General features: G+C 59.5%; 102 protein-coding genes and 3 pseudogenes (2 of these 105 only partly in view). 56 read left to right on the forward strand and 49 right to left on the reverse strand.

Features of this window, described 5'->3' with window-relative positions:
- The 5 genes from AC07V0_RS06745 to AC07V0_RS06765 all read right to left on the reverse strand — a co-directional run.
- On the reverse strand, positions 1-17 hold the beginning of the coding sequence (locus AC07V0_RS06745; protein WP_018927179.1) for a DUF1244 domain-containing protein. Its footprint begins 280 nt before the window's first position; only the first 17 of its 297 coding nucleotides appear in the window; its start codon is at positions 15-17; the stop codon falls past the left edge of the window.
- Positions 18-85: 68 nt separating this feature from the next.
- A complete protein-coding gene (folX, locus tag AC07V0_RS06750) occupies positions 86-457 on the reverse strand; it encodes a dihydroneopterin triphosphate 2'-epimerase (protein ID WP_086944710.1) in 372 nt (123 codons plus the stop codon).
- A 2-nt stretch (positions 458-459) separates the two neighbouring features.
- Complete coding sequence (folE, locus tag AC07V0_RS06755) at positions 460-1,035, reverse strand: GTP cyclohydrolase I FolE (RefSeq protein WP_018927177.1); 576 nt, start codon at positions 1,033-1,035, stop codon at positions 460-462.
- 23 nt (positions 1,036-1,058) lie between these two features.
- On the reverse strand, positions 1,059-1,769 hold the full coding sequence (gene folM, locus AC07V0_RS06760; protein WP_018927176.1) for a dihydromonapterin reductase: 711 nt from the start codon (positions 1,767-1,769) through the stop codon (positions 1,059-1,061).
- Between the two features lie 72 nt (positions 1,770-1,841).
- Complete coding sequence (locus AC07V0_RS06765) at positions 1,842-2,411, reverse strand: antibiotic biosynthesis monooxygenase (RefSeq protein ID WP_019647675.1); 570 nt, start codon at positions 2,409-2,411, stop codon at positions 1,842-1,844.
- A gap of 202 nt (positions 2,412-2,613) precedes the next feature.
- Here AC07V0_RS06765 and AC07V0_RS06770 point away from each other — a divergent pair, with 202 nt between their 5' ends.
- Positions 2,614-3,573 (forward strand): MerR family transcriptional regulator, encoded by a 960-nt coding sequence (locus AC07V0_RS06770; protein ID WP_173861134.1) that lies wholly within the window; start codon positions 2,614-2,616, stop codon positions 3,571-3,573.
- Positions 3,574-3,576: 3 nt separating this feature from the next.
- Here AC07V0_RS06770 and AC07V0_RS06775 read toward each other — a convergent pair whose 3' ends face one another.
- Together AC07V0_RS06775 and AC07V0_RS06780 are read right to left on the reverse strand one after the other, a co-directional pair.
- On the reverse strand, positions 3,577-4,182 hold the full coding sequence (locus AC07V0_RS06775; RefSeq protein WP_007942172.1) for a hypothetical protein: 606 nt from the start codon (positions 4,180-4,182) through the stop codon (positions 3,577-3,579).
- A 54-nt stretch (positions 4,183-4,236) separates the two neighbouring features.
- Positions 4,237-4,713, reverse strand: a complete 477-nt coding sequence (locus AC07V0_RS06780) for a PAS domain-containing protein (protein ID WP_018927172.1) — start codon at positions 4,711-4,713, stop codon at positions 4,237-4,239.
- Between the two features lie 103 nt (positions 4,714-4,816).
- On the opposite strand from AC07V0_RS06780, the gene AC07V0_RS06785 reads away from it, so the two are divergent.
- The 8 genes from AC07V0_RS06785 to AC07V0_RS06820 all read left to right on the forward strand — a co-directional run bounded on the left by AC07V0_RS06785 (position 4,817) and on the right by AC07V0_RS06820 (position 18,222).
- On the forward strand, positions 4,817-5,272 hold the full coding sequence (locus tag AC07V0_RS06785) for a flavodoxin (protein WP_064620259.1): 456 nt from the start codon (positions 4,817-4,819) through the stop codon (positions 5,270-5,272).
- Between the two features lie 172 nt (positions 5,273-5,444).
- Complete coding sequence (locus tag AC07V0_RS06790) at positions 5,445-6,227, forward strand: class II aldolase/adducin family protein (RefSeq protein WP_018927170.1); 783 nt, start codon at positions 5,445-5,447, stop codon at positions 6,225-6,227.
- Positions 6,228-7,130, forward strand: a complete 903-nt coding sequence (locus AC07V0_RS06795) for an alpha/beta fold hydrolase (protein ID WP_018927169.1) — start codon at positions 6,228-6,230, stop codon at positions 7,128-7,130.
- Positions 7,131-7,239: 109 nt separating this feature from the next.
- Positions 7,240-8,151 (forward strand): SDR family oxidoreductase, encoded by a 912-nt coding sequence (locus AC07V0_RS06800; RefSeq protein ID WP_086944712.1) that lies wholly within the window; start codon positions 7,240-7,242, stop codon positions 8,149-8,151.
- Positions 8,152-8,737: 586 nt separating this feature from the next.
- Entirely contained in the window at positions 8,738-10,531 is a 1,794-nt protein-coding gene (locus AC07V0_RS06805; RefSeq protein ID WP_086944713.1) for a DUF1302 domain-containing protein, read from the forward strand.
- Positions 10,532-10,554: 23 nt separating this feature from the next.
- The gene (locus AC07V0_RS06810) at positions 10,555-11,922 is read left to right on the forward strand and encodes a DUF1329 domain-containing protein (protein WP_018927165.1); all 1,368 of its coding nucleotides are present in this window, start codon (positions 10,555-10,557) and stop codon (positions 11,920-11,922) included.
- 140 nt (positions 11,923-12,062) lie between these two features.
- The gene (locus AC07V0_RS06815) at positions 12,063-14,615 is read left to right on the forward strand and encodes a LuxR C-terminal-related transcriptional regulator (protein ID WP_086944714.1); all 2,553 of its coding nucleotides are present in this window, start codon (positions 12,063-12,065) and stop codon (positions 14,613-14,615) included.
- Between the two features lie 163 nt (positions 14,616-14,778).
- On the forward strand, positions 14,779-18,222 hold the full coding sequence (locus AC07V0_RS06820) for a dermonecrotic toxin domain-containing protein (protein WP_495019541.1): 3,444 nt from the start codon (positions 14,779-14,781) through the stop codon (positions 18,220-18,222).
- 52 nt (positions 18,223-18,274) lie between these two features.
- Here the strand turns inward: AC07V0_RS06820 and AC07V0_RS06825 are convergent, their stop codons facing one another.
- Positions 18,275-19,057 carry an IclR family transcriptional regulator gene (locus AC07V0_RS06825; RefSeq protein ID WP_086944716.1) on the reverse strand — a complete coding sequence of 261 codons (783 nt, stop codon included), beginning with the start codon at positions 19,055-19,057 and terminating at the stop codon, positions 18,275-18,277.
- Between the two features lie 118 nt (positions 19,058-19,175).
- On the opposite strand from AC07V0_RS06825, the gene hmgA reads away from it, so the two are divergent.
- From hmgA to maiA, 3 genes are read left to right on the forward strand one after another with little or no spacing between them, the layout of a single operon-like run.
- The gene (gene hmgA, locus AC07V0_RS06830; protein ID WP_064620233.1) at positions 19,176-20,480 is read left to right on the forward strand and encodes a homogentisate 1,2-dioxygenase; all 1,305 of its coding nucleotides are present in this window, start codon (positions 19,176-19,178) and stop codon (positions 20,478-20,480) included.
- Positions 20,481-20,483: 3 nt separating this feature from the next.
- Positions 20,484-21,791 carry a fumarylacetoacetase gene (fahA, locus tag AC07V0_RS06835; protein WP_086944717.1) on the forward strand — a complete coding sequence of 436 codons (1,308 nt, stop codon included), beginning with the start codon at positions 20,484-20,486 and terminating at the stop codon, positions 21,789-21,791.
- Between the two features lie 12 nt (positions 21,792-21,803).
- Positions 21,804-22,439 carry a maleylacetoacetate isomerase gene (maiA, locus tag AC07V0_RS06840; protein ID WP_018927159.1) on the forward strand — a complete coding sequence of 212 codons (636 nt, stop codon included), beginning with the start codon at positions 21,804-21,806 and terminating at the stop codon, positions 22,437-22,439.
- A 129-nt stretch (positions 22,440-22,568) separates the two neighbouring features.
- On the opposite strand, the gene AC07V0_RS06845 is transcribed toward maiA, so the two are convergent.
- Positions 22,569-23,372 carry a SirB1 family protein gene (locus tag AC07V0_RS06845; protein WP_064620227.1) on the reverse strand — a complete coding sequence of 268 codons (804 nt, stop codon included), beginning with the start codon at positions 23,370-23,372 and terminating at the stop codon, positions 22,569-22,571.
- Positions 23,373-23,555: 183 nt separating this feature from the next.
- Between AC07V0_RS06845 and AC07V0_RS06850 the strand changes: the two genes are divergently transcribed.
- From AC07V0_RS06850 to AC07V0_RS06865, 4 genes are all read left to right on the forward strand, one after another.
- Positions 23,556-24,575 carry a Glu/Leu/Phe/Val dehydrogenase family protein gene (locus AC07V0_RS06850; RefSeq protein WP_018927157.1) on the forward strand — a complete coding sequence of 340 codons (1,020 nt, stop codon included), beginning with the start codon at positions 23,556-23,558 and terminating at the stop codon, positions 24,573-24,575.
- A gap of 116 nt (positions 24,576-24,691) precedes the next feature.
- Positions 24,692-25,786 carry a pyruvate dehydrogenase (acetyl-transferring) E1 component subunit alpha gene (gene pdhA, locus AC07V0_RS06855; protein WP_086944718.1) on the forward strand — a complete coding sequence of 365 codons (1,095 nt, stop codon included), beginning with the start codon at positions 24,692-24,694 and terminating at the stop codon, positions 25,784-25,786.
- A complete protein-coding gene (locus AC07V0_RS06860; protein ID WP_086944719.1) occupies positions 25,779-26,765 on the forward strand; it encodes an alpha-ketoacid dehydrogenase subunit beta in 987 nt (328 codons plus the stop codon). The genes pdhA and AC07V0_RS06860 overlap by 8 nt, the downstream gene beginning before the upstream one ends.
- Before the next feature lie 40 nt (positions 26,766-26,805).
- Complete coding sequence (locus AC07V0_RS06865) at positions 26,806-27,915, forward strand: dihydrolipoamide acetyltransferase family protein (RefSeq protein ID WP_018927154.1); 1,110 nt, start codon at positions 26,806-26,808, stop codon at positions 27,913-27,915.
- 173 nt (positions 27,916-28,088) lie between these two features.
- On the opposite strand, the pseudogene AC07V0_RS06870 reads toward AC07V0_RS06865, so the two are convergent.
- A pseudogene (locus AC07V0_RS06870) lies at positions 28,089-28,328 on the reverse strand (YebG family protein); the annotation flags it as partial.
- A 316-nt stretch (positions 28,329-28,644) separates the two neighbouring features.
- On the opposite strand from AC07V0_RS06870, the gene AC07V0_RS06875 reads away from it, so the two are divergent.
- Positions 28,645-29,145 (forward strand): phosphate-starvation-inducible protein PsiE, encoded by a 501-nt coding sequence (locus AC07V0_RS06875; RefSeq protein WP_018927152.1) that lies wholly within the window; start codon positions 28,645-28,647, stop codon positions 29,143-29,145.
- Here AC07V0_RS06875 and AC07V0_RS06880 read toward each other — a convergent pair.
- From AC07V0_RS06880 to AC07V0_RS06890, 3 genes are all read right to left on the reverse strand, one after another.
- Complete coding sequence (locus AC07V0_RS06880) at positions 29,142-29,459, reverse strand: DUF3509 domain-containing protein (RefSeq protein WP_018927151.1); 318 nt, start codon at positions 29,457-29,459, stop codon at positions 29,142-29,144. The genes AC07V0_RS06875 and AC07V0_RS06880 overlap by 4 nt on opposite strands.
- A gap of 210 nt (positions 29,460-29,669) precedes the next feature.
- Complete coding sequence (locus AC07V0_RS06885) at positions 29,670-30,971, reverse strand: serine/threonine transporter (RefSeq protein ID WP_086944720.1); 1,302 nt, start codon at positions 30,969-30,971, stop codon at positions 29,670-29,672.
- A 63-nt stretch (positions 30,972-31,034) separates the two neighbouring features.
- Positions 31,035-32,411, reverse strand: a complete 1,377-nt coding sequence (locus AC07V0_RS06890; protein WP_018927149.1) for an L-serine ammonia-lyase — start codon at positions 32,409-32,411, stop codon at positions 31,035-31,037.
- A gap of 135 nt (positions 32,412-32,546) precedes the next feature.
- Between AC07V0_RS06890 and AC07V0_RS06895 the strand changes: the two genes are divergently transcribed.
- The gene (locus tag AC07V0_RS06895; protein WP_086944721.1) at positions 32,547-33,509 is read left to right on the forward strand and encodes a LysR substrate-binding domain-containing protein; all 963 of its coding nucleotides are present in this window, start codon (positions 32,547-32,549) and stop codon (positions 33,507-33,509) included.
- A gap of 199 nt (positions 33,510-33,708) precedes the next feature.
- Positions 33,709-34,119 (forward strand): HPF/RaiA family ribosome-associated protein, encoded by a 411-nt coding sequence (locus AC07V0_RS06900; RefSeq protein ID WP_064620217.1) that lies wholly within the window; start codon positions 33,709-33,711, stop codon positions 34,117-34,119.
- Between the two features lie 107 nt (positions 34,120-34,226).
- Here the strand turns inward: AC07V0_RS06900 and AC07V0_RS06905 are convergent, their stop codons facing one another.
- Entirely contained in the window at positions 34,227-35,102 is an 876-nt protein-coding gene (locus AC07V0_RS06905; protein ID WP_086944722.1) for a helix-turn-helix domain-containing protein, read from the reverse strand.
- Between the two features lie 138 nt (positions 35,103-35,240).
- Between AC07V0_RS06905 and AC07V0_RS06910 the strand changes: the two genes are divergently transcribed.
- Positions 35,241-36,143 (forward strand): DMT family transporter, encoded by a 903-nt coding sequence (locus tag AC07V0_RS06910; RefSeq protein WP_018927145.1) that lies wholly within the window; start codon positions 35,241-35,243, stop codon positions 36,141-36,143.
- A gap of 124 nt (positions 36,144-36,267) precedes the next feature.
- Here AC07V0_RS06910 and AC07V0_RS06915 read toward each other — a convergent pair whose 3' ends face one another.
- The 3 genes and pseudogenes from AC07V0_RS06915 to AC07V0_RS06925 form a co-directional block, all read right to left on the reverse strand.
- Entirely contained in the window at positions 36,268-37,242 is a 975-nt protein-coding gene (locus tag AC07V0_RS06915) for a 2-hydroxyacid dehydrogenase (RefSeq protein WP_018927144.1), read from the reverse strand.
- Positions 37,243-37,471: 229 nt separating this feature from the next.
- A pseudogene (locus tag AC07V0_RS06920) lies at positions 37,472-37,765 on the reverse strand (DUF6124 family protein); the annotation flags it as partial.
- A 233-nt stretch (positions 37,766-37,998) separates the two neighbouring features.
- A complete protein-coding gene (locus AC07V0_RS06925) occupies positions 37,999-38,967 on the reverse strand; it encodes a LysR family transcriptional regulator (RefSeq protein WP_018927142.1) in 969 nt (322 codons plus the stop codon).
- 272 nt (positions 38,968-39,239) lie between these two features.
- Here AC07V0_RS06925 and AC07V0_RS06930 point away from each other — a divergent pair, with 272 nt between their 5' ends.
- The 4 genes from AC07V0_RS06930 to AC07V0_RS06945 are packed head-to-tail and all read left to right on the forward strand — an operon-like array spanning position 39,240 to position 44,070.
- On the forward strand, positions 39,240-40,739 hold the full coding sequence (locus AC07V0_RS06930; protein ID WP_086944723.1) for an efflux transporter outer membrane subunit: 1,500 nt from the start codon (positions 39,240-39,242) through the stop codon (positions 40,737-40,739).
- A gap of 59 nt (positions 40,740-40,798) precedes the next feature.
- Entirely contained in the window at positions 40,799-42,991 is a 2,193-nt protein-coding gene (locus AC07V0_RS06935; RefSeq protein ID WP_086944724.1) for an FUSC family protein, read from the forward strand.
- On the forward strand, positions 42,981-43,181 hold the full coding sequence (locus tag AC07V0_RS06940) for a DUF1656 domain-containing protein (protein ID WP_007896379.1): 201 nt from the start codon (positions 42,981-42,983) through the stop codon (positions 43,179-43,181). The genes AC07V0_RS06935 and AC07V0_RS06940 overlap by 11 nt, the downstream gene beginning before the upstream one ends.
- 25 nt (positions 43,182-43,206) lie before the next feature.
- On the forward strand, positions 43,207-44,070 hold the full coding sequence (locus AC07V0_RS06945; protein ID WP_018927139.1) for an efflux RND transporter periplasmic adaptor subunit: 864 nt from the start codon (positions 43,207-43,209) through the stop codon (positions 44,068-44,070).
- Positions 44,071-44,115: 45 nt separating this feature from the next.
- On the opposite strand, the gene AC07V0_RS06950 is transcribed toward AC07V0_RS06945, so the two are convergent.
- Genes AC07V0_RS06950 through AC07V0_RS06960 form a run of 3 tightly spaced genes read right to left on the reverse strand, consistent with a single transcriptional unit; the run spans position 44,116 to position 45,882 of the window.
- The gene (locus tag AC07V0_RS06950) at positions 44,116-44,514 is read right to left on the reverse strand and encodes a DUF4440 domain-containing protein (RefSeq protein WP_018927138.1); all 399 of its coding nucleotides are present in this window, start codon (positions 44,512-44,514) and stop codon (positions 44,116-44,118) included.
- A gap of 46 nt (positions 44,515-44,560) precedes the next feature.
- On the reverse strand, positions 44,561-45,385 hold the full coding sequence (locus AC07V0_RS06955) for an SDR family oxidoreductase (protein WP_064620202.1): 825 nt from the start codon (positions 45,383-45,385) through the stop codon (positions 44,561-44,563).
- A 32-nt stretch (positions 45,386-45,417) separates the two neighbouring features.
- On the reverse strand, positions 45,418-45,882 hold the full coding sequence (locus AC07V0_RS06960) for a hypothetical protein (RefSeq protein ID WP_018927136.1): 465 nt from the start codon (positions 45,880-45,882) through the stop codon (positions 45,418-45,420).
- Positions 45,883-46,060: 178 nt separating this feature from the next.
- Between AC07V0_RS06960 and AC07V0_RS06965 the strand changes: the two genes are divergently transcribed.
- On the forward strand, positions 46,061-48,778 hold the full coding sequence (locus AC07V0_RS06965) for an RHS repeat domain-containing protein (RefSeq protein WP_086944725.1): 2,718 nt from the start codon (positions 46,061-46,063) through the stop codon (positions 48,776-48,778).
- A gap of 82 nt (positions 48,779-48,860) precedes the next feature.
- Here AC07V0_RS06965 and AC07V0_RS06970 read toward each other — a convergent pair whose 3' ends face one another.
- The 13 genes from AC07V0_RS06970 to yaaA all read right to left on the reverse strand — a co-directional run bounded on the left by AC07V0_RS06970 (position 48,861) and on the right by yaaA (position 67,208).
- The gene (locus AC07V0_RS06970; RefSeq protein ID WP_064620199.1) at positions 48,861-50,312 is read right to left on the reverse strand and encodes a mannose-1-phosphate guanylyltransferase/mannose-6-phosphate isomerase; all 1,452 of its coding nucleotides are present in this window, start codon (positions 50,310-50,312) and stop codon (positions 48,861-48,863) included.
- Positions 50,313-50,570: 258 nt separating this feature from the next.
- Complete coding sequence (locus AC07V0_RS06975; protein ID WP_086944726.1) at positions 50,571-51,227, reverse strand: alginate O-acetyltransferase AlgF; 657 nt, start codon at positions 51,225-51,227, stop codon at positions 50,571-50,573.
- A 15-nt stretch (positions 51,228-51,242) separates the two neighbouring features.
- The gene (locus AC07V0_RS06980; RefSeq protein WP_086944727.1) at positions 51,243-52,418 is read right to left on the reverse strand and encodes an alginate O-acetyltransferase; all 1,176 of its coding nucleotides are present in this window, start codon (positions 52,416-52,418) and stop codon (positions 51,243-51,245) included.
- Between the two features lie 11 nt (positions 52,419-52,429).
- On the reverse strand, positions 52,430-53,995 hold the full coding sequence (locus AC07V0_RS06985; protein ID WP_018927131.1) for an MBOAT family O-acyltransferase: 1,566 nt from the start codon (positions 53,993-53,995) through the stop codon (positions 52,430-52,432).
- Positions 53,996-54,249: 254 nt separating this feature from the next.
- Positions 54,250-55,383 carry a mannuronate-specific alginate lyase gene (locus AC07V0_RS06990; RefSeq protein WP_370741110.1) on the reverse strand — a complete coding sequence of 378 codons (1,134 nt, stop codon included), beginning with the start codon at positions 55,381-55,383 and terminating at the stop codon, positions 54,250-54,252.
- Positions 55,384-55,394: 11 nt separating this feature from the next.
- Positions 55,395-56,846, reverse strand: coding sequence for an alginate O-acetyltransferase (locus AC07V0_RS06995; protein WP_018927129.1), 1,452 nt, complete (start codon positions 56,844-56,846; stop codon positions 55,395-55,397).
- Between the two features lie 10 nt (positions 56,847-56,856).
- A complete protein-coding gene (gene algG / locus AC07V0_RS07000; protein ID WP_064620193.1) occupies positions 56,857-58,446 on the reverse strand; it encodes a mannuronan 5-epimerase AlgG in 1,590 nt (529 codons plus the stop codon).
- Between the two features lie 26 nt (positions 58,447-58,472).
- Positions 58,473-59,960, reverse strand: a complete 1,488-nt coding sequence (locus AC07V0_RS07005; protein ID WP_086944728.1) for an alginate export family protein — start codon at positions 59,958-59,960, stop codon at positions 58,473-58,475.
- Complete coding sequence (gene algK / locus AC07V0_RS07010; protein ID WP_018927126.1) at positions 59,957-61,381, reverse strand: alginate biosynthesis TPR repeat lipoprotein AlgK; 1,425 nt, start codon at positions 61,379-61,381, stop codon at positions 59,957-59,959. The genes AC07V0_RS07005 and algK overlap by 4 nt, the downstream gene beginning before the upstream one ends.
- 9 nt (positions 61,382-61,390) lie before the next feature.
- Positions 61,391-62,560, reverse strand: a complete 1,170-nt coding sequence (locus tag AC07V0_RS07015; RefSeq protein WP_086944729.1) for an alginate biosynthesis protein Alg44 — start codon at positions 62,558-62,560, stop codon at positions 61,391-61,393.
- Between the two features lie 35 nt (positions 62,561-62,595).
- Complete coding sequence (gene alg8, locus AC07V0_RS07020; RefSeq protein ID WP_370741111.1) at positions 62,596-64,077, reverse strand: mannuronan synthase; 1,482 nt, start codon at positions 64,075-64,077, stop codon at positions 62,596-62,598.
- A 199-nt stretch (positions 64,078-64,276) separates the two neighbouring features.
- On the reverse strand, positions 64,277-65,593 hold the full coding sequence (locus AC07V0_RS07025; protein WP_064620187.1) for a nucleotide sugar dehydrogenase: 1,317 nt from the start codon (positions 65,591-65,593) through the stop codon (positions 64,277-64,279).
- An 835-nt stretch (positions 65,594-66,428) separates the two neighbouring features.
- On the reverse strand, positions 66,429-67,208 hold the full coding sequence (gene yaaA, locus AC07V0_RS07030; protein ID WP_064620184.1) for a peroxide stress protein YaaA: 780 nt from the start codon (positions 67,206-67,208) through the stop codon (positions 66,429-66,431).
- A gap of 322 nt (positions 67,209-67,530) precedes the next feature.
- On the opposite strand from yaaA, the gene AC07V0_RS07035 reads away from it, so the two are divergent.
- The 6 genes from AC07V0_RS07035 (at position 67,531) to AC07V0_RS07060 (ending at position 72,721) form a co-directional block, all read left to right on the forward strand.
- On the forward strand, positions 67,531-68,655 hold the full coding sequence (locus tag AC07V0_RS07035) for a polysaccharide deacetylase family protein (RefSeq protein ID WP_018927121.1): 1,125 nt from the start codon (positions 67,531-67,533) through the stop codon (positions 68,653-68,655).
- A gap of 335 nt (positions 68,656-68,990) precedes the next feature.
- Positions 68,991-70,382 (forward strand): PhoH family protein, encoded by a 1,392-nt coding sequence (locus AC07V0_RS07040; protein WP_018927120.1) that lies wholly within the window; start codon positions 68,991-68,993, stop codon positions 70,380-70,382.
- A 155-nt stretch (positions 70,383-70,537) separates the two neighbouring features.
- Positions 70,538-71,011, forward strand: coding sequence for a cyclic pyranopterin monophosphate synthase MoaC (moaC, locus tag AC07V0_RS07045; protein ID WP_086944730.1), 474 nt, complete (start codon positions 70,538-70,540; stop codon positions 71,009-71,011).
- Positions 71,008-71,250 (forward strand): molybdopterin converting factor subunit 1, encoded by a 243-nt coding sequence (gene moaD / locus AC07V0_RS07050; RefSeq protein WP_086944731.1) that lies wholly within the window; start codon positions 71,008-71,010, stop codon positions 71,248-71,250. The genes moaC and moaD overlap by 4 nt, the downstream gene beginning before the upstream one ends.
- 3 nt (positions 71,251-71,253) lie before the next feature.
- Positions 71,254-71,706 carry a molybdopterin synthase catalytic subunit MoaE gene (gene moaE / locus AC07V0_RS07055; protein ID WP_018927117.1) on the forward strand — a complete coding sequence of 151 codons (453 nt, stop codon included), beginning with the start codon at positions 71,254-71,256 and terminating at the stop codon, positions 71,704-71,706.
- Positions 71,707-71,944: 238 nt separating this feature from the next.
- Entirely contained in the window at positions 71,945-72,721 is a 777-nt protein-coding gene (locus tag AC07V0_RS07060; RefSeq protein ID WP_064620181.1) for an ABC transporter substrate-binding protein, read from the forward strand.
- Between the two features lie 86 nt (positions 72,722-72,807).
- On the opposite strand, the gene AC07V0_RS07065 is transcribed toward AC07V0_RS07060, so the two are convergent.
- The 5 genes from AC07V0_RS07065 to AC07V0_RS07085 form a co-directional block, all read right to left on the reverse strand.
- Positions 72,808-73,449 (reverse strand): helix-turn-helix transcriptional regulator, encoded by a 642-nt coding sequence (locus tag AC07V0_RS07065; RefSeq protein ID WP_018927115.1) that lies wholly within the window; start codon positions 73,447-73,449, stop codon positions 72,808-72,810.
- A gap of 93 nt (positions 73,450-73,542) precedes the next feature.
- A complete protein-coding gene (locus AC07V0_RS07070) occupies positions 73,543-74,670 on the reverse strand; it encodes an NAD(P)/FAD-dependent oxidoreductase (RefSeq protein ID WP_086944732.1) in 1,128 nt (375 codons plus the stop codon).
- A 60-nt stretch (positions 74,671-74,730) separates the two neighbouring features.
- A complete protein-coding gene (locus AC07V0_RS07075; RefSeq protein ID WP_173861136.1) occupies positions 74,731-75,678 on the reverse strand; it encodes an ornithine cyclodeaminase family protein in 948 nt (315 codons plus the stop codon).
- A gap of 140 nt (positions 75,679-75,818) precedes the next feature.
- Positions 75,819-77,306, reverse strand: coding sequence for an ATP-dependent RNA helicase RhlB (gene rhlB / locus AC07V0_RS07080; RefSeq protein ID WP_018927112.1), 1,488 nt, complete (start codon positions 77,304-77,306; stop codon positions 75,819-75,821).
- 85 nt (positions 77,307-77,391) lie between these two features.
- Entirely contained in the window at positions 77,392-78,048 is a 657-nt protein-coding gene (locus AC07V0_RS07085; RefSeq protein ID WP_018927111.1) for an alpha/beta hydrolase, read from the reverse strand.
- 469 nt (positions 78,049-78,517) lie between these two features.
- Between AC07V0_RS07085 and AC07V0_RS07090 the strand changes: the two genes are divergently transcribed.
- The 4 genes from AC07V0_RS07090 to AC07V0_RS07105 all read left to right on the forward strand — a co-directional run bounded on the left by AC07V0_RS07090 (position 78,518) and on the right by AC07V0_RS07105 (position 82,680).
- Entirely contained in the window at positions 78,518-79,549 is a 1,032-nt protein-coding gene (locus AC07V0_RS07090; RefSeq protein ID WP_018927110.1) for an amino acid ABC transporter substrate-binding protein, read from the forward strand.
- Positions 79,550-79,614: 65 nt separating this feature from the next.
- A complete protein-coding gene (locus AC07V0_RS07095; RefSeq protein WP_018927109.1) occupies positions 79,615-80,796 on the forward strand; it encodes an amino acid ABC transporter permease in 1,182 nt (393 codons plus the stop codon).
- Positions 80,797-80,806: 10 nt separating this feature from the next.
- Positions 80,807-81,904 (forward strand): amino acid ABC transporter permease, encoded by a 1,098-nt coding sequence (locus AC07V0_RS07100; protein WP_018927108.1) that lies wholly within the window; start codon positions 80,807-80,809, stop codon positions 81,902-81,904.
- Between the two features lie 11 nt (positions 81,905-81,915).
- A complete protein-coding gene (locus AC07V0_RS07105) occupies positions 81,916-82,680 on the forward strand; it encodes an amino acid ABC transporter ATP-binding protein (RefSeq protein WP_007936266.1) in 765 nt (254 codons plus the stop codon).
- 142 nt (positions 82,681-82,822) lie between these two features.
- Here AC07V0_RS07105 and AC07V0_RS07110 read toward each other — a convergent pair.
- Positions 82,823-83,279: pseudogene (locus tag AC07V0_RS07110) on the reverse strand (REP-associated tyrosine transposase).
- A gap of 210 nt (positions 83,280-83,489) precedes the next feature.
- On the opposite strand from AC07V0_RS07110, the gene AC07V0_RS07115 reads away from it, so the two are divergent.
- From AC07V0_RS07115 to AC07V0_RS07135, 5 genes are all read left to right on the forward strand, one after another.
- A complete protein-coding gene (locus AC07V0_RS07115) occupies positions 83,490-84,149 on the forward strand; it encodes a FadR/GntR family transcriptional regulator (protein WP_086944735.1) in 660 nt (219 codons plus the stop codon).
- Complete coding sequence (locus AC07V0_RS07120) at positions 84,139-85,455, forward strand: CynX/NimT family MFS transporter (RefSeq protein WP_086944736.1); 1,317 nt, start codon at positions 84,139-84,141, stop codon at positions 85,453-85,455. Before AC07V0_RS07115 ends, AC07V0_RS07120 begins: the two co-directional genes overlap by 11 nt.
- 100 nt (positions 85,456-85,555) lie before the next feature.
- Positions 85,556-86,026 (forward strand): nuclear transport factor 2 family protein, encoded by a 471-nt coding sequence (locus tag AC07V0_RS07125; protein ID WP_086944862.1) that lies wholly within the window; start codon positions 85,556-85,558, stop codon positions 86,024-86,026.
- Between the two features lie 40 nt (positions 86,027-86,066).
- The gene (locus AC07V0_RS07130) at positions 86,067-86,387 is read left to right on the forward strand and encodes a GIY-YIG nuclease family protein (RefSeq protein WP_018927103.1); all 321 of its coding nucleotides are present in this window, start codon (positions 86,067-86,069) and stop codon (positions 86,385-86,387) included.
- An 88-nt stretch (positions 86,388-86,475) separates the two neighbouring features.
- Entirely contained in the window at positions 86,476-87,411 is a 936-nt protein-coding gene (locus tag AC07V0_RS07135) for a glutathione S-transferase family protein (RefSeq protein ID WP_086944737.1), read from the forward strand.
- 152 nt (positions 87,412-87,563) lie between these two features.
- Here the strand turns inward: AC07V0_RS07135 and AC07V0_RS07140 are convergent, their stop codons facing one another.
- Both AC07V0_RS07140 and yejK read right to left on the reverse strand, forming a co-directional pair.
- Positions 87,564-87,914 carry a glutaredoxin family protein gene (locus tag AC07V0_RS07140; RefSeq protein WP_018927101.1) on the reverse strand — a complete coding sequence of 117 codons (351 nt, stop codon included), beginning with the start codon at positions 87,912-87,914 and terminating at the stop codon, positions 87,564-87,566.
- Positions 87,914-88,918, reverse strand: coding sequence for a nucleoid-associated protein YejK (gene yejK / locus AC07V0_RS07145; protein ID WP_019581084.1), 1,005 nt, complete (start codon positions 88,916-88,918; stop codon positions 87,914-87,916). The genes AC07V0_RS07140 and yejK overlap by 1 nt, the downstream gene beginning before the upstream one ends.
- Before the next feature lie 397 nt (positions 88,919-89,315).
- On the opposite strand from yejK, the gene AC07V0_RS07150 reads away from it, so the two are divergent.
- Positions 89,316-89,597, forward strand: coding sequence for an HU family DNA-binding protein (locus AC07V0_RS07150; protein ID WP_007905514.1), 282 nt, complete (start codon positions 89,316-89,318; stop codon positions 89,595-89,597).
- A 100-nt stretch (positions 89,598-89,697) separates the two neighbouring features.
- Here AC07V0_RS07150 and rlmF read toward each other — a convergent pair whose 3' ends face one another.
- The 5 genes from rlmF to AC07V0_RS07175 form a co-directional block, all read right to left on the reverse strand.
- Entirely contained in the window at positions 89,698-90,720 is a 1,023-nt protein-coding gene (gene rlmF, locus AC07V0_RS07155) for a 23S rRNA (adenine(1618)-N(6))-methyltransferase RlmF (RefSeq protein WP_018927099.1), read from the reverse strand.
- Between the two features lie 175 nt (positions 90,721-90,895).
- On the reverse strand, positions 90,896-93,742 hold the full coding sequence (locus AC07V0_RS07160; protein ID WP_086944738.1) for a valine--tRNA ligase: 2,847 nt from the start codon (positions 93,740-93,742) through the stop codon (positions 90,896-90,898).
- A gap of 265 nt (positions 93,743-94,007) precedes the next feature.
- Positions 94,008-94,391 (reverse strand): hypothetical protein, encoded by a 384-nt coding sequence (locus AC07V0_RS07165; RefSeq protein WP_018927097.1) that lies wholly within the window; start codon positions 94,389-94,391, stop codon positions 94,008-94,010.
- An 8-nt stretch (positions 94,392-94,399) separates the two neighbouring features.
- The gene (locus AC07V0_RS07170) at positions 94,400-94,828 is read right to left on the reverse strand and encodes a DNA polymerase III subunit chi (RefSeq protein ID WP_018927096.1); all 429 of its coding nucleotides are present in this window, start codon (positions 94,826-94,828) and stop codon (positions 94,400-94,402) included.
- Positions 94,829-94,888: 60 nt separating this feature from the next.
- Positions 94,889-96,379: a leucyl aminopeptidase gene (locus AC07V0_RS07175; RefSeq protein ID WP_086944739.1), complete on the reverse strand. Its 1,491-nt coding sequence runs from the start codon at positions 96,377-96,379 to the stop codon at positions 94,889-94,891.
- A 295-nt stretch (positions 96,380-96,674) separates the two neighbouring features.
- Between AC07V0_RS07175 and lptF the strand changes: the two genes are divergently transcribed.
- The 8 genes from lptF to pdxJ all read left to right on the forward strand — a co-directional run bounded on the left by lptF (position 96,675) and on the right by pdxJ (position 105,230).
- Positions 96,675-97,793, forward strand: coding sequence for an LPS export ABC transporter permease LptF (lptF, locus tag AC07V0_RS07180; RefSeq protein WP_064620163.1), 1,119 nt, complete (start codon positions 96,675-96,677; stop codon positions 97,791-97,793).
- Positions 97,786-98,847: an LPS export ABC transporter permease LptG gene (gene lptG, locus AC07V0_RS07185; RefSeq protein WP_064620160.1), complete on the forward strand. Its 1,062-nt coding sequence runs from the start codon at positions 97,786-97,788 to the stop codon at positions 98,845-98,847. Before lptF ends, lptG begins: the two co-directional genes overlap by 8 nt.
- Positions 98,848-99,084: 237 nt before the next feature.
- A complete protein-coding gene (gene lepA / locus AC07V0_RS07190) occupies positions 99,085-100,884 on the forward strand; it encodes a translation elongation factor 4 (RefSeq protein WP_018927092.1) in 1,800 nt (599 codons plus the stop codon).
- A 5-nt stretch (positions 100,885-100,889) separates the two neighbouring features.
- Entirely contained in the window at positions 100,890-101,744 is an 855-nt protein-coding gene (lepB, locus tag AC07V0_RS07195; RefSeq protein ID WP_018927091.1) for a signal peptidase I, read from the forward strand.
- Between the two features lie 184 nt (positions 101,745-101,928).
- Positions 101,929-102,618, forward strand: coding sequence for a ribonuclease III (rnc, locus tag AC07V0_RS07200; RefSeq protein ID WP_018927089.1), 690 nt, complete (start codon positions 101,929-101,931; stop codon positions 102,616-102,618).
- On the forward strand, positions 102,611-103,513 hold the full coding sequence (gene era / locus AC07V0_RS07205) for a GTPase Era (protein ID WP_018927088.1): 903 nt from the start codon (positions 102,611-102,613) through the stop codon (positions 103,511-103,513). The genes rnc and era overlap by 8 nt, the downstream gene beginning before the upstream one ends.
- Positions 103,514-103,743: 230 nt before the next feature.
- Complete coding sequence (gene recO / locus AC07V0_RS07210; protein ID WP_018927087.1) at positions 103,744-104,433, forward strand: DNA repair protein RecO; 690 nt, start codon at positions 103,744-103,746, stop codon at positions 104,431-104,433.
- Between the two features lie 50 nt (positions 104,434-104,483).
- Positions 104,484-105,230 (forward strand): pyridoxine 5'-phosphate synthase, encoded by a 747-nt coding sequence (gene pdxJ, locus AC07V0_RS07215; RefSeq protein WP_007936221.1) that lies wholly within the window; start codon positions 104,484-104,486, stop codon positions 105,228-105,230.
- A gap of 129 nt (positions 105,231-105,359) precedes the next feature.
- On the opposite strand, the gene mltF is transcribed toward pdxJ, so the two are convergent.
- A complete protein-coding gene (gene mltF / locus AC07V0_RS07220) occupies positions 105,360-106,820 on the reverse strand; it encodes a membrane-bound lytic murein transglycosylase MltF (protein ID WP_018927086.1) in 1,461 nt (486 codons plus the stop codon).
- A gap of 274 nt (positions 106,821-107,094) precedes the next feature.
- On the opposite strand from mltF, the gene purL reads away from it, so the two are divergent.
- Both purL and AC07V0_RS07230 read left to right on the forward strand, forming a co-directional pair.
- Positions 107,095-110,991, forward strand: a complete 3,897-nt coding sequence (gene purL, locus AC07V0_RS07225) for a phosphoribosylformylglycinamidine synthase (protein ID WP_018927085.1) — start codon at positions 107,095-107,097, stop codon at positions 110,989-110,991.
- Positions 110,992-111,010: 19 nt separating this feature from the next.
- On the forward strand, positions 111,011-111,322 hold the full coding sequence (locus AC07V0_RS07230; RefSeq protein WP_018927084.1) for a YqfO family protein: 312 nt from the start codon (positions 111,011-111,013) through the stop codon (positions 111,320-111,322).
- Positions 111,323-111,507: 185 nt separating this feature from the next.
- Here the strand turns inward: AC07V0_RS07230 and AC07V0_RS07235 are convergent, their stop codons facing one another.
- Both AC07V0_RS07235 and AC07V0_RS07240 read right to left on the reverse strand, forming a co-directional pair.
- On the reverse strand, positions 111,508-112,011 hold the full coding sequence (locus AC07V0_RS07235; protein ID WP_086944740.1) for a L,D-transpeptidase family protein: 504 nt from the start codon (positions 112,009-112,011) through the stop codon (positions 111,508-111,510).
- Between the two features lie 66 nt (positions 112,012-112,077).
- The gene (locus tag AC07V0_RS07240; protein ID WP_086944741.1) at positions 112,078-112,629 is read right to left on the reverse strand and encodes an NUDIX hydrolase; all 552 of its coding nucleotides are present in this window, start codon (positions 112,627-112,629) and stop codon (positions 112,078-112,080) included.
- Between the two features lie 146 nt (positions 112,630-112,775).
- Here AC07V0_RS07240 and AC07V0_RS07245 point away from each other — a divergent pair, with 146 nt between their 5' ends.
- The 5 genes from AC07V0_RS07245 to purT form a co-directional block, all read left to right on the forward strand.
- Positions 112,776-113,375, forward strand: a complete 600-nt coding sequence (locus AC07V0_RS07245; RefSeq protein ID WP_018927081.1) for a CoA pyrophosphatase — start codon at positions 112,776-112,778, stop codon at positions 113,373-113,375.
- A 68-nt stretch (positions 113,376-113,443) separates the two neighbouring features.
- Complete coding sequence (locus AC07V0_RS07250; RefSeq protein ID WP_007936184.1) at positions 113,444-113,968, forward strand: gamma carbonic anhydrase family protein; 525 nt, start codon at positions 113,444-113,446, stop codon at positions 113,966-113,968.
- Positions 113,965-114,186 (forward strand): DUF1289 domain-containing protein, encoded by a 222-nt coding sequence (locus tag AC07V0_RS07255; protein ID WP_018927080.1) that lies wholly within the window; start codon positions 113,965-113,967, stop codon positions 114,184-114,186. Before AC07V0_RS07250 ends, AC07V0_RS07255 begins: the two co-directional genes overlap by 4 nt.
- A gap of 215 nt (positions 114,187-114,401) precedes the next feature.
- Positions 114,402-114,869: a VUT family protein gene (locus AC07V0_RS07260; protein ID WP_018927079.1), complete on the forward strand. Its 468-nt coding sequence runs from the start codon at positions 114,402-114,404 to the stop codon at positions 114,867-114,869.
- A gap of 90 nt (positions 114,870-114,959) precedes the next feature.
- Positions 114,960-115,343: the 5' end (the start) of a formate-dependent phosphoribosylglycinamide formyltransferase gene (gene purT / locus AC07V0_RS07265; RefSeq protein WP_018927078.1), read on the forward strand. 798 nt of this gene lie beyond the right edge of the window; 384 of the gene's 1,182 nt are visible here — the first part of the coding sequence; the start codon lies at positions 114,960-114,962; its stop codon lies beyond the right edge, outside the window.

Raw genomic sequence — 115,343 nt, forward strand, 5'->3', positions numbered from 1 at the left:
CGTTGTTGATCGTTCATGATGGGCTCTGTGCAATCAAATCGTGGCGCGGATGATAAAAGCCTGGCGAGCGATACGCCAGACGCGGTCAGCGGCTGGCAGCCAGGGTAATCGACACCGACTCGGCGAAGCGCAGGGCGTGGGGCTTGTCGACTTCGACTTCGGCATACAGCACCGACTCGTTGGTCATGATCAGGTCCAGCAGCTCCTGGGTCAGGCGCTCGAGCAGGGCAAAGCGATTGCCTTCCACGTGGGCAATGATCGCCTTGGTGATGGTGCGGTAGTTCAGCGCGTGATCGATGTCGTTGTCACGCACGGCGTCCTGGGCGGCATACAGGATGGTCAGGTTGATCAGCACATCCTGCTTGTTGAGGATTTCGTCCTCGTTGATCCCGATGAAAGTTCGCAAACACAGGTCCTTGACCCGGATGCGTGCCATTCCTGGTTGAAGTTGTGGCATTGCTACTTGCTCCGTCCAATCAATTGCAGGAACTCCTGGCGGGTGTTGCTCGACTCGCGGAAGGCACCGAGCATCACCGAGGTGTTCATGGTCGAATTCTGTTTCTCGACGCCGCGCATCATCATGCACATGTGCTGGGCTTCGATGACCACCGCGACACCGGCGGCATCGGTCACTTGCTGCACGGCCTCGGCGATTTGCCGGGTGAGGTTCTCCTGTATTTGCAGGCGGCGGGCGAACATATCCACAAGCCGTGCAATCTTCGACAGGCCCAGCACCTTGCCCGTTGGAATATAAGCCACATGCGCCTTGCCGATGAAGGGCAACATGTGATGTTCACACAGCGAGTACAACTCGATGTTGTCGACAATGATCATTTCATCGTTGTCGGAGGCGAACAGTGCGCCGTTGACGATCTCTTCGACGCTCTGTTCGTAACCGTGACACAGGTATTGCATGGCCTTGGCGGCGCGCAACGGGGTGTCTTGCAGCCCTTCGCGGTCGGGGTTTTCACCCAGGCCGATAAGGATCTCGCGATAGCTCTGGGACAGGGCGCTGTGGGGCAGGGATAACGTCATGGGGACATCCTCGCGGGGGCGGCTTATTTGACGTGCCGTCCGCCATTGACGGTCAGGGTCGTGCCGGTGACATAAGGGTTGTCGAGCAAATAGCGCAGGCTCTGGTAGATCACTTCGCTGCCGGGCTCGATGCCCAGTGCGGATTTGGCCAGGACCCTGGCGCGGTACGCCGCGTCGTCGTCGGGATTGAACAGTAGCAGGGCTGGCGCGATACCGTTGACCTTGATGTCTGGCGCGTACTTGGCGGCAAAGGACAGGGTCAGGCTGTCGAGCCCGGCTTTGCTGGCGCAGTAGCCGATGTGCTTGCTGCTGCCCTTGCGGGTCACGTCATCGCTGATGTGCACGATGTCGGCGGGGCTTGAGCGTCTGAGTAAATCGGCACAGTGCAGGTTGATCAGGTAGGGCGCCAGCATGTGCACGCTGAACATGCGGGTGAAGGCATTGGCTTCGGCGCCCGGGGTTTCGGCCAGCCATTCGGAGGCGTTGTGGACTATCGCCCGCAGGCTGTCGGTGTGGTTCTTCAATTCACCGATGAACGCGAGAATCCCGGCCTCGCTGGAAAAGTCCGCGAACACCGCTGTTGCTCCCAGATCGCGCAGGGTCTTTACGCCGGGGCGTTCGCTGCGGTAGCTGAAAATGACCGGATGGCCGTCTTCGAGCAAACGCTGCGCACAGTGCAGGCCGACACGCTGGCCGGCACCGGTGATGAGGATGGGGGCTGCGGAAGAGGTCATGAACGGCTCGCGTCGCGGTTAGAGCAAAACTATACCAGCGACGGGAGTCGTGCACCTACGCTCCTGCAAGAGTTACTGATTTTGGGTAGTAGGCGTTGCGGGCAACGGTTGTTGCGGTGCGGTGTTCAGCCAGCCGGCCAACAGATGGGTCGACAATGGAATGAAGAAATAAACCATCAGTGGTGTCAGGCACAGGGTGCTGACGAACACCCGGGCCAGCAATCCCGTTTCAGCCAATAACGGTCCCAGCACAAAGTTGAACAGCAGGGACACCGGAAAGAACGCCAGCCAGATCGCCACGGCCTGCTTCCAGCGTGGCGGGCGTTGCCCTACCGCACCGAACCAGCCATCGATGCCACTGACCCGATGCTCCGAAGGATGGGCAAACAGATTGCTGCCGCGTCCCAGCCAAGCGGTACGCGACGCGGAATGCTCCCAGGCGTGCAGGGTCTGCTCGTCGGCGAAGCGGAAAATAATCTGGAATTCGTCATCCTCGGGCGGCGGAGCGAGCACGCCAGAACCGAGATAGCCGGGGAAGTCGGTGGCCAGTTGCTCGCCTTCGCGCAACCAGGCCATCAGGTCCTGATAACGCCCATCGGCGACACGACGCGCAACCATCAGCGTGACGGGTGAAGTAGACATTGTGTATCTCCGTAAGGCAAACGCGTCGCTCCGGATAGGAGTTTCGCCAGGCACAGCGCCGGGGTAGTGGGCTGCGTCTTGGGACAAGCAAGGATTATTCCTGATTGTGTCTGGAACTTTCGTTCCAATTAGTTCAGCGACGTGTTGAATATCACTGGGGTATGAGAGTAAAAATGTATCAAAATATTAATATGGATCCAAAATCCCTGTGCTGACCGACATTGCGCCTGGCTTGCCCCCCATTACCTCCCTGATTCGAGAAGAGCTGTTCCCGATTCGTGAGGTCGCGCGGATGACAGGGGTCAACCCGGTCACGCTCCGAGCCTGGGAGCGACGCTACGGGTTGATACAGCCCACCCGCACCGAAAGCGGGCACCGCTTGTATTCGATGACCGATATCGAGCGTGTCCGCAGCATCCTCGGCTGGATCGAGCGCGGTGTCGCGGTAAGCAAGGTTGGCAAGATACTGGCCAAGACCGAACCGCTCCAGGTGCTGGAGCGGATCATTCCCGACGAGCTCGTTCAAGCCGACTACAGCCAATGGCAGCAGCAGGTCAAGGCGGCAGTGAGTGTTTTTGACGAAGTTCAGCTGGAACACGTCTACGGTCAGATCTTTTCCAGTTATCCGCTGACAGTTGTGTTTCAGGACATCCTGATTCCGATCTGGAAGCTATTGCTACAACGCCAAGATGCGTTCGGTCAGACCAGCGAGTGGCTTTTTCTGGATGGCTTTCTGCGGTCTCGAGTATTGCAACGCCTGCTGCTGGTGCGTGTCATGCAGCCGCGACGAGTGATTGTCTGCGCCTTGGCCGACCAATGTCGTGAGCTCGAAGTATTGGTCACGGCGCTCTATCTGAGCAGCATCGATTCGGCTATTCAGTTGTTGGCGATCGGGCAGCCCTTTGATGAGTTGATCCTGGTCTGTGAGAAGATCAAGCCCAGGGCGCTGGTGCTGATTTCCAATCACGCGCCGGCTGCCGAACTGCCTCGACGTTTGAACCGTCTGGCCATGGGCCTGGATTGTCAGCTGTTTCTGGCCGGGGATGCGTCCGACCTGGCGCAAGAAAGTCTGGCCGGGTCGTCGGTGGGTTGCCTTGGAAACGAGGGAGGGTTGATGCGCCAGCGTCTGAAACAGTTCCTGGCGGGAAACCTGGATACCTGAGATTCAAATATGCAAAGCAGGATGGGTCAGGCGATGTTGCTGAAGGATGTACTGACGCAGACGCTCGGTTTCGTCCTTGTCACTCTGGCTCAACTCGTAGGCGTAGAAACCTTGCTCGGTCTCACGCTCCAGGGTGCCGCGCAACGCAATCCGCTCATAGCCTGACGGGCTGAACCACAGCGCGAAGTGCTTTGGCGCTTTGGTCTTGTTGCGAACTTCCAGCAAAACCCCTTTGAACGATATTTCGTGCACCCACATCGTGCCGGGTTGCCCCTTGGCATTTTCCAGCGCCACTGGCTCTTCGAGCGGCAGGCGCCATGGCCGAATCATTGGCCCGTCTTCATAAATGCTGGGGACACCGAGGCGTAGATGCATTGCGTGAAACTCATCTTCCACCAGGTGCAGCGGGAAGGTCATTTGCTGATTTTCGAAAGTGGCCTGGATGGTGACTTGCTCATGAGCGGCCAGGCGTGTGAGCAAATCACGGATCTGCGAGCCGCCATTGACCAGCAAACTCGACGTCGCATCCCGCACATTGAGTTGCGGGTTGTGTTGCATGGTCTGGATAAAGTCCAGCTCATCCTGGGTCAGGAGTGCGTCGCGCTGCATGATTTGCTCGAAAGAAATAATTACAAAGTCATCGGTGATTGTAGTAAATGACCACTAATTCGCAGATTGGTTTGATCCGTTCGTCGACTTGAGATCAGCAAGTTCTGCCTGTACCTCGGCCAATTGCGCTTCCAGCTGTGCAACTCGCTGCTGTGCCCTGACCTGAACCGTGACGTCTTTCTGCACACCGACAAAATAGGTTTGTCCGTCGTGCGGGTTTTTTACCGTGGAAAGCGACAGTTCGTTCCAGAACGGGGTGCCGTCCTTGCGGTAATTCCTGAGAATTTCCCGGCAGGAACCGCCATTGCCCAACGCCTGGCGAATCAATGCGAGGGCGGGCTGATCCCGGTCTCCTGCCTGCAAAAAACGGCAATCCTGATAGAGGATTTCTTCACTGGTATAGCCCGTCAGGCGTTCGAACGCCGGGTTTACGTAAATCAGGATGTTGTCCTGTTCGCCTTCCTTTTCGGCAATCACGATGCCGTCGTTGGACGCGTCGATCACCATTTGCAGCAGTGAGGCATTGATCATCGCAGAGTCCTTTGCGTATTGATGGGTACGCTGCATTCTAAAAGATCAATGAGGGCTGTGCTGTTAATATCTTGGCCTTTTACTCAGCTTCAGGATCAGATTGATGAAAGTCGCCATCCTTTCCGGCTCGGTGTACGGCACGGCTGAAGAAGTCGCCCGCCACGCCGCAAGTCTATTGAACGCCGCCGGTTTCGAAACCTGGCACAACCCGCGCGCGACACTTGCCGATGTTCAGGCCTTTGGCCCAGAAGCATTTCTGGCGGTGACTTCGACCACCGGCATGGGTGAGTTGCCGGACAACCTGCAACCATTGTATTCGATGATCCGCGATCAATTGCCCGCCGCCTGGCGTGGCTTGCCGGGTGCCGTTATCGGGTTGGGCGACTCGAGTTACGGCGATACGTTCTGCGGTGGCGGTGAGCAAATGCGTGAGTTGTTCGGCGAACTGGGCGTGCATGAAGTGCTGCCGATGTTGCGTCTGGACGCCAGTGAAACGGTAACGCCGGAAACCGACGCCGAGCCTTGGCTGGCGGACCTGGTCAGCGCTCTGCGGGGCTGACCGGCTTTTATTGGCGGCAGTGTTCTGACATGGATCCAGGCTCCCCCGCGCACTGACTCGCTCGGCCACCAAGCTGGCTGCCAATGCAACTAGCCGATCTCCGGGGGCTGACTAGACTGCTGTAACGTCAGTGAACATTAAGAACCCAGAACAATAAAAAGAGATCCTTGCCGTGAGCGTAACCCCCATCCAGTCGCCACACAGTCTCCAGGATAAAGTCAGTGCCGCCGAGTGGCAGACCCGCGTCGACCTGGCGGCCTGTTATCGTCTGGTCGCCCTCCACGGCTGGGACGATCTGATCTTCACGCACATTTCAGCCAAGGTGCCAGGCACTGAAGACTTCCTGATCAACCCGTTCGGGATGATGTTCCATGAAATCACCGCGTCGAGCCTGGTCAAGGTCGATCAGGCCGGCAACAAATTGATGGACAGCCCCTACGAGATCAACCCGGCGGGTTACACCATCCACAGCGCGGTGCATGAAGTCCGGCATGACGTCGTGTGTGTGCTGCATACCCACACGGCGGCGGGGGTGGCGGTATCGGCGCAGAAACAGGGCATTTTGCCGATCAGTCAGCAGTCATTGTTCGTGCTGTCCAGCCTGGCTTATCACGCCTACGAAGGCGTGGCACTGAACCATGAAGAGAAGGCGCGGCTGCAAGCCGACCTGGGTGAAAACAACTTTCTGATGCTGCACAACCACGGTCTGCTGACCTGTGGTGGCACCATCGCCGACACGTTCCTGATGATGTTTACCTTTCAGCGCGCCTGCGAGATTCAGGTGCTGGCGCAGAACGGTGGCGCAGAGCTGATCGCCATCGAACCGCAGATTCTGGCGGGCGCCAAGGCGATGATCGCCGGCGTCACCAAAAGTGCTCAAGGGATGGGTGGCGCGCTGGCCTGGCCGGCGCTGCTGCGCAAACTCGATAAACAAGACCCGGGTTATAAACTCTAAATGGCACTCGCCGAAATTCCTCTGTGTGTCTGGCGTAAGCGCGGCCAGACGTTCGTCTTCCGCGGTCAGACCATCCGCTATTGGGCTGCGGGGCAGGGCGAGCCGCTGTTGTTGATCCATGGCTTCCCGACCGCCAGTTGGGACTGGCATTACCTGTGGCAGCCGCTGGCGCAGCGCTATCGGGTGATTGCCTGCGACATGCTTGGCTTCGGCGATTCGGCCAAACCGGTGAACCACAACTACAGCCTGCTGGAGCAGGCCGATCTGCAACAAGCGTTATTGGCGCACTTGAACGTCGAGCAACCCGTTCACGTGTTGGCACACGATTATGGCGACAGCGTGGCCCAGGAGCTCTTGGCCCGGCACTACGAAGCACGCGCTCATATCGCCAGTTGCGTGTTCCTCAATGGCGGGTTGTTTCCCGAAACCCATCGCCCGGTGTTGATGCAAAAACTCCTGCTAAGCCCCTTGGGCTGGATGATCGGGCTAGCTTTTACCCGTGACGCTCTGGTGAAGAGTTTCAAGCAGATTTTCGGTCCGCAGACCCGGCCCACCGAAAGTGAGCTGGATGATTTCTGGAGCCTGGTCGATAGCAATCACGGGCAGCGGATCATGCATAAATTGATCGGTTATATCCCGCAGCGGCGGGTCCAGCGTGAGCGTTGGGTCAGCGCCATGCAGCGCGGCGAGGTGCCGCTGCGCGTTATCGATGGTGAGGTCGATCCGGTTTCCGGTGCGCACATGGTGGCGCGCTATCGGCAACTGATTCCCACCCCGGACACTGTCCTGCTGTCCGAGATCGGCCATTACCCACAGATCGAAGCGCCGGCGCAGGTGCTCAAGCACTATCTGGAATTTCGCGATCAGTTGATTTCACCGCCGCTCAAGTTGGCGTGTTCCTGACTATCCCGCTGCCTTATCGCGCACCATTCAGCCGCCCCCGTGTTCATTGTGACCGGCAGCCCCGTGCCCGACACTCGCACTAATAGTCCCTGGCCTGCTGGAGTTCCCCATGAATGAGTCTGTGCGCTTCGAAGATAAAGTCGTGATTGTCACCGGTGCAGGCGGCGGCTTGGGGCGAGCGCATGCATTGCTGTTCGCCAAACAGGGTGCCAGAGTGCTGGTCAATGATCTCGGCGGCTCGGCTCAGGGTGAAGGCGCCAATGCATCGGCGGCTGATCGGGTGGTGGCGGAAATTCGTGAAGCGGGTGGCATCGCCGAGGCTAATCATGACTCTGTCACCGACGGAGACAAAATCGTCCAGCACGCCCTCGATACGTTCGGTCGTATCGATGTCGTGGTGAACAACGCCGGCATCCTGCGCGACAAGACCTTTCACAAAATGGACGACAGCGATTGGGACCTGGTTTACCGCGTTCACGTCGAAGGCGCCTACAAGGTCACTCGCGCCGCCTGGCCACACATGCGTGAGCAAAACTATGGCCGCGTGATCTTCACCGCGTCGACCTCGGGCATCTATGGCAACTTCGGGCAGTCAAACTATGGCATGGCCAAACTCGGCCTCTACGGCCTGACCCGCACACTGGCTATCGAGGGCCGCAAGAACAATATCCTGGTCAATGCCATCGCCCCCACGGGTGGCACCCGCATGACCGAAGGCCTGATCCCGCCGCAAGTATTCGAGCAACTCAAACCGGAACTGGTCAGCCCATTGGTGGTGTACCTGGGCAGCGAGCAATGCCAGGAAACGTCGGGGCTGTTCGAGGTCGGTGGCGGCTGGATGGGCAAGGTGCGCTGGGAGCGCAGCCTGGGCGCCGGGTTCGATCCGCGGGTCGGTTTCTCGCCGGAGGATGTGGCGGCGCATTGGCAGCAGATCTGCGATTTCGAAGGCGCGGCGCATCCGAAGGACAACATTGAGGCGCTGAAGGAAATGATGGGGAACTTGCAGAAGTATTCCCTCTGACGCTGATTGCGCGACATCTGGCGGGGCTTGCCTGAGCCCCGTCATCTCCTCCCGACTACTCCCTGCCTGAAAACCTTTCGCCCATAAAAAAGGCCGCTGCAAACGCAGCGGCCAAAGTAAGACGTGGATCCAGGAGCTACAAATCAACGTCAGTGAACACAGGGCGATGAGTCGAAAAAATACGCTTCAAATCATCTGGATTCTGTCGCCAACGGGGTGGTCTATCATCCCCGTTCTTTGTGCTTTCGGGCCGTTTTCCGTGAAAGCCAGGCAAGAATAAGGTATTGATCACAAAGGAAAAATAGCGATTTCTGACATGCACTGTTACAGTCTTGGCAACAGTCTTCGGCTGACCTTTTGTAACAGCTGCCGCTAGCTGCGCCAGCTGTTACACATCCAACTTCAACCATGTCCCATGCACTGCACTGATAACCCTCCATCCAGCCCATCCATACCCCGCGCAAAACCCCGCCCCATGCGGGCCTTCATCCTTTGGAGGTACATCGCGAATACCTCCTTGGTGCGCTTATCGCTCCCGGCGAGCGGCAGTAGGGTGGGGTCTTCTGTCACTCACCGGGGAAGACGCATGACAAAAACAACAATGCGCGCCATCTTCAAACCGCAAGCGCTGGCCGCTGCGGTGGCCTTGGGCTGCTGTGCCCAGGCGCAGGCTGTTTCATTCAACATCGGCGAAATCGAGGGGCAGTTCGATTCCTCGTTGTCCGTCGGCGCGAGCTGGGGCATGCGCGATGCCGACAAGTCGCTGGTGGGTACCGTCAATGGCGGGACAGGCCAGTCTTCGACCGGTGATGACGGACGCCTGAACTTCAAGAAAGGCGAAACCTTCTCCAAGATCTTCAAGGGCATCCACGACCTCGAATTGAAGTACGGCGACACCGGCGTGTTCGTCCGTGGCAAGTACTGGTACGACTTCGAGCTCAAAGACGAAGACCGCGAGTTCAAGCAGATCAGCGACAGCGGTCGCAAGGAAGGCGCCAAGTCTTCCGGGACGGAGCTTCTCGATGCCTTCGTTTATCACAACTATTCCATCGCCGATCTGCCGGGCACCGTGCGTGCCGGTAAACAGGTGGTCAGCTGGGGTGAAAGCACCTTCATCGGTAACTCGATCAACAGCATCAACCCGGTCGACGTTTCGGCGTTCCGGCGTCCCGGCGCTGAGATCAAGGAAGGCCTGATTCCGGTCAACATGTTGTTCGCTTCCCAGGGCTTGACCGATCAACTCACGGTGGAAGGTTTCTACCAACTGGAGTGGGACCAGACCGTCGTAGACAACTGCGGCACCTTCTTCGGTAACGACGTGGTGGCGGACGGTTGCAACAACAACTACACCGTCGGCAGCCCGGCGATTGCACCGCTTGCACCACTGGCGGCAGCCTTTGGCCAACCTATCCAGGTCACCCGTGAGGGCGTGATCGTGCCCCGTGGCGGTGACCGCGATGCACGGGATTCGGGGCAGTGGGGCGCGGCTTTGCGCTGGCTCGGTGACGACACCGAATACGGCCTCTACTTCATGAACTACCACAGTCGCACACCGACCGTCGGCACCACCACCGCCGGGCTGTCCACATTGGCCAGCCTGCCGGGCATGGTCAGCACTGCCAACCGTCTGGCCCCGGGCAGCGGTTCGGGCCTGGCGCAAAGCGTAATGCTCGGGCGCGGCCAGTACTACCTCGAATACCCGGAAGACATTCGCCTGTACGGTGCGAGTTTTTCCACCACGTTGCCCACCGGTACTGCCTGGACCGGCGAAATCAGCTACCGGCCTAACGCTCCGGTGCAGGTCAACACCAACGACCTGACCCTGGCGTTGCTCAACCCGATCGCCGGCGGCGCGGCATCGCCTGTTGCGACCCGGCCTGGCGCCGACAATACCGGTTACCGCCGCAAGGAAGTGACCCAGGTGCAAAGCACCCTGACGCACTTCTTCGATCAAGTGCTGGGCGCCCAGCGGCTGACCCTGGTCGGTGAAGCGGCGATGGTCCATGTCGGTGGTCTGGAGCCGCGGAGCAAGCTGCGTTACGGCCGTGATTCGGTCTACGGCCAGTACGGTTTCGGTGGCGATACCGACGGCTTCGTCACCTCGACCTCCTGGGGCTATCGCGCCCGGGCGATCCTCGATTACGCCAACGTGATTGGCGGGATCAACCTCAAACCCAACCTGTCCTGGTCCCATGACGTCGCTGGCTACGGCCCCAACGGGCTGTTCAACGAAGGCGCCAAGGCGATCAGCGTCGGTGTCGATGCCGACTACCGCAACACCTATACCGCAAGCTTGAGTTACACCGACTTTTTCGGCGGGAATTACAACACCCTGACCGACCGCGACTTCCTGGCGCTGAGCTTCGGCGTGAACTTCTGATCTGGCTGAGAAGGATGATGTTAATGCGCAAGATGATTCTGCAATGCGGCGCTCTGGCACTAAGTCTGTTGGCCGCCAACGTGATGGCTGCGGTCTCGCCGGAAGAGGCCAATAAGCTCGGCACCACCCTCACGCCGCTGGGCGCCGAGAAGGCCGGCAACGCCGATGGCTCGATCCCGGCCTGGACCGGTGGCATCCCGAAAAACGCTGGCGCGGTCGACAGCAAAGGCTTCCTGGCTGACCCGTTCGCCAGTGAAAAGCCGCTGTTCACCATCACCGCTGCAACGGTCGACAAGTACAAGGACAAGCTTTCGGACGGTCAGGTGGCGATGTTCAAGCGCTACCCGGAAACCTACAAGATTCCGGTCTACCCAACCCACCGTACTGTGGCCGTGCCGCCGGAAATCTACGAGTCGGCCAAGCGCAGCGCGCTGAACGTAACCAGCATCAACGACGGTAACGGCCTGGCCAATTTCACCGGCAATCGCTATTACGCGTTCCCGATTCCGAAGAATGGCGTCGAAGTGCTGTGGAACCACATCACCCGTTACCACGGCGGTAATCTGCGACGGATCATCACCCAGGTGACCCCGCAGACCAACGGCAGCTACACGCCGATTCGCTTCGAGGAAGAGATCGCCGTACCGCAACTGATGAAGGACCTGGACCCGGACAAAGCCGCCAATGTGCTGACCTTCTTCAAACAGTCGGTAACCGCGCCGGCGCGGCTGGCGGGTAACGTATTGCTGGTGCATGAAACCCTCGACCAGGTGAAAGAGCCGCGACTGGCGTGGATCTACAACGCCGGTCAACGTCGAGTGCGCCGTGCACCGCAAGTGGCCTACGACGGACCAGGCACCGCCGCTGACGGCCTGCGGACTTCGGATAACTTCGATATGTTCTCCGGTGCGCCAGATCGCTACGACTGGAAACTGATCGGCAAAAAGGAAATGTACATTCCCTATAACAGCTACAAACTCGATTCGCCGAGCCTCAAGTACGATGACGTGGTGAAAGCCGGGCACATCAACCAGGACCTGACCCGCTACGAGTTGCACCGGGTCTGGGAAGTGGTCGGCACGGTCAAGCCGAGTGAGCGGCACATCTACGCCAAACGCCACATGTACCTCGACGAAGACAGCTGGCAAGTGGCGCTGGTGGACCACTACGACGGTCGCGGCCAACTGTGGCGAGTGGCCGAAGGTCACGCCCAGTACTACTACGATCACCAGACTCCGGCCTACACCCTCGAGGCGCTCTACGACATCATCGCTGGCCGATACATTGCCCTGGGAATGAAGAACGAAGAGAAGCACAGTTTCATATTTGGCTTTGACGCCAAGGCTGCCGACTACACACCGTCGGCTCTGCGCGCCGAGGGCGTTCGGTAAGGGTTTTGATACATTGGCATCACAAAAGGCGACCGGTGGGTCGCCTTTTTTATGGGCGCCAATCAGCGCGCTGAATACCTCTCAACAAGCGGGTTGGAGAGGGTTAGGGTTGTCGGACAATTATAAAAAGGCACGCTGCAATGACCGCCATGACCCCGTGTCTGGACCGTTCTGGATTCCTGCCCCGCCTGTCCTCTCATCACTTGTCGCGGGCTCGCTTGACCGAGCCGCTACTGACCTCCACGGCCCGGGTGAAATTACTTTGCGCCCCCGCCGGCAGCGGCAAGAGTGCGCTGCTCGCCGAGTGCCTGTTGCGGGCGCCATCCCGGTGCCGGGTGCATTGGCTGCCCTTGTCTGGCGTGGTGTCGAGCGCGGCCGATTTTCGTCATCGTCTGGCTGAGGCGCTGGGGTTGGCCTCGTCGGGTGAAACCGAATTGCTGAGCAATCTGGCGCGATTGCAGACGCCGACCTGGCTGTTCCTCGATGACTACTGCCGTCTGCCGAACCCGGAGCTGGACTCGTTGCTGGATCGCATGTTGGCGATCGGCAGCCCGATGCTGACCTGGTGGCTCGGCACTCGCCGCCGGCCGCAATGCAACTGGCCACGGCTGTTGCTTGATGATGAATTGTACGAGTGCGAGAGCGCTTCGCTGGCTTTTACTTCAGGTGAAGTGGAGCAGCTGTTGCGTCCCTGGGTGCCGGATCAGGCCAACAAGGTGGCCAGTCGGGTCATCCAGCGCACCGGCGGCTGGTGTGCCGGTGTGCGGATCGCACTGTTGCAGAAGTGCGACTGGTCGCGTCAGGACACTCCCCAGGGACGGGCGGACACTTTGCTCGATTATCTGGAGCACGAGTTGTTCAGCTCGCTGACGCCTGAGTTGAGCGAGGCCTGGCGCGTGCTGGCCCACTTGCCACGCTTCAATGCCCGACTGTGCGATCACCTGTTTGGGGCCGGGGAGGGCGCGCAGTACCTGAGGACCTTGCAAGCACTGGGTTGTTTTATCGAACCCTGGCGCGACTCCACCGACTGGTTGCAGGTTTTCACCCCGTTCACCCAATTGCTGCGCGATGAGCAATGGCCGGCCGGACGCTCCTGGCATCGACGGGCCTGCCAGTGGTTCTGCGCCGAGCAGGACTGGAAATCAGCCTTCGAACAGGCATTGCTCGCCGAGGAATACGAAGTGGCGGTCAGCCTGTTGCAGCACTTCAGTTTCGAGCATCTGTTCGAGGAGCAGACAGTGGTGCTGTTGTTGCGTCTGCATGAGCAACAAGGCGAGGAGCTGATGCTCGGCTCGCCGCAACTGATCGGGCTGATCACGGCGGCATCGCTGTTTGCGGGGCGGTTTGAGCAAGCCGGAGCCTGTATCGAGCAGCTGTCGCGATTCGTCCCGCAGCCGTCGGCGATTCTGCAACGGCAGCTGATCGCACGGTGGCAGGCCCAGCAGGGTTGGCTGTTGCATTTGCAGGGGCGGATGGAGGGCTCGCGTGCGCATTTTCTCGATGCGCTGAAGGACCTTGGTCCCGAACTCTGGACTGTACGTGTGATGTGCTTGTCGGGGCTGACCCAGCAAGCATTGCTGCGTGGGGAGCTGGAAGTCGCCCAGGCAATGAATCGTGAAGCGTTGTGCCTGGCACGTGCGCAAGGTTCACTGGTTTTCGAAGGACTGCTGGAACTGGACCATGCGCAATTGCTGGAGCAGCGTGGTGCTCTCCAACGTGCCGAGGACTTGCTTGCCAATGTTCACGCCATGTTCACCAGGCAGCAACGCGATGCCGAACCTTTGCTCGGACGACTGGCGTTGCAGCGTGGCCGTTTGAATCTGTCCCTGGGACGCGATGCACAGGCGAGCGAGTTGTTTGAAAGTGGCTTGCGGATCTGCCTGCGCAATCACGACAAGCGGGTGCTGTACGGTTTTCTGGGGCTTGCGCAATTGGCGGCCAATCAACGTGACTATGACTTGGCATTTGCTCATCTGCGCGATGCTGAACGGTTGATGCAGCAGCGGCAGAGTCCTGACACCGTTTATCGTGGCGTACTGCTGCAAGTCAGCAGCCATTTCTGGCTGCAGCAGGGCCGGCCAGAACTCGCCTGTGAGGCGCTGAGTCGCGTCTTGCGCCACTATCTGGGCCAGGCGCGGCAAGCACCTCCGGCAACTTTGCTGCTGATTGCCCGGATTGAGTACCTGCTGGTGTTGGCCCAAGTCTATTTGCACCGGAGCGAGGCCCCATTGAACATCCTCGCTCGCCTGCTTGATCAGTCGAAGCGCTCCGCTCAGTTGACGCTGGAGGTGGAACTGTTGTTCGCCAGGGCCGAAGTCGCCTGGTTGAATAGTGACCTGGTCAGTGCCAACGAGTTTTTACGCAGTGGATTAAATCTGGTGGAGCGATGTGGTTTGCGGCAGGCGCTGCGCGAACTTCAATTACGCCAGCCTGACCTGCTGTCGGCACTGGGAATGACGGAGCCGAACATTGAAGGCGTGGCATATACAGGAGGTAATAATCCGCTTAGTCAGCGCGAGGTCGAAGTACTAAAGTTGATTGCGTTGGGTAATTCGAATCAACAGATTGCCGAGCAATTATTCATCTCGTTACATACGGTCAAAACGCATGCTCGACGCATTCACGGTAAGTTGGGCGTTGAGCGCAGAACTCACGCAGTTGCCCAAGCACGATTGCTTGGGTTGTTGGCGTGATGTAACAATTGATTGGCTGTTTGTGGCACGACATTGTTGTCGCTGCAACATAAGTCGAAAAGAAATTCGACTGTGATGTTGGTTTTTTTTGATTTAGTTTCGCTGAAAGTTGGTGTGTGCAAAGTGCGCCGCTTTCAATTGACTAAATCAGGATTATGTATTTATGGAAGGTAATAAACTCGAATCGGTTTCAAATAAATTTATCGGCGTAAACGAGGCCGTTGAACAATTGTCCGAGCAATTGAGCCTCATCCCGTCATTTGCGTCTTTGCTACAAGATTGTCTGGCGGAGGACATGTGGCGGTTGGTGCCGGAACTCTATGTTTCCAGGGTGTTTATCAATTATCGCGGTGCTGCGACTGCCCAAGAGCCGACAGGCTCACTGAATAATGTATTGATGGAGTGTCTGCTGCGCGGAAGTGCACCGGATTATAATCCAGACCAATATGGTGTGTACGATTGGCTGAACGATACGGACGAAAGCGCCCGACACGCTGATCTGGATATTGGGACAGTGAGTCAATTTATCGCCGAATTGCTCCGGACGTTGCCTGCAAAGTTTGTCGTGGCGCTGGATCAGTACTGGGCACGTAATATGGGCAACAACGTGATGCGTAAAGGCCTTCTGCGAAGTTATGCAGTCAAACTCTTCTGGCAGGAATTGAATAGCGTAACGCAAGAGGGCGGTGTCACACCGGAAGACAAAAAAAAGATTTTCGCGTTGACCGGTCCTCTGGTTCCCAGCGCATTTTATGGCGTTGCTGTCCAACTGCACGATGGCGTCTTCAAAACATTGGCTTCGGCTTTTGTCATGCGTCTGGATGGTCAGTCGTCAGGGGCAATTGTTCCTGCGGCGGACAGTGCCATGATTTTATATACGGCGAACGCAGGGGTGGAAAAGTTCGCTACGTCGGCAGCGCTGCATCAAGAAGTCCGGAAACGCCTGAGTACGCCAGCGAGTCGTGGCGAATTGCTGAAGGACTTGGCAGTTGAAGACGCGCAGAAGGTCGAGGCTGATCCAGAGATTCGTTATCCACGAATTGATACGGATGTATTCGGTGTTGGCACAGACGCGCTGTTGGCAAAGCAACGTGCTGACATCAGTCGTCAACTCAAGGGGTTGAGTGGCTCGCGCACGGACAAGGAGAATGTGATCCGAGAAGTTAACGCCCTCCTGCCCTTGAAGGAGCTGCTTGAAAATGCGAAACATCGCACCGCCGCGCTGATCAAGTTGATCAGTAAAAATGCGTGGCCTGAATGGTTGAAGCGCAGTAGCGAAAGGGACCAGAAGATTTATGTCGATCTGGAGCGCACCCTGCTTCAAAGTGAAGTAGATCTGCATCAACGAGTGGGTCATGTCGCGTCGCTGAAAGCCTATACACGAAACAGTGTTCAAGACTTTATTTTTCGGCGTGCTGCACTGCATGTCGATCCTGATTTTGTCCTCGTGACCTTGAACTACAATTTCCGTATGGGCGTGAAGGAAATCAGGCATCAAGAAACGAAAACGTTAACCGAACTTTTTATGTACGGTTTGCATGATAAAGCCGCCCGCTATCAGCTCAAGATCAACGGCGAACATGCGCGGGATTTGACCCCTTCATTCATCGAGTCGGCCATCGAAACGCTCGATGTGCGGATGAAGTACGCAGCGCTGCGGAACGCTGCCTATAAAGAGCCAGAAGTACAAGACGCTATCCATGAAAACCTGGCAAGAGTGACGGCCTTGTCGGTATTCGCCGCCGGGCTGCAAGGTCATTTGAAGGCGCAAAGTCTGGATATGGTGAAACGTTGCAGTCTCGGCGATACATCATTGACCACTCATGGTCTTTCTTTTCGTGATGATTATCAGGCATTCAAGGAACTCACCGTTTATACGTCTAAAAGCAATGGTGCGCTTGTTCCTTGTGTGCTATATGCGCCAGGCGCTCCGGAAGGTAAAGACTGGTTTGAATTCGATAATGTTTGGTTGCTCAAGGAGCACGTTGCGAAATGGGTGCTTGTTCCAGGCGGTAAGGATTACTTGATCGATCAATGCCACTTGAAGGATCGCAGCAAGCTGGATGACGAAATAAATAAATCTGGAGCAGCGGCCATAGCTGGTCAAGGGTCAAGAATCAATACCGTTACATGGCTGTCTCTTCCCCAAAGACGCTTCGAAGACAGTGTCAGGCAGTTACTGGCATGGGCGCAGTACGAGGTCGAATTTGTTACGCCTGGTTGGTTCAGGCAAGCGAAGCTGTCTGAACGGCAATGCCTGGCTCGACTGACTACTGAACAAAGCGCCATTTATGAACTGGCGAAAGATAAGGTGAATGTACAGCCGTTTCAGGTGTTTGCTCGGGAATTGGTGAAAAAGCGAGTCAATGACTATTTACGTCGCTCGGGGCCACACCCGGAAATCGATCCGGACCAGGTTGAGATCACAATTGCAGGTCATCAGCCAATGACCCTGACTCAACTGTTTATTAATTGGGAAATCTGGCGCAGCGACACCAGTTCTTTTGTAAAGGCTCTTGCGTGGTTTGACACGGTGGTCAAAAGTCTGGTCAATGTTCGTGATCAATTGAGAACGGCTACGTTCAGGTCAAGAGACGGCACCTCGGTGGGAAGGCTGAGTGCAACAGTGATCAACGACTTGATTGGAGTGTTGCCAGGGGATCAATACATCGATTATTTGAAGCGCACTTTCCTCAATCCCGGGGTCGGAGATCTCTCAACAAGACCTGAGGTGTATGGCAAGCTCAAGCAAAACAAACTCCAGTTCGATGCTCTGACTCAGAGAATGCAAGGCAATTTGAGCGTGGAGCAATATACCTGGCTGAATGCGGTGCTCGAAGAGTTGCACATTACTGCAAATACTGCCAATGGCGAAGTCTACAGGTTTGTCGTCAACGGCAAGCGCGTTGAAGGTGGGTACGTCTTTGCTCGCAAAGGCACAACTGAAAAGATTATTTATCTGCCAGCGGCTTACGATGGCAAGAACTTTGTTTCACTGGAATCTTATGCCGCGGAACTGAAGATGCACGCGCGATGGGATATTGTTAAAAGTGTCCGAAGTAGAGATCAAGAGGTTGTGCGCGCTTATTTGTTCGAGGTTCTGAAGGGATACCATGATTTCACGCTAACACCCGGACGGCCTATCCGCTTATCGGATGACTACGCGCCGATGATCGAGCTTTTCATCGCCGAGACGGATGACCAGACGACCAGTCTTTCCGAAGCATTCTGGCGCGACACGCTAATTGTTGCCGAATTTGCGGTGGACATTGTTTCGCTCTTCATTCCACCGGTCGGGGTCGCAGCCACGTTATTGAAGGCAACGCGATCAATTGTGCTAGGGGTAATCGCTCACCACAACGGGTATGAAAAACAGGCAAACGGGCATTTTTCAGCTGCATGGGTCGGGTTGATTTCTCTCTATGTGGGTACCGTTGCGGGCATTGGCGGTGCAAATGCCGGCCTGAGTCTCCTTTCCAGAATCAACGATTTTGCCGGAATCGTTTCAACCGTTACCGGTGTTGAGGTCGGCGTAAATTATCTGACCTATGTGGCGGGTCGGTCTCTCGCGAATACAACCGGTTCGGTAACAACCTCTATTCGCTGAGCAGGGAAAAGAGTGGATTAATAGCGGGCGGTGATATTTCCGCTTTATTACGTCATGGTTCAACCTGGTAACCCATCCGCCAACTCACGGCCCGCGTCGCTGCCAGCAATCGCTGCGCCGCCGGGCCGTTTTCGTCAGCGTGAAACAGTGAGGTCGGACCGACGATGGTCATGACCGCCGCTACATTCCCTGCTGCGTTGAATACCGGTGCCGACAACGCATCCACTCCCGGCATCAGCAACCCATGCACATGATGCAGGCCGCGTTCGCGGATCTGTTCGCATAAGGCTGCATAGGTCTGATCGTCCGCCAAGATGTGGTCAGTGGTGTTGTGAAGTTCCTGATCGCGCAAGTCCACGGTTTCCCGCTTTGGTAGGTAAGCGCCAAATACCAGGCCAGTGGATGAACTGAGTAACGGCAATACCGAGCCCAATTGCGTGACCACCGTCACCGCTCGCACCGCCGGCTCGATGTGCACCACCGTCGCGCCCTGATTGCCCCACACTGCTAAAAAACAGGTTTCATTCAAGTCATCACGCAACTCGGCCAGAGGCAGAGCGGCGACTTTCAGCACGTCCATACTGTTCAGGGCAGCCAGGCCGACTCGCAGCGCTTCACGGCCCAGGCCGTAATGGTTGGTGGCGGGGTTCTGTTCGGCAAAACCGCTGGCGATCAGCGCTTGTAGATAACGGTGAACCTTGCTCGCCGGCATCTGCACGTGTTCGGCCAGACGCGACAGCGAGGTCGAGGGCGACAGCTCGGCGAGGGCCTTGAGGATGTCGGTGCCGACTTCGGCCGAGCGGACTTTCTGTTTACCGTTGCTTTCGCTGGTCATGGAGGCGGTGTGATCCCGGGACGAATGGGCGTCTTTATAGCTTGACGGTCAATACCAATCAAATTACGTTATGCGTAATTGAATTACGATAAAAATAACTTCCCGTTCAGGAGGCTCCATGAACCTCGATTCAACGGCGCCAGCGCTGGCTTATCAGTCAGGCTTTGGCAACGAATTCAGCAGCGAAGCGTTGCCCGGCGCACTGCCAATCGGCCAGAACTCCCCGCAAAAAGCCCCTTACGGCCTGTACACCGAGCTGTTCTCCGGCACTGCGTTCACCATGGCCCGCAGCGAAGCACGCCGGACCTGGATGTACCGCATTCAGCCGTCGGCCAATCACCCGGCATTCGTCAAACTGGATCGGCAACTGGCCGGTGGTCCGTTGGGTGAAGTGACCCCCAATCGCCTGCGCTGGAACCCCTTGGACATTCCGACCGAGCCCACCGATTTCATCGACGGGCTGGTGAGCATGGCCGCCAATTCGGGCGCGGATAAACCGGCCGGGATCAGCATCTATAACTACCGCGCCAACCGGTCCATGGAGCGGGTGTTCTTCAACGCCGACGGCGAACTGCTGTTGGTACCGGAACTGGGCCGCCTGCGCATCGCCACTGAACTGGGCGTGCTGGAGCTGGAACCGCTGGAAATCGCCGTGCTGCCTCGCGGGCTGAAATTCCGCATCGAACTGCTCGATCCGCAAGCGCGGGGCTATGTGGCCGAAAACCACGGCGCGCCACTGCGCCTGCCGGACCTGGGGCCGATCGGCAGCAACGGTCTGGCCAACCCTCGCGACTTCCTGACCCCGGTGGCGCATTACGAAAACCTCAAGCAACCGACCACCCTGGTGCAGAAATTCCTCGGCCAATTGTGGGGCTGCGAGCTCGATCATTCGCCGCTGAACGTGGTCGCCTGGCACGGCAATAACGTGCCGTACAAATATGACCTGCGTCGCTTCAACACCATTGGCACGGTGAGTTTCGATCACCCGGATCCGTCGATTTTCACCGTCCTGACCTCGCCGACCAGCGTGCACGGTCTGGCCAACCTCGACTTCGTGATCTTCCCGCCACGCTGGATGGTGGCCGAGAAAACCTTCCGTCCGCCGTGGTTCCACCGCAACCTGATGAACGAATACATGGGCCTGATCAAGGGCGAGTACGATGCCAAAGCCGAAGGTTTCGTGCCGGGCGGCGCCTCGTTGCACAGCTGCATGAGTGCTCACGGCCCCGATGGCGAGACCTGCACCAAGGCGATCAACGCTGAACTGGCGCCGGCTAAAATCGACAACACCATGGCTTTCATGTTCGAGACCAGCCAGGTGCTGCGCCCGAGCCGGTTCGCCCTGGATTGCCCACAGCTGCAAAACGATTACGACGCCTGCTGGGCCTCGTTGCCCGCCACTTTCGACCCGACCCGGAGATAACCCATGACTCAGACTTCCATCACTCGTAGCTGGGTTGCCTCCGCCAACGGCCACGCGGATTTCCCGCTGCAAAACCTGCCGTTGGGCGTGTTCAGCGTGAAGGGCGGGGCGCCGCGCAGTGGCGTGGCGATCGGCGACCATATCTTTGATCTGGGAGCGGCACTCGATGCCGGGCTGTTCGACGACGGTGCCGCGCGGACCGCCGTCGAAGCCACCCGTGGCGGCCAGTTGAATGCATTTTTCGAGCTGGGTCGCGAGGCTCGCGTCGCCCTGCGTGAACGCTTGATCGAGTTGTTCAAGGAAGGCAGCACCCTGCACGGCAAGATCGAAGCCCAAGGCGCAAAACTGCTGCCGCTGGCGGCGGATTGCCAGATGCACCTGCCGGCGAAGATCAACGACTACACCGACTTCTACGTCGGCATCGAGCACGCGCAGAATGTCGGCAAACTGTTCCGCCCGGATAACCCGTTGCTGCCGAACTACAAGTACGTGCCGATCGGTTATCACGGCCGCGCCTCGACCATTCGCCCGTCCGGCACCGACGTGCGGCGTCCGAAAGGCCAGACCCTACCGGCCGGCCAGACCGAGCCGACGTTTGGCCCGTGCACACGCCTGGATTACGAACTGGAACTGGGTATCTGGATCGGTCCGGGCAATGCCATGGGCGACTCGATCGCCATCGGTGACGCCGCCGATCACATCGCCGGTTTCTGCCTGCTCAACGACTGGTCGGCGCGGGACATCCAGGCCTGGGAATACCAGCCGCTGGGGCCGTTCCTGTCCAAGAGTTTCATCACCAGCATTTCGCCGTGGGTGGTGACGGCCGAAGCGCTGGAACCGTTCCGTCGTGCGCAGCCGGCGCGCCCGGAAGGCGACCCGCAGCCGCTGCCTTACCTGTTCGACAAACGTGATCAGGCGGCCGGTGCCTTCGACATCGAACTCGAAGTGCTGCTGCTGACCGAATCGATGCGCGAACAGAATCTGCCGGCCCATCGCCTGACCCTCAGCAACACCCAACACATGTACTGGACCGTTGCGCAGATGGTGGCGCATCACAGCGTCAACGGCTGCCAGTTGCAGGCCGGCGACCTGTTCGGTTCGGGCACGTTGTCCGGCCCTGAAAGCGGTCAGTTCGGCAGCCTGCTGGAAATCACCGAGGGCGGTAAAAAGCCGATCGAACTGGCCTCGGGTGAGGTGCGTAAATTCCTCGAGGATGGCGACGAAATCATCCTGCGGGGACGTTGCAGCCGTGAGGGTTTTGCTTCCATCGGTTTCGGCGAGTGCCGCGGCAAAGTGCTGCCGGCGCGCTAAGAGGATCGGCCCATGGAACTCTATACCTATTACCGTTCGACCTCGTCTTTCCGGGTACGCATTGCGCTGGCGTTGAAGGGGCTGGATTACCAGGCACTGCCGGTCAACCTGATCGCGCCGCAGGGGGGCGAACATCGCCAGCCGGCGTACCTGGGCATCAACCCGCAAGGCCGGGTGCCGGCCTTGCGCACCGATGAAGGCGAATTGCTGATCCAGTCACCGGCGATCATCGAGTACCTGGAGGAACGTTATCCACAGGTGCCGCTGCTGTCCAAAGACCTCGCCGCCCGCGCCCACGAGCGTGGAGTGGCGGCGGTGATCGGCTGCGACGTTCACCCACTGCACAACGTCAGCGTGCTCAATAAGCTGCGGCAGTTGGGGCACGATGAGCCGCAAGTGGTCGAGTGGATCGGTCACTGGATCAGTCAAGGGTTGGCGACGGTGGAGCAGTTGATCGGTGACGCCGGTTATTGCTTCGGCGATCAACCGGGGCTGGCGGACGTTTACCTGATCCCGCAGCTGTATGCGGCCGAGCGTTTCAATATTTCACTGGACGCCTACCCGCGTATTCGTCGAGTGGCAGCGTTGGCGGCGCAACATCCGGCGTTCATCAAGGCGCATCCGGCGAATCAGCCAGACACCCCATAAAACTGTACCGTCCCATAGGCGCGAGCGGTGCGGCGATCCGACTTGCCCGCGAAGAGCGATAACGCGGTATTGCTGATAGACCGATGCGGCAGGTTCGCGGGCAAGCCTCGCTCCTACAAAGGGCGGTGATTAATGGACGATGGCGTTGGGCGGCAAGTGCCCCAACCGTTCGGTCAGGCGAATCCGCTGGATCGGGTCGTCGCAGAGCAGCAGCGCGTGTTCCAGGTCAAAACGCTCGGCATTCGGGCAATCCAGCCGTTGATAGAGGCTGGCCCGGGCCAGGTAGTCGGAGGCGTTGGCGTTGCCCAGCTCCAGCACGCGCTCGGCGTCGATCAGGGCGTCGATGTAGTCATCGTTCGTGAGGTACAACTGGCGCAGGTTGCGTGACAGCCGTTGCAGCATCTGCGCAGGTTCGGCGGTCTGCAAATGCTCGGCGCTGAGCTGCATGTTCGGGCCGTACTGGCGTTGCAGCAGTTCACGGCAGTCGTTGGGGTACAGCCGGCGCCCGCCGCACGGGTCGAGCAGGTGATCGGCGCCTTGCACCCGCAGCAGGAAATGCCCGGGGAAGTTGACCCCGACCATGGGGATTTCCAGTCTTCTGGCCAGCTCCAGGGCAATCAGGCCCAGCGCCAATGGCTGACCGCGCCGGCGTTCCAGCACTTTATGGAGCAACGCCACTTGCGGGCGCAAGGGCGTGAAGTCGTCCTGGGCGAACCCCAGGTCATTCATGCGCCGCAACAACGGTTGCGCCAACTCATTTACCGGCAGCATCGGCAATCCGTAGCTGACCCGCTGTTGCAGGTCCTTGAAGTCCGCCAGCACAGTTTCGGGATTCAGCTCTTTATCGTGTTCGACGGCGATCCACAACGCCGCCTCGAACAGCGCGGGCGGTGATCGTTGCAGACAGTCGAAAAAGCGTTGGCGCGGGGTCATCAAAATCTCCGGGGAATGCCTCGTTTTAGCCCCGTCGCAGGCTTTCGTCCAGTGCTGAACACAGGCCGTAACAGGTTATGTCCGAAAACCTTTAAAGCCGCGCTGCTTATTCCTGTGCGCTTCTGCAATTTTTGTGCGCAAGCCTATACTGGCGACTACAAGAAGTGATTCGGGAGCCCTACGATGTTCGCTCTCATGCAAAGCACTCGCCTTGAATCGCTGCACCTGAGCGTCGATCCGGTCACCGGGTTGAAGGCGGTGATTGCCATCCATAACAGCCGCCTGGGACCTGCCTTGGGCGGGTGTCGTTACCTTGCCTACCCCAGCGATGAATCCGCGATCGAGGATGCTGTGCGCCTCGCCCAAGGCATGAGTTACAAGGCGGCCCTGGCTGGCCTGGCTCAGGGCGGTGGCGTTGCGGTGATTATTCGCCCGGCCCATGTGGAAAACCGCGCCGCAGTATTCGAAGCGTTCGGGCGCTGGATCAATCAGCTCGACGGTCGCTACATCACCGCCATCGACGCCGGCACCTCGGTGGCGGACATGGACTGCATCGCCCAACATACGCAATTCGTCACCAGCACCACCGCTGCGGGGGACCCAGCACCGCATGCCGCCATGGGCGTATTCGCCGGCATCCGCAGCACCGCCATGGCCCGCTTGGGCAGCGATAATCTGGAAGGGCTGCGCATTGCCGTTCAAGGCCTGGGCAATGTTGGTTATGCCCTGGCCGAGCAGCTGCACGCTGCCGGCGCCGAGCTGCTGGTCAGCGACATCGATCACGGCAAAGTACAACTGGCCATGGAGCAGTTGGGCGCTCATCCGATCGCCAACGAAGCGCTGCTCAGCACCCCTTGCGACATTCTCGCGCCTTGTGGCTTGGGCGGTGTGCTTAACAGGACCAGCGTGACGCAGTTGCGTTGCTCGGCGGTCGCAGGTTCGGCCAACAACCAACTGACCCATCTGGAAGTCGCCGATCAGCTGGAACGCCGGGGCATTCTGTATGCACCGGATTACGTGATCAACGCCGGCGGGCTGATCTACGTGTCGCTCAAACACCGTGGGGAAGAGCTGACGACCATCACCGCGCACCTGTCGAAAATCAGTTCACGGCTGACCGAAGTCTTTGCCCATGCCCAGGCGGAAAAACGTTCTCCGGCCAGGGTAGCGGATGAGTTGGCAGAGAAAGTGCTGTACCGGTAAACGTTTGAATCGATAAAGGAGTGAGTGCCTATCCGGCCAACTTGCTCCCCAAGCCCTGCGCCACAAACGTCGGGCCTGACAATCGCACGCCGACCCCGCGTGCCAGGAGCCCTGTGATGCTTCACAAGGTTGAGCTGCCCTACACCCGTTTTTTATCCCCTGACGGCCAGGTGCTCTGCGATCTCCCTCCCTGGGCCGACGACTTCAATCTGTTGACGCGCTTGTATCGGCAAATGGTCCTGACCCGCCTTTTTGACCAGAAAGCGGTCGCCCTGCAACGCACCGGGCGCATCGGTACCTACGCGCCGACCCTGGGCCAGGAAGCCATTGGCGTTGCGGTCGGCAGCCTGATGCGCGCCGAAGACGTGCTGATCCCGTATTACCGCGACACCGCCGTGCAACTGATGCGTGGCGTGCGCATGGAAGAAATCCTGTTGTATTGGGGCGGCGATGAGCGTGGCAGCGACTTTGTCGACCCGGCGGTGGCGCAGGATTTCCCGATCTGTGTGCCGATTGCCACCCAGGCCCTGCATGCCTGCGGCGTCGCCAGCGCATTCAAGATCCGTGGCGAGCATCGGGTTGCCGTCACCACCTGCGGCGATGGCGGCACCAGCAAAGGTGATTTTCTCGAGGCCCTCAATGTCGCTGGCGCCTGGCAGTTGCCGGTGGTGTTCATGGTCAACAACAACCAATGGGCGATTTCGGTACCGCGACGAATTCAGTGCGGCGCTCCCACGTTGGCGCAGAAAGCCATTGGCGCCGGGTTCCACGGTGAGCAGGTCGACGGCAACGACATACTCGCCGTGTATGACCGCGTGCAAGCGGCCCTCGAACGGGCGCGCCACGGCAAAGGCCCGGTGTTGCTCGAATGCCTGAGTTATCGCCTCGGCGATCACACCACGGCCGACGATGCCACACGCTACCGGTCGGCGGACGAAGTCAAGCAAGCCTGGCTCGAAGAACCGATCAAACGTCTGCAGCGTTTCATGGTCGGGCAGGGCGTGTGGGATGAAAGTCGCGAGCAGGCGCTGATCAGCGAATGCCAGGGGTTGGTGCAGGTTGCTGTGGATAACTTCGAAGCGGCGGGCCTGCAGGCGCCGGCATCAGTGATCGATCATGTCTACGCCCAGTGGCCACAAGCCCTGGCCGAGCAGCGTGAAGACTTCCTCGAACGAGTGGCGCGCCGGACGGGAGGTTCGGGCCATGAGTAACGGTAAGGTAACGCTGCTGGAGGCGGTGAATCTGGCGTTGCATCGGGCCATGCGCGAGGACGAGAACGTTATCGTCCTCGGTGAAGACGTCGGGGTGAACGGTGGCGTGTTTCGCGCCACGCTGGGCCTGCGCGACAGCTTTGGTTTCAAGCGGGTAATCGATTCGCCGCTGGCCGAAACCATGATCGGCGGGCTGGCAGTGGGCATGGCGGCCCAAGGCTTGAAACCGGTGGTGGAAATCCAGTTCATGGGGTTTATCTACGCCACCATGGAGCACCTGGTGTCCCACGCCAGTCGCATGCGCAACCGCACGCGCGGGCGGCTCACCTGCCCGATGGTGCTGCGCTCGCCGATGGGCGCAGGGATTCGTGCGCCGGAACATCACAGCGAAAGCACCGAAGCACTGTTCGCGCACATTCCGGGGTTGCGGGTGGTGATCCCGTCCTCGCCGGCTCGGGCCTATGGTTTGTTGCTCGCGGCCATCGACGACCCGGACCCGGTGATCTTTCTCGAACCGACCCGACTCTATCGCATGAACCCGCAACCGTTGTTGGATGACGGCAAACGCCTGCCGCTGGACAGCTGTTTCACCCTGCGCGAAGGCAGCGACATCACCTTGATCAGTTGGGGCGCCAGTGTGATGGAAACCCTGCAAGCCGCCACGGCGTTGGCCGAGCAGGGCATCTCGGCGGAAGTGATCGATGTCGCCAGCATCAAACCGTTGGACCTCGACACGATGGAGGCCTCGGTGCGCAAGACCGGTCGCTGCGTGATCGTGCATGAGGCGCCGCGCTCCTGCGGGGTCGGCGCGGAAATCGCCGCCAGTCTCTACGAACGGGTGTTTCTGCAGTTGCAGGCACCGATCCAGCGAGTCACCGCGCCGGACATCCCGCCACCGCTGTATCGACTGGAATCGCTGTACATGCCTGGCGTCGAGGACATTCTTCACGCCTGTGACACCGTGTTGCGCCACGCCTGAAGAAGCCCTTGAAGAAACGCCAGAGGCCGAGGAGATTGCGATGAAATATTTCAAACTGCCGGATCTGGGCGAAGGCTTGCAGGAGGCGGAAATCGTCCGCTGGCACGTCAAGGTCGGCGATACCGTCAAGGCTGACCAATTGCTGGTGTCGGTGGAAACCGCCAAGGCGCTGGTGGACATTCCCGCGCCTTACGACGGCGTGGTGGCGAAAACCTTCGGCGGCGAGGGCGACATCCTGCATGTGGGGGAGCCGTTGCTCGGTTACGAAGGCGAAGCGGATGCGGGCACCGTGGTCGGACGGCTTGAGGGCGGCGGCACGAATCAGGAGGATGCCTTTTTTATCGGCACCGCGCCTTCGACCCGCGAATACCTGGCGAACCGCGCCACGCCAGCAGTGCGTCAATTGGCGCGACAACTGGGCGTTGAACTGAGCGCCTTGGTCGGCTCCGGCCAGGACGGTCAGATCACCCGCAGCGATGTGGAAAATGCGGCCCAGACGGAACGCGAGCGTTTCGGCGGTGAGAAGCTGCGCGGTGTGCGGCGCAGCATGGCGCTGAACATGGCCAGGTCCCATGCCGAAGTGGTGCCGGTGACGATTTTCGGCGATGCCGATCTGCATCGCTGGGGGCAGGCGCGAGAACCACTGATTCGTCTGGCCAAAGCCATGGCGGCGGCCTGCGCGGTGGAGCCAGTGCTCAATAGCGGCTTCGATGGCAAAACCCTGTCGCTCAAACAACACGAACGGCTCGACCTGGGCATTGCCGTGGATACACCGGACGGTTTGTTCGTGCCGGTGCTGCGCGATGTCGGCAATCGCACGTCGGCGGATTTGAAAGAAGGTGTGATGCGCCTGCGCGCCGATGTGCAGGCGCGTTCGATTCCGCCCAAGGAAATGATGGGTGCGACCCTGACTCTGTCGAATTTCGGCACCTTGTTCGGTCGCTACGCCAACCCGGTGGTGGTGCCGCCGCAAGTGGCGATCCTCGCCGCCGGGGCGATCCGCGATGAACCGGTGGCGGTCGAGGGGGCGGTGGCGGTGCATCCGATCCTGCCGCTGTCCCTGACCTTCGATCACCGCGTGGTCACCGGCGGCGAGGCGGCGCGGTTCTTCAAGGCGCTGGTCGACGCACTGGAGCAGCCTGACGCCTGATTTTCTGCGAGCATGAAAAAGGCCCTGAGCCATTGGACTCAGGGCCTATTCAATTCGGGCATTGCTTACTTCGGCGTCTTGGCGGCTTTGGCTGGCTTGGTCGGCTCAGCTTGCTCCACTTCAACAGGTGCAGCCACTTCAACAGGTTTAGCGACTTCAGCCGGCACGTTGAGCAATTCGGACAGTGCGTCCGGCTGGCTCTTGAACGCCTTGGCGAACACGTCGCGGTTCTTCGCCATGTAGATCCCGGCTTCTTCCACTTGCTGCTCGGTCAGGGACGGAACGGCTTTTTGCAACACTTCAGCCAGCAATTCGGCCAGTTCGAGCATTTTGTCATGACGGTCAGCTTCGGCTTTATCCATGAACAAGCGCTCCAGATCTCGGCTGCTGCGGTATACCACTTCGACGGCCATTCACCACCTCACATGCCTTCACATTTAGTTGTCTTTGCGACTACTGTATCTATATACAGCGAAAAGGATAAGCGAATCCCTGCGCTTTGGGTAGTGGCTTTTTAATGTAGACCGGATTCGGGGTTTGTCAGGTGAACGGTGGCGCTCCATTCGCGGCTACAGGTTTGGTGTTGACCTGCGACCAAACGCCACGGAGCGTGTTTTAAAGCACCTCGCCATCATGTGGCAGGCAACCCCTGGCCTTTTTTCTGCATGCAGAACAACCGTCACGTCCAACCCGCATCATCCGCTCGAACCGAGCTAAGGAACAATCATCGTGAAAATCAACTGGGCCGAGAACCTGCGGCAGAACGTGCACCAACTGGCCGAGTCCCTGGGCAACCTGTTCGTCGAGACCTTCCACTACCTGGCGCTGTTCGCCATCGGTGCGGTGACTGCCTGGGCGGCGGTCATGGAGTTCATCGGGATGCTGGAGCAGGGGCACATCAAGATCGATGACATCCTGTTGCTGTTCATCTACCTGGAACTGGGGGCGATGGTCGGGATTTACTTCAAGACCAATCACATGCCGGTGCGGTTCCTGATCTACGTGGCGATCACCGCGCTGACACGGCTGCTGATCTCCAACGTCTCGCACCACAATCCGCCGGACCTGGGGATCATCTACCTGTGCGGCGGGATCCTGCTGCTGGCGTTTTCGATTCTGGTGGTGCGTTATGCCTCGTCGCAATTTCCTTCGGTGAAGATCGAACACCCGCAACGCAAGATCGGTGCGGGTTCCGGTGAACATCCCGAAGTGGAGAAGGGCGAGCTTTAATACCCGATTTCAGGTCGGGGCCGGGCTTTGGCCTGTGGCGGCGGCAGCTTACGGTTGTCGCCGTCGGTCATGGCTTCGAGGATGGCCACGGCGCATTGACCCTGTTCGATGGCGATGCCGAATTGAATGCTTTGCACCAGGCGTTTGAGGCGCTTGGGGTCATTGCGTTGTTCGGCGCTGATCATCCGTTTAGCCACCACGCGGCCAGCGTTGGAGAGGGTCAGCATGATGCTGCCGTCCAGGCCCTGGATGCTCAGGTTGATTTGATAATCCGCTGCAAAAGCATCGGTAATGAGCTGAAAAGGGTTGTCCATAATGCGTCACCGCCTGATTGAACGTGCAGTTGTTGACGGCTGTGATCGGGATTAGTTCGCAATACCAGACCACCGGCCTTCCATGTTTATGCGCTTTCTTCCGTGCCGCACAAGGGAGATAGCAAGGGGCATGCCGGAAAAACTGTCGGACAATGTTTACGGCAAAAAAACGGCGGGCACCTTGGCCCGCCTTCTTTTTGCCTGCCCGTTTCAGGGCATAAATGAATAGATGATCGCAGACAGTGCAATCAGACCGACCAACACCACGAACACGTTCGAGGCCTGGCCCGAGTACTGGCGCAAGGCTGGCACGCGGCGGATGGCGTACATCGGCATCAGGAACAACAGGCAGGCGATGATCGGCCCGCCGAGGGTTTCGATCATGCCCAGGATGCTCGGGTTGAAGGTCGCCACGGCCCAGCAACTGAGGATCATGAACAGCGCAGTGAGGCGGTTCAGCCAGCCGGCGGAGACGACTCGACCACGGCCACGCAGGCTTTTCACGATCAGGCCCTGAAAGCCTTCGCTGGCGCCGATGTAATGGCCCAGGAAGGATTTGGTGATTGCCACCAGTGCAATCAGCGGCGCGGCGTAAGCGATGACCGGCGTCTGGAAGTGGTTGGCCAGGTACGACAGGATCGAAATGTTCTGCGCCTTCGCCGCGGCCAAATCAGCCGGGGACAACGCCAGCACGCAGCTGAAGCAAAAGAACATCACCGTGACGACCATCATGGCGTGAGCGATCGCCAGAATGCCGCTGCTTTTGCGTTCGGCTTGCTTGCCGTAACGCTGCTTCTGATCGACGGCGAAAGCGGAAATGATCGGCGAATGGTTGAACGAGAACACCATCACCGGGATCGCCAGCCACAAGGTCTTGAAGAACAGTGGCAGCGGCATGCCTTCACTGGCGGTGGCGAAGAACGCGCCGTTCCAGTTCGGGATCAGGCTGATGCCCAGTAGCAGCAATGCCGCGACGAACGGGTAAACCAGCACACTCATGCATTTGACGATGACGCCCTGACCACAACGGACGATGGCCATCAGGCCGAGAATCAACCCCAGTGACAGGATCGCCCGAGGCGGTGGCGTCATGTGCAACTGGTGCTCCATGAGGCTGCTCAGGGTATTGGTCAGCGCTACGCTGTACACCAGCAGAATCGGGAAAATCGCGAAGAAATACAGCAGCGTGATCAGCTTGCCGGCACCGATGCCGAAGTGTTCTTCCACCACTTCAGTGATGTCCCCGGAACGGCCGGACAACACGAAACGAGTCAGACCGCGGTGTGCAAAGAATGTCATCGGAAACGCCAGCACTGCCAGGATCAGCAGCGGCCAGAAACCACCCACGCCGGCGTTGATCGGCAAAAACAGCGTGCCGGCGCCAATCGCTGTGCCATAGAGGCCAAGCATCCAGGTGGTGTCGTGTTTACTCCAGCCTTTGTGGGTTATTTCGTTATTGCGTGTGAGGTCTACAGCGGGATTATCGGCAGCAGGTGTACGTACATCGGTCATCGTTTTCGCCTCGTTATTATTATTACTCGGGCTCACGTGTTGCGAACGGTCAGGAAATGCTCCTCAGCACTCCACCCAGCTAACCGCCAGGCCGCCCCGTGAAGTTTCTTTGTATTTGTCGTGCATATCGGCGCCGGTATCGCGCATGGTGCGGATCACCCGGTCCAGGGAAATGAAGTGTTTGCCGTCACCGCGCAGGGCCATTTGCGTGGCGTTGATCGCCTTCACCGCGGCAATCGCGTTGCGCTCGATGCACGGCACTTGCACCAGACCGCCGACCGGATCGCAGGTCAGGCCGAGGTTGTGTTCCAGGCCGATTTCAGCGGCGTTTTCCAGTTGTTCCGGGGTGGCGCCGAGCACGTCGGCCAAACCGGCGGCGGCCATGGCACAGGCGGAGCCGACCTCGCCTTGGCAGCCGACTTCGGCGCCAGAAATCGAGGCGTTTTTCTTACAAAGAATGCCTACGGCAGCCGCGCCCAAAAAGAACGCCACGACGTCATCGTCCGATGCGTCCGGGTTGAATTTCATGTAGTAGTGCAGCACGGCCGGAATGATCCCCGCCGCCCCGTTTGTAGGCGCGGTGACCATCCGTCCGCCCGCGGCGTTTTCTTCGTTCACGGCGAGGGCGAACAGGTTCACCCATTCCATGGCCGACAGGGTGGAGCTGATGACGTTCGGTTTGCCGATTTCCAACAGGCTGCGATGCAATTTCGCGGCGCGGCGGGGAACATTCAGACCGCCGGGAAGGATGCCTTCGTGACGCAAGCCTTGCTCGACGCACTCGCGCATTACCGACCAGATGTGCAACAGGCCCTGACGGACTTCGGCTTCGCTGCGCCAGGCCAATTCATTGGCCATCATCAATTCGGACACCCGTAGACCGTGCTGTTTGCAGAGCTTGAGCAATTCGGCGGCGCTGGAGAAATCGTACGGCAGCACAACGTCGCTGGCCGGCGCAATGCCGGACTCGGCTTCGGCCGCGTCGATGATGAAACCGCCGCCCACCGAGTAGTACGTCTGCTCGAATAGCTCACCGGTTTCGCCGAAGGCTGTCAGGGACATGGCGTTAGGGTGGTAGGGCAGGCTCTCGTCGAGCAGCAGGAGATCGTGCTGCCAGTTGAAGGCGATCGTCGCTTTGCCGGCCAGGGACAGCTTGCCGGTTTCCCGCAGGTGCTGGATACGCGAATCGATGGTGGTCGGGTCGATGCTATCCGGCCATTCGCCCATCAGGCCCATGACACAGGCGCGGTCGGTGGCATGGCCGACGCCGGTGGCTGAAAGCGAACCGTAAAGGCGGATTTCGACCCGACGGACGGCGGCCAGCAAATTCTGCTCAATCAGTGCTTGGGCAAAGGTCGCTGCAGCGCGCATCGGGCCGACGGTGTGGGAACTGGACGGACCGATGCCGACTTTGAAGAGATCGAAAACACTGATAGCCATGCTAAAGCCTATACAAGCAATGGAAGAGAAATCGCCGCCATTTTTGTAGGCCAAGCGCAATGTCGGCGATACTGCCTACCTCGGTCCTACGTGACCAACGAAACTTCCTAAGACAGCCTTTAGCAGGACTAAACGATGAGTCGTCAATTGCACGCCCAGACTTACGTCTGGCTGCACGTGTTTTCCTGTGCCGCGCGGCACCTGTCGTTCACCCGTTGTGCCGAAGAACTGCACATCACGCCGGGTGCGGTCAGTCAGCAAATCCGGCAACTGGAAGAGCGGCTGGGTTTTCGCCTGTTCCACCGTCGCGCTCGTGGTGTGGAATTGAGTGCGCAAGGCCAGCGCCTGGCCATTACGGTCAACGAGGCTTACGGCAGCATCGACGCAGAATTGCGACGACTGGATGCGGGAATGATCAGCGGGATTTTGCGGGTGCGTTCGATTCCCTCGTTCCTGAGCAAATGGCTGACCCCGCGTTTGCCGCGTTTGCAGCAGCGTTTTCCGGACATTCAATTGCGCCTGGTGGCGGAGGACAGCAGCGTGCCGTTGCACGAGGGAGATTTCGATCTGGCGATCGATCTGAATGACGGCAGCTATCCCGGATTGTTATCCACAGCCTTGCTCGACGAGCAGATATTTCCGGTGTGCGCCCCGAGCCTGTTGCGAGGGCGGCCGCCGCTGCACGGCCCGGCAGACTTGATGCACTTCCCGTTGTTGCATGACATCACCGCGTGGCGCGGTAGCTACGAGTACGCGGAATGGGAGTTTTACCTCAATGCCATCGGTTTCGAAGGCGCGGACGTGCGGCGCGGGCACACCTTCAACCGCAATCACCTGACCATCGAAGCGGCGATTGCTGGGATGGGCGTGGCGATTGCGCGGCGAACGCTGCTTAACGATGAGCTGGAACGGGGCACGCTGATCGTGCCGTTTGGCCTGGCGGTGCCTAATCACAAGCGCTACGTGCTGCTCTACGCGCCGGGTGCGCTGAGCCATCCGGGCGTGCGCGCGGTGCATGACTGGCTGGTGGAAGAGGCGGGGATTTTTCGTGACCTGCATCCGCTGGGGAGCGCGGCAGATGTGACCATTTGTGACTGAAGACAGGGCCGACCCAACTCCCGACATTAACAGCGCTTTTGCTCGTTGTCCGGCTTTTTTTGCGTATGAATATTTATCTTTTTTTAGGGGTTGAAATGTTCCGCGCACACACCGATTGTGTAACCAAGAGGTTGCGGTGATGACGCCCAAGGGCCAGCCGATGCGCCTCTTGCGAGCTAGCTGAAATAAGGGAAGAACTATGCAAATCCAAGTCAATAGCGATAACCATATTCAAAGCAGTAAACGACTGGAGGAGTGGGTACGTACTACCATTGAGAGCACGCTCGAACGTTATGAAGAGGACCTGACCCGCGTCGAGGTCCATCTGCGGGACGAGAACGGCGACAAGCCTGGTCCCCATGACATGCGCTGCCAGCTGGAAGCGCGGCCAAAAGGCCACCAACCAATTTCCGTTACCCATAAAGCTGACTCCCTGGAACTGGCGATCGACGGGGCAGCCGAAAAACTTGAACATGCGCTGGAGCATATGTTTGGCAAATTACGCGGCAAACCACGCGCCGCTGTGGTGCCGTTCGATAGGGGCGCTCATGCCGATGCGCTGCTTGAGGATGAGTTTCTCGAGAACGAACAGGCTGCGCTCAATGGCTGAGGCCTGATTCACCTTTTACCTTCCTGATTAAAACGGGCCTGCGATTGCAGGCCCGTTTTGTTTCTGGCGCGAGAGCTGCCGAAGGCTGTGATCTTTTACTCTTTGTTCTAGCGTAAAAACGCCCGCCGATACTCCCCAGGCGTCCCACCCAACGCCTGTCGAAACCGGTTGGTGAAATGGCTCGCACTGGCAAACCCGCACGCCAGCGCAATCTCCCCCAACGGCTGCGACGATGCGCGCAACAACTCCCGCGCGCGCCTCAGACGCCGCGCCAACACATACTGATGCGGCGGCAAGCCGAAGCTCACACGAAACATCCGCGCAAAGTGATATTCCGACAGCGCGCACAAGCTCGCCAATTGCCCAAGGCTGATCGCCTCCGCCAACTGACTGTCGATGAACTCCACCAGTTGCCGCCGCTGATGCGCCGCCAATCCACCCTTGAGGCGCAGGCCCTGACGCACACCAACCTGGCTGAGCAAGGCGTGGCTGAGCATCTCGTGGGCCAGGCTGCTGGTGAGCAGGCGTTCGCCGGGTTCGTCCCAGTTGAGGCTGATCAACTGCCGAAAGTGCCGTACTTGCTGCGGGTCTTCGAGGAACGTGCGCTCGCGCAACTGCAATTCCCGTGGCTCGCGATCCAGCAACGTGACGCAACCAAGGGCAAATTGTTCGGGGCTGAAATACAGGTGGGCCAGGCGAATGTCGCCGTTGATCACCCAGCCTGACTGATGGTCGGCCGGCAGAATGCACAGCTTGTCCGGGCCGCCCTTGGTGCCGGGTTGGTCGCGGCGAAAGGTGCCGGTGCCGCCGGCGATGTAGCACGACAAAGTGTGATGGCTCGGCGCTTCGTAGTCCTGGGCGTCATGGTGGTTGCTCCACAAAGCCGCAGCCATGCCGTCACCGAGCTCGGCGCTGTGCTCCAGGCGAGCATTGGGCGAGCGGTTGAGGGCTTGAAAGACTTGCAACGTTTCCAGTGCGGCCATGATCGGTTCTCTCCAACGCCTTGCATCCTACTCCGTAGACGCTGGCCTGCCAGCCTGCGGGCCGACAAAAGCGCAAGTTTATGCAAGTGAAAAAGGGGGGCGCGCCGGACACTGAAGGCCTATTCAGGAGTCTTCACCATGAACCTCTCGCTATACCTGCTGACCGTATTGATCTGGGGCACCACCTGGATTGCCTTGAAATGGCAATTGGGCGTGGTGGCGATTCCGGTGTCGATCGTCTATCGCTTCGGCCTCGCCGCGCTGGTGCTGTTCGTGATGTTGTTGCTTAGCCGGCGTCTGCAAGTGATGAACCGTCGTGGGCATCTGATTTGCCTGGCGCAGGGGCTGTGCCTGTTCTGTATCAATTTCATGTGCTTCCTCACCGCCAGCCAGTGGATCCCCAGCGGTCTGGTCGCCGTGGTGTTTTCCACCGCCACGTTGTGGAACGCCTTCAATGCGCGGGTGTTCTTCGGCCAGAAAATCGCCCGCAACGTGTTGATGGGCGGCGCGTTGGGCTTGCTCGGCTTGGGCCTGTTGTTCTGGCCGGAGCTGGCCGGTCATACCGCCAGCCCGGAAACCTTGCTCGGGTTGGCTCTGGCGTTGCTCGGAACCTTGTGCTTCTCGGCGGGCAACATGCTGTCGAGTCTGCAGCAGAGGGCCGGCCTGAAACCCCTGACCACCAATGCCTGGGGCATGGCTTATGGCGCAGCGATGTTGTCGGTGTGGTGCCTGGTCAAAGGCATCCCGTTCGACATGGAATGGAACGCCCGTTACATCGGCTCGTTGCTGTACCTGGTGATTCCGGGCTCGGTGATCGGCTTCACCGCCTACCTGACGCTGGTCGGGCGCATGGGGCCGGAGCGGGCGGCGTATTGCACCGTGTTATTCCCGGTGGTGGCGCTGAATGTGTCGGCGTTTGCCGAGGGCTATCAATGGACGGCGCCGGCATTGGTGGGGTTGGTGCTGGTGATGTTGGGCAATGTGCTGGTGTTTCGTAAGCCCAAGGCACCGATGGTGCAGGGAAGCGGCAAATTGGCCTGATGCTTTGACCGAGCGCTGAACAACTCAGCGCTCGATTCTGATAGCGATATAAATCAGCAACGGCAATATGAAGTCGACAATATGCCGAGAGCGGGCAGGTGTTTAAAACACCCGCCCTTTTTGATCAGCCTTTCCACACTTGTGGGTTCACCAGATCCTGCGGTCTTTCACCCAACAAGGCACTGCGCAAGTTGGCCAACGCACGGTTGGCCATGGCTTCGCGGGTTTCGTGCGTGGCCGAGCCGATATGCGGCAGGGTCACGGCGTTTTTCAGTTGGAACAGCGGTGATTCAGCCAGTGGTTCTTTCTCGTAAACGTCCAGCCCGGCGCCACGAATCCGGTTGTTTTGCAGCGCTTCGACCAGCGCCGGCTCGTCTACCACCGGGCCACGGGCGATGTTCACCAGAATGGCGCTCGGTTTCATCAGTGCCAGTTCGCGGTGGCTGATCAGGTGCCTGGTTTTTTCGCTGAGCGGCACCACCAGGCAGACGAAATCGGCTTCGGCCAGCAGTTGATCCAGGCTACGGAACTGTGCGCCGAGTTCCTGTTCCAGTGCGGTCTTGCGGCTGTTGCCGCTGTAGATGACCGGCATGTTGAAGCCCAGTCGACCACGACGGGCAATGGCCGCGCCGATGTTGCCCATGCCGACGATGCCTAAGGTTTTGCCATGCACATCGCTGCCGAACAACGGTGCACCGACGGTGGCTTGCCATTGGCCTGCCTTGGTCCAGGCGTCCAGCTCGGCGACGCGGCGGGCACTGCTCATGAGCAGGGCGAAGGCCAGGTCGGCGGTGCTTTCGGTGAGCACGTCGGGGGTGTTGGTGAGCATGATCCCGCGTTCGTTGAAGTAGGCGAGGTCATAGTTGTCGTAGCCGACGGAGACGCTGGACACCACTTCCAGTTTGCTGGCGTTCTCCAGTTGCGCCCGGCCGAGTTTGCGACCAACGCCGATCAGGCCGTGGGCGTGGGGCAGGGCTTCGTTGAACTGGGCGGCGATGTCGCCGTTTTTCGGATTCGGCACGATCACGTCGAAATCCTGTTGCAGGCGTTCGATCATGGGCGGAGTGATGCGGCTGAAGGCGAGGACGGTTTTTTTCATTGGAGAGGGGCTCGTCGGGCGTGGAGATTGCCAAGCAAGCTAACATTCTTCGCGGACATTATGCGAGGGTGTACGCCATCCAAAACTGTAGGAACGACCTGTGGCGAGGGGGCTTGCCCCCGTTTGAGTGCGTAGCACTCACAATATCTTTGGACCACCAGAGATTTTGGGGCTGCTTCGCAGCCCAACGGGGGCAAGCCCCCTCGCCACAGGTCGTTCCTACAGGGGGTCAGCTGTGTGGCGCGGGCTTCGGTACGTCGACGTTATCCAGCACCCGGTTCACCGCCAGTTCGGCCAGCATGATGACTTGCTGGATCGCCAGGAGCGTGTGCCGCTGCGGGGCGTCGACATAGGCGGCAATGTCGCTGGTCATGACGCTGGCCGAGGCCAGGGATTCGCAGACATGGGCCAGCAGGCTTTCGTTGTCCATGTCCGGGGCGACCTGAAACATCCTGCTTGGTTTGCGGCCTTCGGGTTGTTTGGGTGGAGGCTTGAGGTAGTGGTCGAGCGCGCGTTCGGCGGCAAAGGATCAAACCCGGCAGACCCGAAGGTCTCCCACGCACAGCCGCCATAACTGTGGAGCTACAAAAGCGCCGCATTATGTCATTTGCTGTGATCCTATACTTCGGGTTTTCCAGGCCCGATCGCTGAATTGCCAGCGACCCACAAAGCCTACCCACTTCGCTTCCGACGCTACAACCGCCAAAACTTGTCGGAAACCTCCCCAAAAACCACCGCGTCTGTAGGACCGTGAAATCAGTTCGCCAGCCGAGCCCCGCCCAAGCTGCCGCTCAATTCATACGCCGCCAATTCCGCCTGATGCGCCGCCAGAATCTCCGGCAACGATCCACGCAAGTACTCGACCCAGGTCTTGATCTTCGCGTCCAGATACTGCCGCGATGGGTAAATCGCGTACAGATTCAATTCCTGCGAGCGGTACTTTGGCATCACCCGCACCAGCGTACCGTTGCGCAGCCCTTCAATCGCCGCATACACCGGCAACACCCCAACCCCCATGCCGCTGGTGATCGCTGTCTTCATCGCGTCAGCGGAGTTCACCAAGAACGGTGAGCTGTTGATGGTGACCATTTCCTGGCCTTCGGGGCCATCGAAAGCCCACTTTTCCAGCGGGATCACCGGGCTCACCAGGCGCAAGCACATGTGATTGAGCAAGTCGCTGGGCTTCTGCGCGCAGCCGTTGGCTTTTACATAGGCGGGCGATGCGCAAACGATGCTGTAGGTGATGCCCAAACGCTGGGAGACGAAGCCCGAGTCGGGCAGTTCGCTGGCGAGCACGATGGACACGTCGTAGCCCTCGTCGAGCAAGTCCGGCACACGGTTGGCCATGGTCAGGTCGAAGGTCACGTCGGGGTGGGTCTTGCGGTAGCGAGCGATGGCGTCGATCACGAAGTGCTGACCGATGCCGGTCATGGTGTGCACCTTGAGTTGCCCGGCCGGGCGCGCGTGGGCGTCGCTGGCCTCGGCTTCGGCTTCTTCGACATAGGCCAGGATCTGCTCGCAGCGCAACAGATAGCGCTTGCCCGCTTCGGTCAAGGCAATGCGCCGGGTGGTGCGGTTGAGCAGGCGGGTTTGCAGGTGGGCCTCCAGGTTGGAGACCGCGCGCGAGACGTTGGCCGTGGTGGTGTCCAGTTGTACGGCGGCGGCGGTGAAACTGCCGGCCTCGGCCACGTAACTGAAGGCGCGCATGTTTTGCAAAGTGTCCATGGGGTGCTCTCTTGGCGGATGGCAAATTGTGACACGAAGTTTCAGAGACTGAGACCCCGACCAAGGGATTATCTCGTTAACGGTAACAAAGATTCACAAGAATCCCGGCTTATCGCCAACAAGGCCCACCCCTAGAATTGCGCCGACTGTAGGAGCCGGCTTGCTGGCGATGGCATCACTGCGGTCTTCAGATAGACCGCGGCGTTCCCATCGCCAGCAAGCCGGCTCCTACAGGATCTCGTGACTCTCCCCCCTTTCAGGAATTTGCAGCAGTGCCGCGTCGCATCAACAGAGCGCTCAAGACGCTCAGTGTTTTGGCTTTAACCCTGGCAATCAGCGGCTGCATCGGAACCGGCGGTATTGCCCCACAAGGCAAGGCACTGGAGGCCAATTCACTGGCCACCGACGAAGCCATCCAGAGCGCCGCCCGGGACGCTCACTGGCCCACCGCCCAATGGTGGCAGGCCTACGGCGACCCGCAACTGAACCGCTGGATCTCCCTCGCCCTGCAAGACAGTCCGAACATGGCCATGGCCGCCGCGCGAGTGCGTCAGGCCCGTTCCATGGCGGGTATCGCCGAGTCCGCCGAGTCGCTGCAGATCAATGGCCAGTCGACCCTCAAACGCCACAACTGGCCCACCGATCAGTTCTACGGCCCCGGTGAGTTGGCCAACACCACCACTTGGGACAACAACGCCGCGCTGGGCTTCAGCTATGCCCTCGACCTCTGGGGGCGCGAAAGCAACGCCACCGAGCGAGCGGTGGACATGGCGCACATGAGCGCTGCCGAAGCACGGCAGGCCCAGCTCGAATTGCAGAACAACATCGTGCGCGCCTACATCGAACTCTCGTTGCATTACGCGCAACGGGACATCGTCGCGGCCACCTTGAAGCAGCAACAACAAATCCTCGACCTGGCGCAAAAACGCCTGGACGGTGGCATCGGCACGCACTTCGAAGTCAGCCAGGCCGAAACGCCGCTACCGGAAACCCATCGCCAACTCGATGCGCTGGACGAAGAAATCGCCCTCAGCCGTAATCAGCTCGCAGCCTTGGCCGGTAAGGGCCCGGGGGAGGGCGCGCAGTTGCAACGGCCGACGTTGTCGTTGGGGGCGGCGCTGAAGTTACCGTCGTCGCTGCCGGCGCAATTGCTCGGTCAACGCCCGGACGTGGTTGCCAGTCGCTGGCAAGTGGCGGCCCAGGCGCGGGGCATCGATGTCGCTCACGCAGGCTTCTACCCCAACGTCGATCTGGTCGGCAGCCTCGGTTACATGGCCACTGGCGGCGGTGCGCTGGAGTTCCTGACCGGCAAGAAGCTCAACTACAGCGTGGGACCTGCGATTACATTGCCGATTTTTGACGGCGGCCGCTTGCGTTCCGAGCTGGGTGAAGCCTCGGCCGGTTATGACATCGCCGTGGCCAAATACAACCAGACGCTGGTCAATGCGCTGAAGAACATCTCCGACCAGTTGATCCGCCGCGAGTCGATGGACAAGCAGCAAACGTTCGCCGCCGAATCGGTGGCCACGGCGCAGAAGACCTACGACATCGCGATGATCGCCTATCAACGTGGGCTCACCGATTACCTCAACGTACTCAATGCGCAGACTTTGCTGTTCAAGCAACAGCAAGTGCAGCAGCAGGTTCAGGCTGCGCGGTTGAGTGCTCATGCTGAGCTGGTGACTGCTTTGGGCGGAGGCCTTGGCGCTGGCGACGACGTCCCGAGTGCCGAGAAAACCCTGCCCCCGAAAACCCCGAGCCTTTTGAAGTGAGCACGACGTTTCAGGCACACCCACAGTTCCTCAAGCCCTAGACCATTGAGCAAAATTTCATGACTCCCTTGCCCGCACCTTTGCGCTGGCTGTATTCCCTTGAATGGCGCCGGGGGTTCTTCGACTGGGCGCGCAGCGACGGCGTGACCTGGGTCTACATTTTCAAGGTGCTGTTCGCCGCATTCCTCACGCTGTGGCTGGCCATGCGTCTTGAATTGCCGCAACCGCGCACCGCGATGATCACCGTGTTCATCGTCATGCAACCGCAAAGCGGCCAGGTGTTCGCCAAGAGTTTCTATCGCTTTCTCGGCACGTTGGCCGGGTCGGCGGTGATGGTCGCGCTGATTGCCTTGTTCGCGCAGAACACCGAACTGTTCCTCGGCTCGCTGGCGATCTGGGTCGGCCTGTGCACGGCTGGCGCAGCGCGTTGTCGCAACTTTCGCGCCTATGGATTTGTGCTCGCCGGTTATACGGCGGCGATGGTTGGGCTGCCCGCTCTGGCTCACCCGGACGGCGCATTCATGGCTGCGGTCTGGCGAGTGCTGGAAATCTCTCTGGGGATTCTCTGCTCGACGCTGGTCAGCGCCGCGATCCTGCCGCAAACCGCCAGTGCGGCGATGCGCAATGCGTTGTATCAACGCTTCGGTGTGTTTGCGTTGTTCGTCACTGATGGCTTGCGCGGTCGCAGTCGGCGCGAAGCGTTTGAAGCAAGCAACGTTCGGTTCATCGCCGAAGCGGTGGGCCTGGAAGGACTGCGCAGTGTCACGGTGTTCGAAGACCCGCACATGCGTCGGCGCAATGGGCGGCTCAGTCGCTTGAACAGCGAATTCATGGGCGTCACCACGCGCTTCAATGCCCTGCATCAGTTGCTCGAGCGCCTGCGCAGCAGTGGCGCCGATCATGTTGTCGCGGCGATCAAACCAGGGTTGCAGGACTTGGCCGAAGTGCTCGACGGTTTCAGCGGCCGTGCGCTGACCAGCCCTGATGCCGCTCGCCTGACCAGCGCCTTGGCGACCTATAAGGACAACTTGCCGGCGCGGGTGCGCAAGCTGCGGGCGAGCTTTCAGGAGAACGATCCGAGCGACGCCGAGCAGCTGGATTTTCACACCGCCTACGAACTGCTTTATCGCTTCGTCGACGACTTGCACAGTTATGCACAGACCCACGCGTCCCTGGCCGATCACAGCCACGAACGGGAGCGTTGGGACGAACCCTTCACCCCGCAAACCAATTGGCTGGCCTCGGCCGCGTCGGGGATTCGCGCCGCGTTCATCCTTGTGGTGCTCGGCAGCTATTGGGTGGCCACCGCGTGGCCGAGCGGGGCGACCATGACCCTGATCGCCGCCGCCACAGTCGGCCTGTCAGCCGCGACGCCAAACCCCAAGCGCATGGCCTTTCAGATGGCCTGCGGGACCTTGCTCGGGGCGCTGATCGGCTTCGTCGAGATGTTTTTCATCTTTCCCTGGATCGACGGTTTTCCATTGCTTTGCGTGATGCTCGCGCCGGTGATCGTGCTCGGCTCGTTCCTCACTTCTCGGCCGCAATACGCCGGTGTCGGCCTGGGGTTGCTGATCTTCTTCAGCACCGGTTCGGTGCCGGACAACCTTACGGTCTACAACCCTTACGCCTTTATCAACGACTACATCGCCATGGTCATGGGCATGCTGGTGTGCGCGGCGGCCGGGGCAATCATTCTGCCACCCAACAGCCGCTGGTTGTGGCGGCGGCTGGAGCAGGACTTGCGCGGGCAAGTGGTGTACGCCATCAGCGGCAAACTCAAAGGGCTGGCGTCGAGTTTCGAAAGCCGTACGCGGGACTTGCTGCATCAGGCCTATGGCCTCGCCGCAGGACAGCCGCAGGTGCAGCGGGACTTGTTGCGCTGGATGTTGGTGGTGCTGGAAGTTGGCCACGCGATTATCGAACTGCGTAAGGAACAAGCGATTCTGCCGGTGCACCCGGCGTATGCCGAATCCCAGCCGTGGCGCCAGTCCATCCGGGTGATGGGGCGTTCGCTGGTGCGGCTGTTTCTGCAACCGGGCCAGAGCAATCTGGAGCGGGCGCTGGTCGCCGTCGACCACGCGATCGGCCGCGTGCAGGCCACCGACGAACCCTTTGCGCCGCACTTTGATACCTCCGCATTACGCCGGGTGAAGAGTTACCTGCACTTCATCCGCACCTCGTTGCTCGACCCGCAATCGCCGCTGGCTTCATACACCACTGCCAAGCCCCAAGGACTTGAACATGCCTCGTGAAATCGCCTTCCACGGCGTGTACATGCCGACCATGACCCTGATGTTTTTCATTGCGGCGGCGCTGGCCTGGGCCCTTGACCGGTTCTTGTCCGGGTTCGATCTGTACCGTTTCTTCTGGCACCCGGCGCTGCTGCGCCTGAGCCTGTTTACCTGTCTGTTCGGCGCCTTGGCGCTGACTGTCTACCGTTGACTCTCTATCACTGAAGAAGGCCTTGATGAAAAAGCTTTTCAGCCTGCTCGCGACCTTGCTGGTGCTGGCCCTTGCCCTGTGGATCGGCCGGACCTTGTGGGTGCATTACATGAACACGCCCTGGACCCGTGACGGCCGGGTGCGCGCCGACATCATCAACGTCGCCGCCGACGTGACCGGTGAGGTGGTGGAGGTGCCGGTACGCGACAACCAGTTGGTGAAAAAGGGCGACTTGCTGATGCGCATCGACCCCGAGCATTACCGCCTCGCGGTGAAACAGGCGCAGAGCCTGGTGGCCTCGCGCAAGGCCACGTGGGAGATGCGCAAGGTCAACGCCCATCGCCGCGCCGACCTCGACAACCTGGTGATCTCCAGGGAAAACCGCGACGACGCCACCAACATCGCCGACTCGGCCCTGGCCGATTACCAGAACGCGCAAGCGCAACTGGAAGCCGCCGAACTGAACCTCCAACGCACCGAAGTGCGGGCGGCGGTGGACGGCTACGTCACCAACCTCAACGTCCATCGCGGTGACTATGCGCGCATCGGCGAAGCGAAAATGGCGGTGGTCGACATGAATTCGTTCTGGGTTTATGGCTTCTTCGAAGAAACCAAACTGCCGCATGTTCGCGTGGGCGATAAAGCCGACATGCAACTGATGAGCGGCGAAGTGCTCAAGGGCCACGTGGAAAGTATTTCTCGCGGCATCTACGACCGCGATAACCCGGAGAGTCGCGAGCTGATCGCTGATGTGAACCCGACCTTTAACTGGGTGCGTCTGGCGCAGCGGGTGCCAGTAAGGATTCACATTGATGAAGTGCCGGAGGGCGTGCTGTTGGCGGCGGGGATTACGTGTACGGTGGTGGTGAACCCCCCGGCTGGCGAATAACCTGTGGCGAGGGGGCAAGCCCCCTCGCCACAAAAAGTGGCCGTGTCAGCCTTGGCAAAACGTCTCATGCAAATGCCGCCAAACCACCTTGCCATCGGCCTGTTTCTCAAACACCGCCGAGGACCGCCGATCAGAATGCAGCCCCGTCGCATCGGTCTGTTGCTCGCGGTAACTGACCACTGCGCCACCGTCATACAGCGCGACACCTCGCAGCTCGCTGAGCTCAATCCTGAACCCGAGCTTCTTCCCGCCCGCCAACAGAAACAATTCATTCAACGCCTCGAAATCCAGCACCCGGCCCAACGGCGAGACCATGGAAAACTGCGGCGAAAAACGCGTCAGCAATTGCTCAAGCTCGGCCTCGTCCCGTTCCTCGGCCAACCATTGCTCGATGGCTACGTGGGCCTGGATCACTTCGTCAAAGTATTCGGTGTAGTCGGTCATGCTGTTTCCTGAAAGTCTGAAAGTGTGTTTTGACGCCTTCGCGGTCTCAGAGCTGCCCGCGCAACCCGAACCGCTTCATCAACCCCGACTCCAGCAACCCTTTTGGCAATAACCCCGCCATCAATGGCAACGCCCGGCTGCCGTTACCCAAACGCACCAGACGCGGTGGTTTGCTCTGCTGCACAGCCTTGAGCAAACCGGCGGCAAATTCACTGGCCGGCGTTGGTTTATCTTGAGAGGCCTTGGCCCGTGCACGAATACCTTCACGCAGCGGAAACCACGGTGATTGTTCGGTGATCAGTTGCTCGGCTTCGTGGCCGGCATTCTTCGCGAAGCTGGACGCGATAGCACCGGGCTGAACTTCCATGACCCGCACGCCGAACGGCGCCAGCTCCATGCGCAGCGCATCGCTCAAGGCATGCACGGCGGCTTTCGAGGCGCAGTAGGCACCGGCAAACGGCGTGACCAGAACCCCGGAAACGCTGCCGATGTTCACCACCAGCCCCCGGGCGCGACGCAGTACCGGGAACATTGCGCGAGTGACGCCGACAATCGCAAACACGTTGGTTTCGAACTGGCGCTGCATGGCCGGCACGCCGCCATCGAGCAGCGGCCCCATGGCGCCATAACCGGCATTGTTGATCAGCACATCGAGGCCGCCGCGTTGCTGGTTGATCCGCTCGCTCAGCTGTTCGAGGGCCGGGCCATCGTTAACGTCCAGCTGCACGGCGGTGAAACCGGCGGCGGTGAGGGCTGCCACGTCTTCAGCCTTGCGGGCACTGGCCCAGACTTCGTAACCGGCATTTTTGAAGGTGTCGGCAAGTGCGCGGCCAATGCCGCTGGAGCAACCGGTAATCAACGCAACAGGCATGGCGCGGTCCTTGTGCAAAAGAAAAAGGGGGATCAGTCGGAGAAACTACCCTGCAACCGTTCAGCGCGAAATTCCAGGGTTTGCGGGCGGTAGCCGGGGCGCAAGGGCGGTAGCGGCAAGCAGTCTTCCCAACTGCCGCCGGCCTGCAATTCGCCGGGGCCGCGATAACGTGGCGCGGCGTATTGATTGTCGGCCAGGTTCACCGTATCGCCCGGCGCATACGCCGCGATGCGCCAGCGCAACTCGATCAGTGGCACGTCGTTGCCGTTTTTCATCGTGAGCTTCAATGGCCGATCTGCAGGGCAGTGCTCGGGTGCGTAAGTGATGCGCAGCTCAAGGCGTGCCAGTTGCTTGATTTCGCGGTTGTCCATCCAGAACACCCACGTCGCCACCAGGCCCAATCCGACAGCGGCCGCCACGGAAACCGGCACGGCCTTGGCCGGGTAGCGCAGCAGCAGGATCAGCCAGGTGATGACCAGCAGGACGCCGATGAACATGTTTGAACGCTCCATGAACGGATAACCGACATCCTACCGAAGGGGCACGAGAATGGATATTCGGTGAGCAAGGGGTTGTACCGTTGGTCGGTACTGTAATTTCTGACAGTAGCCAGCCATGTTCTTGAAACGTTAGAAGACATTGGCCGACGGGGCTGTTATTCGATGGACAGAGGCGATGGAAATGCACCACAAGACGCCCACACTGAGGATCTTCGATCCGCGCGGCCTGTCGATTCGCTTGGTAGATTACTGGCGCGCCATCGAAAACCTGCCCGCTGAGGTCCGCATCAATCGCACTGCTCACAATGGCGCAGGACGTGCAGTCAAACAGTGGGATCCGCGGTTATGGGCGCTGCAAGAAGGCGATCCCCTGACCCCTCCCAATTTGATCACGGTGTATTCGCTGTCCGGGAACGCGTTGCGCACGGACAGCGTTGATGCCGGAACGCAGATCACCCTGCGCGGTCTGGCCGACGAAGTGTTGTCGGACTGGGACAGCCGCGAAACACGTCGCGAGGTCGAATATGACGATTTGCTGCGGCCCGTGGCGGTGTTCGAACAGGGCGCCGTGGAGCCCCGTCGCTGTGTCGAGCGCTTTGCTTATGGCTACCCGGGCCAGGGTCATCAGGACCTTAACCAGTACGGCAAACTGATTCGCCATGACGACCCGGCGGGCAGCGTACTGTTCGACTCGTTTGCGATCAGCGGTGAAGGCATCGAAAACACCCGCCACTTCACCCTTGAGCCGGTAACCCCCGATTGGCCGGAATCGATTGATGATCGCCGACGGCTGCTCGAACCGGGGACTGGGGCGACGTCCAAGTGGCGTTTCGGCCCGTTGGGTGATGTGCTGGAACAGACCGATGCCAAGGGTAATCGTCAGACTTTCGCTCTGACCGTCGATGGCCGATTGCGCGAAAGCCGACTGCAATTGAAGGATCAATCCATTTGGCAAACGTTGGTCAGCGAGATCCGCTACAGCGCCCAAGGGCAAGTCGAAGAGGAGGTCGCGGGTAACGGGGTGCGGACGACGCTGGCCTATCGACCCGAAGACGGTTTGTTGATGGAGCGTCGGGCACAGGATGCCAGTGCCCGAATGTTGCAGCATCTAATCTACGACTATGACCGGATGGGCAATGTCTTGAGCATCGAGGACAAGGCCCTGCCCGTGCGCTACTTCGCCAACCAGCGCATCGACCCGATCAGTCGCTTCATCTACAACAGCCTGTACCAGTTGATCGAAGCCTTTGGCTGGGAAGCGGGCGGTCCCGATCAAGGACCCGAGTCGGTTGGTCGCACCGATCCGGCGGCGGTTAGCAACTATCGGCAGATTTACCACTATGACGAGGGCAGCAATCTGCTGAAGGTGACCCACATCGGCGCGCAAAAACATGGGCGCGATTTGAAAGCTGCCCGCTACAGCAATCGCTGCCTGCCCTGGCGCAACGGCGTGCCGCCCGCGGAAGAGGACATCGCCGCCGCATTCGACGCCAAAGGTAATTTGCTGGAGTTGGACCAGGGACGGTTGTTGACCTGGGATCTGCGCAATCAATTGCGCTCGGTCAGCCCGGTGGAACGCGCCTCCCGACGCAATGACGGTGAGTGCTATTTTTACGATGGCGCTGGCCAGCGGGTGCGCAAAATCCGCGCGTTGCAGACCAGGGCTCGCACCGTGATAGCTGAAGTGCGTTACTTGCAGGGCTTGGAACTTCGTACCGACAGTGGCACCGGGGTGGTGTTGCAGGTCATCACCGCGCAGGCTGGCCTCAACACCGTGCGGGTGTTGCATTGGGACAGCGAGCCACCGTCCGGTGTCAACGATCAGTACCGCTACACCCTGGTCGATCACCTGAGCTCCTGCACCGTGGAACTGGCCGATGACGCGCAAATCATCAGCCGGGAAATTTTTTATCCCTTTGGCGAGACCGCGTGGTACGACGCGATTGAAGTGGACTATAAAACCATTCGTTATTCGGGCAAGGAACAGGATGCCACGGGGCTTTATTGCTATGGCTTCCGGTACTACATACCGTGGTTGCGGCGATGGGCGAGTACCGATCCGGCAGGCGCTGTGGATGGCTTGAACCTGTATCGGATGGTTCGAAACAACCCGTTAACGTTCTTTGACGAGCAGGGTGAAAACTCAAAATCCAACTCGGCAGTGCGTACAGCGATCGAGATTTTTGAATCGTATAAGGACAATTATAGCGATACGGACAGAGTGACTCCTTACAACATGATGAACACAATCACTCAGGGCAAACTGAAGTTCAAAACAGCAAAGGCAACACCTGCGGTGCTTGAAAAGACCAAGCCCCAGAACTTTACCTTGCGCCATTACACGGTCTACGGGAGCAGCGGCGAAACACCTCCCTTTATGGAAATCGCGTCTAACTTTTCTTTGGTTCACCAGAACTTGAAGACGTTGGGCGGAAAGGGCGGCAATACCAATGAAAAGGATTGGACCAAGGCCGGGAACATGGGCTTCACCTTCTTTCTTCTGGCGATAAATGGAGAAGTGAATGAACGCAAGTTTCTCGGCTCGATGACACACTTTGCCGAATACGATCTTGAGGATGACAAGGTGCTGGAGGCAGCCTTGGGTAAAGATTTCGATAAGGTAGAGTTTTTTGCTTCTCCCGATGTACTCGATCCCAAACACTCTTCGGACCTGGGCGCGGTGCCAATGGTTAAAGGCCCACTGAAAGAATTGAAGGCGCTGCTGTTAGGCAACTCGGGAATCAGTCCGGTTCAGGTGGGAAGAATGAGTTCACGAGCATTACTTGACAGTATCGATAGTGCGTTTCATGGAACACTTGAGATCAAAATACCAGGATCAATAAAGGTCAGTGGCTGGCATAGAAAACCAGCCACAACCCGTAAGGCTGCATGAATGTGTAAAAAAGCCCCCGCCCAACCCGCTGCGGATAGGGAACGCAGCGGGCTGGACGAGGGCTTTTTGATTTGCTGATTGATTACTGCGCGATGGTTTTCACCGACACGCCGCGCTCGATCGGGGTGGAGCGACCGTAGATATCTTCAAACCGCTCGATATCGTCTTCGCCCAGGTAGCTGCCCGATTGCACTTCGATGATCTCGAGTGGAATCTTGCCCGGGTTGCGCAGACGGTGTACCGAGGCGATCGGGATGTAGGTCGACTGGTTTTCACAGAGCAGGAACACGTTTTCGTCGCAGGTCACTTCAGCGGTGCCGCTGACCACGATCCAGTGTTCGGCGCGGTGATGGTGCATCTGCAGCGACAGGCACGCGCCCGGCTTGACCGAGATGTGCTTGACCTGGAAACGACCGCCCATGTCCACCGAGTCGTAGGAACCCCACGGACGATAGACTTCGCAGTGGTTCTGGGTTTCGCTGCGGCCCTGTTCGTTGAGGGTGTTGACCATCTGTTTGACGCCTTGGACCTTGTCCTTGTGGACGATCATCATGGCGTCCTTGGTTTCGACCACCACGATGTTTTCCAGGCCGATCACCGACACCAGTTTGCCGTTGCCGTGGATCATGCAGTTTTTGCTGTCCTGGATGACCACGTCGCCTTTGGTGACGTTGCCGTTGGCGTCCTTTTCATTGACTTCCCACAGCGACGACCAGCAACCGACATCGCTCCAGCCCGCGGTCAGCGGTACGACGCAGGCGCGCTGGGTTTTTTCCATCACGGAATAGTCAATGGAATTGTCCGGGCAGCAGGCAAAGGTGGCGGAGTCGATGTCGATGGTGTCGGCATCCTGCACGCTACGTTCCAGGGTCAGTACGCAGGTGTCGTAGATGTCCGGATCGTGCTTTTTCAGCTCTTCGAGGAAGCGGCTGGCGCGGAACAGGAACATGCCGCTGTTCCAGAAATAACCGCCGGACTGGACGAACTCGGTGGCGCGTTTCACGTCGGGTTTTTCGACGAAGTGCGAGACACGGCTGACGCCTTCCGGCAGCAGGGCATCGTTGGTGGATTTGATGTAGCCGTAACCGGTTTCCGGTTTGGTCGCCGGCACGCCGAACAGCACCATTTCGCCACGCTCGGCCGCCACAGTGGCCAGGGCCAGGGCGCGTTGCAGGGCTTTCTGGTCTTCCAGGACGTGGTCGGCCGGCAGCACCAGCATCAACTCGTCGCGACCTTCATTGACCAGCATCATCGCGGTCAGGGCCACGGCCGGCGCGGTGTTACGGCCGAACGGTTCCATCAGGATGCGCTGGGTTTCCAGTTTACGGGCGCTCAGCTGCTCGTTGACGATGAAGCGGTGATCCTTGTTGCAGACCACGATCGGGGTATCCATGCCTTCGAACACCAGGCGTTCCAGGGTTTGCTGGAACAGCGTGTGTTCGCCGGTCAGGGCGAGGAATTGCTTGGGGAATTGCTTTCGGGAAAGCGGCCAAAGACGTGAGCCGCTACCACCTGACAAGATCACCGGAATCATGTTGTTACTCCCTTAAATCGATTGGTTAGAGCCACGAACGTTCTGTCGTTTCACTCTTGTTTTTGTTCCGTAATCAGATCGGCTCACCGATTCTGTAGCAGCTGCCGAGCCTGCGAGGCTGCGTTCGGCGACGTAGTCGTCGTGAATCCCGTCAATGCGGTCATTCAGAAAGACCGAGTTGCTTGGATTGCGACTGCTTCGCAGTCGGACGCAGGCTTCGCCAGCTGCTACAGGGTGATCACCGTCCTGATGAATTAATCAGCGCGTCGACACCGGGCGCTTGACCCAGACTGGCGACAGGCTGCTGCCGTTGCCGGTGACGTACAGCACCGCCGCTTCACCGCGTTCCAGGGCAACCGGCTTCACGTCGCCGACTTTCTTGTCGCCTTCGTACAGCGCCAGGCTGACTTTCACCGGGTTGATTTCACGCTCGCCACGGCCCTTGGCGGCCACGTTCGGCACCACATCGGTCTTGCCGTCGGCGGTTTTCAGGGTCAGGGCCTTGTCGCTGAGGTTCTGCACGCGTACCAGGGATTTCTGTTTGTTCTTGAACGGCGGCTCTTCGATCAGTTGTGGCGCGCCGCTGGCGTTGTTGACCAGAGTGTAATAGTGATCGCCGGCCAGTTTCACCGGCAAGGTCTGGCTACCGACCTTGGCGCTGTAGTCGCCGCCCGGCATGAAGCTGAAGTCAGTGCTGGACAGCGGCGCGACTTCGTTCAGGTTGGTGGTGCCGACTGTAGCACTGACTTCAGCGTTACCGGCGTTGTAGACCCGCACGAAGCTTGACCCTTTCGGTGCGGTCGGGCCGTAGAGGGCAGCGTCGCCACCGGCAAAGGCCTGCATCGAGAGCACGCTCATGCCGGCAACGAGAGCGAAGGTCTTGGCGAGACGGCGAGGAGTAGTAGTGAAAGTCATGGGTGTACCTCTCTTTCAGTTTTGCGCCCGGTCGGGCGTCTCGGATTTGGTGTTTACAGCTACGTTTTGTTGGCGCGCGCCGGCTTGTTTAAGCTCTGCGACCCACTGCGGGTCGGCGTCACCGATTTCGTTGTTCACAGGCAGATATCGTTCAGGGAATTCCCAGATCAGCACTTGTGGCGGGCTGTTCTTGAAGGCATCGCTTTTCAGGTAGCTGAGCATCGGCAGAATCGGGCCATGGCCGTCTTCGGCGTAATTGACCACGTCGCTGTGCAGCGCTTCTTTCAGCGCACCGACGAAGTTCCAGTTAGGGTTGGCGCTGTAGCTGGTGCCGATCAGGGCCACCGGCACTTCCGTGTTGGCGAACAACGCGTCATCACCGGTCGGTTGATCCTGGGCCGCCACGGTGTTGCGCTTCTGCAAAGGTTCTGGCGCCGGCATCAGGTTTTCGAACAGCGGGTCCAGCGGCAGGAACAACCGCAGGTCGCCCTTGTGCGTCACCTTCTCCGCCGGTTCAGTGACGAAGTTTTGCGGTTCGCCGCTGAGCGGAGCCTTGTCGGCGATGGTTTTGGCCAGGGTCTGGGCAGCGACTTGTGCGCCTTCCGGGGTCCAGTGGGTGTCGGTACGCAGGAACACTTGCTGACCGTTGCGCTTGGCTTGTTGCAGCGGGCCGAGCAGGTCAGGGGCGAGGATCTTGTCGGCCGCCACGCGAGCGTGGAAGTCCTTGTACAGATTGGTGTGGATACTCGCCGGCTTCACTTCACCCAGGTGCTCCGGGTACAGACGCGTCTTGGCCGGAACAATCGCCATCACCAGTTGCACGCCTCGCTTTTTCAGTTCCTGGCGCACGCCTTCGACCAGCGCGTAGTTGCCTTGCAAGTTCAACTCTTCGTTGACGATCGGGTGGAACTCTTCATCGCTGTAGAGCCACTGATCGCGACCGAGCACCACGCCCGGACGACCTTCGTTGAACAGTTTGAAATCCAGCGCGGCCCAAAGGTTGGTGCCCAGGCGCTTGATCGGGAACTCGTCGTCATAGTGCGTCTCGACGGCTTTGGTCCAGCGCCCGTTGAGCACGGTGGCATCGGCGTTGGTACTGAAGCCGAAGAAGCTGCGTACCGACCACACGCCCAGGACCAGCAAGGTCACCAGGAACAGCGCGATGTAGAAGATGCGTAATGAGCGGGTCATGGTCAGATCCCTCAGAACTGGAAGTAAAGGAACGGCGAAAAGCTTTGCGCCGAGAGTTTGAGAATCGAGGCAATGAACAGCAGCAGTACCAGGGCGCGCATCACGTAACGGGACCAGTCGGCGGTCCAATAGGCCGGTTGCACAGTCGCTTCAACGCCGACGGTGTAACCCGGCTCGTGGATGCTGGCCGGGTTGTCGCCCGGTACGGCTTTGATCATTCCAGGCGTCGCCGCGGCCGGGCCGTCGGTTTCGATGTTCACCGCCGGTTTGGTCTTGACCGGCGGCTGGTTGGTGTAGAAATCACGCAGGCCGAAGAACGCCAGGGTCACGTAAGCCACCACCAGGGTTGCTACTTGCAGACCGGTGAGGCTGGCCTGGTTGAGTTCCGACAGCGACCATTCGCCGAAGCTGAACATTGCGCCGTACATGCGACCGGCGACGTGCAGGTTCTCTGCGCGGAAGATCACCCAGCCCATGACCACCAGCAGGAAGGTCAGGACCCAGCGGATCGGGTTGAAGCTGCGCGGCGAAGTGTTCAGGCCGATGGCTTTTTCGATTGCCAGCCACATGCCGTGCCAGGCGCCCCAGACGATGTAGGTGATGTTCGCGCCGTGCCACAGACCACCGAGCAGCATGGTCAGGAACAGGTTGCGATAGGTCATCAGCGTGCCTTTACGGTTACCGCCGAGGGTGATGTACAGGTAGTCACGCAGCCAGGTGGAGAGGCTGATGTGCCAGCGCCGCCAGAACTCGGTGATCGACTGGCTGACGTACGGCTGTTTGAAGTTTTCCATGAAGCGGAAACCCATCATCAAGCCCAGGCCAATCGCCATGTCGCTGTAGCCGGAGAAGTCGAAGTACAGCTGTGCGGTGTAGGCCAGGGCGCCGAGCCAGGCATCGCCCGTGGTCGGGTTCTGCAAGGCGAAGCAATGGTCGGCGACCACCGCCAGGGTGTCGGCGATGAACACCTTCTTGATGAAACCCTGCATGAACCGCGTGGCACCTTCGGAGAACTTGTCGAGGGTGTGGGTGCGGTTGTTGAACTGGTCGGCCAGGTCGCGGAAACGCAGCACGGGGCCCGCGATCAAGTGCGGGAAGATCGCTACGAATGCGGCAAAGTCGATCAGGTTGCGGGTGGCCGGGGTATCGCCGCGGTAAACGTCGATGATGTAGCTGATGGACTCGAAGATGTAGAACGAGATCCCGATCGGCAACAGTACGTGGGTCAGGATGAACGGCGACAGACCGACCGAGGTCATCATCGCGTTGATGCTCTCCACGCCGAAGTTGGCGTACTTGAAGTAGCCCAGGATGCACAAGTCCACCGCGACGCCGAGCAGCAGCCAGCGCTGGGCCGGTTTGGTCCGGACACCAGCGGCGCCAACTTTCAGGCCGATCCAGTAGTTCCACAGCGTGACGGCTGCGAACAACGCAAGGAAGTCCACACGCCACCAGGCGTAGAACACGTAGCTGGCGATCAGCAGCAGCAAGTTGCGATAGCGTTGCCCGCTCAAGTAGTACAAGCCGAGAAAGATCGGCAAGAACAGAAACAGGAACACGTTGGATGAAAATACCATCCTGATCTCTCCATGTTTAACCAACAGTCAAGGGCCAACGGCCCCCCCAAACCCCCCACGAAAATCCGGGGGTGTATTACTCAATTCATGCCTGACACTGACCCTGTGGCGAGGGGGCTTGCCCCCGTTCGGCTGCGAAGCAGTCGTAAAACCGGTAAACGCGTTATGCCTGAGTCACCGCGCTGTCAGGTTTTGGGGGCGCTACGCACCCCAACGGGGGCAAGCCCCCTCGCCACAATGGATAGCGCTGAGCTTTAAGAGCCCTTGTTGCCTTTCTCGTTGGCCGGGTCGTAGACCTTGGTCAAGTCCCCGCCGAGGCGGAAAGACTTGAACGGCTGCATCTTGTGCTTGAGTTCCAGCACATTCGGCGCGCAGGTGTAGAGCGAGCAGAACGGTTCGAGCCAGGCGAATTTCGAGTCGATCTTGAGATCGGTCATGTCCTGGCCTTTACCGTTTTTCTTCTCGAATTGATCCGGGTCGTCCACGCCGGCCAGTACGCGATCACCCAGGCGTTTCAAGGCACCGTTGTTTTCCTGACGCAAATCCACACCGTTGGCCTGGGCGAAACTGGCGATCATCGCCAGCGGCGGCAGGGCATAGTTGTGGTAGGCGAGGGCGCGTTGCTGGCGCTTGAGTTCGTTAGGCAGGAAGCCTTGGGCATCGATCTGATTGGCGCCGACCTTGAATTCCTTCACGGCCCAGTCGAACAGGTCGCGGCGGTTGGTGGCGACCGACGTGGCCATCACCGACCAGGCGGCCCAATACGAGTGGTTGTTGGTCTGTTCGAGCGGCAGGTTGTCCCAATCGCTGACCACCTGATCGGCCATTTTGCTGAACCAGGCTTCAATCACCTGCGCTTGTTCCTGGTGGGTGGCCAGGGGATGCGAGTCAGAGAATTTCAGGCGGATATAGGACGACGCCATGCTGCCCAGCGCCCATTTGCGCATGGACTTGCCGGTGTGGTTGAAGTCCCTGGACATCAATGCATCGGCCTTGGCCCAGGCGGTCAACCAGTCGAGGGTGCATTCCAGTTGTTCCGGGCGACCGTCACGCATGAACTGCATCACTCGCTTGCTGGTGCCGCGCTCGATCTTGGTGATGTCGGCGGTGGTGTCGCGGAAGGCCTTTTCCGATTCCTCGTTCAGAGTCGAACGGGCCTTGTCGGAGCCTTCGTATTTGCTGCGAAACTGCAGGGCGCCGGTGTACGGCGTCGGCATTGCGTCGCAGCCTTCACTCTTGTCGCCGGTCTTGAATTTATCCACAGGCGCAAAATACCCTTGAGGCGGGCGCAGTGGTGCGGCGGCCTGAGTGGCGCCAGCGAACATCGCCAGAGCCAGCAGGGAAGGCGCGAGTAACTGTTTCAAAGTTCGGGTTTGCATGCAGTTCATAAGAGGTAGCCTCATTGCCCGGCTTGAGCAGTACGCTGCCCGGTGCCGGAGAACACGTTACGTTTGCAGATTTTCGCTTCGACTTTCTGCGGCGCGGCACCTGGTGTTTCAGGCCCCTGGACTTCAACGGCCAGCAGATTCTGCGAGGCCCAGTCTTCGTCCGTGCGCAACTCGAAGGCGAAACGCCCGTCGGTTTCGGAGGTTTCCGGTTTCTCGATCTTGATGTCCTCATGACGCCCATTCATGTACCAGAGGGTGGCATGCAAGGTTTTCACCGACGTATCGGCGAAGCGGATGTCGACCTGGTGGTCGCTGTTGCGCAGGTCCAGGTTCTTGCTGTTGACCAACAGTTCGTTTTTGCCCGGCTTCACCATGGCGCTGCTGCTCATCTGTGCATCCTTGCCTTCGCAACCGTTGTCGAGCAGCGCCATCATCTGGCGGTAGATGGTTTCCTGGTCGAGGCGATAAAGCGGCGAGAATTCCCAGATGAGAATTTTCGGAGGCTTGGTCTGGAACTCCTGGCTGCCCAGGTACTGCAGCATCGAACCTTCCAGGCCACCGCCGGGGAATGCCACGTTGAGGATGTCGGCGCCGATGGCCTCTTCGAGGAAACCGGCGAAGTTGTAGTTCTTGCCACTGTGGCTGGTGCCGACCAGGGTGATTTCCGGGTTGCCGGATTCACCGAACAGATCGCCATCCGCTGCTTCGCCCTTGGGCTCGGTGGTGAACTGATCCATGTACTGGATCGCGTAGCTGGTGCCACAGAGTTGACCCGCCATGTTGTGTAACGTTCCGGTCTTGCCCATGCGACCCGACTTATGGGTCTCGAATTCACGCTTGGGAATGTCGGCGAAGGCCGGCAACTGCTTGACCTTCTCGGCGACGATCTTCGCGGTGCGCTGGGCGCCATACGGGGTCCAGTGCTGGTCGCCGCGGAAGTAGAAATCGTGGGCGGGCAGGGTGTCGGGCAGCGATTCGTTGGTCAGTGGTGACAGGTCGGGGACCACGTAGCCCATCTGCGCGAAGCGCCCGAGCATGGTCTTGTAGTTGGTCAGGGCCTTGTCGAAATCGTATTTGGCTTTTTCTTCCGGGTTCAGCTTGTTGCGGTTCACCAGGCCACGGGTCGGCTGGTAAACGATGACCAGCTCCACGCCTTTGCTCTTGAACGCATCGTGCAGTTGTTTCAGGCGTTTGTAGCCGGCGGGTGTGGTATCGAATTCGGTGCGCAGGTCTTCTTGGGTACGGAACAGCCAGTCGCCCTGGGCCTGCACCAGCGTGGTGAAGTTCTGCTGATAGCGGGTGGTGTAGTTCTTCGGGTCGTGGGCTGCCGGGCACAGGCTGCAGCACGGCTCGGCGCTGAAGCTCGGTGCCTTGGCGTCTTCGGCACGCACGCCAGTGCTGGCCGCGAGAATACCCGCGGTCAGGGCCGACAGGCTGAGTAATTTGATCAAGTGTGGGTGCATAAAATTATCCTCAGTCCCGCATTTCGGTCTGGCGTTCGACAGGGTCGATCAGCACGGCTTTCTGCTGGCGCACCAGCAGGTCGAGAATTTCATCCTGACGCTCGCCGAGAATTCCCGAGAAGCTGATGCCGCTGGTTTTGGTCGGTGCGAGCATCGACACGCGATACAACTCCACGCTCAGCGGCGAGTCGATCGACAGCGGTCCGCTGCCGTTGGCAGCCAGTTCACCACCGACCACGATCAGCGACACTTCGGCATCGAACGGGTCGAGCTTGATGTCCCGGTCGGTGTCGCTCAGGTCTTTGATGTGCCCGTAGACACCGGTCAGGCCGTTGGCCATCGAGACGTTTTCGTACAGGCGAATGTTCACGCTGTTACGAATACGGATGCCGTGGCGTCGGTTGCTGATCACCTGGTTGCCCCACAGCAGGTTGTCGGCACTCTCGTAGAGGGTGATGCCGTCGGTGTGGTTCTTGTAGATCTCGTTGTAGGCGATCAGGTTGTTCACGCTGTTACGGTCGATCACCAGGCCCGACAGGTGGTTGTCGTAGCTGCGGTTGTTGAAGATGAAGCTGTCGTTGACCTCACGGGAAATAATGATCCCGTGCTTCTTCTTGGTTCCGTACACCGTGTTGTCGGCGATGATCAGGCCGTGGGAACGGTCATGGGGGTCGATGCCGTAGACGATGTTGTCTTTGTAGGTGTTGCCCTTGACCACGAAGTCGCGGGTTTCGTAGCAGTAGAAGCCGTACCACATGTCCGAGAACTCGGAGCCGACGATCCAGCCGGTCGGTTCAGGGCGCTTGAGCACCTTGGCCATGTTCGGCGTGTACTGGGAAATACTCACGCCGTAGGACTTACTGTTGGCGTAACCGAAACTGGCGATCTTGCTGTTGGCGATGTAGGTCTCGGTGCCGCCCCAGGACAACAGGAACGGCCGGAATTCCTTGGGCGACGAGAAGGCCGCCGGACCGTTGGCCTTCTCGCTCCAGCCGGTGATCTTGGTATCACGCACAAACAGCTGACCATCGTTGACCAGGAATGAGCCGGCCTCTTGGGACAGGCGCAATTCCTGGGTCTGTTTGTCGATTTCCAGAATGCCGTGTCTGCCCACCACGATCGGCAACTTTGCCAGGAACACACCTGGCGACGTTTCGCTGAGGTACTGCTTGGGCAGCTTCTTGGTCAGGTCCTTGAGGTTCATGTAGCCGTCGTCGACGAAGATCGCCTGCGGGATGCCGTGCTGACGCACCACCCACTCGGCCATCTTGTTGTCGCCGCCGATGAAGTCCTTCAAGGCGTCTTCCTGCATCATCCGGCGTATGCTGATCTTGCCGGGCTTGGTGCGCACGATTTTCGCGGCAATGGCTTCGGCGGTGTAGCCAGAAGTGTCCGGCAGTTTCGGCTTGGCCAGGTCCAGCGGCGCAGTTGGCGCGCTGCTGACGGTGTAGGTCTTGGCCTGTTGCAGCCCCTTGGCTATGGTCGTCGATTTGCCCTGTTGCACAGACTTGGCCGGTTCGACGGTGGCGAAGGCGGCTGCGCTGGCCAGCAGCAGCGCGCCGGCCAGCAGGCTGATCGAGCCTTTCTTGGCGCTGTTCATGTCGGGCACTCCCTTCGCGGTTTGCATCAGAAGCGCCAGATCACGTCGATAAACGCACGGTGCATGTACGAGTCGACTTCTTTGCCATAGGCATCGCCGGGCTTGAACACACCGCCACGGAACCGCACCAGGGCCGAAGGCTCATCGATCGACTGGCTCAACGCTGCCGGCAACAGGCCTTGCTTGAAGTACTTGGTGACCACCAGGTCCATTTCCTGACCGAGGTCCTTGTTGCCATCTTCCAGCGGCAGGGAGGTGCTGGAGAGGATCGCGCCGGTCGCGTCGTCGGTGTTGTTTTCAACAGCGTTGATGCCGTTGTTGCCCACCGGCTTGTTGCCGTCCACACGCCAGAACTTGTGGTAGATCAGGCTGGCGTCGTATTCGTCGTTGAGCATCCAGGAGCCGAACAGCGTAGCGGTCTGCATGTTGTTCATTTCGCCACGGAAGGCTTCGCCGAAACGGTGAACCCGCGAGCGAGTACCGGTGTAGTTCGAGCGGTTGCTTTCCAGGCCGTTCTGTTGGTACTCGGCGCTGGCGCGGGCATAGGCTGCACCGACTTGCCACTGCGGATCGAGACGCAGACGAACACCCAGGTCGGTAGCCCAGCCGTTCAGGTCTTCACCACGCTTGGCTTCTGCCGGGCGAGTGCCGTCGGCATTCAACGGGTTGACCGTGTCACGGTCGCCGTTCATGCCGGTGATGCTGCCCCAGTAATTGACGGTGTTGGTGTTGCGCCAGTTGTAGGCATCACTGTCGGCGGTGAGGCCGAGCCAGCTGATGTCGCCGTTCTGTTTCTTGTCCAGGGTATCGCCAGCCACGCCCGGCTCCGGATAGTCGAGCTTGCCGTTATCGTGCGTGTGATGACCGCGAATGCCGACCCAGTTACCGGGTGTCCACTGATACGCCGCATCGGCGTAGGCGTGCAGGCGATCCTTGTCTTTGGGGGACAGTTCTTTCAGGTCGGTGCGATATTCGCTGAAGCGTTCGGCGATACCGACGTTGGCGCGCAACAGGGTGGTGTCGAAGGTCCAGTTCAGGGCTTCGATGTTGGTGTCGCGCCATTGGCCGTCGTCGTTTCGCAGGCGTTGGCGACCGAACTTGAGGATCTCGCCAGGGTAAGGCGTGAGGCCCTTGTAACCGACCCAGAACTCGCGCATCGCCAGGTAGTTTTTCCTGGTCTTGCGATCACCGCTGTCGGTGGTCTGGGTGCCGCTGTTGTCGGACTGTTGCAGGGTGTCGGTTTCGATGATGTCGGTGGACGTCACGGCCTGACCCATCGCGTAGGCGCTCCACGCGCCGCTTTCGCCATAGACCCAAGGGCGCAGGTCGAGGCCGACGCCGTTAACGTCGCCGCCACCGGCGGTGCCCAGGTCACTGTCGTTTTCGGACTGGCCGGTAACTTTGACTTCGAGACCGAAGTTCTTGTCTTCGGTCAGGGCCGCCAGGGTCGGGCACGACCACAGCAGGGCGAATGTCAGGCCAATACCGGCCTGCACGAATGGATTGAGTTTCATAGGGATTCCTCGCCGTCTTCTTCTTGCAAAGCGTGCAGTTCCAGCGTGTCCGGACTCACGGTGCTACGAATGGCTTGCTCTTGTTTGAGCAGGCGTTGGGCCTCGGCCAGCCGGTCAGGCGGCAGTTGCGCTTCGAGTGTTTGCGCAAGCTCAGTGGCTTGCGGGGTGTCTTGAGCCTTGGCCAATTGGCTGAAGACGTAAGCGTTGACCGGGTCGGGCCGGGTGCCCTTGCCTTGGGAGAACAGTTGGGCGATGGCGAAATCGGCGCTGTTCTGGCCGTTGCGCGCAGCGGTCAGCAGGTGATCCAGGGCTTTCTGCGGATAGACCTTGCCCAGGTAACCGCGACGGTAAATCTGGCCGAGGTAGTAATCGGCGGCGACTTCCCGGCCGAGGGCTTTCTTGAAGTGCTCTTCGGCGACCTTGGCGTCGGCCGGCACCATCTTGCCTTCGTAGTAGAGCTTGCCCAGCAACAGTTCGGCGCGCGGCTGGTCGGCGGCGCGGCCGTTGTCCAGGTACTTCATCATCGTGTCGACGTCGCCCAGTTCAGGGAAGTCGTAGAGCAATTGCGCCAGGCTGACCCAGGACGCCGGGTAGCCCGGGGCGATGCCTTCGAGCAGCGACTGAGCGGTTTTTTCGTCGGTCTTGCCCAGGCTCGCATCGCCCAGCACGCGGGCCACGCTGTCGACCCGTTGCGCGGAGACGGTGCCACGGCTGTGAGCGGCCTGCATCTGCTTGATCAGCTCGGCCTGTTGCTCGGGCTGGCCACGTTTCTGATAGACCGTGGCCAGTTCGACGTAGCAGATGTCGGTGGTGTTCAACGCCGCTTTGCAGATCTTTTCCACGTCATTCAGGTGTTGGTCGTAAGTGCCCTGGGTGCGATAGAGCAGCACCTGGGCCAGACCTGCTTCCGGTTTGCCTTCGGCGCGCCATTGGCTGATCTGCTGCTGTGCGTTGACGTTGGGGAAGCTGTGCGGGAATTGCAGATACAGCATCGCCAACGGGATCAGGGTGTTGCCTTCGCCATTGGTCGCGGCTTTCTTCAACAGTGCCTCGGCTTCGTGGTGTTCGGCTTCGGTGGCGCCAGGTTTGGCCACCAGCAGGCGACCCAGACGAGCCTGAGCCCGCGGCGAGACGCTGGCTGCGGCGCGGTAAGTCGCCTCGGCCTTTTTGATCTGCGCCGGGTCGCGGCTGTCGACCTGAATGTCGGCCAGCCCAACCTGGGCTTCGCTGTAGCCCAGGTCGGCCAGTTGCTGATAGTTCTGCGCCGCCAGCGTGGTATCACCGCGCTTGAGGGCTTCATTGGCCAGGCGCTGGTCGGGCAGGCCGGCGCAACCGGCCAGGCTTACGGCCAGTGCAACTGCACACAGTGATCCTATGTGGGTGCGCGGTGTTCTGAGGATTTGTGGAGTCGTCACGGGCATGTCCTCTGTTTAAAGACCGGCGGCCATGGCTTTGTTGATCAGCCAGTTCAGGTTCGGGCCACGGGTGCTGTTCACTTCCGCCGGGCGACCGGCGAGTGCGCTGTCCAGCGGCTCGTCAGGTTTGATCTGCACGCGGATATCGGATGACAGGTCTTCGCTTTTCAGGCTGGTGCTGCTGACGATCTTGCCGGTACGGGTCTGGTCTTCGCCGGCGATCTGGAAGCTGACCGTGGTGCCTGGGCGCACGTCGCCGAACTGGCGATAGGAGAAGCGTGCTTCAACGTTGGCTTCGGTATTGCGTGGCACCAGTTGGAAGATCACGTCACCTTTGTTGGCGTATTGACCGTTAGCCACCAGTTGCTGGGCCACGGTGCAATCGCACGGAGAGGTCAGGGTGCCGGTCATTTGCTTGCCGAAGAGCTCTTCAACCTTGGACGGTTGCAGTTGGTTTTCGTCCAGATGGCCTTTGAGTACGTCGAGCATGCTGGTGCTGAAGGTCGCCAGCGGGGCGCCTTTGGCGGCAACGCCGTCAGCCTTGATCAGGCTCTGCACGGTGCCGTCGCGCGGCATGGTGATGTTCATGCCTTGCACGCTGACCAGGCCAGCCTGGGCGTGGCTGACGAAGTACATGCCGTACACCGATTTGAAGATAAAACCGAACGCCACCAGGCCGACCACGAAGATACCGGCGCTGAAGGTCACCGCTTTCAGACGGCCGAGCGCGGTCATGCCATGACCGCCGTCCTTGACCTTGCGCGCCTTGGTGAAGTTGTCGCGTTGCAGGGTTGCGAGCATTTCACCCACGCTGACGATGTCACCGGCCAGGTGCGAAGTAATCAGGTGGCGCAGGGTGGAAATGTCCCGGGGTTCCAGGTTCTGGAACTGGCAACCTACGCGGCCGGTCTGGCGGTCGACGGAGCGGATCTGCAACTCCACGTCCATGGCCAGACCGAGGTTGTCGATGACGAATTGCAGGCGGGCCTTGTGCACATCGCCGACCTTCAGCGGCAACTGACCGGCGTTGAACGCCAGGCCGCCGGCGGAAAGGTCGATGACCCGGGCTTCGACCGGGGTCCGGTCAGGGCCGAAGAAACGCAGCTTGGCCGGAATTTTCACACGGGCGTGTTGGCGCTGGGCTTCGGATTCGTGCACTACGTTGCTGTTGACGGCGATATTCATATGGGCGATTTCCTAGTTAATTCAGGCGAGTTCGGTCAGACCATCATCAGCAGCACGGCGACAAAGATGCTGCCGGCGGAGAAGGTCATGGTCCGAGACGACCAGGTGTTGAACCAACGTTGAAAGCTGGCGAGATCACGGGTCAGAGAAGTGGGCTGGCGAGTCCAGGATTGTTGATCGAGGCGGAAGAACACGTAGATCTTCACCAGCGCGCCGACGATCTGGTTGTAATAGAGAATGGCCGGGTATGCCGGGCCGATCCGGTGACCGGAACAGGACAGCAACAGGGTCAGGATCAGGCGGGTGATGCCGATCCACAGCAGGTAAACCAGGATGAACGCGGTGCCGTACTTGAAGGTGGCGATGAGCGCCACCGTCAGGCCCAGCAGGGACGTCCACATCGACACGCGCTGATCGAACAGCACCACTGACGTGAACAGGCCGAGGCGTTTCATCCCCAGGCCCAGGGCGCGGGAGTTCTGCCGCAGGTTGTTGCCGTACCAACGGAACATCAGTTTGCGACTGGCCTTGATGAAGCTCTTTTCCGGCGGGTGTTCCACGGTATGGATCGCGGCGTCGGGCACATAGAACGTGTCGTAACCCAGGCGCATCAGGCTGAACCAGCTCGACTTGTCGTCACCGGTCAGGAACTTGAAGCGGCCCAGGCGCCAGTGTTGCAGCGAGTCGCTTTCCACGTCGGCGATGAAGTCCGGGTTGGTGACCACGGTGGCGCGGAACACCGACATCCGGCCAGTCATGGTCAGCACGCGCTTGGACAGGGCCATGGAGCACATGTTGATGTGGCGCTGGGCGAATCGCAGTTTGTGCCATTCGCTCATGATGTAGCCGCCGCGCACTTCGCAGAACTCGTTGGTGGTCAGGCCGCCGACATTGCCGAACAGCTGGAACCACGGCACGGTCTTGAGCACGACGCCTTCGGCCAGCACGGTGTCGCCATCGATCACGGCAACCACGGCACGGTCGTCCGGCAGGTGGCGGGAGATGGCGCGGAAACCATAGGCCAGCCCATCGCGCTTGCCGGTGCCGGGAATGCGCACGAAGTCGAGCTTGACCCGTGTCGGTGGGTTCATGCGTTTCCAGAGGCTCTTGACCAGCAGCTCATCGGACATTTCGACGATGGAGCACACCACGGTAGTCGGCAGGCCGCAGTCGATGGCCTCGCGGATCACCGAGCTGTAGACCTGCGCGGTGGTCAGCGCGTCGATACGGAAGCTGGTGACCATCAGGAACACGTGGGACGGGTCTGCCTCTTTGCCCAGCTTGCGCACTTTGCGCCGCAGGTGCGGGTAGACCACGTACAGAAACAGCATGCCGCGCAAAAAGTGCGTGGCACCCATCGAGTAGCGCCAGATACCGACGATACCGATCAGGAAGATGAAGTCCTTCGACTCGGAGTCGAACGTGGACGGAGGCAACGCCAGGGCGATGCCCATTAATAAACTTAGGTAAAACAGCCAACCGGCGGCCTGAAGTAGGCCGTGCTTTAGCCTGTGCATAATCTGCATCCGTCTCGATCTCGGGCGGAGCCCGATTGGGTTAAGGCAGGCTTGTGAAAACTGGCGCCACCCGGTTTGGATAACGCCAGAATCCCTGTAGGAGCTGGCGAAGCCTGCGATCTTTTGATCTTTCGCTTGGGATTCAAGTGAGCTGGGAAAGATCGCAGCCTCGTTTCACTCGACAGCTCCTACAGGCGTGTTACCAGCAGATACCTTCGGTGCGCTTGCTGACGCTGGTGGCTTGAGACATGAAGCCGACCAGGTCGACCACTTGCTTGCCGTGCGGTGCTTCCAGTGCCAGGGCGCGGAATTTCTCATCACGGTTGCCGAGGATGATCACGTCGGAGTTGTTGATCACTTCCTCGAAGTTCGAGTTGAGCAAGGACGAGACGTGAGGGATCTTCGACTCGATGTAATCCTTGTTCGCACCGTGGACACGGGCGTACTCGACGTTGCTGTCGTAGATGCTCAGGTCGTAGCCCTTGCCGATCAGCATTTCCGCCAGATCGACCAGCGGGCTTTCGCGCAGGTCGTCGGTGCCGGCCTTGAAGCTCAGGCCCAGCAGGGCGACTTTGCGTTTGTCGTGGCTGGAGACGATGTCGAACGCGTTCTGCACCTGGGACTCGTTACTGCGCATCAGCGAGTTGAGCAGTGGTGCTTCGACGTCCAGGGAACCGGCGCGGTAGGTCAGGGCGCGCACATCTTTCGGCAGGCAGGAGCCGCCGAATGCGAAGCCAGGACGCATGTAGTACTGGGACAGGTTCAGTGTCTTGTCCTGGCAGACCACTTCCATCACTTCACGACCATCGACGCCGACAGCCTTGGCGATGTTGCCGATCTCGTTGGCGAAGGTCACCTTGGTGGCGTGCCACACGTTGCAGGTGTACTTGATCATCTCGGCAACGGCGATGTCCTTGCGGATGATCGGTGCGTCGAGTTCTTCGTACAGCGATTGCAGAACGTCGCCCGAAGCCTTGTCGAACTCGCCGATGACGGTCATTGGCGGCTGGTCGTAGTCGGCGATCGCGGTGCTTTCACGCAGGAACTCAGGGTTCACGGCAACGCCGAAGTCGACGCCTGCTTTCTTGCCGGAGCAGTCTTCGAGAATCGGGATGACCACGTTTGCCACGGTGCCCGGCAACACAGTGCTGCGCACGACGATGGTGTGGCGGGTGGTTTTGTCACGCAGAACAAAACCGATTTCGCGGCACACGGCCTCGATGTAGTTCAGTTCCAGGTCGCCGTTCTTTTTGCTCGGCGTGCCGACGCAGATCATCGACAGGTCGGTGTCGCGAATCGCCTCGGCGAAGTTGGTCGTGCCGCGCAGGCGGCCAGTCTCGATGCCCTGTTTCAGAAGTTCGCCCAGGCCAGGTTCAACGATCGGCGAACGACCGGCGTTGATCATATCGATCTTGTCTTTGGCAACATCGACGCCAACGACGTCATGGCCCCGTGCAGACAGGCAACCGGCACAGACTGCACCGACGTAACCCAAACCAAATATGCTGATGCGCATCGCATTTACCTCTCAGTTAATCAAGACTGTGTTCAACAAGCCATTACATGGCCGGAGTTAATGGTGTTCAGCGGTCATAATGCACTCGCAAGTGCGGCCTTAAAGGCGTCACAATGCCGGGTGCAGGCATACTAAGTTCCGAGTGTCTAAATAAGTGCACTCAAGAAGTGCGCAACCAGGCCTTATTGTTATGACGTGCCCTGTTATGCAGCCGACCCTCTAATCAGAGGACGTTCGTGCAAAGGTCTTGCGCGCTCAATGCCAGGCCAGAAGCCCGTAAATCAAGCGGTTGGGTGCTCGGGTGAGCACGTTTATAGGGGCGCAGCCGTGGCCTTGTAGGGGATATTAATGATGCGTTATCTCCTGTCCTTCATGTGTTGCCCAAACAAGTGATCCATAAGTTCAAGTTAATATGACAACTTCGCTATCGGGACCGCTTCTCTGTGTAAGTTATCTCGTACGTTCGCCGAGAGAATCGTTACGGGTGGTATGAGCGACGCATTTGGACATAGTTCCAGTCCACCCATCGCGATTTCTGGAATTTCTTGAAATATTGAAAAAGATGGCACTGCTTTCATATTGATAGCACTTGCCGTTTCGCCCTTTATATATAGGGTGATTATTGCCTTGGGTACTTTTTTGCCACTACTCACAAAAATTTTCAGTGCCACTACTGAAAAAAATCAGCAAAGTCGAGTGAAACAAAAGTTAGAAAATCGAGTGCTTGTTTTTTGGCGCCAATAAGTCGGCGAAAAGGGCGGGGATTGTTCGAGGATCGAAGGGGTAGCGCACGACGAAGTTGTTGGTGTCGTGCGCGAATTGAGTGCGGGTCTGGTTACTCCGGTGCGTGATCGCGCAGGAACACCAGATTGTCCGGTTTAGACTGTTCGCTGCTGTAGCGATAACCCTGAACATCGAACTGCTGGAGGGCGACCGGGTCATTGATGCGTTCTTCGATGACGAAGCGGCTCATCATCCCGCGGGCCTTTTTCGCGTAGAAGCTGATGATTTTGTACTGGCCGTTCTTCAAATCCTTGAACTCGGTATTGATGATGCGCGCGTTCAAGGCGCTGCGTTTGACCGCCGAGAAGTATTCGTTGGAGGCCAGGTTCAGCAGCACATCGTCGCCCTGATCGGCCAGCGCTTCGTTCAGCCATTCGCTGATCCGCGTGCCCCAGAAGGCATACAGATCCTTGCCACGGGCATTGGCCAGCTTGGTGCCCATCTCCAGCCGATAGGGCTGCATCAGGTCCAGAGGGCGAAGCAGGCCGTACAGGCCGGAGAGCATGCGCAAGTGCTGCTGGGCGTAATCGAAGTCGGCTTCGCTGAAGGTTTGTGCATTCAGGCCGGTGTACACGTCACCCTTGAATGCCAGCAAGGCCTGCTTGGCGTTGGCAGGGGTGAAGGCCGGGGTCCAGCTGCCGAAACGTGCGGCATTGAGGCCGCCAATCTTATCGGAGACGTGCATCAGCTCGCTGATCTGCGCCGGTGTCAGGTCGCGCAGTTGCAGGATCAGTTCCTGGGAGTGGTCGAGGTATTGCGGCTGAGTGAAGCGCTGGGTCGCCGGCGGTGTTTCGTAATCGAGGGTCTTGGCGGGGGAAATCACCATCAGCATGAAGTCGGCTCCTTTAATCGTGGGGGCGATTCTAGGGGGTTGTCTGTGTTGACTCCAGCTATGGGTGTCATAGGTGATCGGTGGTGTCGCCAGGTTTTGTGGCAGAAGAAGATCCTGTGGCGAGGGAGCTTGCTCCCGCTCGAGCGCGAAGCGGTCGCAATACAGGCGCATGGTTTTATCCAGAGAAAGTATTTGTCGGTTTGGGGCTGCTTCGCAGCCCAACGGGAGCAAGCTCCCTCGCCACAATGAGTTCGGCGCAGATGCGGGAATTTGAACGCTATCGGCTATAGTGCCGCGCGGGTTTTGTTATGGAGACATCCCATTGCGTATCGTTTTTCTATTCTTCGCCTCGCTGTTGAGTTTCGTCGCCCAGGCGGCGCCGGGCGATGTGGCGACGCTGGATCGCAGCACCTGGCCTGAGCGGCTCAGCAACCCGACCCTGTTCGACGTTGCCTCCCGGGCCGAAATCCTCATGTTCGCCCGCGTCCTGCTCGCCAGCGAATCGCTCGATGAAGCAAGCCTGGCTCAACGCCTGGGCCTGCGCACCGTCAATCTGGAGTCGGTCAACCAGCTGCGCCAGCGCATGTGGCAGCGGTTGCTGAGCAACTACAACTTCGCCCAGCAGAGTTGCGATCAGGATGCCTCTTTCTGTTTCCTCGTCGAGGACATGGATACCTTGCGTGAGCAAGCGGCCAAGTTTCAGATCAGCAACGACAGCTACTACATCAAGTGGGCCGAGCCGAGCCGGTTGTTCCACGCCCAGTATCTGGACGAGCAATTGCGCAAGGCCGCGCTGTTCCCGCAGACCAGCAGCGAAGTCGATCGTTTTGGCGACTATGAGCGCAATGGCGATGCCATGAATGATCGCCTGTTCCTGCTGACTTTCGACAGCGCTGCCAATGCCGTGCCGGATAACACTGCCTGGGTCACCGAGTACCTGCGCAAATCGAACATGAGCGCGACGTTCTTCGTCCTCGGCAAGGACATCCAGGCCCGTCTGGCTGAAGGTTCGGCGACCAGCCTGCAAGGGACCTATTCGCAGCAATGCGTTGGTGTGCAGGGTTGGGAGTTCCGTTCCCACAGCCACTGGCAAGACTGGCAGGACTCGGTGCGGCGCAGCGCCGAGCTGGTCAAGGGCAAGCTGCCGGAGAATTACGTGCCGCTGTTTCGTCCGCCCGATGGCCAGCGTCGGTCCGATGCTGAAGGCTTCTTCAGGTCTCAGGGTTTGCAGGTGGCACTGTGGGACATCGATGCCCAGGACGGCGCCGGCAAGCTCAAGGGCAGCCAGAGTGCGCAACGGGTGCTGACCCTGATGCTGCTGTGGCGGCACGGGGTGATCAACTTCAATGTGAAGCAGGACGCGCTGAAAACCGCGATGCCCTGGCTCATCACGCAAACGGCGCCAAGCGGGATCGGTTGGGAAAACTGTCAGGACGCGTTTCGCTGAAACGGGGAAAGCCCGTAAACATTGGGGCAGGGACGTTTTTGGAGGAGATTTCGATGCAGGCGGACTTCCGACTTTAGCGGGGTGCTGGCAGTCCGCCAAGTGCTATTGGTCATTCTGAAAAATAAACTTCAAAAAAACGTCAAAGTGCTTTTTTCTGTCATGTGTTTTGGAGTATTACGAAGACAGACCGCCGAAACCTGCAACACAGGTGGCGTCTTCCAAGACTCCGTTTGGGTTGCAATCACTTGAGTCTGAGCAGGTGATTTCGGTGGCCACTTCGAGGCGCAGCACTGTCATGGTATTGCGTCGACTGGCTCCCACAAAGGTGACCGAGTATGGATGATCACGGACGTAGCCCTTCCAACCAGCCAATCCTTTATGTACTCGATACCAACGTATTGATTCACGATCCAAACGCCCTGCTTAACTTCGAAGAACACCACGTCGCGATCCCGATGACCGTGCTTGAAGAGCTGGACAAGCTCAAGAGCGGGCCTCACAGCGTTGCAGCGGAATGCCGCCAGGCCATTCGGCTGATCGACAAGACCCTGGGCGATGCCAGCCCCGAAGACGTCGAACTCGGCGTTCCGATCCAGCGTGGCAAGGGCGGGCCCAAGGGCTTGCTGTCAATTCTGATGAGCAAGCGTGCCGAGCCGAACATCATTCTGCCCGAGCACCTGAACGACAACATCATCATCAACCAGCTGATCGACCTGCGCGCGCGTGATGCAAAACTGCCCGTGGTGCTGGTCACAAAAGACATCAACATGCGCCTCAAGGCCCGGGCTTGTGGGATCGCGGCCGAGGACTACAGTACCGACCAACTGGTCGACGACGTTTCGTTGCTGCCCAACGGTTACCACAACATGACCGGCTCCTTCTGGGACCGGGTGAGTAAAGTCGAAACCCGGCAGGATCATGGTCGCACCTGGCATCAGGTGCAGCTGATCGACAACCTGCCTGCCGTGCACGTTAACGAGTTCATCATCGACGAACAGGGCTTTGTCGGCTGGATCAAGGAAATCCAGGTCGACAAATTGTTGATCCTCGACCTGCATCAGGAGCCTCTGTTGCACCAGGAAGCCTGGGGCCTGAAACCGCGTGACATCTATCAAAGCCTGGCGCTGTACGCCTTGCTCGATCCGGACATTCATCTGGTGAACCTGTCCGGCGCGGCCGGTTCCGGTAAAACCATCCTGGCCCTGGCGGCGGCCATCGAGCAGACCATGGTCAGCAAACGCTACCGGCGCATCATTGCCACCCGCAGCGTGCAGGGGCTCGATCAGGAAATCGGTTTCCTGCCCGGCACCGAAGCGGAAAAGATGGAGCCTTGGCTGGGCGCCATCACCGACAACCTCGAAGCCTTGCACATGGATGACGAAAACACCCATGGCAGCGTCGACTACATCCTCAGCAAAGTGCCGTTGCAGTTCAAATCCCTCAACTACATTCGAGGCCGTAGCTTCCAGCAGAGCCTGATCCTGATCGATGAATGCCAGAACCTCACGCCGCACCAGATGAAAACCATCATCACCCGTGCTGGCGCCGGTTCCAAAGTGGTGTGCCTGGGCAACCTGGCGCAGATCGACACCCCTTACCTGTCCGCGACCAGCTCCGGGCTGACGTACCTGACCGAACGCTTCAAAGACTTCCCCAACGGTGTACACATCACCCTGCAAGGGGTGCCACGTTCGATTCTGGCCGAATACGCCGAATCGCATCTGTAACCTTGAACCACAAAAACGGGGCGACCTCACGGGTCGCCCCGTTTTTTGTGTCTCGCATTTCCTCTGTAGAAGCGAGGCATGTCGATCGGATAATCGTGCGTGCGGAAAATTGACCCGCAGGTTTACAATCGATGCTCCTGATCAGGAGTAACGCTGTGCTGACTCATCTCGATTCCCAAGGTCGCGCCCATATGGTCGACGTCACCGAAAAAGCCGTGACGTTCCGCGAAGCGACGGCCCAAGCGCTGGTGCGCATGCTGCCCGAAACCCTGCAGTTGATCGTCAGCGGCGGTCATCCCAAGGGTGATGTGTTCGCCGTGGCGCGGATCGCCGGCATCCAGGCGGCGAAGAAAACCAGCGATCTGATTCCTCTGTGCCATCCGTTGATGCTCACCGGCGTCAAGGTCGAACTCAGTGCCGAAGGCGACGACACCGTGCGCATCGTGGCGCGCTGCAAGTTGTCCGGGCAGACCGGCGTCGAGATGGAAGCGCTGACCGCCGCCAGTGTCGCGGCGTTGACCATCTATGACATGTGCAAGGCCGTGGACCGCGGCATGACCATCGAGAGCGTGCGCCTGTTGGAGAAACTCGGTGGCAAGAGCGGTCATTACCAGGCGGATCAGTCATGAAGGTTACCGTGAAGTTTTTTGCCCGTTACCGTGAGGCGCTCGGCGTGGATTCGGTGAAGGTTGAAGGTGATTTCGCCACGGTCGACGATGTGCGTGCGCTGCTGGCCCAACGTGAAGGCGCCGAGGTGTTGAGCGAGCAGAACCTGATGTGCGCCCGCAATGAAGACCTTTGCCAGCTCGATGAACCGGTCGGCGATGGCGATGAAGTGGCTTTCTTTCCAACCGTGACCGGGGGCTGAGCCATGGCGATTCGTGTGCAGCCCACGCCGTTCGATCCGGGCGCTGAAGTCAACGCCATGCACGCGGCCAATGTGGGCGTCGGTGCGGTGGTGAGTTTTGTCGGCTACGTACGCGACTTCAATGACGGCCTCGACGTCGCCGGGATGTTTCTGGAGCACTACCCGGGCATGACCGAAAAAGCCCTGGGCAAGATTGCCGCGGAGGCCGAGCAGCGCTGGCCGCTGTTGAAGCTGGAAGTGCTGCATCGCATCGGCGCACTGGAGCCGGGCGAGCCGATCGTCTTCGTCGGTGCCGCCAGCGCCCACCGTCAGGCAGCGTTCGATGCCTGCGCCTTTGTCATGGACTACCTGAAAACCCGCGCGCCATTCTGGAAGAAAGAAAACACCAGTGATGGCGCGCGCTGGGTTGAAGGGCGCGACAGCGATCATGCGGCGGCGGATCGCTGGAAGCAGTAATTCCTCCAGTGCTTTCGAATACACCTTCGCGGTCCGACTTGTCCGCGAAGAGGCCTTCTGCATCACCCAAAAATCCACTGATTCCCCTCCCGACCAGAGGCTGGAAGATCTGTATGCGCCCGATTGACGGTTAATACATAAAAGTCCAGTATGGATTTATAAGTACAAAAAAGGCGTTCCCTGTTTCAGCTCTTTCTTCTGTCTTGCCAAACCAACAACAACCCGCGAGAGAACGAACATGAAGAAATTCCCCCTCATCACCGGTCTGGCCCTGAGCCTGTTGGCGTGCAGTAGCGTGTTCGCTGCCGAGAAAAGCCTGCGCATCGGTATTGAAGCGGCCTATCCGCCGTTCGCATCGAAAACCGACAAAGGTGAAATTGTCGGTTTCGACTACGACATCGGCAACGCCCTGTGCGCGCAGATGAAGGTCAAGTGTGTATGGGTCGAAGGCGAATTCGACGGTCTGATTCCTTCCCTCAAAGTGAAGAAAATCGACATGGCGCTGTCGTCCATGACCATCAATGAAGACCGTAAGAAGTCGGTGGATTTCACCCACAAGTACTACTTCACCTCATCGCGACTGGTGATGAAGGAAGGCGCGGCGGTCGATGACCAGTACGCCAGCCTCAAGGGCAAGACAGTCGGCGTTCAACGCGCAACCACTACCGACCGTTACGCCACCGAGGTTTTCGAACCGAAGGGCATCAACGTCAAGCGTTACGGCAACAACGAAGAAATCTACATGGACCTGGCGGCAGGTCGCCTCGATGCCATTTTTGCCGACACCATTCCATTGAGTGATTTCCTGTCCATGCCGCGCGGCAAGGGTTACGCCTTTGTCGGGCCGGAACTCAAGGATCCGAAATACGTGGGTGAGGGCGCCGGGATTGCCGTGCGCAAGGGCAACACCGAGTTGGTCAGTGAACTGAACGCGGCCATCGACGGCATTCGCGCCAATGGCGAATACCAGAAGATTTCGGAGAAGTACTTCAAGTCCGACATCTACGGCGATTGATCGGAAAAAGATCGCAGCCTTCGGCAGCTCCTAAAGAGGACCACATTTCTCTGTAGGAGCTGGCGCAGCCTGCGATCTTTTGATTTTCAGCCCTTCAATTCCTTCAAATGCTTGTACACCGTCGCCCGGCCCATGTTCAGCACATTGGCCACGTAGTTGGAGGCGCTTTTGCCTTTGAAGGCGCCTTCGGCGTGCAGCGCCAGCACCAGTTCGCGTTTGTGGTCGCGGGTCAGCACATTCAGGCTCAACTGGCGCTCGCGCAGCCAGGCATGCAGAAAAGTGTTGATCCGTTCCTGCCAGTCATCGCGAAACAGTGAGTCCGGTTGCGGAATCAGCTTGGTCGGCGACAGGAACAAATCCAGTGCCGCCTTCGCGTTCTCGAACAACGAGATATTCAGATTGATGCACAGCACTGCCAGCGGTTGCCCTTCGCTGTCGCGCAGCACGCTGCTGAGGCTGCGAATCTTCTGGCCGTCCCAGTTGAGCTTTTCGTACGGCCCGATATTTCGCTCACTGACCTCTTCGCTGAGCATGTCCTCCAGCGACGAGTCGTCTCCAATTTCCCGTTTGGACAGGTTGTTGGCGATGTAGTCGACCTTTTGTGTGCGCAGGTCGTGCAGCACCACCTCGGCGTGAGGGAAGAACAACGTGGCGATGGCATCGGCAATCGCGCGGAAGTTGTCCATGGACACATTGTCCAGGGCCGAGTTTTTTTCGGGTGCGTTCATACAGTGGAGCTCCAGGCCAGCGTCAGTGCCCCTTTAAAAAGGGGCACTGGAAGTTTGCCGCAATCGTGTGGGCACGTCACCTGAGGATCAGGATCAACCCAGGCGGGCGGGGGAGAGCATCGCGGCGTCCAGACCGAAACGGGTGAGCTGTTCGGGCAAGGCTTCGCCGCGTACCAGTGCAGCACTGGCCTGGCCCATGGCCGGTGACGTCTGGATGCCGTAGCCGCCTTGTCCCGCCACCCAGAACAGGCCCGGTACGTGTTGATCGAAGCCGGACAGCAAATCCCCGTCGTGCACGAAACTGCGCAAGCCGGCCCAGGTGCGGGTCGGGCGGCGGATGGTCAGGGTGGTGGCCTCTTCGATCTGGTAGATGCCCATGGCGATGTCCAGTTCTTCGGGCTGCACGTCGTGCGGTTCCACCGGGTCGGCGTTGGCCGGTGAGCCGAGGAACATGCCGGCGTCGGGTTTCATGTAGAACGATTCATCGAGGCTGACCAGCATTGGCCAGTCATGGCTATCAAGGCCCTCGGGGCCGGCGAAGATAAAGGCTGCCCGGCGCTTGGGTTGCAGGCCCAGAGGTCGTGCACCGGCCAGCTCGCCAACCTTGTCGGCCCAGGCGCCGGCGGCGTTGATGATGATCGGGGCGCTGAAGGTCTGAGTGGCGGTTTGAACCTGCCATAGCCCTTCGGTATCCCGGGCCAGGCTCAGCACTTCACTGTCGGTATGCACCTCGCCTTTATTGCGCCGGATACCGCGCAGATAGCCTTGGTGCAGGGCATCGGTATCGATGTCGCTGGCGGTTGGGTCGTAGATCGCGCCATGGACTTTTTCCCGACGCAGGATCGGCAGACGCGTACAGGCTTCGTCGGCGCTGAGCAGTTGCATCTCCGGCACGGTGGCTTTGGCGCTCAGGTATTGATTGTTCAGCTCGGCCGGATCGCCCGTGAAGTCGACGGTCATCTCACCGCGCGGGGTCAGCAGCGGGTGTTCGCAGAAACCGGGCGGTGGTGCATCGAAGAAATCGCGGCTGGCCAGGGTCAATGCCCGAACCTGGGGCGTGCCGTAGGCGGCGGTATAGAGCGCCGCCGAGCGTCCGGTGGAGTGATAGGCCGGATGGGATTCGCGCTCGAGCACAATCACCCGTCCGTGCTGCGACAGCCAGAAACCGGTGGAAGCACCGGCAATCCCGCCGCCGATAATGATGAAATCTGCCTGGCTCATGAACGTCTCCTGATGGGGCGTAAATGCCGAAATTGTTGGGGATCCCTGTGGGAGCGGGTGTTAGCCCAGTAGGCGGTAAATGGCATTGGCCAGTGCGATGTCTTCCAGGCCCAGGCCGATGGAGCGGAAAAACACAGGTCGGTCGTAGTCCGGGCGCTGCACTTTTCCGCTGAGCAAGTCGGGCAGGTCGCCGACTATCGAGCGCTTGTCCCAGCCATGCTGTTCACCGGCGATCAGCATTTCGCCGGCCGAGCCCGGGGTGGTCTGGCGATAGTCGCAGAATACCTGCATGTCATTGAGGCTCTGCGGCGGCACTTCATGGGCACGCGGAGCATTGGTGCTGATGGACGTGATCAGTGCCGGTTTGCTCAACATGGACGGGTCGATCACCGGGCCGGCGGACGAAGTGCAAAGCATGATTACGTCAGCGTCTTGTATCGCGTTGTCGCAACTGTCGGCGAGGGTCAGCCGTGGATCGAGGCTTTCGAGTTGCGCCAGCGTTTCGGCGTTCTTGCCGCGCAAGCTCGGTGAATACAGGCTGATGCTTTGCCAGTCTCGCAGGTTCTTCACATAGTGCAGGTGCGCCTGGGCCACTTTGCCGCTGCCGATGATCGCCAGGCATTGGGCCTTCAGCGGTGCGAGGGCATCGACCGCCACTGCTGTCGTCGCCGCGGTGCGGGCCGTGGTCAGTTCACCGGCATCGCAGAGCAGCAGCGGCTGGCCGGTCTGCATCGACATCAACAGCGTCCAGGCGGTCACCAATGGGCCTTGCTCACGCACGATGTAGGGCGATGTCTTGACGCCATACACGCCGTCTTCGGCCAGCACGCCCAGGTAGTTGATGAAGTCCCCGGCACCTTTCGGGAATTCCACCAACTGCTGGGCCGGTTGCACGGCTTGCCCGGCGGCCAGGTCGCGGAACAGCTTGCGCAGGATCTGCGGCACGTCGACTTGCGCCAACAGTTCGCGGGCCTGGGGTTGGGTGATCACGTAAGGCGTGCTGGGCATGGTCGACTCCGGGTGCTGAAAGTGAACTAATTTGTCCATTATGGACTTTTAGTTGTCTCGAGCAAGCTCCTGTTGAAAAAACCGGACGAAAAAAAAAGCGCAGTCCGTCTCCGGCTGCGCCTTTTATTCTGCGACCCGTGTTATGGGCGCTTGCGCTCAACCGCCCGCAGCAGATGCGTCGGTGGCGTTTCACAACTGATCTTGCGACCCAGCAGCGCCTCGATGGACGGTAGCTGGTAGGAGTCGTCTTCACCGGCAAAGCTGATGGACACACCATCGGCGCCGGCACGGCCAGTACGACCGATGCGGTGCACGTAGTCGTCCGGGACTTCCGGCAGGGTGAAGTTGATCACGTGGCTGATGCCGTCGATGTGAATGCCGCGACCGGCCACATCGGTGGCGACCAAAACCCGGATCTTGCCTTCGCGGAAACCTTCCAGGGTCTTGATGCGCTTGTGCTGCGGCACATCGCCGGACAGTTGCGCGGCGTTGACGCCATCGCGCACCAGGCGTTCTTCGATGCGCCGCACTTCGTCCTTGCGGTTGGCGAAGACCATCACCCGTTCCCAGCCGTTATCGTTGACCAGGTTATAGAGCAGTTTGTACTTGTCGGCGCCGGCCACCGCGTAGATGTGTTGCTCGACGTTTTCGCTGGCCACGTTCTGCGCTTCGATCTCGACGATCGACGGGTCGGTGGTCCATTGCTTGGCCAGGTTCATCACGTCGTCGGTGAAGGTCGCGGAGAACAGCAGAGTCTGACGTTCGTTCTTCGGTGGAGTCTGGCGAATGATCTGACGCACCTGCGGGATGAAACCCATGTCGAGCATCCGGTCGGCTTCGTCCAGCACCATGACTTCGACCATGTCCAGGTGCACGTCGCCGCGCTGGTTGAAGTCGAGCAAGCGGCCCGGAGTGGCCACGAGGATGTCGCAGTGACGGGCTTCGAGGTGCTTGAGCTGCTTGTCGAAGTCCATGCCGCCGACAAACGTCATGACGTTGAGGCCGGTGTACTTGGTCAGGTCGGCCGCGTCCTTGGCGATTTGCACTACCAGTTCCCGGGTCGGGGCGATGATCAGTGCTCGCGGTTCACCCATGTAGCGTTCTTTGGGCGGCGGGGTTTGCAGCAGCTGCGTGATGATCGAAATCAGGAACGCGGCGGTTTTGCCGGTACCGGTCTGGGCACGACCGATGGCGTCTTTGCCCGCGAGGGTGAAGCCAAGCACCTGCGCCTGGATCGGCGTGCAATAAGGAAAGCCCAGGTCCTGAATGGCGTGCATCAGCTCGGGGGCGAGTTTGAAATCGTGGAAGCGGGTTTTGCCTTCCTGGGGTTCGACGACGAAGTCTTCGAGTTTCCAGGGGATGACCGGCGCCTTTGGCTTCGGTTCGCGGCGTGGTTTTGCCGGTTTCGGGGCTTCGCTGCGCGGCTGTTCAGAGGCAATGGCCGGAGCAGAGGGGGCGGTCGGTGTGGTCACCGGCTCGTGTTTCGGTGCCGCTACGGTTGCGGTCCGGCCAGGCTGATTACCGTCGGTACGGTGGCTGGGGGTATGAGAAGGAGCGCTGGAGCCTGGCGCGAGCTGCTCAGCCTCGCTTTTACCGAACATTTTCTTGAGTGCTTTGAGCACGGTCATCTCATCAATTGGTTAAGGAATGTACGCCGGCCAGTGTAATGCAAGAATCGGGCGCGGCGTAGTGCGATGGATCAAAGGGTAGCTTTTAGCGCAAACGCTCGGCGAGCCAGACGCCGATGTCGCGAATTTCTTCGGGTAACACTTCGTGGCCCATTGGGTATTCCTGCCATGTCACGGTGACACCATGCTGCTTTAAATACTCGTAGGCGGTCCGGCCCATGGAGTTTTGCACGACGTCATCATACTGACCATGCAACGACAACACGGGAATGCGCTGCTGGCTGGCGGAAAGCTCCAGTTCATCGCTGAATGTCGGCGCATAAGTCGAGAGCGCAAGTACACCGCCCAACGGTCCCTGCCATTTCAGGAAGGCTGTGTGCAAAACCACGGCGCCGCCCTGGGAAAAACCGGCGAGAAAGATCCGCGAGGCGTCTATTCCGCCGGCCTTCTGCACTTCAATCAAATTCACGACCCGTTGCGCGGACTCCTCCAACTGCTCGCGGCTGATGGCGCGTGCCGGGCTCATGGCCAATATGTCGTACCAGCTTGGCATCTCGTAGCCACCATTAATGGTGACAGCGCGCGTCGGGGCCTGGGGCAAAACGAAACGGGTAGTGAGCAGGTTTTCCTGTAGCGCTTCAGCTACCGGCAAAAAATCGTAGCGGTCGGCACCCAGCCCATGCAGCCAGATTACGCAGGCGTCTGCGGGCTTGACGGGTTGAAGAATCAGGGGCTCGGTCATGTCTGCTCCATTGTTGTGCATGCGCGCTCATTAAGTGCAAGGTTGGAGTGCGCGATGGGTTGATCAGTTAAGAAGATGTCGCAAGGTTGAAAGTTTTGCTATTGACCTGTCGCTGAAACGCTTTAGCGAGCGGTCTGGTACGGGCTTTGCTATGGGGAACCCTGTGCAACCAATCTCGTGCCTGGCGGTAACACTATCAGTGTATGGCTAGTCGTGGGATAGCAAAGAATCCGGTGATGGATGTTCGCCAGTGGCCGCTACGGGCTTCGCGAACGTGAAAGGGCTACAGCCCGTTCGGCCGATTGGTGAGAAGTGAGTTATCCATGATGTGGATTTTCTCCTACTAGACTCATAGCGACGGTCCTTACGTCGGTTGACCCTAAAAAAAGCCAACAAGGGTCAGCAACGCCTCAAAAGGGTGCGACAGGGCTCAAGCTCCGACACAACAAGAGCAAAACTGGAGGTTTGAATGAAGATGTTGAAATCCACCCTGGCCGTCGTGACTGCAGCTGCAGTGCTCGGTGTCAGTGGGTTCGCTCAGGCGGGTGCAACCCTGGATGCAGTGCAGAAGAAAGGTTTTGTACAGTGCGGTGTGAGTGACGGTTTGCCGGGTTTCTCGGTTCCGGACTCTACCGGCAAGATCGTTGGCATCGATGCTGACTTCTGCCGCGCTGTAGCTGCTGCAGTGTTTGGTGATGCGACCAAGGTCAAATTCAGCCAGTTGAATGCCAAGGAGCGTTTCACTGCTCTGCAATCCGGCGAAATCGACATGCTGTCGCGCAACTCCACCATGACCAGTTCCCGTGACGCGGGCATGGGCCTGAAGTTTCCTGGCTTCATCACCTATTACGACGGCGTAGGCTTCCTGGCCAACAGCAAGCTGGGCGTGAAAAGTGCCAAGGAACTGGATGGCGCGACCATCTGTATTCAAGCCGGTACCACCACCGAGCTGAACGTGTCCGACTACTTCCGCGCCAACGGCCTGAAGTACACCCCGATCACCTTCGACACTTCCGATGAAAGCGCCAAGTCGCTGGAATCCGGTCGTTGCGACGTGCTGACCTCCGACAAGTCCCAGTTGTATGCACAGCGCAGCAAACTGGCCTCGCCGAAAGATTACATCGTTCTGCCTGAAACCATCTCCAAAGAGCCTTTGGGGCCGGTCGTGCGTAACGGCGACGATGAGTGGCTGGCAATCGTTCGTTGGGTTGGCTACGCGATGCTCAACGCCGAAGAAGCCGGTATCTCTTCGAAGAACGTCGAGGCAGAAGCCAAGTCGACCAAGAACCCGGACGTTGCTCGTCTGCTGGGCGCCGACGGTGAGTACGGCAAGGATCTGAAGCTGCCGAAAGACTGGGTGGTGAAAATCGTCAAGCAGGTCGGTAACTACGGCGAAGTCTTCGAGAGAAACCTCGGCAAGGGCACTCCGCTGGAAATCGATCGTGGCTTGAACGCCCTGTGGACCAACGGCGGCATTCAATACGCACCACCAGTGCGCTGATGGTTCTATCGCCCGGTGGGCCAACCACCGGGTGATGTTCTGTTCCATTATTTCCGGGGCACTTCATGCAAAATTCAATCGGCGCACCAAAGCAGAGGTTCAGCCTCAGCGATCCGCGAGTGCGTGCGTGGCTGTTTCAGATTATTACGGTTCTCGCCGTGGTCGGGATGGGTTGGTACCTGTTCGACAACACTCAAACCAACCTGCAACACCGGGGCATTACCTCCGGTTTTAGCTTTCTTGAGCGCAGCGCCGGTTTCGGCATCGCTCAGCACCTGATCGACTACACCGAATCGGACAGTTATGCCCGGGTGTTTGTCATCGGTCTGCTCAACACCTTGCTGGTGACGTTCATCGGCGTGATCCTGGCGACGATCCTCGGTTTCATCGTCGGTGTGGCACGACTCTCGAAGAACTGGATCATTGCCAAGATGGCGACGGTTTATGTCGAGGTCTTCCGTAACATTCCGCCGCTGCTGCAAATCCTGTTCTGGTACTTCGCGGTGTTTCTCACCATGCCAGGGCCGCGCAATAGCCATAACTTCGGCGACACCTTCTTCGTCAGCAGCCGCGGCCTGAACATGCCGGCAGCGTTGATAGCGAACGGTTTCTGGCCGTTTGTGGCGAGCATCGTCGTGGCCATTGTCGCGATCGTGCTGATGTGCCGCTGGGCCAACAAGCGTTTCGAAGAGACCGGCGTACCGTTCCACAAATTCTGGGTAGGCCTGGCGATGTTCCTGGTGATCCCTGCGTTGTGCGCATTGATCTTCGGCGCGCCGCTGCATTGGGAAATGCCACAGCTGCAAGGTTTCAACTTTGTAGGCGGCTGGGTGCTGATCCCTGAACTGCTGGCACTGACCCTGGCCCTGACGGTGTACACCGCGGCGTTCATCGCCGAAATCGTGCGTTCGGGCATCAAGTCGGTCAGCCACGGCCAGACCGAAGCGGCTCACTCGCTGGGGCTGCGCAACGGTCCGACCCTGCGCAAGGTGATCATCCCGCAAGCCCTGCGTGTGATCATTCCGCCGCTGACCAGCCAATACCTGAACCTGGCGAAAAACTCCTCGCTGGCGGCCGGTATCGGTTATCCGGAGATGGTGTCGTTGTTTGCCGGTACGGTGCTGAACCAGACCGGACAGGCGATCGAAGTCATTGCCATCACCATGAGCGTGTACCTGGCGATCAGTATCAGCATTTCCCTGCTGATGAACTGGTACAACAAGCGCATTGCGCTGATCGAGCGGTAAGGAAGAGCGCATGACGACTCATACTTTCAAACCCGACATGCCTCCACCGAGCAGCAGCATCGGTGTCGTGGCGTGGATGCGGGCGCACATGTTTTCCAGCTGGATCAACACCCTGCTGACGTTGTTCGCGTTCTATCTGATTTACCTGATAGTTCCGCCTCTCGTGAGCTGGGCGATTCTCGACGCCAATTGGGTCGGCACCACCCGTGCCGATTGCACCAAGGCCGGCGCTTGCTGGGTGTTCATCGAGCAGCGCTTCGGCCAGTTCATGTATGGCTACTACCCGGTGGACTTGCGCTGGCGCGTGGACCTGACCGTGTGGCTGGCAGTCATCGGCGTGGCGCCGTTGTTCATCGCACGTGTTCCGCACAAGGCAATCTACGGCCTGAGCTTTCTGGTGCTCTATCCGATCATTGCCTACCTCCTGCTGCACGGTGGTGTATTCGGTCTGAGCCAGGTGGCGACCAGCCAGTGGGGCGGCCTGATGCTGACCCTGGTGATCGCTACCGTTGGTATCGTCGGCGCACTGCCGCTGGGTATCGTGCTGGCCCTGGGCCGTCGTTCGAACATGCCGGCGATTCGGGTGGTCTGCGTGACCTTCATCGAGTTCTGGCGCGGTGTGCCGTTGATCACGGTGCTGTTCATGTCGTCGGTGATGTTGCCGTTGTTCCTGCCCGAAGGCATGAACTTCGACAAATTGCTGCGGGCGTTGATCGGCGTGATCCTGTTCCAGTCGGCCTACATCGCCGAGGTGGTGCGTGGCGGTCTGCAAGCGATCCCTAAAGGTCAGTACGAAGCGGCTGCGGCGATGGGCCTCGGTTACTGGCGCAGCATGGGCCTGGTGATTTTGCCGCAAGCCCTGAAGCTGGTAATCCCTGGCATCGTCAACACCTTCATTGCGCTGTTCAAGGACACGAGCCTGGTGATCATCATCGGCCTGTTCGACTTGCTCAACAGCGTCAAGCAAGCCGCCGCCGACCCGAAATGGTTGGGCATGGCCACTGAAGGCTATGTGTTCGCGGCCCTGGTGTTCTGGATTTTCTGTTTTGGTATGTCCCGCTATTCCATGCATTTGGAACGCAAGCTGGACACTGGCCACAAGCGTTAGGAGCGTAGTTTATGAGTGAAGCGATCAAACAGCCTGTGAGTCCTCAAGGCATTATTCAGATGCAGGGCGTAAACAAGTGGTACGGCCAGTTCCACGTGTTGAAAGACATCAACCTGAACGTCAAGCAGGGCGAGCGTATCGTGCTGTGCGGCCCGTCGGGTTCCGGCAAATCCACCACCATCCGTTGCCTCAATCGCCTGGAAGAACACCAGCAGGGCCGTATCGTGGTCGATGGCGTGGAACTGACCAACGACCTCAAGCAGATCGAAGCGATCCGCCGTGAAGTCGGCATGGTGTTCCAGCACTTCAACCTGTTCCCGCACCTGACCATTCTGCAGAACTGCACCCTGGCGCCGATGTGGGTACGCAAGATGCCCAAGCGCAAGGCCGAAGAAATCGCCATGCATTACCTGGAACGCGTACGCATTCCAGAGCAGGCGCATAAATACCCGGGGCAACTGTCCGGTGGTCAGCAACAGCGTGTGGCGATTGCCCGTGCCCTGTGCATGAAACCGAAAATCATGCTGTTCGACGAACCGACGTCGGCACTCGACCCGGAGATGGTGAAAGAGGTTCTGGACACCATGATCGGCCTGGCCGAGGACGGCATGACCATGCTCTGCGTGACCCACGAAATGGGCTTCGCCCGTACCGTGGCCAACCGCGTGATCTTCATGGACAAGGGTGAAATCGTCGAGCAGGCCGCGCCGAACGACTTCTTCGACAACCCGCAGAACGAGCGGACGAAGTTGTTCCTGAGCCAGATCCTGCATTGATAGACGCTTGGCAGTGAAATAAACCCGGACTCTGTTCCGGGTTTTTTTTGCTCCAATGAAACGCTCCACCTGCTGACCGCGAACCCTGTAGGAGCCGGCTTGCTGGCGATGGCGGCATACCAGACGCCACCGAGTATCCCGGCTATAGCCATTTGGCATCCCACAATGGGTAATCGTGCACACGTGTGACAAGCCCCGCACGCAATGGATTGGCAACGATGTATCGGGCGACCGCTTGCAGATCCGCTTCACGGCGAATCGCGCGATCATGGAAACCTCTCTGCCATACCATCCCTGCGCTCCAGTCGCGCGTTTACCGCCCGCGCGCTGCGCGATTTGGTTGCCAGCACCAACGCCGACAACGAGTTGTTCTTCAGTTCGACCAGCCAATGAAAATGGTCGGGCATCACCACCCAGGCGAGGGAATCGACCCATTCTTCTTTCTGCGCCTGACGAAAGTGGTCTACCACCAGACGTCCTGCCCGCCAGTCAGTAAAAAACGGGGTGCGATTCCAGGTGACAGCTGTCAGCAGGTAGATTTGGCCGGTTTGGGAATAACGTCCGGCGCGTAAGCGATTGGCATGGGGAAGATCGGGCATTCCATTGCCCTCCTGTGTTTTGAGAGAAACAGAAGGCTAGTACGCAATAGTGAGGGGCATTGCCAAAGTTCAGTTCTGAATGTGTCGGTACGATCGCCATCGCCAGCAAGCCGGCTCCTACAGGGTTTGCGTGAGCCCGTTGCCTTGTCGGACGAAGCTGACTAACATGTCAGAAAATTCATCCTATGATTGGATGAAAGGGCGAATTCTATGTCAGATATTTCTCCATTAATTAAACGGTCCTTGGTCGATCAGGCCCTGGACCAGCTGCGCCTGCGCATTAATCAAGGTGTCTGGACGGTCGGCCAGCGTTTGCCCACCGAGCCGGAATTGGCGGCTGAGCTGGGCATCAGCCGCAACACCGTGCGCGAAGCCATGCGCGTGTTGGCGTTTTCCGGGTTGATCGAGATCCGCCAGGGCGACGGCAGCTACCTGCGGGCGGTAGTCGATCCATTGGATACGATGAAGGCGCTGTCCCGCTGCTCTCAGGAACAGGCTCGGGAAACCCGGCACATTCTGGAAGTCGAAGCCATCGGTCTGGCTGCATTACGCCGCACCGATGAAGACCTGGTGGCGTTGCGCGAGGCGCTGGGCGTCAGCGGCAGTCACTACCACGGCGATCTCGACACCTACATCGCCTGTGACCTGGTGTTTCACCGTCGTCTGGTGGACGCGGCGCACAACCCGACCCTCAGCGAGCTGTATCGCTACTTTTCCAGCGTCGTGGGCGCGCAGTTGCGTCAGACCCTGAACGTCACCCCCCGACGCCAAGCGGTGTTCGACCTGCATATCGAGCTGCTCGATGCCGTCGAACAACGCGACCCGGAACGGGCCAAAGCCCTGATGAGGCAATTGATCAATGAACCTTGAAACCGAGAATCCGATGTCCAGTCAGCAGGCGAGCCACAGCCGCATCACCGAGCTCAAGCGGACGGCGGAGCTCGAAGAGCTGTTGATCGATGCCGAGGCCGATGATGCAGAGGTTCAGCGAAGTCACCCGCTCCTGCGGCGCCCGTGGCTGTTGCTGCTGGGGCTGATTCTGGTGGCGCTGAACTTGCGTCCGGCGCTGTCGAGCATGGCGCCGATGCTCAGCGAGGTCTCGAAAACACTGGGGCTATCGGCTGCCCAGGCCGGTTTGCTGACCACCTTGCCGGTGCTTTGCCTTGGTCTGTTCGCGCCATTGGCGCCGGTGCTTGCGCGACGTTTTGGTGCCGAGCGGGTGGTGCTGGGGATTCTCCTGATGTTGGCCGGCGGGATTATTCTGCGCAGCTCGTTCGGCGAGATCGGCCTTTTCGCCGGCAGCGTGCTGGCCGGCGCCAGCATCGGGGTGATCGGCGTGCTGCTGCCCGGTATCGTCAAGCGCGACTTCCCGAAACAAGCCGGCACCATGACCGGCGTCTACACCATGGCCCTGTGCCTGGGCGCGGCCATGGCGGCTGGCGCGACCGTGCCGTTGAGCGAACATTTCGACAAGAGTTGGGCGCTGGGCCTTGGCTTCTGGGTGGTTCCGGCCTTGGTCGCGGCGATGTTCTGGCTGCCGCAAGTCGGTCAGAAACACGGCGCACATAACGTTGCCTATCGGGTCCGAGGCCTGTTGCGCGATCCGCTGGCCTGGCAAGTGACCTTGTACATGGGCCTGCAATCGTCTTTGGCCTACATCGTATTCGGTTGGCTGCCGTCGATTCTGATCGGTCGCGGTCTGACGCCAACCCAGGCCGGTCTGGTGCTGTCGGGGTCGGTGATTGTCCAGTTGATCAGCTCGTTGGCGGCACCGTGGCTGGCGACCCGTGGCAAGGATCAGCGACTGGCGATCGTGATCGTCATGGCAATGACCCTCGGCGGCTTGTTCGGTTGCCTGTATGCGCCGATCGACGGTCTGTGGGGCTGGGCAATCCTGCTGGGACTGGGGCAGGGCGCTACGTTCAGCCTGGCATTGACCCTGATCGTGTTGCGATCGCGGGATGCTCATGTCGCGGCCAATCTGTCGAGCATGGCACAGGGCTTCGGCTACACCCTGGCATCCATGGGGCCGTTCGCAGTCGGTGTGGTGCATGACTGGACTGGCGGCTGGACCGCGCTGGGCTGGATCTTCGGTGTCATCGGTCTCGGCGCGATCATCGCCGGCCTCGGCGCAGGGCGTTCGCTGTATGTGCAGGTCGAAAGCGAAAAGATCTGATTCGCACACACTGTCGGTATTCGGGGGGCGAATGCTGATGGTGTTTCGTCCGTTTGCAGATTATCGTGCTGGCAATCTGCCTATTTTTCGGAGCCTGCCCATGAGTGACGCCCACGACGCCTTGATCACCCGGTTCTATCAAGCCTTCCAGCGGCTGGATGCCGAGGCCATGAGCGCCTGCTATACCGACGACGTGGTGTTCAGTGATCCGGCGTTCGGCGAGCTGCGCGGGCGCGATGCCGGCGATATGTGGCGCATGCTCACTACCCGCGCCAAGGACTTCTCCCTGACCTTCGATAACGTGCGCAGCGATGAGCGCACTGGCGGCGCCCATTGGGTGGCGACGTACCTGTTCAGCCAGACCGGCAATATCGTGGTCAACGACATTCAGGCGCGTTTCGTGTTTCGCGACGGCAAGATCTGCGAGCACCACGACAGTTTTGATCTGTGGCGCTGGTCGCGTCAGGCGCTGGGTTTCAAAGGGCTGTTGCTGGGCTGGACGCCGGTGGTGAGAAACGCCGTGCGTGCTCAGGCCTTGAAGGGCCTGAAGGCATTCCAGGCCAGTCGCTGATAAGATCGCGGCTTGTTTTCTTTCAAGCCTTGATCGTCACGTGAGCACCTCGAGCGAATCTTCCGTCATTGCCGCCGAACCGTCGGTGCCTGTCAGCAAACCCTGGTTCGTCTACCTCGTTCGCGCGGCCAATGGTTCGCTCTACTGCGGGATCAGCGACGATCCCGTACGTCGCTTCGCCACCCATCAGAGTGGCAAGGGCGCGCGCTTCTTCCTGTCGAGCCCGGCCGTGGCGCTGGTTTATACCGAGCGCTGCCGCGATAAAGGCGAAGCGCTGCGCCAGGAGCGTTTGATCAAGAAACTCAAGAAAAGCGCCAAGGAATGTCTGGTGGCGAGTGCGGCTGCGGGCTTATCAATCTGACTGATAAGTGCCCATCAGGCAGATGGGTAGGCTGCCCGCCGATTGCGCGCTAAGCTGCGGGCTCCTTATCCGAGCGGCGGAGCCGAGCATGTCCGAGTTGATTCTGCATCATTACCCGACGTCCCCTTTCGCCGAAAAGGCCCGCTTGCTGCTGGGTTTCAAGGGGTTGTCCTGGCGCTCTGTGATGATCTCGCCGGTGATGCCAAAACCCGACCTGACGGCCCTGACCGGCGGCTACCGCAAGACGCCGGTGTTGCAGATCGGTGCTGATGTCTATTGCGACACCGCGTTGATCGCTCGTCGTCTGGAGCAGGAAAAAGCGTCGCCGGCGTTTTTCCCGGAAGGCCAGGAAATGGTCACGGCGACCTTCGCGGCATGGGCCGATTCGGTGGTGTTCCAGCATGCAGTCAGCCTGGTGTTCCAGCCAGAATCGGTAGCGGTGCGCTTCGGCAAATTGTCGCCGGAAGCGATCAAGGCATTTCTGGCCGATCGCTCCGGCTTGTTCAGCGGTGGCAGTGCCACTCGGTTGTCGGCCGAGCAGGCAAAGCATCAGTGGCCAACGATCATGGCGCGTCTGGAGCAGCAGCTTCAACGCGAGCAGGGGGACTTCCTGTTCGGCGAACCGTCGATTGCCGACTTTGCCCTGGCTCACTCGCTGTGGTTCCTCAAGGCGACGCACGTGACGTCACCGTTAGTGGATGCTTATCCGGCCGTTTCGGCGTGGTTTGGCCGCGTGATGGGTTTTGGTCATGGCGCATTCAGCGAGATGACGGCCGAGCAAGCGCTAGAGATTGCCCGCAATGCCACACCGGCCCCGTTGCCGGATGAGCAGTTCGATGAGCCGAACGGGTTCGAGGTTGGCCAGCAGGTGGTGATTGCAGCGACCGATTACGGGGTTGATCCGGTGGCGGGTGAGTTGATGTTTGCCGGCAGCGAAGAGTTGATTGTGCGCCGTGAAGACGAGCGGGCCGGTGTGGTGCATGTGCACTTTCCGCGGTTCGGGTTTCGCATAGAGGCTTGCTGACGTACGCACCTGTGGCGAGGGGGCTTGCCCCCGTTGGGTCGCGAAGCGGCCCCAGCATTTCGATGAGAAAACCGTATCCACGGGAAATTGCGACTGCTGCGCAGCCGAACGGGGGCAAGCCCCCTCGCCACAGGATTGTTTGAAGCTGATGGTTATTTCAGCGCCGCAAGCACCTGGTCCGGGTCATACCCGCGAATCAACGTTCCATTCACATCGATGATCGGAATCCCGCGTCCGCCGAGTGCCTCATAGGCTTTGCGCGCCACGGCATCCTTCTCGATATCGAATTCCTTGTACGGAATACCTTTCTGATCGAGGAAGCGCCGGGTCAGCTTGCAGTAGCCGCACCAGTCAGTGGCGTAGAGCACGACGTTGGCCTTGGCCTGGGTCTGCTCGGACACCACCTGCGAGGGGTGAAGTACCCGTTCGATCTTGCCCCAGTTCTGGTAAACCACGACCACCAGCAGGATCAGCAGGAATTTTTTCAACACGCCGCCGAGCATCAGTTGCGTCGCTTGAGCTGGTCGGTCAGTTGGGTCGGCAGGCCTTTGATGATCAGCGTGCCGGCCTCCTCGTCGTATTCGATCTTCGAACCCAACAGGTGCGCTTCGAAACTGATCGACAGGCCTTCGGCGCGGCCGGTGAAGCGGCGGAACTGGTTCAGGGTGCGCTTGTCCGCCGGGATCTCCGGGGACAGGCCGTAGTCCTTGTTGCGGATGTGATCGTAGAAGGCTTTCGGGCGATCTTCGTCGATCAGTCCGGACAACTCTTCCAGGCCCATGGGCTCGCCCATTTTGGCCTGGCTGCTGGCGTAATCCACCAGGGTCTTGGTCTTCTCACGCGCGGACTCTTCCGGCAGGTCTTCGCTTTCGACGAAGTCACTGAACGCCTTGAGCAGAGTGCGGGTTTCACCGGGGCCGTCGACGCCTTCCTGGCAGCCGATGAAGTCGCGGAAGTACTCCGAAACCTTTTTGCCGTTCTTGCCTTTGATGAACGAGATGTACTGCTTGGACTGCTTGTTGTTCTGCCACTCGGAGACGTTTATCCGCGCCGCCAGGTGCAACTGGCCAAGGTCCAGATGTCGCGAAGGGGTCACGTCCAGCTGATCGGTCACCGCCACGCCTTCGCTGTGGTGCAGCAGGGCGATGGCCAGGTAATCGGTCATGCCTTGCTGGTAATGCGCAAACAGCACATGGCCACCGACCGAGAGGTTGGATTCTTCCATCAGCTTTTGCAGATGTTCGACCGCCACCCGGCTGAAGGCCGTGAAATCACGACCACCGTCGAGGTATTCCTTCAGCCAGCCGCTGAATGGAAACGCGCCGGACTCCGGATGGAACAGCCCCCAGGCTTTGCCCTGTTTGGCGTTATAGCTTTCGTTCAAGTCGGCGAGCATGTTCTCGATGGCCGCGGACTCAGCCAGTTCAGAGTCGCGGGCGTGAAGAACTGCGGGTGTGCCGTCGGGTTTTTTGTCGATCAGGTGGACGATGCAATGACGGATCGGCATGGGCTTCTCGGCTGATTGGAGAGAGGAGGGCGTGCTCCCCCGAAAAAGCGCCCAGTGTACCGCAACCACTGGTTTTGGCGTGGTCCGAAGGGCAATTCGAAGCTCTCCGGCGACCCTGATGTGATTTTTTCCCGATTTAGAGCAATAAAGCTGACCAAATGGGTAGCTAGAGGCGGATATTTCCCCGTCTCTGTGCTAGTTTTGCCCGGTCTTACGCGAAGTCACTGCGTTAAGCGTGCATTCAGCATTTGTCAGGTCGAACCAAACCCTGATTTCGGTATCTATAACCCCGACTCGTCGTGGTTATGGCCGAGGGTGCCAGATCCAGAAGATCGGGCTCGATGGCTGACACTGCACTCTGCAATCCATATGAATTTGATAGGGAAGGAACACTACAATGGCTCTTACTAAAGACCAACTGATCGCCGACATCGCTGAAGCTATCGACGCGCCAAAAACCACCGCGCGTAACGCTCTGGACCAACTGGGCCAAATCGTTGCCGATCAGCTGGAAAACGGCGGCGAAATCACTCTGCCAGGTATCGGCAAGCTGAAAGTGACTGAGCGTCCTGCCCGTACCGGCCGCAACCCTTCGACTGGCGCTGCCATCGAAATCGCTGCCAAGAAAGTGATCAAGCTGGTTGTGGCCAAAGGCCTGACCGACGCTGTCAACAAGTAAGACTTGTTAAAAAAACCGTGCTCCGGAGCAATCCGGGCACGGTTTTTTTGTGTCTGCGATTCAGCGATTGATCAGGCTCAATCGCTGTCTCGGTTGTTACTCAGCTTTTGCGGGCCCAGCGCTCGCGCCAGACCTGTTGCTCGGATTTGGTCTGGAAGGTCCAGGCGACGAAGCGACTTTGCTTCTGCCCTTGGGACATTTCCACGACCTGGCTTTCCAATACGCCGGCCTTTTTCAGCGCCGTCTGGATCGCCGGCAGGTTCGAGGCTTTCGAGACCAGGGTGCTGAACCAAAGCACTTTGTGTTGAAAGTGCGCGCTCTCGGCGATTAGTTGCGTCACAAACCGTGCCTCGCCACCTTCACACCACAGTTCGGCCGATTGCCCGCCAAAGTTCAGCACCGGCAGTTTGCGTTTTGGGTCGGCGCGGCCCAGCGCGCGCCATTTACGCACGCTACCCTTGGTCGCCTCGTCCATCGAGGCGTGGAACGGCGGGTTGCACATCGTCAGGTCAAAGCGTTCGCCGGGTTCGAGCAAGCCCAACAGAATGTGCTTGGGATTAGTTTGCTGGCGAAGCTGGATGGCTTTGTTCAGCCCGTTGGACTGCACGATGGCTTTGGCTGAGGCTACGGCTATCGGGTCGATTTCCGAGCCGAGGAAGTGCCAACGGTAGTCGCTGTAGCCGATCAGCGGATAGACGCAGTTGGCGCCCATGCCGATATCGAGCACCTTGACCGGCGCGCCGCGAGGGATCTCGCCGTCGTTGACGCTGGCCAGCAGGTCGGCCAGGAAGTGCACGTAGTCGGCACGGCCCGGAACCGGCGGGCACAGGTAGTCGGCCGGGATGTCCCAATGGGCGATGCCATAGAACGCCTTGAGCAGCGCCCGGTTGAACACTCGCACCGCGTCCGGGCTGGCGAAGTCGATGCTCTCCTTGCCGTACGGATTGATGATCACGAACTTCGCCAGTTCCGGCGTGCTCTTGATCAGCGCCGGGAAGTCGTAACGACCCTGATGGCGATTGCGCGGGTGCAGGCTGGCCTTCTCGCGTGGCTCCACGGCTTTGGCCGGGGTCGCGGGTTTAGGCTTTTTGCGCGCAGGTTTGGGTGTGCTGGGGGCGGTCATGGGCGAGGTCGATTCGGGTATGGCTAAAAGTGGCGGGTATTGTCCCACATCCAGCTGCTGGTCACCCAATTGTGAAGATCGCCGCATGTCCGTGTGGCAGCGGGTGTTTGGGAGAATGTAGCGGGCATAAAAAAGGGAGGCCGCTGGGGCCTCCCTGTTTCATTGCGATGTGCCGTTACAAACTGGCAATCCGCGCATGTTGCTCGGCCAGCTTGCCCAAAGCCTGTTCAGCTTCAGCCAGTTTGGCGCGTTCCTTCTCGATGACTTCGGCCGGAGCCTTGTCGACGAAACCGGCGTTGGACAGCTTGCCGCCGACGCGCTGAACTTCGCCCTGCAAACGCAGGATTTCCTTGTCCAGGCGCGCCAGTTCGGCGTCCTTGTCGATCAGGCCGGCCATCGGCACCAGCACTTCCATCTCGCCAACCAGTGCGGTGGCGGACAGTGGTGCTTCTTCGCCAGCCTTCAGAACAGTGATCGATTCCAGGCGCGCCAGCTTCTTCAGCAGGGCTTCGTTCTCGGTGAGTCGACGCTGATCTTCGGCGCTGACGTTTTTCAGGAACAGGTTCAGCGGCTTGCCTGGACCGATGTTCATTTCACCGCGGATGTTACGGGTGCCGAGCATCAGACCCTTGAGCCATTCGATATCGTCTTCGGCAGCCTGGTCGATGCGTGCCTCAACGGCCACTGGCCAAGGTTGCAGCATGATCGTCTTGCCTTGAATACCGGCGAGCGGTGCGACGCGCTGCCAGATTTCTTCGGTGATGAATGGCATGAACGGGTGAGCCAGGCGCAAAGCGACTTCCAGCACTCGAACCAGAGTGCGACGGGTGCCGCGCTGACGCTCGACCGGCGCGTTTTCGTCCCACAGCACAGGCTTGGACAGTTCCAGGTACCAGTCGCAATACTGGTTCCAGATGAACTCGTACAAGGCTTGTGCTGCCAGGTCGAAACGGAACTGATCGAGCTGACGGGTCACTTCGGCTTCAGTGCGTTGCAACTGCGAGATGATCCAGCGATCCGCCAGCGAGAGCTCATAGGCTTCGCCGTTCTGGCCGCAGTCTTCACCCTTGTCCAGTACGTAGCGCGCGGCGTTCCAGATCTTGTTGCAGAAGTTGCGGTAGCCTTCGACGCGGCCCATGTCGAACTTGATGTCGCGACCGGTGGACGCCAGCGAGCAGAACGTGAAGCGCAGGGCGTCGGTGCCGTAGCTGGCGATGCCGTCGGCGAACTCGTCGCGGGTCTGCTTCTCGATCTTCTTCGCCAGTTTCGGCTGCATCATGCCGGAGGTGCGTTTCTGCACCAGATCTTCCAGTTCGATACCGTCAATGATGTCCAGCGGGTCCAGGACGTTACCCTTGGACTTGGACATCTTCTGGCCCTGGCCATCACGTACCAGACCGTGCACATACACGGTCTTGAATGGAACCTGCGGCGTGCCGTCTTCATTTTTCACCAAGTGCATGGTGAGCATGATCATCCGGGCAACCCAGAAGAAAATGATGTCGAAACCGGTCACCAGCACGTCGGTGGAGTGGAATTTCTTAAGGAATTCGGTCTGTTCCGGCCAGCCGAGGGTGGAGAAGGTCCACAGGCCCGAACTGAACCAGGTATCCAGAACGTCGTTGTCTTGTTGCAGCGCAACGTCCGGCCCGAGGTTGTGCTTGGCACGCACTTCGGCTTCGTCGCGACCGACATAGACCTTGCCCGACTCGTCGTACCAGGCCGGAATCCGGTGGCCCCACCACAGCTGACGGCTGATGCACCAGTCCTGGATATCGCGCATCCACGAGAAGTACATGTTTTCGTACTGCTTTGGCACGAACTGAATGCGGCCATCTTCAACCGCGGCGATGGCCGGCTCGGCCAATGGCTTGGTGGACACGTACCACTGGTCGGTCAGCCACGGCTCGATGATGGTGCCGGAGCGGTCGCCTTTAGGCACTTTCAGGGCGTGGTCGTCGACGCTGACCAGCAGGCCGGCGGCTTCGAACGCTGCCACGATCTGCTTGCGCGCTTCGAAGCGGTCGAGGCCGGCGTATTCGGCCGGGATCTTGCCGTCGATGCTCTCGTTCAGTGTGCCGTCGAGATTGAACACCTGGGCCGCAGGCAGCACATGGGCGTTTTTGTCGAAGATGTTCAGCAGCGGCAGGTTGTGGCGCTTGCCGACTTCGTAGTCGTTGAAATCGTGGGCCGGGGTGATTTTCACGCAGCCGGTGCCGAATTCAGGGTCGCAGTAATCGTCGGCGATGATCGGGATGCGGCGGCCAACCAGCGGCAGCTCGACAAATTTGCCGATCAGGGCTTTGTAGCGTTCATCGTTCGGGTTAACGGCCACGGCGGCGTCGCCGAGCATGGTTTCCGGACGCGTGGTCGCGACGATCAGGTAGTCGTTGCCTTCAGCGGTTTTGGCGCCATCGGCCAGCGGGTACTTCAGGTTCCACAGGAAACCTTTCTCGTCGTGGTTTTCCACTTCAAGGTCGGAAATCGCCGTGTGCAGCTTGGTGTCCCAGTTGACCAGACGCTTGCCGCGATAGATCAGACCGTCCTCGTGCAGGCGCACGAAGGCTTCTTTCACCGCCTCCGAGAGGCCGTCGTCCATGGTGAAGCGCTCACGGCTCCAATCCACGGACGAGCCGAGGCGGCGGATCTGACGGCTGATGTTGCCGCCGGACTGATCCTTCCATTCCCAGACTTTCTCGAGGAATTTCTCACGGCCCAGATCGTGACGATTCTGGCCCTGAGCTTCGAGTTGACGCTCCACCAGCATTTGCGTGGCGATACCGGCGTGGTCGGTGCCTGGCTGCCACAGGGTGTTGCGACCCTGCATGCGGCGGAAACGGATCAGGGCGTCCATGATCGCGTTGTTGAAGCCGTGACCCATGTGCAGGCTGCCGGTGACGTTCGGCGGCGGGATCATGATGGTGTAGGACTCGCCCTCGCCTTGAGGGGCGAAGTAGTTCTCGGACTCCCAGGTGTTGTACCAGGAAGTTTCAATGGCGTGCGGCTGGTAGGTCTTATCCATGCGCGGCGGGACCCTATTGGCATTTATTCAGGAAAAGCCGGGAAGTATAGCGGGGCACGGGGCGTAGGGCGAGCAGGGGCGGACAGGGCGCAGATCAAATTGTGAAAGGGACTCGTGGCGAGGGAGCTTGCTCCCGTTGGGGCGCGAAGCGGCCCCGGACCATCAAGTCAGGTGTATCAGGTACACCGAGTGTTCGGGTTTTGCGGCTGCTTCGCAGCCGAGCGGGAGCAAGCTCCCTCGCCACAGAAGCCCGCTCGGCTCAAGGTTACTCGTACTGGCTAAGCAACCGTTCCATCCGTGCATCAAGGCGGCGTTTGATTTCGGTTTCGATGTGCGGGGCGAAGTCGTCGATCACGTCTTGCATGATCAATTGCGCGGCGGCGCGCAGCTCGCTATCCAGGTGCAACAGGGCATCGGGGCCCTTGTTGGCGGCAGGGGCCGGCTGGGCGGCCGGGGCGGGTGGTGGCGGTTCGACCTGGGGCGCATGGCCGACGGTGTCGAACAGCATGGGAATCTGTTCCTGGTCGCCTTCAATGACGGCGTCGGTCAGCAACGGCGGTTGCAGGTTGTCATCGCCGAGCAGTTGGCGGATCGACTCAAGGTCTTCCAGCAGGTGCACGGACTTTTGCGGTGGTTTTGGAGTGTCCATCGGAATGCTCAGAGTCGCTGTAAACGGTGATCTTGCAGAGGATAGCCCTGTTCGCGGTAGAAACGAAAACTCTCCCGCGCAGCCGCACGAATCGCCGGGTCTTCCACCACCACTTCCGCCACGCGGGCGAATTGTCTGGCAAAGGCCGGGACTTTCAGGTCGAGATTGACCAGCAGATCCTGATGCTGACCGCAGTCATCGCCAAGACCCAACACAATCAAACCGTCCGGCTCGCTTTCGGCAGGGCCGTGGGGCACGAAGCTTTCGCCCTTGAACGCCCACAACCGCGCATCGAGCGCATCACGCTGGGCGGCATCGCTGCAATGCAGGTAAATGCGGTGGCCCATGCGCCAGGCTTTTTCGGTGAGCTTGCAGGCGAAATCCAGCCGCGCCGAAGGATCGGCGCTGGGCAGGATATAGAAGTCGACTTTGGTCATTGCGGTTCCTGAGTTGCAAGCGGCGTCACCCGAGAGTGACGCCGCTGCAAGTCATCGGTTTCAGGCTTTGGCGCGGTCCAGCAGGTATTGGGTCAGCAGGGGAACCGGACGGCCAGTGGCGCCCTTGTCCTTGCCGCCGCTGGTCCAGGCTGTGCCGGCGATGTCCAGGTGTGCCCAGTTCAGGTTCTTGGTGAAGCGCGACAGGAAGCAGGCGGCGGTGATGGTGCCGGCTTTCGGGCCGCCGATGTTGGCGATGTCGGCGAACGGGCTGTCCAGCTGCTCTTGATACTCATCGAACAGCGGCAGTTGCCAGGCGCGGTCGTCGGCGGCTTGGCCGGCGCTCAGCAGCTGGCCGATCAGTTCGTCGTTGTTGCCCAGCAGGCCCGAGGTGTGGGCGCCCAGTGCCACGACACAAGCACCGGTCAGGGTGGCGATGTCGATCACCGCTTGCGGCTTGAAGCGTTCGGAGTAGGTCAGGGCATCGCACAGCACCAGACGGCCTTCGGCGTCGGTATTGAGGATTTCAACTGTCTGGCCGCTCATGGTGGTGACGATGTCGCCCGGACGCGAAGCGTTGCCGCTCGGCATGTTCTCGGCGCAGGCCAGGATGCACACCAGGTTGATCGGCAGTTTCAGCTCAAGCACGGCACGCAGGGTGCCGAACACGCTGGCGGCGCCGCCCATGTCGTACTTCATCTCATCCATGCCGGCGCCTGGCTTGAGGCTGATGCCGCCGGTGTCGAAGGTGATGCCTTTGCCGACGAGGGCGTACGGCTTCTCGGATTTCTTGCCGCCGTTGTATTGCATGACGATCAGGCGCGGTGGCTGGGCGCTGCCCTGGCCAACGGCGTAGAACGAACCCATGCCCAGGTCCTTGATCTTCTTCTCATCGAGGACTTCGACCTTCAGGCTTTTGAACTCTTTGCCCAGGTTCTTGGCTTGTTCACCAAGGAATGTCGGGTGGCAGATGTTCGGCGGCAGGTTGCCCAGGTCACGGGTGAAGGCCATGCCGTTGGCGATCGCGGTGGCGTGGGCCACGGCGCGTTCGACTTCAGCCTGTGCCGCCTTGATGGTCACCAGAGTGACTTTCTTCAGGGAGCGCGGGTCGGCTTTCTGGCTCTTGAACTGTTCGAAGATGTACTCGCCGTCCACCAGTGTTTCGGCCAGCAGGCGGGTCTTGCCATAGCTGTCACGGCCCTTGACCACCACTTCGTCCAGGGCCAGCACTGCATCGCTGCCGCCCAGGCCTTTCAGGGTATTGAGGATGCCGGCGATGATTTTGCGGAACGGGCGATCGCCCAGTTCTTCATCCTTGCCCACGCCCACCAGCAGCACGCGTTCGGCCTTGAGGTTGGGCAGGCTGTGCAGCAACAGGTTTTGGCCGACTTTGCCGGCCAGGTCGCCGCGCTTGAGCACTGCGCTGATAGCGCCGCCGCTCAGTTCGTCGAGTTGTTTGGCAACGGTGCCGAGCTTGCGGCCTTCGCGGACGGAGACTACCAACGTGGCGGTCTTCAACGTTTCCGGGCTAACGCTTTTTACAACCAGTTCCATGTCCGGGTCCCTGAATTAATGGTCAAACTGCGCGACGCGCAGAGGCTTGCCTATAAGTAGAAAGGCGCCGGTGTGTTGCCAGCGACAAAGGCCGCAGTTTGAACCTCGCTGCCTGCGCCTGACAACCCTCGGATATGCGAACTTCAGCGGTTCAGGTGCTTGCTTGAGCATGCGCAGTGACAGGCGCACTCAATCACAGGATAATGCGCCATCTTTTTCGGCGGCCCTGCCCTGCGGGCCGGCTGATACGTTTGTTTGTTTGGCCGCTTAGCCTGACAACCCTGGAGTGTCTGGTTTGATTGTCTTCCGTTATCTATCCCGCGAAGTCCTGTTGACCTTGAGCGCCGTCAGCGCCGTGCTGCTGGTCATCATCATGAGCGGACGCTTCATCAAATACCTCGCCCAGGCGGCCTCTGGGCTCCTGGATCCAGGTTCGCTGTTCCTGATCATGGGCTATCGCCTGCCGGGCTTCCTGCAGCTGATTCTGCCTTTGGGGCTGTTTCTCGGGATCTTGCTGGCCTACGGTCGTCTGTACCTCGAAAGCGAAATGACCGTGTTGTCTGCTACTGGCATGAGCCAGCAGCGTCTGTTCGCCATGACTCTTTTTCCGGCCACCCTGGTTGCCCTGATCGTGGCGTGGCTGAGCCTGAGCCTGGCACCGCAAGGTGCCAACCAGTTCCAGCTGCTGTTGAACAAGCAGGATGCACTGACCGAGTTCGACACCCTCGAGCCGGGTCGCTTCCAGGCCTTGCGCGACGGCACTCGGGTGACCTACACCGAGCAACTGTCGGATGACCGCATCAATCTGGGCGGCGTGTTCATTTCGCAAAAGAATGTCAGTTCCGACAACAAGGATCGGGGGATTTCCGTACTGGTAGCCGAGAAGGGCCATCAGGAAATCAGGCCCGATGGCAACCGTTACCTGATCCTCGACAACGGCTACCGCTACGACGGTAATCCGGGTCAGGCCGACTACCGCGCCATCAAGTACGACGAGTACGGCGTATTGCTGGCCAAGCCGGACGTCAGCGACGAAGTGACCGACCGCGATGCGATGACCACCAGTTCCTTGCTGAGCAGCGACGACATCCGCTCGCGTACCGAACTGCAATGGCGCCTGTCCCTGCCGTTGCTGGTCTTCATCGTGACCCTGATGGCGGTGCCGCTGTCGCGGGTCAACCCGCGCCAGGGCCGTTTCCTCAAGCTGCTGCCGGCGATTCTTCTTTATATGGCTTACCTGACCATCCTGATTGCCGCTCGCGGCGCCCTTGAAAAGGGCAAGATCCCGCCGGTGTTGGGCTTGTGGTGGGTGCATGCAATCTTCCTGGCCATCGGTCTTGGCTTGCTGTATTGGGAGTCGCTGAGCTTGAAGATGGCGAGTCGCCGCAGCGCGCTGGAGGTGGCCCGTGGATAAGCTCGATCGCTACATCGGTAGCAGCGTGTTCATCGCGATCCTGGCGGTGCTTGGGATCATTCTGGGCTTGGCAACGCTGTTCGCCTTCATCGATGAGATGAGCGACGTCAGCGATACCTACACGTTGATGGATGTACTGAGTTACGTGTTGCTGACCGCGCCGCGCCGCCTGTACGACATGTTGCCGATGGCGGCGCTGATCGGTTGCCTGATTGGCCTCGGCAGTCTGGCCAGTCACAGCGAGCTGACCATCATGCGTGCCGCCGGTGTGTCCATCGGTCGGATCGTCTGGGCCGTGATGAAGCCGATGCTGATCCTGATGGTGGTAGGGCTGGTAATTGGCGAGTACGTCGCACCGGCCACGGAAATCACCGCTCAAGCCAACCGCTCGCTGGCCCAGGGCAGTGGCGATGCGCAAAGCGCCAAGCACGGTTTGTGGCACCGTCAGGGTGATGAGTTCATTCACGTCAACTCCGTGCAACCCAACGGTCTGCTGTACGGCGTGACCCGTTATCGTTTTGACGATCAACGCCACATGCTGTCTTCGAGCTTCGCCAAACGTGCGGAATTCGATACCGATCACTGGCAACTGACAGATGTCACGACCACGCTGTTCCATGACAAAAGTACCGAAGTGGTGACTGCCCCTGTGGAGCGCTGGGAAATAGCCCTGAGCCCGCAACTGCTGAGTACCGTGGTGATGGCGCCCGAGTCGTTGTCGATTAGCGGTCTGTGGAATTACATCCACTACCTGGCTGACCAGGGCCTGAGCAACGGTCGTTACTGGCTGGCGTTTTGGGTAAAGGTGTTGCAGCCGCTGGTGACCGCTGCATTGGTGTTGATGGCGATTTCCTTCATCTTCGGTCCGCTGCGTTCGGTGACCCTCGGTCAGCGGGTCTTCACTGGTGTACTGGTGGGCTTCACCTTCCGTATCGTCCAGGATTTGCTCGGGCCTTCGAGCCTGGTGTTCGGCTTCTCGCCGCTGTTTGCGGTGCTGGTGCCGGCCGGTGTCTGCGCCCTGGCCGGGGTCTGGTTGCTGCGCCGGGCCGGTTGATTGTAGGAGCCGGCTTGCTGGCGATGGCATCGCTGCGGTCATCCAGACCCACCGCGGCGTCCCCATCGCCAGCAAGCCGGCTCCTACAAAAGTCGCCAAAAACGCCCCTGTCGCAAGACCGGGGCGTTTTTGTAGGCGCCGTCTGACCTGCAAACGTGACGCTTGCGCCGTGGATCAGGTACAATTCCCGGCTATTTTTCGGCGGGCTATGCCTGCAGCCTTTTTGAGTGTTGATCCGTGAGTGATTTGAGTCATATCCGCAATTTCTCCATCATCGCCCACATTGACCATGGCAAGTCGACGCTGGCCGATCGCTTCATCCAGATGTGCGGCGGCCTTGCCGAGCGCGAAATGGAAGCCCAGGTGCTGGATTCCATGGACCTGGAACGTGAACGCGGGATCACCATCAAGGCCCACAGCGTCACCCTGTATTACAAAGCCCGCGATGGCATTAACTACCAGCTGAACTTCATTGATACCCCGGGCCACGTCGACTTCACCTATGAAGTCAGCCGGTCGCTGGCGGCTTGTGAAGGGGCGTTGCTGGTGGTCGATGCCGGTCAGGGCGTCGAGGCGCAGTCGGTTGCCAACTGCTACACGGCGATCGAGCAGGGCCTGGAAGTCATGCCGGTGCTGAACAAGATCGACCTGCCACAGGCCGATCCGGAGCGCGTCAAGGAAGAAATCGAAAAAATCATCGGCATCGATGCCACCGACGCGGTCGAGTGCAGTGCCAAGACCGGCCTGGGCGTCGATGAAGTGCTCGAGCGTCTGGTTCACACCATTCCCGCGCCGACCGGCAACATCGAAGATCCGTTGCAAGCGTTGATCATCGACTCCTGGTTCGACAACTACCTTGGCGTTGTTTCCCTGGTTCGTGTGCGCCACGGTCGGGTGAAGAAGGGCGACAAGATTCTGGTCAAGTCCACCGGCAAGATCCACCTGGTGGACAGCGTCGGTGTATTCAACCCGAAGCACACCCCTACCGTCGACCTGAAGGCCGGTGAAGTAGGCTTCATCATCGCCAGCATCAAGGACATTCACGGTGCGCCAGTGGGCGATACCCTGACCTTGAGCTCGACGCCGGACGTCGATGTGCTGCCAGGCTTCAAACGCATTCAGCCGCAGGTGTACGCCGGCCTGTTCCCGGTCAGCTCCGACGACTTCGAAGACTTCCGCGAGGCGCTGCAAAAGCTCACCCTCAACGATTCGTCGCTGCAATACACACCGGAAAGCTCAGACGCACTGGGTTTCGGCTTCCGTTGCGGCTTCCTCGGCATGCTGCACATGGAAATCATCCAGGAGCGCCTGGAGCGCGAATACAACCTGGACCTGATTACCACGGCGCCGACGGTAATCTTCGAGCTGCTGCTCAAGACCGGCGAGACGATCTACGTCGATAACCCGTCCAAGCTGCCAGACCTGTCTGCCATCGAAGACATGCGCGAGCCAATCGTGCGCGCCAATATTCTTGTGCCGCAAGAGCACTTGGGTAACGTCATTACCCTGTGTATCGAAAAACGTGGCGTACAGGTCGATATGCTGTTCCTCGGCTCCCAGGTACAAGTGACCTACGACCTGCCGATGAACGAAGTGGTGCTGGACTTCTTTGATCGTTTGAAATCCACCAGTCGCGGCTATGCTTCTCTGGACTACCATTTCGATCGTTACCAATCGGCCAGCCTGGTGAAACTGGACGTGCTGATCAACGGCGACAAGGTCGACGCTCTGGCGCTGATCGTGCACCGTGACAACTCGCACTACAAAGGTCGCCAGTTGACCGAGAAGATGAAAGACCTGATTCCGCGGCAGATGTTCGACGTGGCAATCCAGGCCGCCATTGGCGGTCAGATTGTGGCGCGTACAACCGTCAAGGCACTCAGAAAGAACGTATTGGCCAAATGCTACGGTGGTGACGTCAGCCGTAAGAAAAAGCTGCTGGAAAAGCAAAAGGCCGGTAAAAAACGCATGAAGCAGGTCGGTAACGTGGAAATTCCACAAGAAGCCTTCCTTGCCGTGCTCAGGTTGGATAGTTAGGTCCTATGTCACTAAATTTCCCGCTGTTGCTGGTCATCGCCGTGTTCGTCTGCGGCCTGTTGGCGTTGCTCGATCTGCTGTTCCTGGCGCCACGGCGCCGGGCTGCCATCAACTCCTATCAGGGGAGCGTCAGCCAGGCTGACATGGTAGTGATCGAGAAACTGAACAAAGAGCCGCTGCTGGTCGAATACGGCAAGTCGTTCTTCCCGGTGTTGTTCATCGTGCTGGTGCTGCGTTCGTTCCTGGTGGAACCGTTCCAGATTCCTTCCGGCTCAATGAAGCCAACCCTGGATGTCGGTGACTTCATTCTGGTGAACAAGTTTTCTTACGGGATCCGCTTGCCGGTGATCGACAAGAAAGTCATCGAAGTCGGTGATCCGCAGCGCGGCGATGTGATGGTGTTCCGCTACCCGAGCGACCCGAACGTCAACTACATCAAGCGTGTAGTGGGCCTGCCGGGCGATCAGATTCGCTACACCGCCGACAAGCGCCTGTTCGTCAATGGTGAGTCGATTGCCGAACAACTGGTCGGCTCCGAGCCGGGCACGTTGGGTAGCGCTGAGCTCTACAAGGAAAAACTTGGCGCCGCCGAGCACCTGATCCGCAAGGAAATGAGCCGCTACCGCGCAACGCCGGACCATTCGTGGACCGTGCCGGCCGGGCACTACTTCATGATGGGCGACAACCGCGACAACTCGAACGACAGTCGCTACTGGGATGATCCGAGCATTCCCAAGGATCTGCTGGGCATGGTTCCCGACAAGAATATCGTCGGCAAGGCCTTCGCAGTCTGGATGAGCTGGCCGGAACCCAAACTCGGTCACCTGCCGAATTTCTCGCGGGTTGGTCTGATCAAGTAATCACACACGGCGCTGTTGAACACAGCGCCGAATGCATTTCTGGAGTCGGCACAATCGGCGACAGGAGCATGAAAACAACGATATTCAGGACGTTATTTTTGAACACAGCGTTAATTGTCCCAAGCCTGCGCCGCATCAAGGCCCTGGCGGTGGAATCCAACCACGAACTCAGCGTGGGTAAACCGTGAGCGTCTCCTTAAGCCGTCTCGAGCGTCAGCTCGGTTACACCTTCAAGGATCAGGAACTGATGGTCCTGGCCCTGACTCACCGCAGTTTTGCCGGGCGCAACAACGAACGCCTGGAATTCCTCGGCGATGCCATCCTCAATTTCGTCGCCGGCGAGGCGCTGTTCGATCGCTTCCCGCTGGCCCGTGAAGGCCAGTTGTCGCGTTTGCGCGCACGCCTGGTGAAAGGTGAGACCCTGGCCGTACTGGCTCGTGGCTTCGACCTGGGTGAATACCTGCGCCTGGGCTCCGGCGAATTGAAAAGCGGCGGTTTCCGTCGCGAGTCGATTCTGGCCGATGCCCTCGAAGCGCTGATCGGTGCGATCTACCTGGACGCCGGCATGGAGGTGGCGCGCGAACGCGTGCTGGCCTGGCTGGCCGGAGAGTTCGAAGGCCTGACGCTGGTCGACACCAACAAAGATCCGAAAACCCGCCTGCAGGAATTCCTGCAGTCCCGTGGTTGTGAGCTGCCGCGTTACGAAGTGGTGGATATCCAGGGTGAGCCGCATTGCCGGACGTTCTTCGTCGAATGTGAAATCATCTTACTGAATGAAAAAAGCCGAGGTCAGGGTGTGAGTCGTCGTATTGCCGAACAGGTAGCGGCCGCCGCAGCACTGATTGCCCTGGGTGTGGAGAATGGCAATGACTGATTCAACCGCAACTCGCTGTGGCTATGTTGCCATCGTCGGCCGTCCCAACGTGGGCAAGTCCACGCTGCTGAACCACATTCTGGGTCAGAAACTGGCGATCACCTCACGCAAGCCGCAGACCACCCGCCACAACATGCTGGGCATCAAGACCGAAGGCGACGTTCAGGCGATCTACGTCGACACCCCGGGTATGCACAAGGGCGGCGAAAAGGCCCTGAACCGTTACATGAACAAGACCGCTTCGGCGGCGTTGAAAGACGTCGACGTGGTGATCTTCGTGGTTGACCGTACCAAGTGGACCGACGAAGACCAGATGGTCCTCGAGCGCGTTCAGTACGTGACCGGTCCGCTGATCGTGGCGCTGAACAAGACCGACCGCATCGAAGACAAATCCGAGCTGATGCCGCACCTGACCTGGTTGCAGGAACAGCTGCCGAACGCGCAGATCATGCCGATCTCGGCCCAGCACGGGCACAACCTTGACACGCTGGAGCGAGTGATCGCCGAGCACCTGCCGGAAAACGATCACTTCTTCCCGGAAGATCAGATCACCGACCGCAGCAGCCGCTTCCTTGCGGCTGAACTGGTACGCGAAAAAATCATGCGTCAGATGGGCGCCGAGCTGCCGTACCAGATCACCGTGGAAATCGAAGAGTTCAAGCAGCAGGGCAAAACCCTGCACATTCACGCTTTGATCCTCGTTGAACGTGACGGTCAGAAGAAAATCATCATTGGCGACAAGGGCGAGCGCATCAAGCGCATCGGCACCGAAGCGCGCAAGGACATGGAGCTGCTGTTCGACTCCAAGATCATGCTCAATCTGTGGGTCAAGGTGAAAGGTGGCTGGTCTGACGACGAGCGCGCCTTGCGTTCGCTGGGTTACGGCGACCTGTAAATCGTCAAGCAGCACATCGATTCAATTGTAGGAGCGAGCTTTTGTGGCGAGGGAGCTTGCTCCCGTTCGGCCGATCCGCGCCCGGGCGAAGCAGTCGTAAATCCTGGCATCGCGGTTTTACCTGAAACACTGAGGTGCATGGTTTTGGGGCCGCTTCGCAGTCCAGCGGGACGGTGCGGCGTTCCGACAAGCTCCCTCGCCACAGTGGATCTCCAGAGATTCGGAAACTGATGTCATCCAGCCCGCCCATCGGCCAACCCGCCTACGTGCTCCATTCCCGCGCCTACCGCGAAAGCAGTGCGCTGGTGGATTTCCTCACGCCGCAAGGTCGGCTGCGGGCGGTGTTGCGCAGTGCGCGGGGCAAGGCCGGGACGTTGGCGCGGCCGTTCGTGCCGCTGGAAGTCGAGTTCCGTGGCCGGGGCGAACTGAAGAATGTCGGCCGCATGGAAAGCGCCGGCGTTTCCACCTGGCTCAATGGCGAAGCGCTGTTCAGTGGTCTCTACCTCAACGAATTGCTGATCCGCTTGCTGCCCGCCGAAGATCCTCATCCCGCGGTTTTCGATCACTACGCCGCGACCTTGCTTGCCCTGGCCGAAGGTCGACCACTGGAACCATTGCTGCGCTCCTTCGAATGGCGACTGCTCGATGATCTCGGTTATGGCTTCGCGCTGAATACCGACATCCATGGCGACCCCATTGCGCCGGACGGTCTCTACCGCTTGCAGGTGGATGCGGGTCTTGAGCGGGTTTACTTGTTGCAACCAGGCCTGTTCAACGGTACCGAACTGCTGGCCATGGCCGATGCCGACTGGTCCGCGCCCGGTGCGCTGTCCGCCGCCAAGCGCTTGATGCGTCAGGCGTTGGCCGTTCACTTGGGGGGGCGTCCATTGGTTAGTCGTGAGTTGTTTCGAAAGCCGTAGTCTCCCCGTATGCTGTGCACCGAACTTCCCCCTTCTTCAGGAGCGCTTCCGTGACCACCAGCAATCGCATTCTTCTTGGCGTGAACATCGACCACGTTGCCACCCTGCGTCAGGCCCGGGGTACTCGTTACCCGGATCCGGTCAAGGCAGCGCTGGACGCGGAGGAGGCGGGCGCTGACGGCATCACCGTGCATCTGCGTGAAGACCGCCGGCACATTCAGGAGCGCGATGTCCTGCTGCTCAAGGACGTGCTGCAAACCCGCATGAATTTCGAAATGGGCGTCACCGAAGAAATGATGGCGTTCGCCGAGCGTATCCGCCCGGCGCACGTTTGCCTGGTGCCGGAAACCCGTCAGGAACTGACCACTGAAGGCGGTCTGGACGTAGCGGGGCAGGAAGCGCGGATCAAGGCGGCGGTGGATCGCCTGGCGAAGATTGGCTGCGAAGTGTCGCTGTTCATCGACGCTGACGAGCGGCAGATTGAGGCGTCCCGTCGTGTGGGCGCGCCGGCCATTGAATTGCACACCGGGCGTTACGCGGACGCCGAGACGCCAACCGAAGTTGCTGAAGAGCTCAAGCGTGTGGCCGATGGCGTGGCATTCGGTCTGGCCCAAGGCCTGATCGTCAACGCCGGCCATGGTTTGCACTATCACAACGTCGAGGCTGTTGCGGCAATCAAGGGCATCAACGAACTGAACATCGGCCATGCGCTGGTGGCCCATGCGTTGTTCGTCGGGTTCAAGTCGGCAGTGTCGGAGATGAAGGCGCTGATTCTGGCTGCTGCACTAAAGGGTTGAGATCGGCGGTGCTGCCTTCGCGGGCAAGCCTCGCTCCTACAGTTTCGTGTCGATACGCAATTGTGTGTTCGACGCAAACCTGTAGGAGCGGTGCTTGCCCGCGAAGGCGTCATCGGAGACAACAATAATTTAAAGCGGTGGGGTTTCCTGGCTCGGCTTGGTCTTGTCGACCCCCGGCACATGCAGGTTGCCCTCGGCGACCTGGGTGCCTTCGAGCTGCGGCTGCGTGACCCACGTCAGGATGTCGTAGTAGCGACGGATGTTCGCCACGAAATGCACCGGTTCGCCGCCACGGGCGTAGCCATAACGAGTCTTGCTGTACCACTGCTTCTGCGAAAGGCGGGGCAGTATTTTCTTCACGTCCAGCCATTTGTCCGGATTCAACCCTTCCTTGGCTGCCAGTTTTCGCGCGTCATCCAGGTGACCGCTGCCCACGTTGTAGGCGGCCAGCGCGAACCACGTACGATCCGGCTCCTGGATCGACTCGTCCAGTTGATCCTTCATGTAGACCAGGTATTTCGCGCCGCCCATGATGCTCTGCTTGGGGTCTAGGCGATTGGAAACGCCCATGGCTTGCGCCGTGTTCTGCGTCAGCATCATCAATCCGCGCACGCCGGTCTTGGACGTGACCGCCGCTTGCCACAGCGATTCCTGATAACCGATTGCCGCCAGCAGGCGCCAGTCGACTTTTTCTTTCTTGGCGGACGCCTTGAAGTGCTGTTCGTATTTGGGCAGTCGTTGCTGCAAGTGCTGGGCGAAGGTGGTGGCGCCCATGTAGCCGAGTACGTCGACATGCCCGTAGTAGCGGTCTTTGAGGCGTTGCAGGGTGCCGTTTTGCTTTACTTTGTCGAGGTAGGTGTTGATTTCGTTGAGCAGGCTGTTGTCATCGCCGGCGGCCACGGCCCAGCTCTGGTTGCTGGCATCACCGAGGTCGAAGGCGACCCGCACGTTGGGGAAGTAGACCTGGTTCATCGCCACTTCGTTGGAGTCGACCAGGGTCAGGTCGATTTGACCTTCGTCGACCATACGCAGCAGGTCGACGACTTCAACTGCGTCGGACTCTTCGTATTCAATGCCGGGATATTTCTTTTTCAGCTCTGCCAATTGCTCGGCGTGGGTGCTGCCCTTGAGCACGATGATCTTCTTGCCGACCAGATCGCCTGCGTCGGTCGGCCGCGACTGGCCGTTGCGATAGATGATCTGCGGGGTGACTTCGAGGTAGGAATGGGAAAACCGCACCTGCTTTTTGCGGTCCTCGCTGCTGACCAGGCCGGCAGCGGCCAGCACCGGGCCATTTGGCTTGCCCACCTGATTGAACAGGTCGTCGAGATTGTCGGCGGTTTCGATCTTGAGTTCGACCCCCAGATCGTCGGCGAAGCGCTTCACCAGCTCGTATTCGAAGCCGGTTTCACCATTGCGATCCTGAAAGTAGGTGGCGGGGCTGTTCCGGGTAACCACCCGCAGCACGCCATCCTCCTTTACGCGCTCCAGCGTGTTGGGTTTATCAACACAGCCACTGAGCATCAGGAAGAGTCCGGTTGCGATCAGCCATTTGGCGTACCGCGGACGCAAAGCCGTTGGGAAAAACATCTGCGCAGTATACGCAAAGGACCACGAGCGCCATATCTCGACAGAGAAGGGCTTGTCTGCTAGGGCTTCAAAAACCCGCTTGGAGCCCGCAGGAATGGGCCCGAACAGCATTTTATGACAGAAAAAATAACCCCCGGCGCGCACCTGTTCAGGGCCCGAATACCCGGCCCGACGTTCGGGTGCAACCGCGTGTACCGTTTCGGGTGATGTCGCGGGCGGTTTAGGCTAGAATGCACGGCCTCAAAGCACACCCCTTCCCGAGGCTGTCCCGAAGATGTTGATCCTGCGCGGCGCTCCTGCCCTTTCTGCCTTTCGCCACAGCAAACTCCTTGAGCAACTGAGCCAGAAGGTTCCAGCTGTCAGCGGCTTGTATGCTGAATTCGCTCACTTCGCCGAAGTTACCGGCGTCCTGACCGGCGACGAACAGCAGGTGCTCGCGCGCCTTCTGAAGTACGGCCCTAGCGTTCCGGTACAAGAGCCCACTGGTCGTCTGTTCCTGGTATTGCCGCGTTTCGGCACCATTTCGCCGTGGTCCAGTAAAGCCAGCGATATCGCTCGCAACTGCGGCCTGACCAAGATCCAGCGCCTGGAACGCGGCATCGCGTTCTATGTCGCCGGCCAGTTCAGCGACGCCGAAGCGCAGCTGATCGCAGACGCGCTGCACGACCGCATGACCCAGATTGTGCTGGGCAACCTCGAACAAGCCTCCGGCCTGTTCAGCCACGCCGAACCCAAGCCCCTGACCGCGATCGACGTGCTGGGTGGCGGCCGCGCCGCGCTGGAAAAAGCCAACACCGAGCTGGGCCTGGCCCTGGCCGAAGACGAAATCGACTACCTGGTCAACGCCTTCCTTGGTTTGAAGCGCAACCCGCACGACATCGAACTGATGATGTTCGCCCAGGCGAACTCCGAGCACTGCCGTCACAAGATCTTCAACGCCAGTTGGGACATCGACGGTCAGAGCCAGGAAAAAAGCCTGTTCGGCATGATCAAGAACACCTACCAGATGCACAGCGAAGGTGTTCTGTCGGCTTATAAGGACAACGCATCGGTGATCGTCGGTTCCGTGGCCGGTCGTTTCTTCCCGGACCCTGAAACCCGCCAGTACGGCGCGGTGCAGGAACCGGTGCACATCCTGATGAAAGTCGAAACGCACAACCACCCGACTGCGATTGCCCCGTTCCCGGGCGCATCCACCGGTAGTGGCGGCGAGATTCGCGACGAAGGCGCCACCGGTCGCGGCGCCAAGCCAAAGGCTGGCTTGACCGGTTTCACCGTGTCGAACCTGCAGATCCCGGGCTTCGAACAGCCGTGGGAAGTGCCGTATGGCAAACCCGAGCGCATCGTTACCGCGCTGGACATCATGATCGAAGGCCCGTTGGGCGGCGCTGCATTCAACAATGAATTCGGCCGTCCGGCGCTGACCGGTTACTTCCGTACCTTCGAACAGTCGATCACCACCCCTCATGGTGACGAAGTTCGCGGTTACCACAAGCCGATCATGCTGGCTGGCGGCATGGGCAACATCCGTGAAGAACACGTCAAGAAAGGCGAAATCGTCGTTGGCTCCAAGCTGATCGTGCTTGGCGGCCCGGCGATGCTGATCGGTCTGGGTGGCGGCGCGGCTTCCTCCATGGCCACCGGCACCAGCTCGGCAGACCTGGACTTCGCTTCCGTACAACGTGAAAACCCCGAGATGGAGCGTCGTTGCCAGGAAGTCATCGACCGTTGCTGGCAACTGGGCGACAAAAACCCGATCAGCTTCATCCACGACGTCGGCGCGGGCGGTCTGTCCAACGCCTTCCCGGAACTGGTCAACGATGGCGACCGTGGTGGCCGTTTCGAACTGCGCAACATTCCAAACGACGAGCCGGGCATGGCCCCGCACGAAATCTGGAGTAACGAATCCCAGGAACGCTACGTTCTGGCAGTCGGCCCGGCGGACTTCGAACGCTTCAAGGCGATCTGCGAGCGTGAGCGTTGCCCATTCGCGGTAGTCGGCGAAGCCACTGCCGAGCCGCAACTGACCGTGACCGACAGCCACTTCGGCAACAGCCCGGTGGACATGCCGCTCGAAGTGCTGCTGGGCAAAGCCCCGCGCATGCACCGTTCGGTGGTTCGTGAAAACGAGCTGGGCGACGATTTCGATCCGTCGACCCTCGACATCGCCAACTGCGTCGAGCGCGTCCTGCATCACCCGGCCGTGGCCAGCAAGAGCTTCCTGATCACCATCGGCGACCGCACCATCACCGGCCTCGTGGCCCGTGACCAGATGGTTGGCCCGTGGCAGGTTCCGGTGGCCGACGTTGCCGTTACCGCCACCAGCTTCGACGTTTATACCGGTGAAGCCATGGCCATGGGCGAGCGCACTCCGCTGGCCCTGCTGGACGCTCCGGCGTCGGGCCGCATGGCCATCGGCGAAACCCTGACCAACATCGCCGCCTCGCGCATCGCCAAGATCTCCGACATCAAACTGTCGGCGAACTGGATGTCCGCTGCCGGTCACCCAGGTGAAGACGCACGTCTGTATGACACCGTGAAAGCGGTCGGCATGGAACTGTGCCCTGAGCTGGGCATCACCATCCCGGTGGGCAAGGACTCCATGTCCATGGCCACTCGCTGGAACGACGAAGGTGTCGATAAGGCTGTCACTTCGCCGATGTCGCTGATCGTGACCGGTTTCGCGCCAGTGGCTGACATCCGTCAGACCCTGACCCCGCAACTGCGCATGGACAAGGGCACAACCGACCTGATCCTGATCGACCTCGGTCGCGGCCAGAACCGCATGGGTGCCTCGATCCTCGCTCAGGTTCACGGCAAGCTCGGCAAACAGGCACCGGACGTCGATGACGCCGAAGACCTGAAAGCCTTCTTCGCCGTGATCCAGGGCCTCAACGCCGACGGTCACCTGCTGGCTTACCACGACCGTTCCGACGGTGGTCTGCTGACCAGCGTGGTGGAAATGGCGTTTGCCGGCCACTGCGGCCTGAGCCTGAACCTCGACGGTCTGGCAGAGACTTCCGCCGATATCGCCGCGATCCTGTTCAACGAAGAACTGGGCGCTGTGATCCAGGTTCGCCAGGACGCCACCGCGGATATCCTCGCGCAGTTCAGCGCTGCTGGCCTGGGCGACTGCGTATCGGTGATCGGTCAGCCGATGAACAACGGCGAGATCAGCATCACGTTCAACGGCGATACCGTATTCGAAGGTCAGCGTCGTCTGCTGCAACGTCAGTGGGCTGAAACCAGCTACCAGATCCAGCGTCTGCGTGATAACGCCGACTGCGCCGAACAAGAGTTCGACGTGCTGCTGGAAGAAGACAACCCGGGCCTGAGCGTCAAGCTCAGCTATGACGTCAACCAGGACGTCGCCGCGCCTTACATCAAGAAAGGCATTCGCCCACAGGTTGCCGTGCTGCGTGAGCAGGGCGTCAACGGTCAGGTGGAAATGGCGGCCGCGTTCGACCGTGCCGGTTTCAACGCGATCGACGTGCACATGAGCGACATCCTGGCTGGCCGTGTCGACCTGAACGACTTCAAGGGCATGGTCGCTTGCGGCGGTTTCTCCTACGGCGACGTACTGGGGGCCGGCGAAGGCTGGGCCAAGTCCGCGCTGTTCAACAGTCGCGCTCGCGATGCCTTCCAGGGCTTCTTCGAACGTACCGACAGCTTCACCCTCGGCGTGTGCAACGGTTGCCAGATGATGTCCAACCTGCACGAGCTGATCCCGGGCAGCGAGTTCTGGCCGCACTTCGTGCGCAACCGTTCCGAGCAGTTCGAAGCCCGCGTGGCCATGGTTCAGATCCAGGAGTCGAACTCGATCTTCCTGCAGGGCATGGCCGGTTCGCGCATGCCGATCGCCATCGCCCACGGTGAAGGCCATGCCGAATTCGCCAGCGAAGAAGCGTTGCTGCAAGCCGATCTGTCGGGTTGCGTGGCGATGCGTTTCGTCGACAACCACGGCAAGGTCACCGAGAAATACCCGGCCAACCCGAACGGCTCGCCGCGCGGTATCACCGGTTTGACCAGCCGCGACGGTCGCGTGACCATCATGATGCCGCACCCGGAGCGTGTGTTCCGCGCGGTGCAGAACTCGTGGCGTTCGGAAGACTGGAACGAAGACGCACCTTGGATGCGTATGTTCCGTAACGCTCGCGTCTGGGTGAACTAAGAGCGGGGAGCTGATTGCCGTGTACAAGCTCTGCTTTTTTGTTCCGGCCAGTCATGTTGAAGTGGTCAAAAGCGCTGTATTCGCCGCCGGTGGCGGGCGGATCGGGGCTTATGACCACTGTGCGTGGCAGGTGTTTGGCTTGGGTCAGTTTCGTCCGCTGGAGGGCAGTCAGCCGTTCATTGGCGAGGCTGGGCAGGTCGAGCAGGTTGAGGAATGGAAGGTTGAGCTTGTGGTCAGCGATGAGTTGATCCGGGCGGTGGTGGTGGCTCTGAAAGAGAGTCATCCCTATGAGACGCCGGCTTACGAGGTATGGCGGTTAGAGGATTTTTGATTCTCTGGCCGCTGCAATGAGAAACCCGCTGATTCTTCAGCGGGTTTTTTATTGCTCGGGATTTAACCTCTGACCTGATCCGTGATCTTCTGATCTATTTTTTCGAAGCCGACCGAAGGTAGCAGCCAGAACACACTTGATCATTCCCACGCTCTGCGTGGGAATGATCATTATGGGGGGGGAAGTTACGGGCGGATTTCGATCATCGTGCCGTCCGGTACCAGACCCCAGACTTCACGCATGTCCATGTTGCGCATGGCGATGCAGCCATCGGTCCAGTCCAGCGTGTGGAACAGGTTTTCCGGGTTCTCTTCGGTGTCTGGAGTACCGTGGATCATGATCATGCCGCCAGGCTCGACGCCTTCGCGCCGGGCGCGGGCGGAGTCGCTGATGTTGGGGTAGGAGATGTGCATCGCCAGGTTGAAACGTTCGCTGGTCTTGCGCCAGTCCAGCCAGTAAAGGCCTTCGGGGGTGCGTTTATCACCTTCCATCAGTTTTGGGCCGATGGGGCGTTTGCCCAGGGAAATGCGATAGGTCTTGAACGGCTTGCCGTCGTTGATCAACTGCAACTGATGGGCAGATTTTAGGACCAGAACTTTTTCGATGACTTTGCCGTCCGGGGCGGCCGCGACGGAAGCCTGGGAGACTGCGACGAACGATAAGCAAAACAGGGCAAGCAACCAGCGCATTGAAACGATATCCCTAAGAGGTGTCGCGACTATTTTATTTATAGATGGTTTTTTACTAACAAGTGCTTAGATGATGGCAGGCTGAGCGAGTGGCGGGATCGATTCGGACCGCACGGGGTAGACCTCGGTCCGCCGGTCAGCGAAGAAGCATTCTAATGTACGGCCGACCGTGCGGAAAGCCAGTTCGCCCCAAGGAATGTCGGCCTCTTCGAACAGCTGCACTTCCAGGCTCTCGGGGCCTGCGCGAAAATCCAGATCCACAAGCTCGGCGCGAAAGAACACATGCACCTGACTGATGTGCGGCACATCGATCAGCGTATAGATGCTCAGGTTGCGTACCCGGGCGCAAGCTTCTTCGGCGGTCTCGCGAATGGCGGCCTGTTCGATGGTCTCACCGTTTTCCATGAAACCGGCGGGCAGGGTCCAATAACCGAGCCGTGGCTCGATGGCGCGACGGCACAGCAATACCTTCGAACCCCAGGTCGGCACGCAACCGGCGACGATATTGGGGTTCTGGTAATGAATGGTATGACAGCTGTCGCAGACAAAACGCAGGCGCGAATCGCCTTCGGGAATGCGCTGGGTTACCGGGTTGCCGCATTGACTGCAATATTTCATGCTTGGGTTCCTGAATGCTGCGCCTATCTTGGCGTGCAGCGGTGTCGGTCGGCAAGTTGTCGTTTCGCGACATGAGGCTTTTCGGGGGTTGGGCGGCCGGTGCGATTGGTGCATGATGCAGGGTAAGGCACAGATCGAGAAGACTCATGCTGGACGAGCTACTGCACCGGGTAAGCAATCACACACCGCGTACGCTGGAAACCGACCGACGTTTCCCCGAAGCCGCGGTATTGGTGCCCATCACGCGCAGTGACGAACCTGAACTGGTCCTGACCCTTCGCGCCAGCGGGCTCTCGACCCATGGCGGTGAAGTCGCTTTTCCCGGCGGTCGACGCGACCCTGAAGACCCTGATCTGATCTTTACCGCTCTGCGCGAGGCCGAAGAAGAAATCGGCCTGCCGCCGGGGCTGGTCGAAGTGATCGGCCCACTGAGCCCGCTGATCTCCCTGCACGGCATCAAGGTCACGCCCTATGTCGGCGTGATTCCGGATTTCGTCGAATACCTGGCCAACGATGCCGAGATCGCCGCAGTGTTCAGCGTGCCTCTGGAATTCTTCCGCAAGGACCCGCGCGAGCACACCCACCGCATCGACTATCAGGGCCACAGTTGGTATGTGCCGAGCTATCGTTATGGCGAGTACAAGATCTGGGGGTTGACGGCGATCATGATCGTCGAGTTGATCAACCTGCTCTATGACGCGAAAATCAGCCTGCATCAACCGCCCAAGAGTTTTATCAACACCTGAAGCCATCGCTCGTATGGCGTGAATCCTGCTTTTCGCTAGTGAGCCAGCCTGGTCGTGAGGACAACAAGATGAAATACCGCCTGGGCGACGCCCGCGTCGAGACCCACCCGCAGAGCTGGGTCGCACCCAATGCCGTGCTGGTGGGCAAGGTCAAACTGGAAGAGGGCGCCAACGTCTGGTTCAACGCCGTGTTGCGTGGCGACAACGAATTGATCCTGATCGGCAAGAACAGCAACGTGCAGGACGGCACCGTGATGCACACCGACATGGGCTATCCGCTGACCATCGGTACCGGCGTGACCATCGGTCACAATGCCATGCTCCACGGCTGCACGGTGGGCGATTACAGTCTGATCGGCATCAACGCAGTGATCCTCAACGGCGCGAAAATCGGCAAGAACTGCATCATCGGCGCCAACTCGCTGATCGGTGAAGGCAAGGAAATTCCGGACGGCTCGCTGGTAATGGGCTCGCCGGGCAAGGTGGTACGCGAACTGACCGAGCCGCAGAAGAAGATGCTCGAAGCCAGCGCCGCGCACTATGTGCACAACTCGCAGCGTTATGCCCGCGATCTGGTCGAGCAGGAACAATGAGCACACCTGAACGTGAGCGACCGGTCCCGTCGCCGTGCGTGAACATTTGTGCGCTGGATGAGGATGACATTTGCACCGGGTGTCAACGCACGGTGGAAGAGATCACCCGCTGGAGCCGGATGGACAACGAGGAGCGGCGCAAGGTGCTGGGGTTGTGTCATGAGCGGGCGAAGTCGAGTGGGCTGATCTGGATGTTGCCTTCCAAATCCGATTCCTGATTTTTTGTGGTAGCGCGGCTTTTGTGGCGAGGGGGCTTGCCCCCGTTGCGTTGCGAAGCGGCGCTAAACCTGCGACTTCATTCTTTCAGGCGTACGGCGTTTGCTGATTTCACGACTGCTGCGCAGCCGAACGGGGGCAAGCCCCCTCGCCACAGGTTATCTGTGCGCTGAAGATGAAGTACCCTGTGCACAAAATTGACAGGTATCTCCCGTCCATGCTCTTCCTGATCGCCTACATCAGCAGCGTCGTGCTGATCAATTACGCCTTTTCCACCGCCCCGCACCTGGACATCATCTGGTCGGCCTGGGGTGGCCTGGTGTTCGTGCTGCGCGACATGGTGCAAACCCGCTTCGGCCATGGCGCGATCGCGGCGATGCTGGTGGCGCTGGGGCTGTCTTACGTTACCTCCGATCCCTCAATTGCTCTCGCCAGTGCCACGGCGTTCGCCGTGTCCGAGTGCATCGACTGGCTGGTGTTCAGCCTCACCAAGCGCCCGTTGCACGATCGCCTGTGGATAAGTTCGGCCCTGAGCATCCCGCTGGACACCTTCATCTTCTTCGGCATGATCGATGCGCTCACACCGGGCGTGATCTTCACTGCGCTGGGTTCGAAGTTCGCGGGCGTCACCGTGGTCTGGTTGGCCATGGCATGGCGCCTGCGTAAACAGGCTGTCGTCAGCTGAAGCCAAACCCTCAGGTTCATGTAAAATGCCGCGCTTTCTCCCCATGGGAAGCGCGCTTCCCTCGATGATCCGCTCCTTTGAGGACCTGAGATGACCCGTATCGGAACTCCATTGTCGCCAACCGCCACCCGCGTATTGATGTGTGGCTGTGGTGAGTTGGGCAAGGAAGTGGTGATCGAGCTGCAACGCCTGGGCGTTGAAGTGATTGCCGTGGATCGCTACGCCAATGCGCCGGCCATGCAAGTCGCCCATCGCAGCCATGTGATCAATATGCTCGACGGTGCCGCCCTGCGTGCGGTGATCGAAGCCGAGAAACCGCACTTCATCGTGCCGGAAATCGAAGCCATCGCCACCGCGACCCTGGTGGAGCTGGAGTCCGAAGGCTTCACCGTGATCCCGACTGCCCGCGCCGCACAGTTGACCATGAACCGCGAAGGCATCCGTCGCCTGGCCGCTGAAGAGCTGGACCTGCCG

This window comes from Pseudomonas sp. GW821-FHT01E10, from assembly GCF_059422365.1.

Bases quoted from the DNA above. Each gene is read 5' to 3' on its own strand.
- AC07V0_RS06780 (WP_018927172.1), bottom strand. From the start codon at position 4,713: ATGATCAATGCCTCACTGCTGCAAATGGTGATCGACGCGTCCAACGAC.
- AC07V0_RS06885 (WP_086944720.1), bottom strand. From the start codon at position 30,971: ATGACCGATGTACGTACACCTGCTGCCGATAATCCCGCTGTAGACCTC.
- AC07V0_RS06820 (WP_495019541.1), top strand. From the start codon at position 14,779: ATGGAAGGTAATAAACTCGAATCGGTTTCAAATAAATTTATCGGCGTA.
- AC07V0_RS06985 (WP_018927131.1), bottom strand. From the start codon at position 53,995: ATGGTATTTTCATCCAACGTGTTCCTGTTTCTGTTCTTGCCGATCTTT.
- AC07V0_RS07135 (WP_086944737.1), top strand. From the start codon at position 86,476: ATGTCCGAGTTGATTCTGCATCATTACCCGACGTCCCCTTTCGCCGAA.
- AC07V0_RS07165 (WP_018927097.1), bottom strand. From the start codon at position 94,391: ATGGACACTCCAAAACCACCGCAAAAGTCCGTGCACCTGCTGGAAGAC.
- AC07V0_RS06960 (WP_018927136.1), bottom strand. From the start codon at position 45,882: ATGTTCATCGGCGTCCTGCTGGTCATCACCTGGCTGATCCTGCTGCTG.
- AC07V0_RS07125 (WP_086944862.1), top strand. From the start codon at position 85,556: ATGAGTGACGCCCACGACGCCTTGATCACCCGGTTCTATCAAGCCTTC.
- AC07V0_RS06970 (WP_064620199.1), bottom strand. From the start codon at position 50,312: ATGATTCCGGTGATCTTGTCAGGTGGTAGCGGCTCACGTCTTTGGCCG.
- moaE (WP_018927117.1), top strand. From the start codon at position 71,254: ATGGCGATTCGTGTGCAGCCCACGCCGTTCGATCCGGGCGCTGAAGTC.
- algK (WP_018927126.1), bottom strand. From the start codon at position 61,381: ATGCCCGTGACGACTCCACAAATCCTCAGAACACCGCGCACCCACATA.
- AC07V0_RS07095 (WP_018927109.1), top strand. From the start codon at position 79,615: ATGCAAAATTCAATCGGCGCACCAAAGCAGAGGTTCAGCCTCAGCGAT.
- AC07V0_RS06950 (WP_018927138.1), bottom strand. From the start codon at position 44,514: ATGACCGACTACACCGAATACTTTGACGAAGTGATCCAGGCCCACGTA.
- AC07V0_RS06865 (WP_018927154.1), top strand. From the start codon at position 26,806: ATGAAATATTTCAAACTGCCGGATCTGGGCGAAGGCTTGCAGGAGGCG.
- AC07V0_RS06995 (WP_018927129.1), bottom strand. From the start codon at position 56,846: ATGCACCCACACTTGATCAAATTACTCAGCCTGTCGGCCCTGACCGCG.
- pdhA (WP_086944718.1), top strand. From the start codon at position 24,692: ATGCTTCACAAGGTTGAGCTGCCCTACACCCGTTTTTTATCCCCTGAC.
- AC07V0_RS06905 (WP_086944722.1), bottom strand. From the start codon at position 35,102: ATGGCCGCACTGGAAACGTTGCAAGTCTTTCAAGCCCTCAACCGCTCG.
- AC07V0_RS07170 (WP_018927096.1), bottom strand. From the start codon at position 94,828: ATGACCAAAGTCGACTTCTATATCCTGCCCAGCGCCGATCCTTCGGCG.
- AC07V0_RS06925 (WP_018927142.1), bottom strand. From the start codon at position 38,967: ATGGACACTTTGCAAAACATGCGCGCCTTCAGTTACGTGGCCGAGGCC.
- AC07V0_RS06850 (WP_018927157.1), top strand. From the start codon at position 23,556: ATGTTCGCTCTCATGCAAAGCACTCGCCTTGAATCGCTGCACCTGAGC.
- AC07V0_RS06815 (WP_086944714.1), top strand. From the start codon at position 12,063: ATGACCGCCATGACCCCGTGTCTGGACCGTTCTGGATTCCTGCCCCGC.
- AC07V0_RS06895 (WP_086944721.1), top strand. From the start codon at position 32,547: ATGAGTCGTCAATTGCACGCCCAGACTTACGTCTGGCTGCACGTGTTT.
- AC07V0_RS07120 (WP_086944736.1), top strand. From the start codon at position 84,139: ATGAACCTTGAAACCGAGAATCCGATGTCCAGTCAGCAGGCGAGCCAC.
- AC07V0_RS06805 (WP_086944713.1), top strand. From the start codon at position 8,738: ATGACAAAAACAACAATGCGCGCCATCTTCAAACCGCAAGCGCTGGCC.
- moaD (WP_086944731.1), top strand. From the start codon at position 71,008: ATGAAGGTTACCGTGAAGTTTTTTGCCCGTTACCGTGAGGCGCTCGGC.
- era (WP_018927088.1), top strand. From the start codon at position 102,611: ATGACTGATTCAACCGCAACTCGCTGTGGCTATGTTGCCATCGTCGGC.
- AC07V0_RS07255 (WP_018927080.1), top strand. From the start codon at position 113,965: ATGAGCACACCTGAACGTGAGCGACCGGTCCCGTCGCCGTGCGTGAAC.
- AC07V0_RS07100 (WP_018927108.1), top strand. From the start codon at position 80,807: ATGACGACTCATACTTTCAAACCCGACATGCCTCCACCGAGCAGCAGC.
- AC07V0_RS06980 (WP_086944727.1), bottom strand. From the start codon at position 52,418: ATGACCCGCTCATTACGCATCTTCTACATCGCGCTGTTCCTGGTGACC.
- AC07V0_RS06915 (WP_018927144.1), bottom strand. From the start codon at position 37,242: ATGAAAAAAACCGTCCTCGCCTTCAGCCGCATCACTCCGCCCATGATC.
- algG (WP_064620193.1), bottom strand. From the start codon at position 58,446: ATGAACAGCGCCAAGAAAGGCTCGATCAGCCTGCTGGCCGGCGCGCTG.
- AC07V0_RS06860 (WP_086944719.1), top strand. From the start codon at position 25,779: ATGAGTAACGGTAAGGTAACGCTGCTGGAGGCGGTGAATCTGGCGTTG.
- maiA (WP_018927159.1), top strand. From the start codon at position 21,804: ATGGAACTCTATACCTATTACCGTTCGACCTCGTCTTTCCGGGTACGC.
- AC07V0_RS06845 (WP_064620227.1), bottom strand. From the start codon at position 23,372: ATGACCCCGCGCCAACGCTTTTTCGACTGTCTGCAACGATCACCGCCC.
- folX (WP_086944710.1), bottom strand. From the start codon at position 457: ATGCCACAACTTCAACCAGGAATGGCACGCATCCGGGTCAAGGACCTG.
- AC07V0_RS07250 (WP_007936184.1), top strand. From the start codon at position 113,444: ATGAAATACCGCCTGGGCGACGCCCGCGTCGAGACCCACCCGCAGAGC.
- rhlB (WP_018927112.1), bottom strand. From the start codon at position 77,306: ATGACCGTGCTCAAAGCACTCAAGAAAATGTTCGGTAAAAGCGAGGCT.
- AC07V0_RS06810 (WP_018927165.1), top strand. From the start codon at position 10,555: ATGCGCAAGATGATTCTGCAATGCGGCGCTCTGGCACTAAGTCTGTTG.
- AC07V0_RS07115 (WP_086944735.1), top strand. From the start codon at position 83,490: ATGTCAGATATTTCTCCATTAATTAAACGGTCCTTGGTCGATCAGGCC.
- AC07V0_RS06890 (WP_018927149.1), bottom strand. From the start codon at position 32,411: ATGGCTATCAGTGTTTTCGATCTCTTCAAAGTCGGCATCGGTCCGTCC.
- yejK (WP_019581084.1), bottom strand. From the start codon at position 88,918: ATGCCGATCCGTCATTGCATCGTCCACCTGATCGACAAAAAACCCGAC.
- AC07V0_RS06940 (WP_007896379.1), top strand. From the start codon at position 42,981: ATGCCTCGTGAAATCGCCTTCCACGGCGTGTACATGCCGACCATGACC.
- AC07V0_RS06935 (WP_086944724.1), top strand. From the start codon at position 40,799: ATGACTCCCTTGCCCGCACCTTTGCGCTGGCTGTATTCCCTTGAATGG.
- AC07V0_RS07175 (WP_086944739.1), bottom strand. From the start codon at position 96,379: ATGGAACTGGTTGTAAAAAGCGTTAGCCCGGAAACGTTGAAGACCGCC.
- AC07V0_RS07005 (WP_086944728.1), bottom strand. From the start codon at position 59,960: ATGAAACTCAATCCATTCGTGCAGGCCGGTATTGGCCTGACATTCGCC.
- AC07V0_RS07150 (WP_007905514.1), top strand. From the start codon at position 89,316: ATGGCTCTTACTAAAGACCAACTGATCGCCGACATCGCTGAAGCTATC.
- rlmF (WP_018927099.1), bottom strand. From the start codon at position 90,720: ATGACCGCCCCCAGCACACCCAAACCTGCGCGCAAAAAGCCTAAACCC.
- AC07V0_RS07140 (WP_018927101.1), bottom strand. From the start codon at position 87,914: ATGCTCGGCGGCGTGTTGAAAAAATTCCTGCTGATCCTGCTGGTGGTC.
- AC07V0_RS07015 (WP_086944729.1), bottom strand. From the start codon at position 62,560: ATGAATATCGCCGTCAACAGCAACGTAGTGCACGAATCCGAAGCCCAG.
- AC07V0_RS06965 (WP_086944725.1), top strand. From the start codon at position 46,061: ATGGAAATGCACCACAAGACGCCCACACTGAGGATCTTCGATCCGCGC.
- AC07V0_RS07070 (WP_086944732.1), bottom strand. From the start codon at position 74,670: ATGAGCCAGGCAGATTTCATCATTATCGGCGGCGGGATTGCCGGTGCT.
- AC07V0_RS07085 (WP_018927111.1), bottom strand. From the start codon at position 78,048: ATGACCGAGCCCCTGATTCTTCAACCCGTCAAGCCCGCAGACGCCTGC.
- AC07V0_RS06900 (WP_064620217.1), top strand. From the start codon at position 33,709: ATGCAAATCCAAGTCAATAGCGATAACCATATTCAAAGCAGTAAACGA.
- AC07V0_RS07075 (WP_173861136.1), bottom strand. From the start codon at position 75,678: ATGCCCAGCACGCCTTACGTGATCACCCAACCCCAGGCCCGCGAACTG.
- AC07V0_RS06775 (WP_007942172.1), bottom strand. From the start codon at position 4,182: ATGCAGCGCGACGCACTCCTGACCCAGGATGAGCTGGACTTTATCCAG.
- AC07V0_RS07065 (WP_018927115.1), bottom strand. From the start codon at position 73,449: ATGAACGCACCCGAAAAAAACTCGGCCCTGGACAATGTGTCCATGGAC.
- folE (WP_018927177.1), bottom strand. From the start codon at position 1,035: ATGACGTTATCCCTGCCCCACAGCGCCCTGTCCCAGAGCTATCGCGAG.
- hmgA (WP_064620233.1), top strand. From the start codon at position 19,176: ATGAACCTCGATTCAACGGCGCCAGCGCTGGCTTATCAGTCAGGCTTT.
- mltF (WP_018927086.1), bottom strand. From the start codon at position 106,820: ATGTTTTTCCCAACGGCTTTGCGTCCGCGGTACGCCAAATGGCTGATC.
- AC07V0_RS06765 (WP_019647675.1), bottom strand. From the start codon at position 2,411: ATGTCTACTTCACCCGTCACGCTGATGGTTGCGCGTCGTGTCGCCGAT.
- AC07V0_RS06910 (WP_018927145.1), top strand. From the start codon at position 35,241: ATGAACCTCTCGCTATACCTGCTGACCGTATTGATCTGGGGCACCACC.
- fahA (WP_086944717.1), top strand. From the start codon at position 20,484: ATGACTCAGACTTCCATCACTCGTAGCTGGGTTGCCTCCGCCAACGGC.
- AC07V0_RS07240 (WP_086944741.1), bottom strand. From the start codon at position 112,629: ATGAAATATTGCAGTCAATGCGGCAACCCGGTAACCCAGCGCATTCCC.
- lepB (WP_018927091.1), top strand. From the start codon at position 100,890: ATGTCACTAAATTTCCCGCTGTTGCTGGTCATCGCCGTGTTCGTCTGC.
- AC07V0_RS06825 (WP_086944716.1), bottom strand. From the start codon at position 19,057: ATGACCAGCGAAAGCAACGGTAAACAGAAAGTCCGCTCGGCCGAAGTC.
- recO (WP_018927087.1), top strand. From the start codon at position 103,744: ATGTCATCCAGCCCGCCCATCGGCCAACCCGCCTACGTGCTCCATTCC.
- AC07V0_RS06785 (WP_064620259.1), top strand. From the start codon at position 4,817: ATGAAAGTCGCCATCCTTTCCGGCTCGGTGTACGGCACGGCTGAAGAA.
- AC07V0_RS07090 (WP_018927110.1), top strand. From the start codon at position 78,518: ATGAAGATGTTGAAATCCACCCTGGCCGTCGTGACTGCAGCTGCAGTG.
- AC07V0_RS06945 (WP_018927139.1), top strand. From the start codon at position 43,207: ATGAAAAAGCTTTTCAGCCTGCTCGCGACCTTGCTGGTGCTGGCCCTT.
- AC07V0_RS07245 (WP_018927081.1), top strand. From the start codon at position 112,776: ATGCTGGACGAGCTACTGCACCGGGTAAGCAATCACACACCGCGTACG.
- AC07V0_RS06955 (WP_064620202.1), bottom strand. From the start codon at position 45,385: ATGCCTGTTGCGTTGATTACCGGTTGCTCCAGCGGCATTGGCCGCGCA.
- AC07V0_RS07235 (WP_086944740.1), bottom strand. From the start codon at position 112,011: ATGCGCTGGTTGCTTGCCCTGTTTTGCTTATCGTTCGTCGCAGTCTCC.
- folM (WP_018927176.1), bottom strand. From the start codon at position 1,769: ATGACCTCTTCCGCAGCCCCCATCCTCATCACCGGTGCCGGCCAGCGT.
- purL (WP_018927085.1), top strand. From the start codon at position 107,095: ATGTTGATCCTGCGCGGCGCTCCTGCCCTTTCTGCCTTTCGCCACAGC.
- AC07V0_RS07105 (WP_007936266.1), top strand. From the start codon at position 81,916: ATGAGTGAAGCGATCAAACAGCCTGTGAGTCCTCAAGGCATTATTCAG.
- AC07V0_RS07025 (WP_064620187.1), bottom strand. From the start codon at position 65,593: ATGCGCATCAGCATATTTGGTTTGGGTTACGTCGGTGCAGTCTGTGCC.
- AC07V0_RS06975 (WP_086944726.1), bottom strand. From the start codon at position 51,227: ATGACTTTCACTACTACTCCTCGCCGTCTCGCCAAGACCTTCGCTCTC.
- AC07V0_RS06800 (WP_086944712.1), top strand. From the start codon at position 7,240: ATGAATGAGTCTGTGCGCTTCGAAGATAAAGTCGTGATTGTCACCGGT.
- AC07V0_RS07260 (WP_018927079.1), top strand. From the start codon at position 114,402: ATGCTCTTCCTGATCGCCTACATCAGCAGCGTCGTGCTGATCAATTAC.
- AC07V0_RS07040 (WP_018927120.1), top strand. From the start codon at position 68,991: ATGGATGATCACGGACGTAGCCCTTCCAACCAGCCAATCCTTTATGTA.
- AC07V0_RS06990 (WP_370741110.1), bottom strand. From the start codon at position 55,383: ATGAACTGCATGCAAACCCGAACTTTGAAACAGTTACTCGCGCCTTCC.
- yaaA (WP_064620184.1), bottom strand. From the start codon at position 67,208: ATGCTGATGGTGATTTCCCCCGCCAAGACCCTCGATTACGAAACACCG.
- AC07V0_RS07160 (WP_086944738.1), bottom strand. From the start codon at position 93,742: ATGGATAAGACCTACCAGCCGCACGCCATTGAAACTTCCTGGTACAAC.
- AC07V0_RS06795 (WP_018927169.1), top strand. From the start codon at position 6,228: ATGGCACTCGCCGAAATTCCTCTGTGTGTCTGGCGTAAGCGCGGCCAG.
- AC07V0_RS07060 (WP_064620181.1), top strand. From the start codon at position 71,945: ATGAAGAAATTCCCCCTCATCACCGGTCTGGCCCTGAGCCTGTTGGCG.
- alg8 (WP_370741111.1), bottom strand. From the start codon at position 64,077: ATGCACAGGCTAAAGCACGGCCTACTTCAGGCCGCCGGTTGGCTGTTT.
- AC07V0_RS06880 (WP_018927151.1), bottom strand. From the start codon at position 29,459: ATGGACAACCCTTTTCAGCTCATTACCGATGCTTTTGCAGCGGATTAT.